Below are 115,343 nucleotides of genomic sequence, written 5' to 3'. Positions count from 1 at the left end.
ATGCCTTATCAAGTAAGTCTAAATCACGTAGTACCTCAAGCATTAAATCAATAACCTTCGCTACTTTTATGAACACTACTGCGTCGTGACTTTCAATCGCTTCACGCATAGCCTCATAATCATCATGAGCAGGTACAATGGCAACACGGTCATCGCCATCTGCCAGCGCAATTCCAAGTCGTGATGCTGAACCGTTGAACGAAGAAATACCAGGAACTGTTCGAATTTCCACTTCAGGGTGCATGTCCTGCATAAGCTTCATCATATGGATGAACGTACTATATAATAATGGGTCTCCTTCTGTTACGAATGCAACGTCCTTACCTTCTTGTAATTTTTCATAGACAAGTTGAACTGATTTCGTCCATTCACGTTCTAATACAGCTTCATCCTTTGTCATTGGAAATACTAAGCCAAGCATATCCTTTTCTTCTGGGTTAATGTAGACATCTACGATACGATGTGCGTAGCTTTTACTGCCCTTTAGTTTTTTCGGATACGCGATAACAGGGGATTCCTGAATGACACGAAATGCCTTAACTGTTATTAACTCTGGATCGCCAGGACCTACGCCCAAGCCATATAAAATACCAAGATTACTCATGATTTTCTTCCTTTCTATATGCAGAAATAATGTAAATCGGATTTAATGGAACAAAACGTGTCATATCTAATATTGGTTTGCTGCGTGCAAGTTGCGCCTGCAATATATCAACAGCAAAGCCACAAGATTTAAACGCTTCGACAGCCTTATATAAATTTTCAATAGTTGCAGCATTCAATACAATACGACCGTTTGCCTTTAAACGTGAACAGCATAATTGTAAGAGCTCCACCATTTCTCCTCCTGTACCACCGATAAATATCGCATCCGGGTCAGGGAAGTTTTCAAGTCCCACTGGCGCTTTACTATGAATAGCTGTAATATCTACACGAAACTTTTGCTGATTTTGCAAGCAATTGTCTAAATCAGGTGCGTTTTTTTCTACGGCAAATATTTGGCCTTCTGGTGCAAGCTTACCGGCCTCAATAGCCATGGAACCAGTACATGTACCAACGTCCCAAACGATGCTATCCTTTTGTAGCTGCATTGCTTGTAAACTTAAGACACGAATTTCTTTTTTCGTAATTAGACCTTTATCGGGCTTACGCTGCGAAAATTCTTCATCATCAATACCGAGTGCATAACGTTTCGGCACTGTAGTTTGCTGAAGAATGACTACATTTAAAGGAGAAAAATCAGCCATTTCTAATTCATCAAGCGAATACCAGCCGAATTTTTCATTTGCGCCCTGTAAATTTTCTGCGACAAATGCACGGTATTCTGTCATGCCAAAATGCTTTAAATAACGTGCCAACTCATTTGGATTATTCTCTGCATCTGTTAGCAGTGCCACTTTCTTTTTACCATCAATACGTTGTGCTAAACCTTTCATCGAGCGCCCATGAATACTTGTGACATACGCATCCTGCCAGCTTTCTCCCATCTTAGAAAAAGCAAGCTGCACTGAGCTCATATATGGATAAACCTCAATGTCTAGCTTTTTCGCTAAATACCCACCGATTCCATAAAATAATGGATCTCCTGACGCTAAAATAACTGTATTTCTCGTTTCCGCAGACAATCTTTCAACTAGCGCTGAAAGACCACCTTTTATCAACATTTTCTCACCGGTAAAGTTCGGGAAAAATTCTAGAACACGATCTCCACCAACAAGCACCTCACAGTCTTCAATCCACTGCTCGTATTGTGGTAGTAAGCTTTCTTGTCCGTTATCCCCGATCCCAATCAATTTCATCGATCGATGCAATGTCATCAGCCCTTCCTAATAATTGTCCCTGCATCGAATAGATCGATGTGGAAAGCGTTAAACCGCCCTTAATGTGATGTATGGATGAATAGCAGCACGCCTCACATAAACGGTTGAAAAATGAATCATAACCTTTTTCCGCCATAATTTCACCGACTTGTGAAGCAGTGTTAGCCTCTCGTACCTCGGCTACGGTTTCTTCATCAGCCCCTATATCTACTGCTAATTGAGCTAAAAAATTAAAATCGATAGGAGCACTTTTGGAGTGCACCATCATGACACCTTGTGCCACTTTCGAGAATTTCCCCATCATCCCAACAAGCGATACTTTCTTCATACCAAGTCGCTTACAATGCTTTAATGTAAAGCCAACAAAATCGCCCATCTCAATGAACGCTTCCTCTGGCAAATCAGGGTATTGTGCCATTGCATACTTTTCACTGCGTCCACCTGTAGTGACAACTAAATGCTCACAACCAGCCTCTTTTGCAACACTAATCGCTTGGACGATACTGGCCATATACGCGGAACTCGAAAAAGGCACGACGGTTCCCCTTGTGCCTAAAATGGAGATGCCTCCAATAATACCAAGGCGCCCATTTAACGTTTTTTTAGCAATTTCCTCACCTTCAGGGACGGAAATAACTACGTTAACGCCTCGTTTAATTTGAAATTCATCGAGTACGCCTTGTACAGTACTATGAATCATCTTTCGTGGCACAGGATTGATGGCTGCTTCTCCAACAGGTACTGGTAAGCCGGGCTTTGTTACACGCCCGACACCAATTCCACCATCCAGATGAATGCCTGGTATATCTGACCAGCTTACTGTTCCAACAATGAGTGCTTTATGGGTTGCATCTGGGTCATCACCAGCATCCTTAATCGTTTCACAGCTAACAGCATCGCTCTGAAATGTACATTTTTCTATCGTAAAGGTCGCATCTCGCCCAATCGGTAAATGAATGGTACTAGTTTCTTGCTCTTCATTTGTAATTAAGGCAAGTAATGCAGCCTTCGTTACTGCAGTCGCACAGGATCCCGTTGTATAACCGTGACGCATGTCTTTAGGATCTTTTTTAGGCTTCCGCTCCATTATTTTTTCGCCTGTTCATCCGCTAAAAGTGAGACAGCATTCAATGCGGCAACCGTCACTGTACTACCGCCTTTTCGACCAACATTTGTAATGTACGGAATACCTTCTATTTTTAATAGCTCTTCCTTCGATTCAGCAGCAGAAACGAAGCCGACTGGCATTCCGACAATTAAATCTGGTTTCGCTAAACCTTCTTTAATTAAACGAATTAATTCAAGCAATGCTGTCGGCGCATTACCAATTGCGTAAATACCACCTTCATGTAATTTAGCAGCCTTTTGCATAGAGATAATCGCACGTGTTGTGTTTTGTTTTTTCGCTTCAATTGAAACGTCTTCATCTGCAATATAGCAGTGTAGATCGCCACCATGCTTTTGGAAGCGTTTTTTCCCTGAACCACTTTCAATCATTTGCACATCTGCAATGACATGACGACCTGCAAGAATTGATTTAATACCTGCTTCAATCGCTCCTGGTGTAATAATAACGCTACGTCCTAGTTCAAAGTCAGCAGAAGCGTGAATGATGCGGCGTACAATTTTCCACTCGTCTTCTGAGAAGTTATGCTCGCCCATTTCCTCTGCAATAATTGAGAAACTGTAATCGTAAATTTTATCTGGGTCTACTGTTAATGGTTTGAAATCTGTTTTAAAGTCCATCTGAATTGCCTCCTAAAGTGTGTTTTGTACAGCTTGTAATACATCTTCAAATGTAGAATATTGCTGTCCGTATTTGATATTTGGTCTTGCAATTAAAATCGTTTCAATGCCACATGCAAGGGCAGCGTCCAGCTTTTCATCCACCGAGCCAACCTTGCCGCTTTCTTTCGTAATCATCAATGTCACACCATATTGACGAAAAAGAGCTTCGTTTAATTCCTTTGAAAAAGGGCCTTGTATAGCAACAATATCTCTTTGTGCCACACCAAGTGCTTCACATTTTTCCATATTATCGAGTCGAGGAAGCATACGCGCAATCACTCGTGTATTTTCTAAGCCATGTAACACCTTTGTAAAAGTCGCTAGTGTTTTACTGCCCGTCGTTAGCATAATGACTCCACGTTTTTCCGCTGCTACATGGGCAGCTTCCTCATAATCCTTCACAACCGTAATTAGTGGATGGGCATAATGCTCATGAGCACGTTCATAGCGAATATACGGAACATTTGCTTTTTCAGCTGCTGCCATCGCATTTTTTGAAGCTTCTTCAGCAAATGGATGAGAGGCATCTACAACTAAACGGTATCCTTGCTCCGTAATAATCGTCGCCATTTCCTCAGCCGTTAATCGACCGATTAAATGTGATAGGCCCACTTCTGCAAGGCTTGAGGCTGCTGAATCAGTAACGACTGTTGCTGTCACAGCGTAACCTGCTGACTGTAATTCAAGTGCTAGATTCCTTGCATCGCTCGTCCCCGCTAACATGAATATCATTGCACCGGCTCCTCTTCATGATGACGATGTTCATGGTCGTGATCATGGTCATGATCGTGGTCATGATGGTGATGATGATGCGCATGTCCATGAACCGCCGCATAAGCACGATAATTTTCTAAATCTTGCATACCTGTTGATGTACCATTCACAGCTTGTTCAATTCGCTCTAATAACACATTTTGTAAACGATCATGATAGCCAAAATAATTGGCAATTTGAATATCACAGTCAGCATATTTTTCGTTAAATTGCTTACACATACCATTCATTCGTTCCATTAAGATACCAGTGAATAAAAAGTACGGTAGCATTATGATTTTTTTAGCACCAAGCTTCACACAGCGCTCAATTCCTTCTTCAACACGAGGATCTGTAACCCCCATAAATGCGCTTTCTACATATTGAACCGGGAGTTTCTCCCATAACAGGCGTGTAATTTTATAAAAATCACCATTTGCATATGGGTCGCTGCCGCCTCGTGCAATTAATAAAACCGCAGTATCCTTATGTTCTTCTTCAGCATTAAAGCCAATTTCTGCTAAACGATCTTCTAAAATCGCAAATATTTCTTCATGGATACCGATTGTTTGACCATATGTGAACGTAATATTTGGATAATGCTCACGCGCATGTTCGATTTCTGCTGGAATATGCATTTTTGAATGTCCAGCATGAAGAAGAATAATCGGAATAACATGCACCTCTGTAGCGCCCTTCTTCACACAATTCGTAATACCTTCTTCGATGTTCGGCGAGGCAAACTCTAAAAAACATGTTTCTACTAAAAAACGCTCATCAATACGAGGTTTCATTTGCTCGATAAACGTGCGTACCTCTTCATTTCCTGCTTCTAAACGGCTCCCGTGGCCGACAAATAAAATTGCTTTCATCTCATTACCCCTCACTAGTCGCCGCATGGAGCTGGCTCAACTTTTATTTTTGAAGACATATCCTGATACGTAAAATGTAGGATCTTTTTCACACGTTTGAAGTATTTAAACAAACGTTCATTTGGATGTGCATTTGCTTTATATTCTTCGATAATGTCGGTAATAAGCGGTATTAGCTGTTCAGGTTCTAATCCCTCAACAACAGGCTGAGCCGCATGTGCTGTCCGACCAACTGGCTTGGCACCAATAAAAACATCGAATTTACTTTTACGATAAACAATGCCAATATCATCAAATACGGCTCGATAACACGCCATACCACAGCCATTAAAACCAATATTCAATGTTTTCGGTAACGACATGCCACCAAGCTTTTCTTGAATCTCTTCCGCATATGGGATCGAATCGGTTTTTTCTCCGTAACAGAAATCACAAGCCTTTAACGAAAGCACGTCACCAATTGGTGTTAGTAAAAAGCCTACTTCGCGAAGCTTTGCTGTAATCTCTCCTGGCTCAGACGTAGGAATTTTTAAATGAATTTGGTGGTCTGGTGTATACTCCATCGTTCCTTCCTCACCAACTACTTCAGCTAAGGTCATCATTTGTTGAGGAGTAAAAAACTTATTGGCTACCCCAGGACTAACAGCTAATTCAAAAACCGATTCGATTTTTTGTTGAACGAGCTTAGATGTTACTTTCACAGCGCTAGTTCCCTTCACCTTTGCCAGAGCTGCTGTTGCCATTTCAAGGGATGACTTTTTAGGCTTTGGTTGTGGTGTTATAGCTAAACTGGGCTTTATACGATTGGCATTCGGATCTGTTGCAAAATCATTTCGCGCTGCCCCAGTTTCTTGATTCATTGCCCATGGTTCATTTTCTTCCTTTAGTCGTTGATGTGGTCGTAACGGCTGTTTTTCTTCTCCAAGTGTATATTTACGCTGATAACCACGTGGTGTAATCATTTTATTGTCATAGAAAAATGTTGTTGAATTCCCGATAATAACGGTTGTTAACATGCCGATATCATGTTCAAGCATTTCTGCTAAAGTCGTCATCGTAATTTCTTGACGGTCACGATACGCGCTTTTCACAAGTCCAACCGGTGTATCTGGCGAACGATATTCTAATAAAATTCGTTGAGCCTCTACAATTTGTCTCGTACGACGTCCACTTTTTGGGTTATAAAGCGCAATAACAAAATCCGCCATCGCCGCTGCTTCTACTCGCTTAGCAATTAAATTCCAAGGTGTTAAGTGGTCACTCAAACTAATTGTACAAGCGTCGTGCATAATAGGAGCACCTAGTAAACTTGCACACGAATTAATAGCAGAAATACCTGGAACAATTTCTACTTCGATACCAGTAGCTTCAGTCCATCCTAGCTCGATTAATACTTCATACACTAATCCAGCCATCCCATAAACACCGGCATCACCGCTGGAAATAACCGATACGATACTTCCAGCCTCTGCTTGACGTACCGCTTCCTGTGCACGTGAAACTTCCTCTGTCATACCAGTACTAATAATCGACTTTGCACTAACTAAATCTTGAATAAGCTCAACATAGGTTTTATAACCAATAATCATATGACTTTGTTGTAGTGCCTCTACAGCACGAGTCGTAATATGTTTAAAGTCTCCAGGGCCAAAGCCAACTACGAAAATCTTACCTTTTTGCGCCATTTTGTTACCCCTCTTTCACCTTTTCAATACCTTTAATGGCTGTTGTTTGTGCTGTACGCTGTAAAGATCCTTCACGTAAAGTAAAGACATGCTCATTATGTAAAGATTCATGATTTAAATCTTGTACGAGTGCCTTCGCATGCGATGTTGTCGGCACGCGGTACCAATTCCCTTGAGGATAAGCAATGACAACACAAGCATCTTTACACCTACCATTACAGCGAGTCCTTGTCGTATGTATTTCCTTATCAAGTTCCAGTAACTGTATTTCATCACGAATTGCCTGAGTAATGTCCTCAGCATCTTTTTTCATACAGCTACTACCATTGCATATAAAAAGATGTGTTTTCATCCCCTCTAAATTCCAAGTTGTCATAGTTTTTCTCCCCTCATTTGCTTTTAGGAAAAAGAAAAACCTTTACTCTAGACGAAGAGTAAAGGTTTAGTAGAAGCCAAATAAAAACGAATATATACAGGTACTCGCTCTCGCTTCAACTTCTCCCTCCGAAAAGTTTGCATGTATCATCACATAAGCAGGTTTCCTGACTTAAGCTTCCTTTTACTTTCGCGCCTTCCTAGTTTTCACTAGTGGCATCCGCGATTTCATCAGCTATTACAGTAGCGGGGGCTGTATCGGATTCTCACCGATTTCCCTATTATCTTGAAAATATTCAAGCACTTATGGATGTTTTATATGAAATTATTATTTTTTAAAAATTAAAAACTGTTTCTATCATAGCTTATTTTTTTAAAATTTCAATATTTCTTTCTAAATTTGTGACATTTCCAGTAATTTTTAAAAGAAAAATATGACATTCCTTTTCTATTTATCTAAATTTTCGACATAGACACTCAATTAAAAATTTTTTCTTAAAAAGTATAGCATATATATGGAAAATCATGTTACACTTTGTCGTGAAATCACAACTTCATCTTTTTTCGGTGCGAATTGTTCATCATTTCGCTTAAAAGGGAAGCCGGTTTAAGTCCGGCGCGGTCCCGCCACTGTACTAGGGAGTTTTATAGATAATGTCACTGTCCAAAGGATGGGAAGACCTATAAAACGTTGAACTAAAGCCAGGAGACCTGCCGAAAAATATGTGATCGTTTAAACCTACGAGGATAGGTGTGCGGCTGAGCAAATTAGAATTTTATTTGCATTTTTAGCTATGCACTTTTCCACAATTGGAGAAGTGCTTTTTTGATTTCATCGCATACTAATTCTAACTATTTTAATGTGAGGAGGAGAGGTTTTGAAATTCTCAGGTTGGAAGCTTAGTTATTTCTTATTGGCATTTTTATTCGTGCCAGATCGTGCATTTGCAATGCACATTATGGAGGGCTTTTTGCCAATTGAATGGGCAATTTTTTGGTGGGTCTTATCCATTCCATTTATTATTTTAGGATTACGTTCTATTCGTAAAACTATTGATGAAAATCCTGAAACAAAAATGATTTTAGGATTATCTGGTGCCTTTGCCTTTGTACTATCAGCTTTAAAAATCCCTTCTGTAACAGGTAGTTGTTCACATCCGACAGGGGTTGGACTTGGGACAGTTCTTTTTGGACCATTAGCGATGAGTGTTATCGGGACAATCGTATTATTATTCCAATCTTTACTTTTAGCACATGGTGGGTTGACAACTTTAGGTGCTAATGCCTTTTCTATGGCAATTGCTGGTCCTATTATTGCTTATTATGTTTTTAAGGGCTCTCAGAAAATGGGATTATCATTTTCAGTAGCTGTCTTTTTAGCAGCAATGCTTGGTGACTTAGGTACATATATTGTCACTTCTGTACAATTAGCTCTCGCCTTCCCTTCTGAGGTCGGAGGCTTTATAGCTTCATTTACAAAGTTTGCTAGTATTTTTGCGTTCACTCAAATTCCTCTTGCTGTTAGCGAGGGCATTTTAACAGTGATCGTTATGAACTTCTTAAAAAAATACAATGTGAGCGAATTAAAAGCTTTACGCGTTTTCTCGGCAAAGGAGGCTCACTAACATGAAAAAAAATTTACTGCTCTTAGCAATTGTTGTGTTGTTAGCAATCATCCCCCTCTTCATTCAAAAAGGCGCAGATTTTGAAGGTGCTGATGGCGAAGCGGAGGCAGCAATTGGTGAAATAGATGCTAACTACGAGCCTTGGTTTGAAAGCTTATGGGAGCCACCAAGTGGTGAAATAGAAAGCTTATTATTCGCACTCCAAGCTGCTATTGGAGCCGGATTTATTGGCTATTTCATCGGCTTAATGCGTGGTAAACATAAAGAGGGTTAAGCGATGTTACTCATTGATAAGTATGCTTATATGAATAAACTAGCGTCTGTTCATCCGCTAGAAAAAATGACGTTTTCCCTTGGACTGCTTTTATTGTCGCTTATCATGAGAGATGAACGAATCTCACTCATTACATTTATTGTGATGAGTGCTTTTATCATTGTAGGTGCAAAAATCCCAGCTAAATATTACGCAAAATTACTATTGCTACCCGGATTTTTTTTACTTTCGAGTTTAGCATCCATTTTAATTTCTATAGCGCCAGCAACAAGCACGTTACCTCCAACTATTTGGTCAATTTCTATTCATCATTGGACAATATTTGTTGGCAGTGTGAGCTTAGTGACAGCGCAACAGCTTTTTTTCATCGTACTTGGCAGTATAAGCTGTTTGTATTTTTTAATTCTTACGACATCAGTCCAATCTATTTGTTATGTCCTACGACAATGGCGACTGCCTACTCTATTCGTAGAGCTAGTAGAACTAACGTATCGTTTTATTTTTATCTTTTTAGATAGTATGCAAAAAATTCATCTTGCTCAGCAGGCTCGTCTAGGATATAGCTCCCCTATGCATTGGCTTCGCTCGGTCTCCATGCTGATTGCAGCTTTATTTGTTGAGATGTTCCAACGTAGTCGTGAACTAAACAATGCGATGGAAGCACGGGGTGGCGAGACGGTCTATTGGCAGGAGGAGATTACCTATAACATGAAAAATTGGCTAGGTATTGTAGCAATTTTTATACTCCTCATCATTTATGGAGGTTTTTTCTCATGACAGATTTGTACTTTGAATTAACACGATTATCTTACGCTTATGCAGATGGAACTCATGCTTTAACAGACATTACACTTCAAATTCCAAAAGGGAAAAAAATTGCTTTACTTGGTCATAATGGTGCTGGAAAATCAACATTATTTCAGCATTTAAATGGAATTTTGAAGCCTACAGCTGGAAGTATATCCTTTCAAGGGAAAGCACTCAACTATAGTAGAAAAGCATTAAAAGAATTACGTCAACAGGTTGGTATTGTTTTTCAGGATGCAGACAACCAGCTTTTTTCTGGCACTGTTAAACAAGATATTGCGTTTGGACCTCTGAATCTTGGCTGGACAACTGAAATAATTGAAGAAAAAATTGCTTGGGCTATCGCTCAAACCGAGGTTGAAGCATTGCTCGATAAACCGATACATTTTTTAAGTGTTGGACAAAAAAAACGTGTCGCAATGGCAGGAGTACTTGCAATGGAACCTTCTGTTTTTTTATTAGATGAACCGACCGCTGGACTAGATAATTATTATAGTGCACAAGTTTTACAATCTTTAGCTACGTTAGAAAACGGCGAACGAACTATTTTACTGGCAACACATGATATCCCGTTAGCCTATGAATGGGCAGATCAAATAGTCGTTATGGAAGATGGGAGAATTATTTATAATGGTGATCCCGTTGAACTGTTCTTTCAAGATGATTTACTTGAAAGAGCCCATCTTGAACGCCCATGGGTCTTCGAAATGGCCACTGCTTTACAAAACAAAAAACTATTTGAGAAAAGCATCAAAATGCCTCGTTCTAAGGAAGATTTACACAAACTTATAGAGCAACTTTAAGACAATTTGTCCATAGTTGAAATTTATTGTGGCTAATACATTCTACTACTCTTTCACAATTCGAGTAGGAATGGCAGCTGCTATCTGGAAGGATGTGAATTTTACTTTAGTGATCCTATGGGGATTCCATCTACTTTCTACCAATCTTTACGATGGGCAGAATATAATGGTAAAATATAGATTGGAAACTGAGAAAAATATATCCTCATTTATGAAACTTTTCTATTACTTATTCGTAATAGTAGAGATTGCCCAAATATTTAATACACCCAAGGAGGGAAAACAGTTGAAAAACTGGAAGAAAAAATCAGTCGCTCTAGTAGCATCTGCTGCACTAATGGTTCCTGCTGCTTCTGCCTTTGCTGAAGCTCCACAAAAAACAACAAAGAGCCAAGATTTAGTGAAAGTAGCTAGCAATAAGGACCAAGCATTCAAAAATCAAAAAGAATGGATTAGTCAGGATACGATTATTGTCAAACATTCTGGTCTTGATAAGAGTGTGCATAACAAAATTGGAACAAAAGTGATCCGCTCTATTCCTTCATTAGGTTACGATGTTATCCAACTGAACAAAGGAACAAATTTAGAAAAAGCAGTTTCATATTACGCTCAGCAAAAAGGGGTTAAAAGTGTATCCCCAAGCTATGTGTACCATTCATTTGGTACGAAAACAGATCCAAAGAAACAGGAAATGTATCATTTAAATCTACTTCAAATTGATAAAGCACTACAATTAGCAGGTAAAAATGATGTAAAAGTGGCAGTTATCGATTCTGGTGTGGATTTTAAACATCCAGATTTAAAATCTCAAGTGCTACCTCCATATAATGCTGCAGCACCTGCCAATACTTCTTATCCTGGTGACCACGGAACACATGTAGCAGGAATTATTGGCGCTGCAAAAGATAATGGTGTTGGAGGACACGGGATCAATCCAAAGGCCAAGCTTCTTCCGATCGATGTATTCAACGGAAAAGATGGTGCTAATGATTTCGTCATAGCACAAGGCATCCTTTATGCTATCGAGCAAGGCGCTGATGTTATCAATATGAGTCTTGGCGGCTATGGTGAATCTCCATTAATGGAGGAAGCCGTTCAGAAAGCGATTGAAAAAGGAGTTACGATTGTAGCTGCTGCCGGAAATGAATCGACAGATAATTACTCCTTCCCCGCTTCCTTTGAAGGCGTTATTAGTGTAGGTTCTACGAATGATCGAAACAAATTATCAAGCTATTCAAACTATGGTCCATCGGTTGACCTAGTAGCTCCAGGTGAAGATGTTTATAGTACTGTTCATGATGAGAAAAAAGGATCATCCTTTGTAAAATTTAGTGGAACATCGATGGCATCTCCTGTTGTTGCCGGTGTAGCTTCACTTTTAAAATCAAAATATCCAGATTTAAAGCCTTATGAAATAGAAGCTATTCTCGAACAGACTGCAAAGGATTTAGGTGAGACGGGCTATGATCTTACATTTGGACATGGTCTAGTAGATCCTGTGAAAGCATTACAGTTTAATATAAAAGATTTACCAAAACAGTATTCAGAAACAAAAGAAGAGCGCTTGAAAAACGCTAAAGTCCTGAAAAAGGATACATTAAATACTGAAAAAGGTTCATTCAACCAACCGGACGAAAAGAAATGGTACAAGGTTGATCTAGATGAAAATGAATATGCTCAACTGACATTAAATGGTGCAGACAAATATGATTATGCATTTGATTTGTACTTCTACCCTGAAGGTTCTAATAAAAAAGTAGAACCAATTAACGTCAATGATGTTCGCGTAGGCAAGCAAGAAGGATACTTATATAATGCAGATCAAAAAGGAACCCTTCTTATTGGAGTTAAAGACCATAATGGCAACTATAGCTCAAAAGGTGCTTCTAACTATGTCTTCACAGCTCAAACGACTAAAGAATTACCAATTGATTCATTAGATATGGAGCATATGGAGAACATTGAAAAATTCCCATTCAGTACAGAAGGGAAAAACTATACACTACTTTCTGAAGATCATCTAGGTGACAAAGATTATTTTACATTTTCAGTAAATGAACCAACTACACTGAAATTTGATTTAACTGGAATTCCAGGTGTTACAGCATCCATGGAGCTTTATCTAAAAGATGATTTTGATCTGCTACAGTCAGAGGAAGTCGATGCAGAAGAATTTGGTGAGGCATACCCAATCCGAGCATCTTACGGCACGGATACAGGCGATGGAGTAAGCTTAGTTGTCGATGCTGAGCCTAATGAAAAATATGTAATCGGCGTCTCTAATGAAAACAGTTTCAATTCTACACTTGAAATGTTCTATAGCGGCGGTATTGATACTGAAGCAACTGTTAGTGAATCCATCATTCCTTACACATTAAAAGGTGAAGTCGTTACCCTTCCAGAAGATGAAGACGGCCTTTCATTAGAAGGAATGCTAGAAAGCAGCATAGAAAACGATGACGATCTTTTATCTTTTAATGAATATACAGCAAAAAAACGTAATCAAAAGAATGATTTTATGAATATGTTCATGAATCCAGATGCTATGGAACAACCAGAAAACGTTGAGCAAATTATGGAACAAGCGATTCCTTTTGATATTGGTCAAGATCAAAAAGCATACTTCCAAACTGAAGATGATGAAGATTACTTCAAATTTACAGCTAAAGATAATGCCGTTTATGGGTTCAACATTCAAAAAGGTATTAACCAATCACCAGCTGGTAATATATTCGAATACGATGAGGAAACAAAAGAATTAATCCCAGTTTCTTCATTAACTAACGATATGGGGATACTTAGTCTACTTCTTGGATCATCAATTGATGAAAACGAAGCGAAGACAATTGCATTGAAAAAGGATAAAACCTATGTTGTAAAAGTAATGAATCTAGGTGACCGTTCTTCTGAACCGTATACACTTAAAACAAGTAAAATGGCAACTATTCCAAAAGAGGATAATACAAATAATAATACACCAAAAACTGCTATTAAAATTCAACCTGGTACAACTTACAAAGATCATATCATTTATCAAGATGATACAGATTTCTACTATTATAAACAATATGGCAAAGACGAAATCATGAGTCTTCTTATTTCTTCTGTACCATATACAAAAGAGCAGCTAGATAAGTTACCTAAAGAACTTCAAAATGACTTGAAGTTTTCAGGCTCCATTATTGAAGATACAAATGGCAATAGAAAAATTGATCCAAAAGAAATGGCAACAGAAATTCAATTTGGACAAGGTGAAGATCTTATCGAAATGCTACTCGGTCTTGGCGGGACAACAGATGTAAATACTTCTTTTAAAGCAAAACAGGCTCACGGGTATTTTATTGTTATTAACGGAAGCAATAATGGTCAATTATCAATCCAACCGTATAATTTAACTTTGTTTGATCATAAAAAAGCTGATGAAGATGCAGATTCCAAGTTAGTTAACGGTGTACCGACAAAACCGACTGTACTTACGAAAAAAGACGGTAAATGGGTGGCTAATCAATATTTAAATGCTGGTGTTCAATTTGGTGATAAAGACTATTTCGAATTTAAAAACGACAGCAAACGCGATGTGTCCTTCTCTCTTAAAACAGAAAAAGCACTAGATGGCGTCATCCGTATTATTGATGCAAAAGGAAAAACAGTAGAAACTTTTGATTATTACGGAGCTGGAGATGCTGAGGTAGGTACAATCACACTTGATAAAGGAACTTACTTTATTGAAGTAAGTGAATATTACGGCAAAGCTAGTTCTCAACCATATACACTTGAAATAAAATAAAATATTTACCTCCTTTGATTGAAAAATGATGTAATAGAAAGATAGAATTTTCGGTTGAAGATAGTGTAGAAGATAAAGTTGAAACAAAGCAGGTCAAAACTTTAAAAAGCGCAAGAAATCAATTTTAGAAACGTTGATTTCTCGCGCTTTTTTGATATCCATCGAAAAGTATTGCTCACTCCTCTTGTTCGTTGAGGAATACATATGGAAAATAATTATTATGATCACTTTATTTCTGGAAATCTACAGAAAAACCTGATGTATATAAATTAACCTTTAATGGTTATCATTTAATTTCTGTTACAAAAATAAGTTTTTAAATTCTAACGTATCTTTCTTAAATAAAAGTTGGATTTTATGAGCGTGTCTTTTTTTACTAACAATACATACTTTAACAGATACGTCCTGTTTGAAAAACCAGGCAGCGACACTTTTTTCACTACTGTCTTAAAGGCCCGATATGTTAGTACCATAAGCGGTAACGTTCTGATTTGGTCATGAAAAAACCACCTAATGATTATTGTGATTGTCTCACGATTATTAATATTCATTAGGTGGTTTGTAGTATTTAGCGCTTACTTTTTTATGAAGTATTCGTGTTTTATTCACGATAACGAGAGAGTTATTTCCGCTCCAACTATGCACTCTTTTCAGGGGTTCTTATTTATAGGGTATTGGTCAAGAAGAAGCATGCTTTATTCCCCCTCTAGCGACGCTAATATAAATATGGTCGCCCTGTTTTCACTCCATTCTCGGAATATACTCCTCTTATCCGATTGGCTTTTCCTCTAAATATTCGGCTACTTTTTGCACAATATGTTTCCAATTTAATTCCGCTCTTGCGAAAGTTTGGAGGTGTTCACATGCATCAGCCAATAAAGCTTCCTGTTTCGTTACTTGCTGCAATGTCCGCCCAACACTTTGCCATTCATGTGTCGGATGAATTGTCCCAAAACGCTGATTATGGGTAATATCTGCCGCCCCATCGACATCAGTCGTAACGATATAACAACCATTCTTTGCGGCCTCAGCAAATACATGAGCGTAGCATTCTACTACAGAGGTAAGGCAAAAAATTTTAGCCTTTCTATACTCCTCTTCCAGTCGCACCTTATCATAAATCGGTCCCAACATTATGACCTGTGCTGCAAATGGATTTCCATCCAGCACGTTCAACAGCTCCTGTCTAAACGCCTCTGACATTGGACCTATTAACCGAAACTCCCAATCTGCAAGCTGTGCTTCTAAAAAAGCTTTTACCGCTAGAAGAATTTGTTTTTCAGGAGCATCTAAACGACCTACCGTTACTATTCTATTTTCTTTCTCTTTATATGGAACAGGCTCTGTTTGAAACAGCTCATAAAAGCCATTAGGAATACGTTTAATATCCAAATTGGTAAATTCATGAATAGAGCTTTGAATAGATTCACATTCGGACGAAAGTACATCACAAAGCTGGAGTAACTCTGTAAAATACGGATAAGTTTTTAATCGACTTAACCAAAACCGATTAACATCTAATTTCATATAAATTTTTCCGTTTGGATTAAACTTTTTATATGTTTTTAAGATCGATAAATACGATGGATAAGGCCCTATCGCAAATGCAATATCGATGTCCTTCGCATGCTCTATTAAATAACTATTCATATTAGCAACATAGTCATCCTCAAACGGAATATGTTGAAAAGTGACAGAAGGAAAGGTTTGTTTCAATAATGCTTCATTCATTTCAGTCGTTACAATAGTAACATCATAGCCTAAGTATTCACCTAACAAAATAGGAACTAGGCATAAATCTTTGAAAATATGTGCATCGGAGAGCTTATACGATTCCACACTACATATGAAGGCTATCTTTTTTGACATAACATCCCCCTTTTTTAAATGAAGCGTTTCATTAAATTATGATTTCTTGTTCAATAATGTGAAAAGATTAGTATAAGTACCATTATCACACTAGTAAAATCACCTTATTTTAAAATGCTTTTCTCTCTTTTAAATAACTAACGAATGTAAGCCATTGCCTACAGAACCACTCTTACAACGCATATTGTAATAAAGAATCCGTTATGTCAATCAAAGTAAAAAGTATAGACTTTCTAAAACTCTACTTACGCCTATTGAACACTTCTACTAACAAAAAAAGAATCGAGGTTTTATATGAAAATTAGTTTTTTATCACCAGCCTACAATAGTGAAGAGTGGATATTGACATTGTTAGAAAGTATTCCTAAAGAATACGCCTATGAAATTATCGTATGCGATGACGGCTCAACCGACAATACTTTAGCCCTATTAGAGGACTATCAAAAAAACTGTCCAGCCTTAAAAATAATTACTCATCCAACTAATTTGGGTGCAAGTATAGCCTATAATCGATGTATCGCAGAAGCAACTGGTGATTATGTAGCTATCATAGATAGTGATGATCACTACTTACCTGCTATTCGAAACGTCTTAGGCCAAGTAGATGGTCAGTTTGATATTTATTATTACAACATGCTTACAAAGGAAGGCTATGCATTTATAAAAGATGAATCAAATCGATACACATTACCTGGACAATTTAAAATTATTCGAAGAAGTTTTATAGGTGATGCAACCTTTACCATAAGAAAAGATATTGCAGGGGATTGGGATTTTAATTGTGCTTTAATGGATAAAAACCCGACAAGTAAATATACAAATGAATTAGCATACTGGTATAACTTCCCAAGAGAAAATTCTGAATATGATTTACATCGAAGAGGATTAAAATAACGCCCTTATTTCCATGCATGCAGGAGGTGTAATTAACAATACAATGTTTAAAGATAAAGTTCTTCTCATTACTGGCGGCACCGGCTCTTTTGGTAATGCAGTATTAAAGAGGTTTTTAAATACCAACATTAAGGAAATACGCATCTTTTCAAGAGATGAGAAAAAACAAGATGATATGCGTAAACTCTATCAACATCCGAAAATTAAATTTTTTATAGGCGATGTCCGTGACATCCAAAGCATTCATAATGCGATGTATGATGTCGATTTTGTTTTCCATGCAGCCGCTCTTAAGCAGGTCCCCTCTTGCGAATTTTTTCCACTAGAAGCAGTCAAGACGAACATCCTAGGCACTGATAATGTTTTAACTGCGGCTATTCAAGCTGGTGTTAAAAAAATTATTTGCTTGTCAACAGATAAGGCTGCTTATCCAGTAAATGCAATGGGAATTTCGAAGGCTATGATGGAAAAAACGTTTATTGCTAAGTCTAGAATGGTTCATCCGGAGAAAACATTAATTTGCGGAACACGATACGGAAATGTCATGGCTTCAAGGGGCTCTGTTATTCCTTTATTTATCGAACAAATTAAAGCCGGCAAGCCTTTAACGATTACTGATCCTAAAATGACACGCTTTATGATGAGCCTTGATGAGGCAGTAGAATTAGTTTTATACGCCTTCTCACACGCTGACAACGGGGACATTATGGTGCAAAAATCACCAGCTGCTTATATAGAGGATTTAGCACAGGCATTACTAGAAATTTTTCAAGCTCAAAATAAAATACAAACTATCGGAACACGGCATGGCGAAAAAATTTACGAAGTGTTATTAACAAAGGAAGAAGCTGCAAAGGCCATTGATATGGGGAATTTTTATAGAATCCCTGCAGATAACCGTGATTTAAATTATGGAAAATATCTTGATGAGGGCTCTCCTAAAATTACATTGACCGACGAATATAACTCTACTAATACGAAAATACTATCCGTCGCTGAAATAAAAGAAAAATTATTAAAGCTTCCTCTCATTCAAGAAGAATTACAAAATTGGATGGGAGGAAAACCTTGAAATTTTTAGTACTTGGAGCTACTGGAATGGCTGGTCACACAATTTCACTCTATTTGTACGCCCAAGGGCATGATGTAACAACCTATTCGCGATCCGCCTTTTCTTGCGGAAATAATATTACGGGTGATATTACAGATACAAATTTTTCAAAATCACTAATTTTAGATCACGACTATGATGTTGTGGTGAATTGTATCGGTGTATTAAATGACGCCTGTGAAACAGACCGCGAGAAAAGTGTATATCTCAATAGTTATTTGCCTCATGCCATTGAGTCTTTATTAAAAAACAGTAACACTAAGCTTATTCATTTAAGTACAGATTGTGTATTCTCAGGAAAAGCCGCTCCCTATCATGAAAAAAGCCTTCGCGATGGGGAAACCTTTTACGATCGTACGAAGGGACTAGGAGAAATCGAAAGCACTCAACATCTAACGTTTCGTAATTCTATCATCGGTCCTGATTTGAAGGAGAATGGCATTGGCCTTTTTAATTGGTTTATGAAACAACATAATTCTATCCGCGGCTATACAGGTGCAATATGGACTGGAGTTACGACCCTAACACTAGCAAAAGCAATTGAACGTGCAACACTTGAAGGTACAACAGGCCTCTACCACCTCGTCAACAATAGCAGTATTTCAAAGTATGATCTCCTGCAATTATTCAATACGCATTTCAAGGAAAATAAAAGTACAATCCAGCCATATCCCCTCGTTAACATTGATAAAACAATAGTCAACACAAGAAAAGATTTTTCATTTACCGTACCGAGCTATGAAGAAATGATCCTTGAGATGAAAAACTGGATATGGCAGCATAAAGATTTGTATCCTCATTATTTTAAATGAGTTTGGAGGTTCAGTATGCTAAAGAGAAAGTTCGGAGACCGTTCGGAATGGTCACGAGTTATCGAAAGAAAGTATAATCAGTCGTACCTTGACACTAGAGACTTCAAGGGTTTTATAACTTTATTGAAAACAGTCCTAGTTACTGAACCTTTATTCATGAATTATGGAGAGAAAAAACTATGTATTGTTGATAACGGCTATATATGGTTACAACAATTTCCCCTTGAAAAAAACCATTCTGTAACAACTATGTTTAATGCTAACGGAGAAATAATTCAATGGTATATCGATATATGCCATAAAAACGCAATAGAAAATAATGTTCCTTATATGGATGATCTATTTTTAGATCTTATTTTGTTACCATCAGGAGAGTTGATTGAAAAAGATGCTGATGAATTAGAAGAAGCTTATTTAAAAGGCATCATTGATAAATCCCTGTATGATTTGGCTTGGAACGAGCTAAACAACATCAAGGGAGATATAAGCGAAGGTGAATTTAAGTTGGTTAACCTTGCTATACAACATAAAAATATTTTAATAAATGAATAAGGTTCATAAATCAACTTTTTCTAGAGGGACTAATCCTAATCATACACGAACAAAATGTTTAAGTAAGTACAACATTCTGGAACGACCACATTTCAACATTCTACTAAGCTGACATCGATGATATCCCTCCCCTCACCTTACAGTTGGAAGTCGGGGATTATGATGCATAAAAAAGACACCTGCTACGGTGTCTTTTGATCATGAAACTAGTATTTGATTTTAAGAGTATCCCCATCAACATAAACTGCCTCGGAACGGGAAATCGGCAGCTTTTGCTCTGCTGAGAAGCCGATCGTCTCTCCATCCCTTAAAGTGACATTCTCTTCTACAATATATCCGGAAATCGTAATCAAAAAATCACGCAGTTCGGCAGGAGTTGCTTGACTGTCCAGAATTTCAATTTCATCCTTGCCAAAGGCTTTTAACCCATAAGTATATCCATCTACCCCTTTTTCCGTTCCGACCAGGCCGAAATAAACAAGATTCAGTAAAGGAAACATGTCGTCATTCTTCATGACTTCAGCCATATCTTGAAAAAGTTCAGGCTGGAATACGGTGCCAGATGTATAGATCCCTATTGCGTTAGGAAGCTTTAAACAACTTGCCGCCAGCTTAGTGTATAGCCTGCCACTGTCCAGCGGGGAACCGGAGCGAGTAAATGCAGCTAGGATGATTTGAGCTACATGCGTTTGAGTAACCTCCACAGCTTCCTTCCACATGTAATTTCCCTGTGCATAATACTCAGCCTCACCATCTGGTACGGGTGCTTCGACAAAACTAACCGCTAACATGCAGTCGTCCACTTCAAAGACCAAGGTTCCTTCCTCTGTTTCTTCGTCGTTTTCCTCATCCTCTACTGACGAGCAGCTGATGTCCCAATCATTCAAAAGGTTTGCCTTTATCTGATCAATATCACATTCTGCAGAGTTAAGCAGAACAAAACCGTTAAAAATACCAGAACCATTACCTTGCGTTTCTGTCTCGTCCTCCATAGATTGAGCAGCTTCATATGCTGCAGCCTGCTGCATCCAGTATTTTCGGATTAATTCTACCATCTTTACAGCTTCTTGCTCTGCAGTCGCAGGGTCATAAGGTTGCATCTCACTGAATACATGGCCGCAATGCTCAGTGTCAGACGGATCCTCATAGCCTCCACATACGCCAAGGAGCCATTTTCCTAGCAATGATTTTTTATACTTGAATATATAGTAGTGCATATCATGTAAATCAAATTCTGCTGCAATTTCTATTTTCTTGGGTTCTTGCCCAAGTTCGTGTTCATCTGCTAGCCAGTCGATCATGGATTGCATTGCTGCTTGTTGTTGAGCTGTCATCAATTTCTCTCCTTTATGAATGTATGATTCTACCATTATTATACCAGCTATTATGGAATAAAATAGTGAAGCAAGAATTATTCCTCTTATGGTAGATTACTCCTATTTCTATTAAAGGAAGTCGTTCATCAAGTATTGAGTGCTAGGATGAGTAGCAATAATCCCAACTTTTTGGTCATAATAAAATCACAATCCTCCATTCAATTGAATTGGAAGATAATTTCGCTACTATATTCACGTAATTTTTCAGGGTATTAAAAAGGGATTCTAGGTCAGTGACCGAATCCCTAATTTATTCAATGGTTTGCATTTGTAGTTAAAGCTGCGAAATTTTGTAGATGTTCAGAACTAATACTATATGAAACAACCTTCTCCTTGTACTTCTTGACTACATCAACGTGATTGTCATAACTAAAAACAAAGAAATTAACATCTTTTTTGCCTCTTTTTACGTTCATGATAATTGGAGTAACATTAGTCTCTGGCTGTAAAAATAATTTTTCATTACCTGGAAATATATAATGTTTTTTCAAAAAGGAAGCTTTATTAAAATAGTCTGTAAATCTATTTTTTTCTTCCTCATTTAAATTCTTTCCATTGAATGTTACCGTCACATCTTTTGAATCAAGTTTTTTATGAAGTTCAAATTTACTTACCCCCCATCCTACAGCTATACTGGGAGGGCTCATTATCAATTTAAGAATAGATCCAATCACTAGCGTAATAATCATACCTGTTGTCATATCATATCAACTCTTTCAATAATTTAAGCATTTTAGTAGCAATTACTATATTATTATCTTCATTGCCCATTGTTTCATAAAGAATAATTAGTAATTAAACTATATCGATGTTTTAACATCTTCCTCTCCATGATAAGGGATTTATATTTTTTATAACCATCCAATTTGATGCTTTTTTGACCATCCATTTACCCTAGGGATAAAATATCTGGTGTGTTGATTGGCCATTTTTATACACTCGAAGAGGCTGATTTCCGCTACGGGCTACTCGCTTTGTCGCTGACGCTTCGCTTTCGCGCAGAGCAAAGGCTTCCTGCGGGCGAGCGTCGAGTAGCCCTACGCTCAATCAGTTAAAATGAAAATATATTAGCAAATTGGTAACAAAAAATCCTTTCATCGCTCAAAAAACCTATTTTTTCCAAATAAATACACCTGTAAATATTTTAGCCATCCTATCTAACACATTTTTAGTCATCCAATTGTCTATATACTATTAAGGGCTTCTGCAAACCTTTTGATTCCTTCGTCGATTGAGTCTTCATCTTCCTTTGCGAAAGTAAAACGAACAAAACCATCTTTGGATCCCAGTGTAGAACCAGGAACATAAATGACGCCTCTTTTAATGGATTCTTCAAGCAATTGGGTTTCATTATAATCTTTAAGTATTTTACACCATATATGAATACCGCCTTGAGGAATAGAATATTCCACCTGATCTTTTAAATACGTATCAAGGCTTTTTATAATTTTATCTCTTCTTTTTTCTAATTCCTTCATTAAACTTTTTATATGAATATGAAAATTTTCAGATTCTAAAAAATCATTCGCCACCCATTGTGTATAGCTAGAATGACCGAAGTCGATTTGTTGTTTCGCATCGGATAATCTTTCAATCACCGATGTTGGACCAATAATCCACCCTATTCTTAATCCTGAGGCAACAATTTTGGACAAAGAACTAATGTATAATACGTTGCCATTTCTATCCATTGATTTAAGGGTAGAGATTTTATCTCCTGAAAATGCTGTTAAACTATAAGGATCATCTTCTACTACTGGAATTCCAAGCTTTGAGGATATGTCTAAAATCACTTCTTTTTTCTTTTTATTCAATAAAGAGCCCGTTGGATTTTGAAAACATGGATTTAAAAAAACCATTTTTATTCGGTGCTTTTTATATAATGACTTTAAATCTTCTGGGTTTATTCCATCTTTATCGACAGGTAGATAATGTATTTGTATACCTACCGATTTGAAAATTGGAAGATTATAATTATAAGAAGGATCTTCTATTGCTATTGCATCTCCAGGCTTTAACAAACATTGTACAATTAAATGTAATGCTTGTTGCGCTCCTGATGTTATAAGTATTGAAGAAGGATTAGTGTCGATTCCCCGACTTTTTTTCACGTGTTTTGCAATGGTAGTTCTAAGGATTCCATTCCCCTGTGGATGATCGTACCCTAAGCTTCCAATAAAAGAACGTGTTGACGTTATCTCGCTTAAAAACCTTTTTGGGAATAGTTCTTCTGACAATTCACCGGAAGCTAAATTTATTAATTTATGTTCAACAGCCTCTTTTCGTATTTTTTTCGTGACAGGTTGACTCGGTAAAAAAGAACCCGCCTCAATATACCTATTCCAACTAGGAATCCGCTTTTTTGTTATACCCCATATATCTTTACTAATGGTAGTACCGCTTCCTCTAGTCCTTTCAATTAGCCCCATCGATTCTAATTCGTCATATGCATGAACGACAGTACTTCTGTTTAAATGTAGAGCACTTGCTAAATATCTCTCTGATGGCAATGGTTTATCAGGTGGAAATGTACCATTTGCAATTCCCTTTTCAATATATTCTGCGAGTTGTTTATAGATAGCTTTTTTCGCTTTTCTATCAGGTTTCCAATCCAACTATACTCACCTCATTATTTCCTTCAAACTTACGCTTTCTTCTTTTAGCAGTGTTATTCCTGGTAAAAAATTATATATTAATATTATTTCAATTGTAATATACCATCCACTTTATTGTTATTTTAGCCATCCACTAATAAAATCAATCTTCGTTTTCTATTTTATAACCAATGTTTCAATGCGCGTGAAAAAACTCCTATTTAAAGAACCTTCCTCTACTATTCTATCGAAGTATCATCATCAAGGAATCCTTAATGTAAGAATAGATATAAAAAGACAAGGTGCTCACTGTAAGGATTAAGGGTTTTCATAAATGTGCTTGATCTGATGTACATGGTGGATTGGTATAGCCAGATCAATATATGGAAAAGAATCCATGGTAGAGGGTTTCCGTGCGAAGTTTGATAAGGTTGTATCAATATTAAAACGGAATATTAAAGTTGTATTTCAAATTTCCCCTTCTTTGCCAAAGAAAAAAGCACCTCCACATCAAATAGAAAAGAAAGTGAAAGCTTGGTAGATTACATTCCCCACCAATTTTCACCTTCTTTTCATTTCAAAAAACATTATTTCTCTTATTCTATTTAACTGCTAACGCCGAAGTTGAATCTGCTGCTAATTCTACTTGTAGATCCGTATAAGGTAATCCATGTGCATCAGCTACCGCTTTATATACTATTTTTCCATTTACTACGTTTATCCCCTTCGCTAAAATAGGATTATCTAAAGCAGCTTGGCGATAGCCTTTATTAGCTATTTGCAAACCGTATGGAACAGTTACATTTGACAAGCCCATTGTTGAGGTACGCGCGCAAGCACCTGGCATATTCGCAACTGCGTAATGCACAACACCGTATACTTCATAAGTAGGATTACTATGAGTAGTAATTCGATCAATTGTTTCAATAGAACCCCCTTGATCTACCGCTACATCCACTACAACAGACCCCTTTTGCATTGTTTGAATCATTTCTTTTGAAACTAATTGTGGTGCACGTGAACCTGGAATTAGCACAGCACCAATTAACAAATCTGCTGTTTTCACTGTTTCAGCGATATTGTAGGTATTTGATGCAAGTGTACGAACACGTCCTTGGAACATATCATCTATTTGACTTAAGCGTGTAATATTAACGTCTAAAATTGTTACGTTTGCACCTAATCCTACTGCCATTTTCGCAGCATTCGTCCCGACAACTCCAGCACCTACAATCACTACATTTCCAGGTGCAACACCAGGAATACCACCTAAGAGAACTCCTTTTCCTCCTTTTGAATTTTCTAAAAAATGTGCACCAATTTGTACAGACATTCGGCCTGCAACTTCACTCATTGGTGTTAACAACGGTAAGGCACCTGAATCTAATTGAATTGTTTCATAAGCAATTCCAGTAACTTTACTTTCAAGCAAAGCTTTCGTTAATTCTGGCTCAGGAGCTAAATGTAGGTATGTGTAGAGAATTAGATTCTCTTTAAAATATTTGTACTCCTCCCGAATTGGCTCCTTCACTTTAATCACCATATCAACATCCCAAGCTTCCTTAGTCGATTTAGTAATTTGAGCGCCTACATCTAAATAATCTTGGTCTGTAAATCCACTACCTAGCCCTGCACTCGATTCAATTATTACTTCATGACCACCTTTTTTGTAAGCTACAACACCTGCTGGAGTAATTCCTACTCGATTTTCATTATTTTTTATTTCTTTAGGTACACCAATTATCATTATATTTTTCCTCCTACCTATTTTTTATTTGTTTTGGTTTATAACTACAAGTTTCATTTCTGTCATTTCCTCAATTGCATACTTCAGTCCTTCTCTTCCCATACCACTTTCCTTTACGCCACCATATGGTAGATGATCTAAACGGAATGTAGGAATATCATTTATAATGACACCACCTACATGGAGTTTTTGCGTTGCCTGTAAAGCAACATGGATATTATCTGTATAAATACCAGCTTGCAAACCATATTTGGAGTCATTTACTTGATCAAATGCCTCTTGAATAGATGTAAACTTCATAATAGATACGATTGGTGCGAATACCTCCTGACAGGAAACCTTCTGCTCCGGTTTTACATTTAATAGTACTGTAGGTTTTAAGATATTTCCTTCAGATTCTCCACCAGTTGCAATAATTGCCCCTTGCTCCTTTGCTTCTGCAATCCAACTTAATGTTCGTTTTACATCTTGTGGACTAATTAAGGCTGAAACATCCGTTGTAGGATCTAAGGGATCACCAAGTTTCAACTCTTTTGTAGCTGTTACAAATTTATCTACAAACAAATCATACATTTTTTCGTGAACATAAATTCGTTGAACTGAAATACATACCTGCCCTTGGAATGTAAATGCACCGGAAACGACACGTGAAATTAATTTATCAATATTTACATTTTCATCGATAATAACAGCCGCATTAGAACCCAATTCAAGCGTTACTTTCTTAAGACCTGCTTGATTGCGTATGCCAATACCTACAGCGGGGCTACCTGTAAAAGAAATCTTTTTCACGCGATTATCCGTGACTAATTTGTTACCAATTAAAGAACCTGCACCAGTAACGATGTTTAACGCACCCTTCGGTAATCCTGCTTCTACTAATAATTCACCAATAAAATAGGAAGTTAATGGTGTTTGACTTGCAGGTTTTAATACAACCGTGTTTCCTGATGCTATTGCTGGCCCTACTTTATGAGCTACTAGATTCATTGGGAAATTAAAAGGTGTAATAGCTGCCACGATGCCTAATGGTTCACGAACCGTATAGGCAATGCGCCCGTCTCCACCGGGGGCAGCATCCACAGGAATTGTTTCTCCGTGTATTCGCTTTGCTTCTTCAGCAGCAAATTTATACGTTTGAATTGTACGCTGAACTTCAGCTTTGGCGGTTGTAATAGGCTTGGCAGCTTCTAGTGCTATTAGCTCTGCTGCTTCTTCAGCACGTGCTTCTAATAAAGAAGCTAATTTTTCAAGAATAATCGCACGCTTATACAAAGGCATATTCGCCATCGTTTTACGTGCAGCATCGGCAGCTACTAAAGCCGCTTCTACTTCCTCGACATTTGCCTTCGGTATTTCTGCAATGACCTCGCTACTATATGGAGAGCATAATTGTGTATACTCTGCTGCTTCCACCCAATCCCCATTGATAAATAAATTTTTCCTCATTATAATTACCTCACCTTTCGTATTACAACTTATTTGCCAATACCTGATTCTCTACTTCTTGAATCGCTTGTTCTAGAATATCTAATAAATCTCTTAACTCCTTTTGGCTTATTGATAATGGTGGTGAAAATACAACAATATCTTGAGCTTCTAGTACAACAGAGCGACATATTAATCCCAACTTTGCTGCCTCTGTCACTATTTGCGGAGCGAGGAGTCTTCCATCATAAGAGATTTCTATACCTGCCATTAAACCTAAACCTCTTGCATCTACAATAAATGGGTACTTCGCTTGTAATACTTTTAACCCTGCTAATAGCTCTTGACCACGAATTTCTGAATTTGCTACTAAATTATCTTTCTCTATAATTTCAATGTTTTTCAACCCAACTGCACAGGCCATTGGATGACCACTATAAGTGTATCCATGCAATATAGTTCCTTCTGATAACTCAGAAAATTCTTGGCGTATTTTCTCTGAGATCATTACACCACCTAATTGTGCATATCCACTAGTAACACCTTTTGCAAAGCACATCATATCCGGTACCACATTAAAATGTTCCATTGCAAAGAACTTACCCGTCCTACCAAATCCTGTGATAACTTCATCTGTTATCATCAAAATACCGTACTCATTGCAAATTTCACGAATTTCTTTGAAATAATTATCCGGTGCAACATGCACCCCCCCTGCACCTTGTACTGGCTCGGTGATGAAAGCAGCTATTGTTTCTGGACCTTCAGTTTCAATCAAATCACGTAAAGCCCGTATGGAGAAATGATCTACGAATAGAAAATCCGGTGCATTTGAATTTGTAAAATCACGAAATCCTTTTAAACCCGTCGCACTTGTAGCACCGATTGCCACCCCGTGATAAGATTTCGATCTTGAGATAATTTTTTTTCGAGAAATTTCCCCTTTTAATATCCAATAATGACGAGCTAATTTATAGGCGCTATCATTGGATTCGGAACCACCGGACGTAAAAAATGTAGTATTTAAATCACCAGGTGCTAATTCTGCTAACTTTTTTGCTAATAGAATAGCAGGCTCATTACTAAACGTTGCAAAACAAGAACTGAAGGCTAATTTATCCATTTGTACCTTCGCTACTTCACCAAGTTCTGTTCTACCATGTCCGATATTCACATTCCAAAGTGAAGACATACCATCAATAACTTTTTTACCTGTAATATCATACAGATAAACACCTTTTCCTTCTGTAAAAATAAATGCCGGTCCATTTTCAGTCTTTACTGGTGAAGTAGGGTGTAGAAAATGCTTTTGGTCTAACACTTTAAGTTCTTCAACAGAATAATCTCTTTTCATAAAAATACATCCTCTCTTTTACATGTTTTTAAACAATACACTCACAATTAATAAACAATAAGCTTGCCAACTACTAAAATGTGATTTACTTACATCTTGGAAATTAATTATTTTAATATTCAATTAATTTCGATCATAGGAATTGTTTCATCAGTTTAATTGTTAAGAGAGATTTGTTTTATCAAATAGTTTTCCACACTAAGAATTTCCTGATTAAAAGATTTTTTAGTGTACAAAAAATCCTCACTTATTCGTTTGGTTGTACTAGCAGTGCTAGGCTGATTATTCATAAGTGCCTCTTCTTAATATTTATTAAATGGTTTTCGATCGCCTTGTACGATCAATTACGCTTGGAGTAATTGCGTCCGGATTTTGAATTGTTCCAGCACAATTCATACCTTTGAAAATCCGTGACTTCCGCCGCAGGCTTTAGGCCAACACGATGTTGGTCACTCAGTCGTTGCCACAGGACGTGGCGTTCTTAGACTGAGTTCCTCTATTTCAGTAGGTGTTTGGACACCCACTGAAAAGGTACCAAAATCGCATTCATTCTCCACCTATAGAGGTGGGAGTTTTCTGCTGAATAAAGATAAATAGTCATGCGATTCAAAAGACGACATTTATAGAAGTTGCAAAGATTGTTGCATTTCTTGAGTCATTTTTAATTTTAAATCTAATACCAATTGCATCAGGCTTACTCCCATTTTCCATAACATTCCTAATCATTCAGTTACCCAAGCTAGAAGCATTATGAGAAACACAATATTAGTTTGAAAGGGTATTCCCAAAAGTTAACGATGATTAACTCTCGCTCCACTTAATAATATAATTTGCCAAAACATTAGTTACTTCTACTACGCTATCTAAATGAACACATTCATCTGGTCCATGCATATTTTCTCCAATTGGCCCAAAGCACAATCCTTGATTTCCATAATACTGAGTAAATCGTGCATCATTTCCTCCAGCTCTTCCAACCATTATTATTTTATGTCCCATAACATCTTCTGCATTTTCGATGAATAATTTTACAAAAGGGTTCTCAGGATCTTGGTACCATGGCTCCGTTGACCATCCAAACCATTCTATTACAGGTGGATTTTTATCCATCCACTCATCTCCTAAGACAGATTTCATAATCGTGTCTTGTACTAGTTGCTTAATTTCTTCGCGAGTTTCCCCTGGGATAAAACTAATTCTTCCTTCGAGGATCGCTTCTCCTGGAACCGTCGATACCCAGTCACCAGCCTTTAGTACACCTAAGTTTAAGTGAACGGACTGTCCAGACCCCTTTTCAAATAAATCAAACTTAACATTTTTCGCACGCCATTCACTTAATTCTTCCAGCGCACTAAGGATTTTCATCATTTTTGAAATAGCATTTATACCTTCATGCGCTAAACCAGCATGCGCTGTTCTTCCCTTTACGTACACTCGGAAATACATAATCCCCCCATGACTTATTGTCATATTCAAATTATGTGGCTCTGTCGAAATGTACCCATCTGTTACGAAGCCTTCTTCCAAACATGCTAAAGCTCCGCCTCCACCACCAGCTTCTTCTTCTATTACTGAATGTAGCTGAACATCTCCAGCAATTGGATAACCCAAATCAATTAATGTTTTCAATGCGAACCAATTTGAAATAAGTCCTGCTTTCATGTCGGCAGAGCCTCGACCGTATAACTTATTTCCAATAATATCTCCACTCCATGGGTCCATCGTCCAGTTTGAATATGGTTCTGGAGAAACAACATCTACATGCCCATGAATCGTTAATGACTTACCATCGGAGACACCTTTATGTATTCCGATAATATTTTTTCGGTCTTCAAACGGAATACCTGAATCAATAAACGCTTCATGAGCTGAAACCTTCTCATATTTTGGTTCAATCTCATGCAAAATCAAGTTAAGTTCTTCATATTTTTTTTTCATGTATAATTGCATCTCTTGTTCATTACCAACAACGCTTTTTATACGTACGACATCTTGAATTGTTTTAAATAATTCTTCTTTATTTTCTTCTATATACAGTCGAATTTTTTCTTTCAAAGCAATCACTCCTTTATTTACTTCTTGTGTCATTAAAAAGAGGAAGATTATCTAAGAGATTCTCATCCTCTAAATAGTTAATTCAAGACTTTAATCTTATCTTCATTAAAAATCTCTTTATCTAATGACTCCAAGTCATCAATAGAGTCCATGCTTCCAAGTTCTTTTTTAAAGAATCTTGTTATAAACAGCATGTAAATGATTCCGATTATAAGCCAAACGATTCCACCTATAAATGCATCAACGTGTAAATGATACCAAAGAACTCCGGTAGCTAATGCTCCGAAAGTTGGCATAATTAAGTACTTAAAGGTTTCACTGCCTGATCTCCTTTTCTGACGAATATAGAAATGAACAATAACAGATAGGTTAACGAATGTGAATGCAATTAATGCCCCAAAGTTAATGACTGAAGCAATTAATTCTAAATTTGGTCCTATTGCAAATAATGATACAATTCCCGTCAAAACAATCGTAAAAACAGGCGTTCTAAATTTAGGGTGTAAGTATCCGAAAGTTTTTTTAGGTAGTACACCATTTCTGCCCATAACAAACAGCAAACGAGAAGCACTTGCATGAGATGCAAGTCCTGAAGCTACAGTAGCAGCGAAAGCTCCTGCAATGAAAAGCAGTTGGAATAACTTCCCTCCTACATATAGACCAATTTCCGGCAATGTATCATCTACATTTTCAAACACAGAAACATCAGGGAATAATGCTTGTGTAAAATAAGAAGCAATAAAGAAAATACCCCCACCGATTAAAACAGTTAGAAGGATTGCACTAGGAACTGTTGATGTATCCTTTGCTTCTTCCGTATACATTGTTATTGCGTCGAAACCGATAAACGAGAAAGCTACTACTGTTGCCCCAGTTAAAACGGCTATTAATTTCACATTTTCATGTGATAGTGGATGAATCGTGAATAAAGTACCATTTCCCATACCTTGATAAAGTTGTACAGAAGCAAGTATTATGAATATACCTATTAAACAAATCGTGAAAACAACGAGTATAAAGTTTAAGCTGGATGTTGATTCCATACTATAAGCATTAATTGCAGTAACTACAATGACATAAGCAAAAACCCAAATCCAAACAGGTACATTTGGAAACAGAGATTCCATATATATTCGAATAATTAATGCATTAACTAAAGGTAATAATAAATAATCTAATAACGATGCCCATCCTACGAGGAATCCTAGGTGAGACCCCATTGTTTCCCGGGTGTATGTATATGCTGAACCAGCAGCCGGGAATACCTGTACCATCTTTCCATAACTAATCGCTGTCAATACCATTACTAACAAGGCGACAAAATACGCCATTGGTACTACACCATTTGTTAATTTTGATACAATTCCAAACGTATCAAAGACCACTGTAGGCGTCATATATCCTAATCCCAGTGCAACAATTGACCAAACACCTAATGACCTTTTGAGCGTAGTGTTATCTGTCATTCATCCATCCCCTTACATATTTTTAGCTGCTTCATTAAACTGCGACGAATCAATCTCATCTGTTTTGAGCACTGGTGGTTTATACTTAAGACCTTTTGTCATAAATAATAAATAAATAACACCAATTCCTAACCAAACACTACCAAGAGCAATCGAGTAAACATCTAGGTTGAAAAGCAAAGAAGTTGTAAGTACTGCTCCGATTAATGGAAAAATCAGATAGAAGATAATCCCCTTTAAGGAGCGTTCTTTTCGCTTACCGTAATATAAAAAAATAACGGATAGATTCACAGCAGTAAATGCAAGTAAGGCGCCAAAGTTAATGAAAGACGCGACAAAGGTTAGACTTAAAAACAATGCAGATAATGATAAAAAACCAATTAATAAAATGTTGTTAGCCGGGGTTCTCGTTCTTTTATTTAGTTTTCCAAAAAAATTTTTAGGTAATTGTCCATCTCTTCCCATTGCGTATAATACACGTGCAGCACTTGCTTGAGATGCGGACGCGGAACCAAATACAACCACTGCAGTTTTTGCTAGGAATGCTGCTTGTAAGGCATTCCCGCCTACTAGGAAAACAATTTCATAGGAAGCAGAATCAGCATCTTTAAAACTCGTATAATCTGGCCAAACATTATGTGCAAAATAAGATACGACTACAAAACATAATCCCCCAATTATAGTTACTAAAGATATTGCACGCGGTATGTTTTTCTCCGGATTTTTTACTTCTTCTGAAAAAGTAGAAACTGCATCAAAACCGAGGAAAGAGAAACATAATAGTGCAGCACCAGCAACTATATACTTAAATGACTCCTCAGTATTAATAAAGGGATCAAGATTAAATAAAATGCCAGTCCCGGTTCCAGTTACTATTGATTTAACTGATAAGATGCAAAAGACAATTATAAATAATGCTGATAAGCCTATTACAATCATGTTGATATTTGCGCTTAACTTTACACCTCTAACATTTACAAACGTCACAAGAACTATTAATGTAAATATCCAAACATACTGTGGAACTTCAGGTATAGCAGCTGAGAAGAAAATACCAAATAGTAAAAAGTTAACCATTGGGATCAAGAGATAATCCATTAAAATTGCCCATCCCACTAAGAAACCAACATGAGAATTAATCGCTTTTTGCGCGTAGGTATAGGCAGATCCCGCAATGGGGTACGCTTTTGCCATTTGACCATAACTATGAGCCGTAAACATCATCACAATTAATGCAATTACATACGATCCAGCGACCATACCATGAGATATTTTAGAGGCTATACCGTATGTGCTAAACACTGTAGTTAAAGCCATAAAGGCCATCCCAGTAACAACAACAGACGTTAAAGAAAGCGATCTAGACAAATTAACTGGATGTTTTATTTTTTTTCACTCCTCGAATAGTAATTAAAAAATCTTCTTAGTAAAATGATCAATTAACTAAAATAGTAGGTTAGTAGACTGATTCACTATCAATTTCGCCTTGGCGTAATTGCGTCCGGATTTTGAATTGTGCCCAGGCCTGCACGATGCAGGTCAGTTAGCCGTTTTCGCAGGATGCGAAGGGTTTAGGCTAACATCCTTTTTTCATTCCTTTCAAAATCCGTGACATCCGCCGGATGCTTTGGGCCAACAAATGTTTTTTGCGCGAAAGCGTAGTGCTAACGTAGCGTCAGCAGCATGATGTTGGTCACTCAGTTGTTGCCACAGGACGTGGCGTTCTTAGACTGAGTTCCTCTATTTCAGTAGGTGTTTGGACACCCACTGAAAAGGAACCAAAACCGCATTCATCTCACTACCTGTAGAAGTGGGAGTTTTCTGCTGAATGAAGATAAACAACTTCACCATCCATAATTGTTAACAAAACTTTCGTTTGCAGAATTTCTTTATTTTCTACTTCAAAGAGGTTTTTATCTAGTACAATAATATCTGCTAATTTTCCAACTTCTAATGTACCCAAATCTTTTTCTCTGAATGTGCTGTATGCTGAACCTTTTGTATACGCTTTCAACGCTTCTGCGAGTGTTATCTGCTCTTGACTATTCCACTCATAATCACCAGTAAAATCTAATCTCGTAATCGCATGGAAAATTTCTTTAAAAGGATCTAATGTTGTTATTGGATAGTCTGTACCAAAAGCAATATACTCGACTACGTCATATAACGTTTTACATAAATACGTATAAGGATCTTTTTCTTTACCGACACGCAATGTATGACTTTCTTTCGGCATCAATGCTAGATGAGAAGGCTGTACAGATGGAACAACCCCCAATTCTTTAAATCTCTTAATATCTGTCGGATGAATCACTTCAATATGCTCTAGCGCATGTCGTGAATCTCTCACACCATTATCCATCCTTGCTGCTTCAAATATATCTAGAGCAAGCCTTACTGCTCCATCACCAATTGTATGGAAGCGAATTTGAAATCCTTCTTTGTCGGCTTTTGTCACCCAGTTTTTGATCGTTTCTACAGGAAAAGCAGTACTCCCTCGTGTTATAGGTTTGTCTAAGTAAGGATCTAACATGTATGCGGTATGTCCAGTTACAACGCCATCAATAAACTGCTTAAGTCCTGCAAGCTGTAATTTTTCGGAATTGTACTTTTCACGCATGCTTATTGCTCTATCTATATCATCATTTAACTCAGGGTAAAGATGAATTCGAGTCGTAAGTTTTCCAGCTTCATCATATGCCTTATACATATCGAAACTATTTAACTTATCAAAACTACTTGCAAACAAATCATTTACTGATGTAATGCCTAATCGAGCTGATTTTTTTAAGAACTCTTCAAACAATTCTTCTTTCCGTTTATCCGGAAATGCGAGAGCAATATCCACAACCAAATTCATTGCTGTTTCAAAAAGAATTCCTGTGATTTCATTATTTTCATCTTTTTGGATCGTACCATTAGGAGGGTCTTCAGTTTCATTTGTAACCTTAGCATTTTCAAGTGCTAAACTATTAACCCACAAATAATGACCTTCTGCGTGGAAAAGAATAATCGGGCGATTAGGAACTACTTTGTCTAAAGAAAAACGTGTCGGCAAGCATTTCTCTGCCCAATTTGTATGATCCCATCCATAGCCTATAATCCACTCATCAGCATGAACGTTTTCCGAGAATTGCTTTACTAAACTAGCAACTTCTTCTTCCGAATAAGCATCCGATAAATTGATACTTGCATGCGAGAAAAGACTACCAAACATGAGATGAAGGTGCGCATCATGAAATCCTGGCATAATGAGTTGGTTGCCATAATGATATTCCTTCGTGTCTAAACCTATAAATGGTTTTATTTCCTCCATCGAACCTACCGCAATGATTTTGTTACCTTTAATCGCAATAGCAGCTGGCTTTGCTTCATTTTCTAAACCTGTAAATACTGCTTCACTCGAAATAACTTTATCAGCGATAACCATATATAACTCCTCTCTTTACCTAAGATTTACTTCTAATGGAACTCTTATAACAATTAATTGAAAGCGCTTACATAACTAAAGAAGTTAAATAATCGCAATAAACAATGGCCATCCACTGTTCGCCTATTAAAATAGGCGAACATAACGGACAAAAGACTCATACTAATTTAAGCTTGTAAACTGGATTTTTCCATTCCAAAAGCGTTGCATATTCTAATGACTCAACATCCCCAGGTAAATAGCCTGGCATTACTTTATTTAATACGTATCCGTTTTTCAATTGGAATGTTAATACAGGATCATATATTTTCCCTTTCATTACCTCTAGTACATACTCATCTGCACTCATCTGCTCAGCATATTTATAGTAAAAAGGTATACGACCACCTACTAAGATATTTTCTAAGTTAAGTTTCTCACATATTCTTTTTCGGCCATCGTACAAATGACGTCCCAATTGTAACCCTCTAAAATCTTCGTGTACTCCAATTTCAATACCATATAGATTTCTACCATTAGGGTTATGATTTCGAATAAATCCTAAATCACAGATTTGAAAATATGAGTGACTATCTCCGTAATCTTCAAAATTTACAATTAGACTTAAGGCGGTTCCTACAATTTTACCGTTATATTCTAAACAAATTTGACCTTCTGGAAACAACTCAATCTGACTTTCAAAATGCTCATATTTTAATGCCATATCAGGTCCAAAACACTTCATAGAAAGTGAGGCGACTTCAGCAAGATCCTCTTTTAAAATATTGCGGACAACTATTTCTTGTCCATTATTTTTTAAATTTACTTGAGACATAATAAATCCTCCCTCTTATTTTATTGAAATTAAATTAAAGTTTCAGGTGTGTTGATTAACTAATTTTATCTAATTCTAATGAAGGAAAAGGTTGATTTCCGCTACGGGATACTCGCTTTCCTGCGGGCGAGCGTCGAGTAGCCCTTCTCTACAATCTATAAAATTGGAATTATTTATACGGTAAATTTTATTAGGAAGCTGAGGAATAAGGGTGAAATTATTCAATAAACCCCTAATCAACACGCCTGTTAAAGTTCATTACTTTATTAATTGTGTAGATTTAATCACATCCTTTATAAACTAAGTATGAGGAAAGTAAATCTTTGGCAGAATGCAGAAAAGTCTACCACAATATGCACTTGATTTAATGTAAATCTTATGCCATGTAAGCACATGGAACGAAAGGGGCGACTCCTTGGGGATTAGCGAACAACTTGAGACCCCGCAGGAGCGTTAGCGACGAGGAGACTCAAGGTTCGCCCCCAGGAAAGCGTCCGCCTGTAGTGGAATGTGCTGTCAAGTACACACTTTGATATAGAGCCCCTAGATTAGTAACAATTTTTTAATTACTTTATAAAGATCGATACAAACTTCTTCTCCAAGTACTCCTCAAGTCCGTACCAACCGCCTTCCTTCCCCATTCCGCTTTCCTTCATACCACCAAACGGAGCTTGTATAACCACTGGAGCTGGATCATTAATACCAACAATCCCGAACTCTAAAGCACGCATCATTCGTAAGCCTCGACCAATGTCTCGCGTATAACAATAAGCTGCAAGACCATATTCAGGATGATTTGCTCTTTCAACTACCTCTTCTTCCGTCTTAAATGTATAAATTGGTGCAACTGGTCCAAATGTTTCTTCTGTTGTAATCTTCATATTATCGCTTGCATATTGAATAACTGTCGGCTCAAAGAAGTAACCGCTTCCATTATTTAATGTAAATACATTACCACCCGCTATTACTTTACCATCATGTTTCACAGCGTCTTCAACTTGACTTTTCACTTTTTCAAGAGCCGCTTTATTAATTACTGGACCGACATTTACGCCATCTTCTAAACCATTTCCTACAACTAATTTAGATACCTTTTCAGCTAACTTTCCTGAGAATTCATCAGCTACAGTTTCTGCTACGTAAATCCGGTTGGTGCTGATGCAAGTTTGACCTGCGTTAATAAACTTAGACACTAAGATACCATTAACTGCTGCGTCAATATCAGCATCCTCAAACACAATATACGGTGCGTGTCCACCAAGCTCCATTGATATTTTCTTCACTGTATCAGACGAATCACGGATAAGTTTTTTCCCCACACGCGTCGAGCCAGTAAATGTGATTTTACGAACGTCTGGGTTACTCGTCATCTCGTTCCCAATTTCTTCAGCTGGGCCAATTACCAGGTTTGCAACTCCAGCCGGTAGTCCAACTTCATGAAAGCATTCGAATACTTTTATCGCCGAAAGAGGAGTTAAGTCAGCCGGTTTTAAAACAATCGTACAACCTGCAGCAAGTGCAGGTGCAATTTTTCTTGTAATCATCGATAACGGGAAATTCCATGGTGTAATAGCTGCACATACCCCAACAGGTTCCCGAATCACCATTAAGTGTTTTTCAGCTGCAGATGCAGGAATTGTTTCCCCATAAATTCTCTTAGCTTCCTCTGCATACCATTCTAGATAGCCGATTGCACCTGCTACTTCACGAGTAGCATCTGGTAAAGGCTTACCATTTTCAAGCGTAATCGTTTCAGCTAATTCTTTTGTTTTTTCTTTCATCAATTGAACCACTTGAAACAGGTAGTTGCTGCGCTCATTTCCAGTTGTCTTACCCCAGAATTCAAATGCTCTCTTCGCACTTTCGATTGCTTCTTTAGTTTCAGTTTTACCACCTGTAGCAACCGATCGAATTATTTCTCCTGTCGCAGGATTTGTTACATCTAATTTATTTCCTGTATCTCGCCATTCACCATTTATATAAAGCACTAGAGAACCTCCCCTTTTTTAACTATAACCACCACTACTCAACTTACTTTATAGGAATAGTTTAGTTGCGTGTATTCTTAAAAGCAGTAATCGAATCGTCTATAATTTGAATCATTTTTTCAATTTCTTCTTTGTTAATAATAAGCGGTGGCGCAATTGCCACAATTTGGTTATACGCCCCAAGCGCTCTTACTATTAATTGGCGATTAAAACATGCGTCAACTACCGCATTTGCTGGGAAAACAGTTGGATCAAACAATTTTCCACTTGTTGGATCTTCATAAAGTTCAAATGCAGCCAACAGACCAATTACTCTGCAATTTGTTACAATACTATGTTTTTCAGCTAAGTAATCTAAACCTTTTTTAAGTTCTTTCTCCATTTCGTTTACGTGGTCAATAATATTATCACGCTCTAGTATTTCAATGTTTTTCAGTCCAATCGCACAAGCAGTCGGATGGCCACTATATGTGAAACCATGTGGGATAACAGCATCGAATTTAGCAATTGTTTCTCTAATTTCATCATTCATCATGACACCGCCAAGTTGCGAATAACCACTCGTAATTCCTTTTGCAATTGACATCATATCAGGGACAACATTCCAGTTGTTTATACCAAACATTTTCCCCGTACGACCAAATCCACAAATAACTTCATCTGCCATGAAAAGGATATTGTGCTCGTCACAGATTTTACGAACTGCTTCTAAGTAACCTTCTGGTGGAATATTAACTCCGCCCGCTCCTTGCACAGGTTCAATAATAATTCCTGCAATCGTCTCCGCACCTTCTCTTTCAATTGTTCCACGGATAGAATCTGCATAGTTCGGGTCACTTTTATCACCTAACTCGCTGTTTAATAGGTGGGCTGTTGCACGAACAACTCCATCTATATTTGATGATGCGAACTTGTGGTATGCTGCAAGACCAGTAGCTGTTTGCGCTCCTATTGTTACACCGTGATAAGCATTCGTTAGCGCAATAATCTTTCTTTTTTCTGATTTCCCTTTAAGCTCCCAGTAGAAACGAGCTAATTTAATTGCTGTATCATTTGATTCTGACCCACCAGAAGTGTAGAATATACTATTTAAATCTCCTGGTGCTAACTCAGCTAATTTTTCAGCAAGTAGAATGGATGGTTCATTTGAGAATCCTTTAAATGATGATGCATACGCGAGGGTAGATAATTGACTATTACCAGCATCTGCAAGTTCTTGATTCCCATGTCCTAAGTTCACGTTCCAAAGCATTGACATCCCGTCGATGTATTCCACATCATCTGTACTTGTAACTGTAACGCCTTTACCTTTAACAAAGATAATAGGTGGTCCATTGTCAATTAGAGCCTTCGGATTTGTAGCTGGATGTAGTAAGTGCTTTTTGTCCAGTTTAGCTAACTCTACAGTTTTTGATTGTTGAGTAATTTTAGTTGTCATTGATAAAACCTCCATTTATAAATTAATAATTTGCGATTGGATAGACACACTCTGCTATCAACTAACTTCAAACTGAAATACAATTCAGAACCATTTTTTAACTATTCTTAATTATGAAAATATTATATCTTTACATTTTTATAATGTAAATTATAATATTTATATGACTTCCATATATTTTATGAATACTAAAAGGAGGAGTTATCAAAATGAACCTTCATCGTTTACATTGTTTTATTACAGTAGTAGAGGAAGGTAGCATTACAAAAGCTGCTACTGCACTGCAAATGACTCAACCTCCCTTAAGTATTTTAATTAGAAAATTTGAACAAGAATTAAATGTCACTTTGTTTAATCGTTTAGGTAGATCTCTTGAGTTAACACCAAGTGGCGTATTTTTATATGAAAAAGGAAAAGAATTACTTGATTTATCTGAGAATACGGAGAAGAAATTAATCGAGTTTCATGAAGGAATTAGAGGTACTGTGAAATTGGGTTGTACTACTTCAGCAAATCTATTTATTTTGCCAAATGTCTTTAAAAAAATTCAAAAGGAAACTCCTAACATAGTTACACATGTTCGCGAAGGTAATACATCATATATTTTAGAGGAACTAAGAAGTCATAAAATAGATATTGGAATTGTCCGAACTTCCGTGAGAGCGGAGGACATCCATACTTCAACACTACTAACAGAACCTTTACTTTTAGCTCTTCCACCCAACCATCATCTATGTGAAAAAGATTCTATTGATATTGCAGACTTGAGAAACGAACGATTTCTTTTAAATACAACATCTTATGGATCAGGTGTTGCTGATGATGTGATCGAGGCATGCCAAAAAAGTGGATTTACGCCTAATGTCGTTTACTGGGGGACAGAAACATTACCAACACTTATGATGGTAATGAAAGGCGCAGGAATTTGTTTTGTACCTAGCTGTTTCAAGCTACTTAATTCTCCTGATTTACCGGTACTTAGACCACTAGCAAATCCAGTGTTACAAACAAAACTTAATATAATTACACTTAAGGATCGTTACATGACATCAATTTCCAAACGATTTCTTGCGATTACCGAAGAGGTTGCAGAGAAAATGACAAGCATTTTCAATGATTAATGTGCTTTAAGTAATGGCGTTCAAGTCGAAACATTTGATATATAATGCATAATAAGTAAAAATAAGCACTCTCACTTTAACATCAGTTAAGGTAAGGGTGCTTTAACTTACCACCTGCTAAAGCAGGTGGGTTTTGTCATGAATGTCCACGACTAAAGTCTTTTTTATCTAAGGCTGAAGCCCTTCTCAAATCTCTTGTGCTCAAGCACACTAAAAATGGACTAAACCCATTCTTCAATACAAAAATCATCATTGTTTTATTTAATCCAACGGAAAAAACTTTCAATCGACCAACGAGATTTATACATGTTGGCAATATCTTAAGCAATGTTTTCTATTAAACTTGTCACGACCCGTATTTCTTTCCCCTCAAGATCCATGAATTGAACGACACCCTGACGCTTTTGAAAAAAATTCAAGCTAGTGAAACTTTACTAATCGTAAAATTTCACCAGCTTTTTAGATTTCAGAAATTGGTTTTGTCCATCCTCTTGACGCTTACTATAAATAGATGTCCTCGAATATACTTTAAAGTATGCTCAAGCTTGTTTCCTTTATATCAGTGATTAGCATATGACCCGGTGCATGAGTAATGATAATAGAAGGTTTACTTTCCATTGCTACTGCCTGAGGGGTTACGCCACAAGCCCAAAATACGGGTATTTCCCCTGGCTTAATGGATACGGCATCACCGAAATCTGGTTTTGAAATATCCGTAATACCGATTTGTTCTGGACTACCAATATGAATTGGTGCACCGTGTACATTTGGAAAGCGCGAAGTAATTTGAATTGCACGAATCGCATCCTCTGGTGTCATTGGACGCATACTGACAACAGTTGGTCCTTCAAACACACCTGCTTTTTCACACGCGATATTTGTTTTATACATTGGCACATTACAGTTTTCTTGAATATGTCTTATTGGAATACCTGCTTCAAGAAGAGGTGTTTCAAATGTAAAGCTACACCCTATTAAAAAACCTACCATATCCTCTTCCCAATAATCTGTAATATCTAATACTTCTTCAGTTAAAATACCATCCCGATAAATACGATATTTCGGAATATCCTTGCGAATATCTGCATTTTCAGCAATTTTTGAAGGGTTAAATGATCCAGGTTCTGTCACGTCTAATAATGGGCATGGCTTTGGGTTTCGCTGACAAAATAGTAGAAAGTCAAAGGCATGCTCCTTCTTCAAAATCACTAAGTTTGCTTGTGTAAATCCAATCGACATGCCAGAAGTTGGTCCAGAAATTTCTTGATTGCGAATAAGTTTACGGATTTCATTCGGCTCTAAAGCACTATACGTTGTCATCATCAATTCACTCCTTATCAATTATGCCTTGGCGTAATTGCGTCCGGATTTTGAATTGTGCCAGCACAATTCATTCCTTTGAAAATCCGTGACATCCGCCGGAGGCTTTTATTTTTATTCAGTAGGTGTTTGGATACCCACTGAAAAGGTACAAAAATCGCATTCATCTCACCACCTATAGAGGTGGGAGTCTTCTGCTGAATAAAGAAAAAATAACCATCCATGAAAAGATGCACATGGATGGATGGTTGGTTGTTAGATTAACTAAAAATTTTAGGGATTTCTTCAATTAATGTATTAATGCTGAGATATCCCATAAGTACAACTACAATTGCTCCAGTTACAGTTAACCAACGTGGATGCTTATATGTACCAACAATTTCTTTTTTGTGTGCAGCAACTAATATAATGCCAAGTGCTAATGGTAAAACCAGTGCATTTAATGCACCTACTAAAATTAACACATTAACAGGCTTTCCAACCAAGGTAAAAGTTGTTGTTGAAATGACGATAAATGCTATAATCACCCAATTATGATGTTTCTCAATGTTAGGGTGGAATGAACGAATAAATGAAACGGATGTATAAGCTGCACCTACAACAGAAGTAATCGCTGCAGCCCACATAATCATACCAAACATACGATATCCAATATTACCCGCAGCTAGTTGGAAAACAGATGCAGGTGGATTGGCAGGATCAATAACTAAACCTTTTGAAACAACACCAAGAACTGCTAAAAATAAAGCAACACGCATTACGCCAGTAATCAATATCCCTGTCACAGAGCTTTTTGTTACTTCTGGCAAGGATTCTTGTCCTTTGATGCCAGCGTCCAAAAGGCGGTGACCACCAGCAAAAGTAATATAACCACCAACTGATCCACCAACCAAAGTTACAATCGCAAACCAGCTAATTTCTTTAGGCCAAACGGTGTTCACAATCGCTTCTCCTACAGGTGGTGAAGTTTTAAAAGCAACGAACAGCATGAGTAAAATCATAACACCACCAGCAATTTGCGCAACCTTGTCCATTGCCTTCCCTGCTTCTTTATAGATAAATATAAAAATAGCAAAAAGTGCACTTACAATGGCACCCATAGCTGGATCTACGCCAAGCATTGCATTTAACCCTAATCCAGCTCCAGCAACGTTCCCAATATTGAATGCTAAACCACCTATAACAATCATAATTGCAAGGAGAACACCTAATCCTGGTAACACCTTATTGGCAATTTCTTGCCCTCGTAAACCGGAAACAGCAATGATTCGCCAAACGTTTACCTGTGCGACAATATCTAGAATTAATGAAATTAAAATTACAATTCCAAAGCTAGCCGCTAATTGCTGTGTAAATACTGTCGTTTGTGTTAAAAAACCTGGTCCGATAGATGAGGTAGCCATTAAAAAGGCAGCTCCTATTAACACACTTTTACTTGCAGTTTTCTTAACAAATTTACCTTTTTTCTCTTGCTCGATTCCCGCTTCACTAACTTCCGATTTTTTTGCTACCATTGGCTTACCCCTCCTTGATTGCACATACTGATACTTGATGTTCTGCTAATCTTGAATGAATATATTCTGCAAATTGTACAGCATGTTCCCCATCCCCATGAATACAAATAGTATTTGCCTGTAATGGGACATCGATTTGCTGTTGTGACAGCACAATTCCCTCTTTCACCATTCTCACGACTTGATTCACAGCTTGTTCCTTATCGGTAATCAATGCATCAGGTTGTTTACGAGATGTTAAAGAACCATCCTTCTGATAGGTACGATCTGCAAACACTTCATGGGCTGTTTGAAGCCCTACTTTTTCTCCGGCTTTTGTTAATTCACTACCAGAGAGACCGAATAACACAAGTGAAGGTGAAATATCATAAATGGCTTGTGCGATTGCCTCAGCAATTGCTGGATCTTTAGCAGCCATATTATAAAGTGCACCATGTGGCTTAACATGCTGCATAGTTTCATTGTAAGTCGTTAGAAAACCTTGCAATGCTCCAACTTGATAAATAACCATATCATAGGCTTCCTGTGGTGTGATGTTCATCTCACGTCGTCCAAAGCCATTTAAATCCGGTAATCCTGGATGTGCCCCGATTTTCACACCATTAGCAATGGCTAGCTTAACTGTCTCTCGCATGACTGTTGGATCTCCAGCATGGAATCCACAAGCAATATTAGCAGAGGTTACATATTTTAAGATTTCTTCTTGCTCTCCAAGTCGATAACGACCAAAACTTTCCCCTAAATCACAGTTTAAATCAACTCGAAACATCTTCTTCCCCCATTTTCTTCCCACTAAAATAGTTACACTGAATACGTTTACAAACATTTTGTACCGATATTCGGAACTTAAGTTTTGAAATTTAAAAAAATCTTAACATATTTTATTGTTACTGAAAAGTATGAATTTGAAATTTTGAGAAATAATTTTTTTTTTTAAATTTTCATTTAAATTAAACTTGTTTTCGTTTATTGTTTAAATATAATATTAATAATCCGTTATTTAAAACTTACATACCGAATTACGAAACTTCAGGAGATGGTTTTTATGATGAATTTAAAAGAGAATGTACAGATAAGACCTTTGAGTGATTCTGCACTAGTCATTCATGTAGGTGAAGGAATCAGTGAGGCAAATCACAACAAAGTTAAAAATATATTGAACTTATTAGAAAGAAATCCATTTGAAGGATTCATCGAGGTTGTGCCTGCCTATAATAATGTGACGGTTTATTACAATCCGATTGAAGTATACTTTTCAAATATAGGAAAAAAAGGCGAAATGCCTTACGAAAAGGTGAAAGCAACAATTCTTTCTTTAATGAATCAATCTCACATAGTTGAAACAAGCAAGGAACGTGTCGTAAAAATCCCGGTAGTATATGGTGGTGAAATGGGACCAGATTTAGAATTTGTAGCCTCTTATCATGGTTTAACACCTAATGAAGTTATTAACATTCACTCTTCTGTAGAATATCTTGTTTACATGATAGGCTTTGCTCCAGGTTTTCCGTTTATGGGAGGAATGGACAAACAAATAGCAACACCTCGTAAAGAAACTCCACGGTTATCGATTACTCCGGGATCTGTTGGAATTGCGGGAAATCAAACAGGTATTTACCCATTAGAAACTCCAGGGGGATGGCAAATCATCGGACGAACACCTTCTCGTTTGTTTCTACCTGAACAATCTCCTCCAACCTTATTACAACCTGGTGATCGAATTCAGTTTGTACCAATTTCGTTGGAAGAATATAAGAGCGAATGGGAGATGAAAATATGGGCATAAAAGTATTACAGCCAGGAATGCTGGCAACCATTCAAGACCTAGGAAGATATGGGCTACAAAAGTTTGGTGTTATTGTCGGAGGAGCAATGGATTCAAATTCCTTACGAATCGGGAATTTACTTGTTGGAAATTCGGAAGGAGAAGGCGCACTTGAGGTGACACTTTATGGAACATCCCTTTTATTTGAAACGGATGAACTGATCGCAATTACAGGTGGTAATTTGAAACCTACAATAGATGGCAAAGAAGCACCCATGTGGCGACCACTTTTAATTCAAAAAGGATCTGTTTTAAAATTTAATACTGCGATTAGTGGTTGCAGAGCCTACGTATCGTTTAGTGGCGGAATTCAAGTGCCCGAAGTGATGAACAGTAAAAGTACCTACATACGTGCTGGAATTGGAGGATTTCAAGGAAGAAAATTGCTGAAGAATGATGTCTTTGAATTAGATAGACGATCAGAGTTAGGAGAGGCTCTTTTTGAACAATTAAAAAAAGAACCAACGTACCTTCCTTGGTCAGCTGATTACACATCCTTTGTTACATTTAAAAAAACGCAAACAATCCGCTTTATAAGAGGCTCTGAATATGAGCATTTCGATAAGGAGAGTTTAAAAAAATTCCTTTCAACACCTTACACTATCACAACGCACGCAGATCGAATGGGCTATCGATTAGAAGGAGAAGCTATTCAATTAAAAGAGCCATTTGAATTATTATCCGAAGGGGTTACATTTGGAACGATTCAAGTGCCCTCCAATGGGCGACCTATTATTTTAATGGCAGATCGACAAACAACTGGTGGATATCCTAAAATAGCTCAAGTGATTGCTGCCGATTTGCCATCACTAGCGCAAATGCAAGCAAATGGTAGAGTCTATTTTAAAGAGGTCACTCTGGAAGAAGCTCAATTGGCATTAATTCATCAAGAAAAAAAACGAAATGAATTAGCATTTGGGCTCCGTTTAAAAAGGTTATAGCATATTTAGATAATAATATTTTCTTAAAAATCAGCAACTCCAACACAAAATGGGTAATCTCAAATAACTTTTGAGACTACCCTTTTTTTAAAGCTGTTCATACCCCAATTGTTTAGAAATTTGTGCGGTAGCCTTCTTAAGTTTATCGACGAAGATTTCAACGTTGTCCCCTTGATAATTGGTTTCTAGTCCCGCAATACTCATTGCCGCAACGACTTCTCCTTTATGATCGTAAATCGGTGCTGCAACAGCAGATGTATAATTTTCTAATTCTGAATGGCTGATTGTATAACCAAGTTCTCTAGCCTGCACAATCGTTTCAAAAAGCCTTTCTTTTTCAGTAATCGTCCCCATTGCAAATGATTTAAGTTCTACCGATTCAAGATATTCCTTTATATCTGCATCCGGTAAAAAGGATAATACAGCACGAGGGCATGCTCCTGCGTAAAGAGGACTTTTTCTACCAATTGCTGTGTAGAGTCGAACTTTTTGCTTCGTATCTATTTTCTCGATATAAACAGCATCGTCACCATCACGAACGATTAAATTAATCGCTTCTTTTACATCATTATGTAACTCATTCATAATTGGTTCTGCAATTTTTCGCACATCTAGGCGCATTGATACTAGATGTCCAAATTTAAGGAAGAGAATACCTAACCTATATTTTGCATCAGTTCCCTTTTCTAAAAATTCCATTTCCTCAAAAGATTTCAACATGCGAAAGGCTGAGGTTTTAGGGATTCCTGATAATTCAATTACTTCTTGAAATGTCAGTTCAGTATGATCGATAAATAAATTTAATATATCCATAGAACGGATAACCGTTTTATTATTATTTGTCAATTTAAGTTTTCTCCCCCTTCTTTACTAGATTTAATCTAATCATAATTTTTCTTTTCTTAATTTATAATTATACCTAATATCTTACTGTTTTTATATACCCTGGCTCTTCAGCAAAACGTGTGATTGATTTCCGTTCCGGCTGGGCGCTTTGTCGCTGTCGCCTTGCTTTCGCGCAGATAAAACATTTGTTGTTGCTGTCGCTACGCTTGCGCACAGATAAAACATTTGTTGCCGCTACGTTAGCACTACGCTTTCGCACAGAGCAAAGCTTCCTGGGGGCGTCGGGGCAACAGGATGTTGGTCACGAAGGCGTTATCACAGGACGTGATGCTTTTAGCCTTCGTTTCTCTACCCGCTTCGCTTCGCTGCAGGGTCTCGGGCCAACAGATGTTTTTTGCGCGAAAGCGAAGCGGCAGCAGCACCGATGTTGGTCACGAAGGCGTTATCACAGGATGTGATGCTTTTAGCCTTCGTTCCTCTATCGCTAATCCCCAAGGAGTCGCCCAGCCTCCACTCCAATCAACTTATATACAAGGTATACGTTTAACAAATGTCATCCACAACTTTTGGAGATAAGCCTATACCCTGTAAATCAGGTTAGTAAAGGAATAAAAAACAGGAGCAAAGAATGGTTGCTTTGCTTCCATGCACTTTACCCCTGCTTATTATTCTTATTTACATTCTGATGTTTTTCCTTAAATAAAGTCACTCCAATCAAACCAACGATGGAGAAAATAACTGGCGTGATAAAACCATAGTAATAGCCATCAAATAGATTTCCTGAAGTTGATTGAAAATGATCCAATATATATCCAAAAATGATGGGTAGCAAAACAGCACTTAGAAAGCCGCCCGTATTCGCAATCCCTGAAACAATTCCTGATTCCTCCAGTTTAAAAGATTGACGTACAGCTGCAAAGGTTAATGCACTTGCCCCATATCCAAAGCCAATGATAAAGAAAATAATGATTAGAAAGAAAAAGGAAGGATGCCCATTGCATAAAAGGAAAGAAAACCAACCTAAAAAAACAATGATATGAACGACAATATACGGTTTTTTTATTGTTTCTAACCGACTTGAAATCCAACTAGCTAGAGGTGCTCCAATAAGTGCCCCTATAAGACCGATCATAATCAGTTGGCTGGCATCTGAACGAGTCATATCATACATATTCATCCCATATGGTACTGCCCACGAACTGATAAACCCTACATAACCGCCGACTACCCCAAAATGGCAACAGAATAGAGCCCATGCTTGCGGATTAGTAAATATTCTTCGTAGTAAAACGGATGTTTTTTCACGTTGCACTTCTGCTGTATATACTTCTTGCTCATACCCATAAATTTGTTTTGTTTTTTTCACAAGTACAAAATAAAGGAGAAGGCCACACAAACATAATAGTAGTCCTACTGAGAAAAATGTTACCCTCCAACCAAATAAAAGTATCCACGTGGAGTAAGGTACTGTCGCCAATAAGAAACCAAGACTTCCTGTCATGCCCGCCAGGCCAATTAATCGAACAAATTCCTTTGGTTGAAACCATTGGGCCAAAATTAGTACCATGTTAACCCATATGGTCGCATCCCCTACCCCAGTTAGTATTCTGGCAAAAAACAGGACGAATTCATGTGTACCCATACTGTAAATAATTGTCCCTAAACCCGTAAGAGTAGCACCAATAATTAGAAAAAAATTCGGCCCAAATCGATCAGCTAAAATCCCCATCGGAATTTGCAAACTCGTGTAGACAAAAAATTGTATACTCGTCAATAACCCAATCGTTGATGCTGTTACATTAAAATCATTCATCAATTGGTCTGTAATCAGTCCTGGGGCGGTTCGTTGACTAGCCATTAACAAATAAGTAAACAATACAGAAACAAATACAACCCATCTATATCTGCTATTTTGTTTGTCCAATGATTTCTTCCCCTATTAGCTTTTACTCTATATATATGAATTATAGGTAACGTTAAAAACCAGTTTTCTAAAGTAGTTTTATAATTCGAATTTGGTTGAAAATGCTTGGTTATAGTTCTCAATGTTCAATTTAAGGCTTAAATCCTTTTTGAGTATTAACATGTCTCCCTACACTTTTATGAACATACTTTTTTGGAGCTACAATATCCATGCCATCGGAGAAGTACTTATTGTAGAATGAAAGATCATATATTTGATTACATTATTCATCCATCATTTCGTGTAATGATTCATATGTCCAAATTACATTTTGTTCGGTTTAAATTTTTTAGTCACTTCTCTATTCTTTCTTCATTATTTGTGTATTCCCTAATAGATTATGAATAAAATCCGTGTTATTGTACCAAACATTCTTTTACAGACAGAACGAAATTTAAGCTTTGATCTTGGTCGCTGCCCTTTTATGACATTATATTTGGCTAACAGTGGATCAAAATAAACACTATGAAATTCCTTACCACCTTCTAACACTAATATTTTCGGTAACTTGAATTTCTCTTAACGCATTCTCTAAAACCATCATACAAGATCGTTAATTAGGTGGATATAATGTAAATAGCACGCTAGTGAACTACAGCAATATATTAACGTAATACTTCGACAGAGTATGTATATATTGAGATTGATTTCATTTGTTAAGGTGTATCCGTAATTACTTAAAATCACTTTATACTATTTGATATCCGATGGTATCAATGTAGGAGACGGCGGGAGTCGAAACACCATTTCTATAAAGTGCTGTAATTACAGTGTTTATAAGGGTTTTAGCAATTTTCTAGAATGTTTGACTACGTTTGATATAAATTACAATGCGGAGGCAAAGTTTTTCTTTATTAAATACATTTACAACTCCAACCAAACCACGCACTCTAAATGCGTAGAATATCTGTGGCAACACATTGGTGCTGGTGGGTTTAATTAAATTAAAAATGGCTCTGCTCTACTTTAGCGAAATACCAACTTACTTTTCCGTCTTGCATGGTACGCGTTCCGTCATGTTTGATTACCCCCTTTATTTCATCCCTCTTCTTACTGGTGTACGCTTAAAAAAAAAGAATGTATAGTACATAAAAAAACTTATTGTATACGCTGATTAAGTCGTATATAAGTTATCGCTTATAGTTGGGCTGTTCCGAAGTAATAGGATTAGGATTGCTGAGTACCCAATGCACCGCCAGTTCGCATAGTCTCGTAGGCTCATTACTACCATTGCCGTTGTGAAGTTCTTTCACTAATCTTTCAGCCTCCAGAAGTGCATCTGGATGTAATGGCGTACCCAAGCTAAAGTAATGGTCTAAACTGTTAATCATTTTACGATATTGATTATCCCAGTTGATACTGCCGTTATCTAAAATTTCGTATGATACTTTACCAGTAATACGGATAACCTCACCCTGTACGGTTTTCGCATGTCCTTGTGAAGGAATTAATAAATTCCAGAGTTCATTGTGTTGCGCCTGCCATCCCTTTGTTGATACCGCTATCGGAGAGGTGCCATCGTGAGTCTTTCGTTTCCCTACTGGAGGAACATCAAATAGCTCATATAGACGTAAAAGTGCCTCCTCTGTTTGATTCAAATATTCTTTATTAAAGCCTTCTCTGTGAAACTCAAAGTCATTTCCAATTCGCTTAATAGAGTCTTTCATCTTCTGCGTTTCAGTTGCTCCAGCGTTAAGCAAAATATCGGCAACTTTCGCCATGTTGACGATATCTATGTTCCTACACATTGCCAAAGCTTTTTCTAAGGGTGTCTGTTTCATCTTATTTTCTGCGCTGATATTTGCTCCTTTGGCAATCAACGTGTTTACCGCATTTGGCTTGAATGAAGCTGCAGCGGCAAATAAAGGTGTCTCATTTTGATAATCAATGGCTTCTATATCTGCACCCAACTCAAGTAGCAATTCAGTATTACCGCACCAACTTATTGAATGTTTATGTAGAGCCGTTCTTCCGTAACTGTCACTAGCATTTATATCAGCACCCTGTTCCACGAGCCAGCGGACCAAATCATTCGGTATATTGAAAAAGCTCAAAGCTGTTGATTTACTGTAACCGCCACGGGCATCTAATTCGCATTGCATAAATACTTCTTTTAATGCTGGTATATCGCCTGCTTCTATTAGTTCATCGAAATTTTTCGGTAAGGTTTTTTTCTTCTTCCCCATTTGTACTTCTCTCCTTAGGTCAAATTTATAAAATTACTCCATTACTATATTTTACCACTCATCCGTTTGTGGTAGTATTCCATTCCCTATTAATATGGTGCTATACGAAGGAATGGCTTCTAAGCTATACTATCAAGCCTTTGATAAAATTATGGTTAGATGAGTTTTTACTGAACAGGACTATTCGATGCTATCCGTTTGGCTAAAACCTCTTATCACTCCCATTGCTTCAATCTTTTCTTTCTCATATTTTTCTTTAGTAAATAACTCCAATCAACTTATAAATATAGCATATATTTTTAAAATATCCCCCCTATCTCTTCAGAAAACAGGGAATAAATCCCCTTTTTTACGATGCACTAATTAATAACCTCCCCATCTGGTAACTTGCCATCCTTCATCCACTCTTCTACAAAACGGTTAAAGAACTCAGGGTTCGCTAATGAAACACCGTGACCGATATTAGATAGCACAACACCCTGGCAATTAGGATTGCTATTCACAAGATGGATCGCAGATTTTTTCATGTTATCTTTCTCTTTTTCACCGACAGTTACCAAAATGTTACATTGAGCTTTCGAAAAATTACGGGGGATGGCAAACGACATATTTTCTTTCAATATTTTAATAAGGGTATCTACTTTCATCTTTGAACTATCTTCATAATATTGCTCAAAATATTCTTGATCTACATATAATGTTTTAGCTTGAAGCTTGGCGAATGATTTATTTTTTATTAAGGGAAAAGTTAATTTTATCAATGGTCTAAGCCATTTTTCTGCAGTTGGGGAAGGTGTCACTAAAGAACTGTTGATGATGGCAAAATTTATTAATTGCGGCTTTAAGCTAACCATTTGAATAGCAATTTGAGCTCCTAGTGAAAATCCGACTACTATGACATGCTTATTTTTTGCTTTTTCTTCTATTAAACTTAGAAGCTTTTTTGCACTATCTTCGATTGTAAAATCAGAGGTATTACTAGCCTCGTTATCTATTAATTCTGGTACAACGCAATGATAATGGGAAAAGTATTGGACTTGTTTATCCCACATCCACCCTCCAACACCACCCCCATGAATAAACAATATGAGTGGCTTCTGTAGATCACCGTACTCCTTATATTGCATTACCACACCTTCTTTCTTTGTTCTTGTATTTCTCGGGAAATAATTAGATTATTCTTATATTTTATACACTGTATTTATTTTACCAATTTATAGTATTTATGTGTCATATTTATATTTACTCCTGCATATATAATACTTGAAACACATTTAGCATTTTTGTTGAAACATTGTAGCTCTTGGGATTGAGGAAGAAAGAAAAAAATAATAAACATGGAGGTAATAAAGATGGAACAAAACAAGACGAACGAAACAAAAGAATTAGTAAAAGCCATTACCCCTTCCAGTTTAGGAGAATTTCCCCTCGCACCAATTAGTGGCTTATATGCATGGAGTGAACAGCAAATCAGTGAGGAACTTCGCATCGATGTAGATGGATACTACCCACAAATGGTAGCAAGCGGGACTATTATTTCAGACATGTCTTCTACTATTCATTGGATTGCCAAGTTAACAGCTAATGGACCAAATAATTGGACAGGCAATATTCGAAATAAATACTTAGACGACATACAATCATTTCCTTATACAAATGTAAAAATACAAGTAACACGCGGTTCAATCCCTGAACAGCATACTGCAGAAGTCGCATTTCTGATTGGAGGGGAGACAGACAGAACTAGCACGTTCAAGTTTCAATCTCCTCACTTCCACACTGTGGAATTTGAATTTGATGCTGAAGAAGGTACAACGCCATTCATAACATATCAAACACACGCGCATCCAGACAAGCCAGCATCTTTGCCGGATGAAACTTTGTCAATTTCTGAAGTTTTCAAACGCACTGGGTTTGATGTGAAAATATCAGACGGTAATAATATCGTTTCCAAAGATTATACAAGAAAAGATAAAAAGTGGAACACTCAAGAGATGCATGATGCCATGCAAGTATATTGGTCACACTTTGAAAATAAGCCCCAATGGTCCATGTGGACATTCTTTGCCAATTCGGAAGCTGAAGAAGGCCATGGTCTGGGCGGCATTATGTTTGATAGTATAGGTCCGAATCATCGTCAAGGGACAGCCATTTTTAATAATTCATTTATTTCAGATCCACCAAAAGGTGACCCCTCTCCTGAAGCTTATGTACAGCGCAATCGTTTTTGGTGTGCTTGCCATGAGATGGGACATGCTTTTAATCTTCTGCACTCTTGGCAAAAACATCTAGGTCATCCTTGGGAACCTTTAGAGCGCCCTCTTATCCCTGAACCAAAGGCTCTAAGCTTTATGAATTATCCTTACAATTTTGATAGTAAAACTAATGGTAAGGAGTTCTTTAAAAACTTTGAGTATCGTTTTAGTGATCAAGAGCTTTTGTTTTTGCGTCACGCTCCTGAGCGCTTCGTACAAATGGGTAATGCTGATTGGGCTGTAGATCATGGTTTTGAACAACCGATCGATTCTATTCACCCTTCTTTTAATCTTGAATTGAGGGTTAACCGTAAAACGTCTATATTCCAATGGTTAGAACCTGCAGTTATTGAAATCAAATTAACAAATACTTCGAATCAACCTCAGTCAATCAATAAACATATATTGTCCGATTTATACGGAATGACTGTAATGGTTAAAAAAGATGGAAAACAAGGACGTCGATTACTACCTCATGTTCAATATTTATGGAACAAAGAGAATAAGGTAATAATGCCTGGTGAATCACTGTACGAAACTATTTTCGCGTCCGTAGGGAAAAATGGGTGGTTAATTGATGACCCAGGATTTTATAACATTCAAGTAGCTATGCAAATAAACGGCCATAACATCGTATCAAATAACTTAAGACTTCGGGTTTTACCACCTACAGGATACGATCAGGAATTCCTTGCTCAAGACTATTTCTCTGAAGAAGTCGGCCGAGTTCTTGCATTCGATGGCAGTCGTTATCTTGACAAAGGAAACGATATCCTTCGTGAGATAACTGAAAAACTTCCTGACCATGCTGTTGCTCTTCACGCTCATATCGCCCTTGCTAAACCATTGGCGTTCGATTATCAATTCCTTGACTTCACAGGAGACTCAAATACAAAAGGTAAAATCAAACTAATACCTGCCCAACCAGATGAGGCACGTAAACAGTTTACTTCTGCGTTAACAGAGCACAAACAGGTTGCTGCTAAGACACTTTCCAATATAGATTACCATGATTATATGGGAACATTCAGTGAATTTCTAAGTAATCAAGAAGAAAACAAGGAAGCCGCACAGGTACAAAATGTCCTATATCAAACGCTAGCTGAACGGAATGTGCTAGATAGTGTATTACAAAAAATCAAAGATCGCCGTGAAAACTATGAACAAAAGGAAAATGAAATTTCAACGAACATATAATATTTCCACTTAAATAAGCCGCTTTCAATCTAAATACAAATAGAAAACCGTCATTTCGAAAAAAGGTTAATCGTAAATGACGGTTTTCTGTTTGATTTTAAAGTTTGATCATTTATTCTACTTATGTTCGTCCCAAAAGTCCTTACTAAAACTCGTATTTGCTTGATATTTCCCAGCTGGTTTGGCAATATCTGAACCTCGCAAAATCGTTCCTTTTCCGAACTTTTGCTCAATTTGATCAACCAGTTTAATGATTGGTTCATCTTTTACATGCTCTTCAAAATTAAATAACGTTAGCTGTTGTGTCGTTTCTTTAATATCACTGACATTCGATACAGTAACACCCAGTAATCGTACAGGTTCTTCGTCCCAATGCTTATTAAATAAATACCAGGCATGCTCTACGATATCTTCTTTTGAATGAATTGCGTTATTGATAGACTTACTTCGTGTACATGTTTCCCAATCAGCTGAACGAATCATAATACTTACAGTAACTCCAGCAAGTTTCTTGGCCTTTAATCTTTCCGCTACCTTTTCAGAAAGTGTTGCGATTACTTTATATAGTTCATCTCTATCTGTCGTATCACGAGAAAGTGTTGTTGAATTCCCTACACTTTTCGTATCGTATATTGCTTCTGGATCAATTGGTCTATCATCTTCACCATTTGCCTTTTGCTTCATACGCAGACCATTAATGCCAAAGTTTTGCTTTAATATATATTCATCAGCTACAGCTAGTTCTCCAATTGTTTTGATACCTAATTTACCTAATTTCTCCGCTGTACTTTTACCTACTCCATGCATCTCAATGACATTCAACGGCCACAATACTGCGGGAACATCGCGCTTTCGGAGTACGGTTATACCCATTGGTTTTTTCATATCACTTGCCATTTTCGCTAAAAATTTATTCGGTGCAATGCCGATTGAACAAGGGAGTTGCAGTTCGTTCCAGATTCTATCTTGCATATGTTGTACATGTTGCAATACATGTTGGCCTTCAACTATAGGAAGTTGCAAATATCCTTCATCGATTGAAACTGGTTGGAGAATGTCGCTATACTCTTTTAACAAATTAAAAAATGACTTGGAGGCAGCTCTATATCGTTCAAAATTAGGTGGTAGTACAATTAGCTCTGGGCACTTTCGGCGCGCCTCTCCGACATTCATAGTTGTATAAACACCACTTGCTCTTGCTTCGTAGCTACAAGTAATAATAATACCTCTACGCTCTTTAGGATTACCTGCGATTGCTACAGGCTTCCCTTTTAATGAGGCATCGTAAATTTGTTCAACAGAGGCATAAAAGCAATTAAGGTCAATATGTAAAATGATTCTTCCTTTATTCATACTCTATCTCCTCATTTACTTTGGCTTACCCTGTATGCGCTATCGAAGCGCCACTTTTCTTTACATAACTTTATTATAAACCTTCCTTAGTTTAATCAACAAATGTATAATCACCATCACTTTCAAGTAAATCCTTCAAAATAATGAGTGCTTGTTCCAGCTGATTTTCAGGTGCAGTGATGGCCAAACGAACTGCATTCACTAGCTTCGCATTTCCTACGGCAAAACGTTCAGCTGCGTACACTTGCACACCCGCTTTTGCTGCTAGCAATTCAAACTGAACGCTAGTGAATTTTTCGGGAAGTATAAGCCATCTGAAAATACATTCTTCTTCTCCTAAAATGTTATATTCGCCTAAATATTGATCGACAAGGGCATTTTGTTGCTTGGCATACAAACGGTGCTTTTCTAAAATGGATTGCGCAACGCCATCATGAATCATCCTTGCCGTAAGCTCCACCATCATTAAAGACACTGAAATATTTATGTTATACAATGTTTCCATTATTCTTTTACGTAGTGTTGGCGGTGTAACGATATAGGATAGTCGTAAGCCTGGTGAAATAGTTTTGGAAACACTGGCAATATAAATGACCTTCTCTGGTGCATAGGAGGCTATTGGGGCTAGTGGTTTCTCTTTAAGAAAACTATAAATCGCATCCTCAATAACGATTAAGTCTTTCTGCCTCGAAACTTCCGCTATCATTTTCCTTGTTTCCATCGACATTGTATGGGTAGTTGGATTATGAAAATCAGGAATAACATAAAGACCTTTTATATGCTCATTTTTACAAGCGTATAATAGCCCCTCCCTTGTCATTTCTCCGTTTCTTTGTTGGATTGCTACTAGTTGGATACCGAGCATATTTGCTGCTGTTTTTATACCTGCATAAGTAATGGGATCTGTACCAATTCGATCTCCTGGCTGAAACAATGCCGCTAACGTGCCAACAATGGCATTTTGTCCCCCTGCCCCAAGTAATACTGATTGATCCGTTTGAAAGTTGACCTTTTCCAAAAGCTTCATGGCTGCTTCCGTTTGCCAAGCATTTCCCTCTGGTCGTCCGTATTGAAATAATTTGCTAAAATTAGGGTCATTCATCATCTTTTTCATATAACGTGTAATATCCTCATTCGCATGATTTTCTGGCAGCACAGAGCCCATTTCGATCATCTGTGAAGAATTACTTGTCGGTAATAATATTTTATTTGTCGCTGCATCTGATGAAACGAATGTTCCACTTCCTATAGAAGCATAAATTAGCCCCTTCTGCCCACAAAGTTTAAAAGCTCTAGTTATCGTGCTTAAATTAACATCTAAAAAATCTGCTAGCTCACGCTGAGGAGGTAGCTTCGTGCCTGGCGATAATTTTCCATCTTTTATATCTTGCTCCAGCTGTTCAGCAATTGCTATATATAACGGAGCCGAGCTTTCGCTAATATTCGGCTTCCAACTCATTGGATATTCTTCAAACGAATTAACTGGCATATTCTAAGCTAAGCTCCTTCTCTCTCATTTTTTGCATACAATATTTAATTGTCTTGCATACAATGATAATATTGTATGCATATGATGACAATGATATAATTTTTAAAAAATCAGAAAAAAGGAACGATAAATTATGGAATTTTCAGAAAAGATACTAAATACGCCATCTTCATTCATCCGAAATATTTTGAAAGTAACAGAATCAGAGGATGTCATCTCTTTTGCAGGGGGGCTTCCAAATCCAATTTCTTTCCCAGTTGAAGCGTTGAAGGCATCTGCGAACAAAGCTATTTCGGAAAACGGTAGTCGTCTATTCCAATACTCAGGTACACAAGGTTATGCGCCTTTACGTGAGTACATTGCTGCAAAATACCGACGAGTACACGGACTAGATGTCCATGCTGACGATGTATTGATTACAACAGGATCACAGCAGGCTCTTGAACTAATTGGGAAAGTACTTATTAACAAAGGCGATGGTATCGTCATCGAGGAGCCTGGTTACTTAGGTGCTATTCAAGCCTTCACATTAAGTGAGCCAACCTTTTATGGTGTAACACTCGAAAATGATGGGTTAAACTTAGAAGAATTAGAGAATGCACTACAACAACCAAATGTAAAATTCGTGTATACAGTTCCAAATTTCCAAAACCCAACAGGTCTTACGTATTCTAAAGAAAAACGTCAGCAAATTTTCGAAATCCTATCAAAATATGATGTAGCGTTAATTGAGGATGATCCGTATGGAGAGTTACGCTTCCAAGGCGAGCCACTACCATACATTGGCGCTGGTAAATTAGAAAATAGTATCTTGCTAGGTTCTTTCTCTAAAACAGTCACACCAGGAATGCGACTTGGCTTTATCATTACAAAAAATAAAGAATTAATGCAGCATATCGAAACTGCGAAGCAAGCAACTGACTTACACACAAATATTTTCTCTCAATATGTCATTTATGATTATTTAGCAAACAATGACTATACGGAGCACGTTCAGAAAATTATAGCGTTATATAAAAATCAAGCCGATGCTATGCTAAATGCAATGGAGGAGTTTTTCCCAGCACATGTGGACTACACACGACCAGATGGAGGAATGTTCATTTGGGCTACAATGAATAATGGAACTTCATCATTAGACGTCTTCCATAAAGCGATGGAGCAAAAAGTTGCCTTCGTACCAGGCGATCCATTCTACACATCTAAAACGGGTGTGAATACAATGCGCCTAAATTATACAAATGCAACACCAGAAGTCATCCGCGAAGGCATTAAACGCTTAGGTAGCATTTTATAAAAATCGTTTAAAAATAAACAAAGTTATTAATAAGAGATGGTGTGAAAATTTCACACCATTTTTTCTTATTTCTCATCATAGTAAAAAATGAGGACAGAGCCTATTAAGGCGAATCATTATATCAAAAAAGAACATCCCTATATACAAAATAGATTCCTTAAATACATACTTCCGGTGTACCGAAAACAAAAGAATCTTTTTAAATACATAAAACCACTGCTATATTCATTACATTTCTTTCATTTAAAACCTCAAAAAAGGCTTAGGAACAACTCCTAAGCCTTTCTATCATTGAGTAATACTTGATTTGAAGGTTCTATAATATTTGTTGGGGTATTCACACAATTACACGCATAAAAAAAGCACAGATTCACCGATTTATATATACTTGAATTGTCGAGAAACAAGTAATAGAAAGGTGAACTGTGCAAATGAATTTTAACATGAATATCCCAGGATTAAAAGATGTAGAGATTACGAAAGTAGAAGAAGTAGGCGATCGAATCGCATTGTATGTACAATTGCCTAAATGTACGCATCAATGTCCAGTTTGTAAAAAAGAAACTTCGAAGGTTCACGATTATCGTATACAAAAGATCAATCATTTAAAGTGGTTTGAACGTTTAACTATTCTTTTCTATAAACGTCGTCGTTATGTTTGTAATTGTGGAAAGCGTTTCTCTGAAAAATCCCCCTTTGTAGATAAATATCAACGTTATTCAAAAGAATGGAATCAAGTAGTTAGTATACGTGCTATTAAAGCCAAAACATTTAAAGAAGCTGCAGAAGTACTGGGCACATCAACTACGACGGTCATTCGCCGTTTTAAAAAGGTAGCGAATAAACAATTAGTAGAGAGTGTACGTTTACCAAAAGCGATTGCGATTGATGAGTATAAAGGCGATACAGATGCAGGTACGTATCAGCTAATAATTGCGAATGCGGAGACGCGCGAACCGATTGATATTTTACCGAATCGTAAAAAAGAAACTATAAAAAATTACTTAAGTCAGTATGGAGCAGATGTTGAAATAGTGGTCATGGATATGAATCCAAGTTTTAAAGCAGCTGTTCGTCAAGCGCTAGGTCGACCTGTTATTGTGGCAGATCGCTTTCATTTTAGCCGTTATATCTATTGGGCAATGGATGAAGTGCGCCGACAAGTACAAAAAGAATGGGACAAATACAATCGCACAAAGTGTAAACGTATGCGTCATGTGTTTTATAAACGTACATCTAAATTATCACCAAAACAACAGTGGTACTTACAGCGCTATACAGAAATGTCTGAAACATTAAAAGTAGCTCATGAATTAAAGGAAGCCTATTGTGAATGGTTTGATTGGGCAAAAACAAAGAATGATGTCGTAGAAGTAAAGAAGCGATTACTAGCTTTTTACCGTAAGGTAGAAGAGACAAGATTACCAGCTTTCTTAAAAGCAATTCAAACATTTAAAAACTGGCAAGTAGAAATCTTAAATAGCTTTAGTTTTGGTTATTCTAACGGCTTCTTGGAAGGTATTAATAATAAAACAAAAGTGATGAAACGGAATGCATATGGCTTTCGACGTTTCGATCACTTTCGAGCAAAAATCTTATTAAATTTAAAGTATAAAGAAATCGGGGTTCATCTGGGTTAATGTGCTAAAAGATCACACACCCCAACATTTGACTTAGAACCGATTTGAAATCAGATTTTTTTAACTAGCTAATTTATACAAACTCCAATCTGAAAAATATTAATTAACATGGAGTTTAACGATAATTTTTGTACTCCTTTTTTCACTAAGGCACCCGTTAAGGTTCACCGTGACCTTTTTAAATGAGGTTTTATACATATGACCCTTTATTCTTCTGAACACCAGTTCATCTACTCGAAAACAACTCTTATACCCTCATTGTTATAACTAATGCTTACTTTTTTCCTTTATTGGCATCCAAACTTCGCTATATACATTTTCATAAGTCCCATCATGCTTTGTAAAAGAAATTCCAGGTAGGTCGGCTATTTCATAACCTGAAGATGGCAACCACTCCGAATAAATTTTCGCGGTCGTTTCTTGAAGGGTAACAGGGAATGGGCCTTGATTAGGGAAAATCGCCCATAAACTTTCTTCAATAGAAAGTTGTTCTAAATCAGCTAATTGATTTTCTTTTGTTGTTGCAAAACCAATCATATGAGTTAAGTAACCTTTTTCTTCTAAGTAACCATCATCAAAATCATAAGATACATTCAAAACTTGATGAGGATATAAATCAGCTAATTGATGCATCTCATTTCTTTGTTGTTCAGTAATGGACTGAGCTAGTTCTAAAATCGCATTATTGACACCTTCAAACTGTATTGGTACCCTTTTCGATACTCCAACTATATTAAATTTCTCTTTCTTTTCTATTTTGAATTCCATTGAAATTCCTCCCCTAATATCTATAAAGAATGAAAATTTGGGAAATGATTTTTGAATTTTATTTTTCGTTACTTCCGAAGGTAAAAAGCCACACCATTCACGAAAGGCTCTTGAAAATCCCTCGATTGATTGATAGCCATATTTGTAGGCAACATCTGTAACCTTCGCACCGTTTATTAATTCAACATTCGCTACCGATAATCTCCTGTTTTTGATATACTCATTCAATGACATTCCTGCCATATAAGAAAACATCCTTTTAAAATGATAATCAGATAGACCAACTATTTCTGATATTTCTTTTCCAGATATTTCTTCCGTTAAATTTTTTTCGATGTAATCCATTAATTGATTGAACTCTTGTAACATTTCATTTCCCTCCTTAACAATTACATCATATTGTATCCATTGATTTTTTACTCGATATTTTTTATACGGATTATATCGGATAAAGATCAAAAACAGCCTAGAAATATTCTAAGCTGCTTTCGTGTTCATTTAACATATTTTATCCGTTAAATAAATCCTTCTCTTCACCTTTAAATAAGACTGTTTCCTCAAAGATTGTTACTTCTGGTTTTGTATCTTCTTCAACTAAAGCACTCCGTTCGTTGTAGAAGAAATGGTCCTAATTCACATATAAATGTAAAACATTTTCCTGTTTCTCATACCTTCCCTTTATTACTCCGATTCCATCAATCTTAAGTGAATCAACATTTTCAATGGGATTATTCTTTAATATCAGGTGTAATTTAATTATATGTTGAAGTCCATCCTTACAATATGCGATAACAGGTTGTTGTACAAGATAGTCTTCATTGTTAATTCTTACTTTTAAAAAGTTCTTATGTAAAAATCTATTTTCTAATGAGACGATATTCATCGGGTCAAAAGATTTAGCAGTTATTTCACCTTCAACAAATAGATGAATTCCTTTTTGTTGTTCAAAGTTTTCAAATGTATTTTTTCTATTTTGTATAGCAAAATTAATTACTTCTTCTGTTTCAGAGCTTATTCCTACATTACTTATTTTTATAAAATCATCCGAAAGCTGTTTAAATATATCGTATAATGTTTCCTCTTTACCCCAAAAACTTTCCTTCCAACCCGGTGAAAACTCATCTAGTAACAAACACATAAACAAACCTGAACTATAACAACTCCTGCGTATATCAGAAGTAGTTCCATATTTGTCCTTCAGGTCTTGTCCATATTTTTTTAAAACTGATTTGTAATCTATTGGGGTTTTTTCTGAGTAAGCCTTTAGTTCAACATACCAAGCAGGTCCTTCTATTGTCTCAATTAAGTTTTCGTATAATAGATTATTTTTAAACATAACAGCTCTTTTTTCTCTTAGGGCAATGAAAGTATTAAGATATAGTTTCTTTTTAATAATATTATTTTCTAATACCGCACTAAAAAGATTTGCTCTTTCCTGATTTCGTAATTCCACATTTTCTTTTGTTAACGGATATGTGATCCCCAAAATTTCATTCGCAAACCGCGTTTCGCCTTTAACATATTGAAAACCGTGGAATAATTCGTGTACGAGAATAGAATATAAACTTTCATAATTCTTGCACAATTCGATATTTACAATTGCTGTTGGATAATCATTATAAAGAATAAGTGTACACCCAATAAATTGTTCATCCCAATTTAAAATTTGATAATTATTTTGTTGATTTTTTTTCATTCTAGGATGATTGAAAAGATAAACATAACTCTTATCATATAGTGCGTAAGCAACCGAATCAAAACCTGACCAATAATTATCCAAATTTGCATTTACTAAGTCTTGGGAAATTCTATTAAGATATTTATTCATTCTTTCATCCTCCATATAAAAATTCATTCTATCTAAATTCTCTTTGGGATGATAAATATCCTTTTTCAAAAGAAGGCTTATGCAACTAATGATTTTCAGGTAAAGCCCCTTTAGCTGAATAACATGACTGGCTTTTTTTAAACGACTTTATTAGAAATAAAACTACTATATTATATATGTTCAGAAGCTGTGGATTGACCGTTTTAAAGGAGTGGCTAAAAATATCTCGACATCTATCTTAAGTGATTCTTGGTTGTATACAGTCGAAGTAATGAAAGCACGAAACACAATATTAGAGAATTCTTACTTACATCAAAACAGTTTAATCAAAATAATTAATATTACTTTATCTTTGCAGCAGAATCACTTAATACCCTCCTAGCAATTCAACCCTATTAAAATCATTCTGAATGTTTTTTTCTTGTTTAAAGGCTGCTTTAGCATCTTGATCTGTATTGACCAATTTCTAATCATAAATATTTCTAATTATAACTATCACTAATCTATATTTCACTTAATAATTCAACTAATATAATGTAAAACAAAAGAGAAATACTGTGATACACACAAGGAGATGTAGTAGTTATGTCGCAACATTTATTTAAAGCAATCATTCTTGCATTGGCCTCTGCCATTCAAGGAGCAGCTATGTCTATTTTCTTATTTCCTCACTACATTCCATCCGGTGGTGCTGCCGGAATAGGTGTGTTATTAAATTACATATGGGATGTGCCATTTGCAACGAGCCTTTGGTTATTAAATGCAGTGATGGTAATTGCAGCCTTCAAGTGGCTTGGAACAAGCAACGCGGTGTGGACGATGTTTTGTGTCGGTGCAGCTGCCTTCACTATCCATTCAATTTCTCCACACATTCATCATCCAATTGGAAATGTATGGGTCGATTTAGTAATTGGAGCCTTTTTATTCGGTTTTAGTGTGGGAATTTTATTTAAAATGGGGGCTTCTTCAGGAGGAATGGATATTTTAGCACTTATTATATCATCTTTTATAAAGCGACCTCCCGGAAGCATATTATTTTGGATTAATAGTTTGATATTACTTGTTGCTGGTGTCGTGATCGATTGGAAAGTGATCATGTATGCCCTGATTTGCCAATGGTTTGGAACAAAGCTTATTGATTTCATCGGAAAGGGAAGCGTTTCTATACCTGTACTAAAGAAATATTCTGGTGCAAAAACTTTAAGATAATTGCAAGTAATCTCTAAATCTTTGATAACCTTATACGATTATCAAATTGGAAACCTTGTAGGATCAGTTGGGCCCAATTTGGTTCAGCTTTTCAAAAAATTTTACTACAGTATCGTCAAACATTTAATATCATGATGGCTCTTTTATTAGTATACAGCTTTCAATCTCGTTCATTAACAGAATAAAAAGCAACCCTCTTCGTGCGCTATAGCGTCGAAAAGGGTTGCTTCGTTCAGTTCTGCAATTATTTTGTATACGTTAAAACGGCATGTTTCTTAAATTTCTCTAAAGCCTGTGTTGCCTCATCTTTATTTGCATATTCAAAAATTCGAACATCCTTTTTATCAAATACTGTAATAACCCACATCATAAAAGCTCCCTTCCAATTTGTTTTTGTAATATAACAACCACCAAAAACCGTGATACTTTATCCAACTGTTTTATAACAATTCCTTACTTGATTCTTATTTTACGCCGATTTTTTATAAAATTAAAGCCTTATGTGAAGCCCTTCACAAACTGTTCAATTTCAAAACGCTTTCATTGAACAATTTGTGAAAACTTGATTTTCCAAGGCATAAAAACAATCTTCATACCGCTTCGTCTCATTCCTACATTCAATACAAAAAGCCGTATGTACGCCTTTTCCACGACGCACATACGGCTTTCCAAATTCGATGATAATTAAGTAGTAGTAGTAGATTTTATTTCATAAAGTGAATCTTTTATCAGCGGGGTTTCTTATCCCGCACTGATTATTAGTCTTCACCAATCGGGCTTTTACGGGCAGTTCATTACTGCCCGTTAATGCGTAGATAAGTTTTACTTAGCAGAATGCTGCTTCTTGCTTCTCTGATAATTCAATTTCAAAGCCTAAATCCTCAAGCATACGGTAATCACTGTTTGCTTCTTGTCCTTCAGTTGTTAAGTAATCCCCTACAAAGATACTGTTTGCTGCATATAAGCCTAGTGGCTGAAGTGACCCAAGATTGATTTCTCGTCCACCAGAAATGCGAATTTCCTTTGTTGGATTCATATAACGGAACAACGCTAAAACTTTTAAGCAATAACGTGGATTTAATTCTTTTGTCCCTTCTAGTTTCGTGCCATCAATCGCATTTAAGAAGTTAACCGGAATGGAATCCGCGTCTAATTGATGAAGTGCACGCGCAATATTCACGACATCCTCTTTTGTTTCCTTCATACCAATAATGGCCCCTGAGCAAGGTGAGATTCCATGCTTTTTCGCAATTTCAACCGTATTCACACGATCTTCATACGTATGGGACGTAGTAATATAAGAGTGATGTCGTTCAGATGTATTTAAGTTATGGTTGTAACGATCCACCCCCGCTTCTTTTAATTGCTGTGCTTGTTCTTCTTTTAATAAGCCAAGACAAGCACAAACTTTTAAGCCATACTTCTCTTTAATTTCTGTAACGGCTTCGCTAACTACATTGACATCTTTTCGAGTCGGCCCACGACCACTTGCCACGATGCAATAAGTACCGATTTGATTGTCAAATGCACGTTTAGCCCCCGCTAAAATTTCCTCTTTCGTAATGAAAGGATATTTTTCAATCGGTGCTGTAGATTTAGATGACTGAGAACAATAGCCACAATCCTCTGGGCAATAACCGCTCTTAGCATTCATAATCATATTTAATTTTACTTTTTTTCCATAGTAGTGCTTACGAATAGCAAAGGCACCGTCCATCACCTTCAAGAGCTCATCATCTTCACTATGTAAAATGGCAAGAGCCTCCTCATTACTAAGGATTTTCCCTGCAATAACTTCCTCTGCTAACTGTAACCAATTCATCTAGACATTCTCCCTCTCTACTTGATAATTTATCAATTATTCCTCGGCATAATTGCGTCTGGAATCGGCTTTGTGCAAGCACAAAGAACTCCTTTCCGATTCCGTGACACCCGCCGGAGGCTATAGGCCAACACGATATTGGTCACTCAGGCGTTTTCACAGGATGTGAAGCTCTTAGCCTGAGTTCCTCTTTTTCAGCTGATGTGTGATCAACCGCTAAAAAAACAATTTAAATATGCATTCTTCTCACATCTGTATAGGTGGGATACTTCAACTGAAAGAAGTTATTGTTCTTGCTGAATGAAAAACTTTGTAAAGACGCTCGGCCAAAAATGCAGAAGCTATCGCTAAGCAAAAATCAGCCACAATGCTGTTTAAAAAACCAACTACGAAAATATGTGACCAGCTCGTTTTCACATGTAACCAGAAATTCAATGCTACATATAAATAAGGTACCGCCACCCCATAAATAATAATAAGCCCGACAATATTTGCACCGATAAAATGTTTTTTTGTTAGCGTATCCACTCTTTCAATCATGAAACCAATGACTAATGCGGCCAGTGCAAAGCCAATCAGGAAGCCAAATGTCGGTTGCAATACATAGGTGATCCCCCCACCTTGTGTAAAAACTGGCAAACCAACTAAACCAACCCCTATATAGACGAGCTGACTTTGTAATCCATTACGACTACCGAGCAAGCTACCTGCTAAAAAAACAAAAACAATTTGTAATGTAAAGGGCACTACTGGTAGCGGTATTTTAATAAATGCCCCGATTGCGGTTAAAGCGGCAAACATCGCAATCATCACAAGTGACAGTGTTGATTGTCGTTTGAACAACTTACTCCCTCCCGCTCCTCAAAAAATTGCATAATCGTCTCTTTTGTTGTATCAATCATAAAATCCATTTCGTCATCAGATATAATGTATGGAGGCATGAAATATAATATATTGCCAAGAGGACGAATGAGTAAGCCTTTTGCTAATGCTCGTTTAGATAGTTGATAACCGATACGTTCCTCACTTGGAAGTGGCTCCTTTGTTTCACGATTAGCGACTAATTCAATAGCTCCAACCAGTCCAACCTGCCGATATTCTCCAACAAACGGCAACTCTTCAAATGCCTGCTTAGCAAGCTTTCGCATACGTTCACCTTTGTTTTTTATCATGTCGATCACTTGCTCTTCTTCAAACATCGTCAAAACTTCAAGGGCTACACGACAAGCAAGTGTATTACCGGAATAGCTATGAGAGTGTAAAAAAGCTTTCATTGTACCGTAATCATCATAAAAAGCGTTGTATACATCATCATTTGTCAAAACTGCGGATAGTGGCAAATAACCACCCGTTATACCTTTTGATAGACACATAAAATCTGGAACAATCCCTGCTTGTTCACAAGCAAACAATGTACCTGTTCGTCCGAAACCTACTGCAATTTCATCTGCGATAAAATGAACATCATATTTTGTACAAAGTTCTCGTAAGCGCTTCAAATATATTGGAGGATACATTTTCATGCCAGCAGCTGCTTGAATGAGTGGCTCAATAATAACAGCTGTAATTTCTTCATGATGCTGACGAAGCTCGTCTTCAACAAATTGTATACATTGGGCTTGACAGCTTCCTGGATTCTCTTGAAAAGGACATCGGAAGCAATCTGGTCCTTGTGCACGTACAGTATCCAATAATAGTGGCTGATACACTTCGTTATATAGCCCTACCCCACCAACAGATAAGGCACCAAGTGTTTCTCCATGATAAGCATCCGTTAAAGCTAAAAAGCGTTTTTTCATTGTTTTTCCCGTCTGCATATGATATTGAAAACTCATTTTGAGTGCTACTTCTATCGCCGACGAGCCGTTGTCTGCAAAAAATACTTTATTTAAACCGTCTGGCGTTAAGGTAACTAATTTTTCAGCCACCTTAATGGCAGGTTCATGTGAAAAATTCGCAAAGATCGTATGCTCCAATGTAAAAGCTTGATCGCTTAATGCTTGACTTATCCGTGGATTCGCATGTCCAAATAAATTTACCCACCAGGAAGATACGGCGTCTAAATAGCGATTATTATGTTCATCGTACAGCCATACACCTTGTCCTTTTTTAATAACAATAGGCGGATATTGCTCATAGTCCTTCATTTGTGAGCAAGGATGCCAAACATGCTGTATATCTCTCGTCTGCAATTCAGTTAAAGATTGTTTCATATTTGACCAACCTTTCAAACAAAGATGTGTGTGAAATAGAGAAGTCAACAATCTGTGAAATATCCCGAAGCTTTGGAATCGTCGCATATGGCAAATCATGACGTTGTAAAATCATTTTTACATTATCTTGTTCCATCTGACTGCCTGTATCTCCATTAAATACAAGGCCAAGAACATCAATATTACGAGCACGTAATGCCTCAAGAGTAAGCAATGTGTGGTTAATTGTTCCAAGTGTTGTTCGTGTGACAAGAACGACTGGAAGCTTACTTCGAACGATGACATCAAGCAGTGTCTGTTCTCCATATGTATCTATCGGAACAAAAAGTCCCCCTGCTCCCTCACAAATCACAACATCGTATGCTTGCTGTAACAACTGAATTTGCTGTAATAAATACTCCACATTAATTTGCTGATCCTCCAGCTGTGCAGCAAAATGTGGTGATGCAGCTTCCTTAAACGAATAACCATTTAAATTTTCTTGCTTTAGGCTTTGTAATGAATACTTTTCATACATTGCTGTATCGTAGTAATAGCAATACCCATTCTCACAAATTTCGCCAGTTTGCACAGGCTTATAAGGCGTGACTTGTAGATCATGCATTTGTAATTGACGCATTAGCAATGTAGTGACAATCGTTTTACCGACGTCTGTATCTGTCCCTACAACCCAAAAATGTTGCATCGTTAACCTACCCCCTCTTTTAAGTTAACTGTTTACAAATTTTAAGTTAACACATTTAATTTTATTTTGTAAATGCTATTTCTCAAAAACAGTCTATTTCTTTACGAAAAATAGGGAATTTTGTGATAACTCAACAACTTTTTTTCTTCAATAAAAAACACTAGACTCTAACTTAGGTAAAAACTAGTGCGAATGAATATATATTTTTGTAGAAGGTCAATTAATCATTTTGTCTGTTTTTGTTAATTAGAAGGCGCATCACCATAACGTGGAATTACTTTCTTTTTCGGGTGCTTTTTTTTAGGAGTCCGAAATGTCGCTTTGGGAAACATATGTTTTCTGTGCGAAAACGAAGCGTCAGCCACAAAAAGATGTTGGTCACTAAGCATTTCACAGGACGTGATGCCCTTAGCTTCGTTCCCCTACTCACTTACACTCCATGCACCATCTGAGAGAATGTGAATTTCTATTTGTTTTTTCAACAATTCGAGCTTGTATTATAGCTAGATTTCTAATATTCTTTGGGGTATTTTTTTGCTTCATTGACTTTTCCGAATATTATCAAAAATTTAAAGGATTTTACTCTTCGTTCGTAGTATTAAACAAAACGGGGGTGGCTGTATGTTTGGTATTTTTAAAGAGTCAGAGAAGATTGTAGATACTTTTGAGCAAGTTAGTTTTATTTTAAAATCCTTGCTCACATACGAGCTAAAAGACTTACCTATTCGCTATGAGTTTTGGTATCGAGTAGCTATTCGTCAGGAAGAATTGCGCACATTAAATAACGAGCATCGAGCAAAGATCTCGATGACTACAGCAGTAGGACGCTTTCATCAAACACAATACGAGGAAACTAAACAAAAGTTAGCAAAGCTCGAACGTCTCGCAGATGTGTATAAATCCTTTTGTATTGAGGAAGAACGGGAGGCATTAAATCATCGACTTCTTTTTCATAAAGAAGCAATTTCCGAGCTATACGAGCATGTCCAACATAAAGACCTATATATGTATTGTGATGTTGTGCAGCAACATTTTTGGGATGCAGTGAGTGAGGACGTTATAAATGCAATTGCCCACCTAGATTAAGTAGGTGAGCAATTGCAAGGGACTATTCTTTCATAATTTGCTCTAATTCCTTTTCTAGGATTTTCCCCTTAACCATCGGTACAAAGTCCATTACGCCATGAAGCTAAAGACCATCGAAAAACGCATTTAAATAGTCTCCAATTGCAATAGTCACCTTTCTTTCCCCATTGTTCACTAATTAATTTCGGCATTAATAAGTTTGTATTAATTAAGAATGTGTGGTATTTTTCAACAAAAATATGTTGAATAAGTTTGGAGTTTTTTATGATTGCATGGATTATTACTGCGGAAATTGCCTTTTGGATTGTTATTATTATTGGGCTTATTTGCAGATACGTTTTTAAAATGCCGAAACTGAGCATTTTTTTTTGCACTAACACCTGTTATTGATTTGTTACTTGTTATCCTTACTGCTATGGATTTAAAAGCTGGTACTCCTGCATCTATATCTCACGGAATAGCGGCGATTTATATTGGTGTCTCTATAACTTTTGGTAAAACAATGATTACATGGGCCGATGAAAAATTTCAAAAATGGTTTTTAAAATCTGGTCAAAAAAATGAGCCATTAACTGGAGTAAAAAAAGGTAAGCATGAAATGAAAATGCTTAGTCAGCATATTGGTGCCTTTATAATTGGTGTTGGATTATTGTATGCCGTGTCTCTTTTCGTTGGTTCAAATTCTGATACCTCTCCCCTATTTCAAATAATGAAATATTGAGGTATTGTACTTGCGGTTGATGCCGCAACTAGCATCTCATATGTTATATTCCCAAAGAAGTAATATGTCAAAAATCGAAACATTTACCTCTTTCATTCGTAAATAAACAAAGAGAGGAAGTGAATGACAATAGATATTAACATACATAAAGGTGGCTATGTAGAAGATGAAGCCATTATTTCAAACATTCAATTTCAAGTAAATAGTGGTGAGCTCGTTGGATTAATCGGTTCCAATGGGGCAGGAAAGAGTACAACATTGCAAGCAATAATGGGTGTACTGCCAATAGTGGATGGTCAAATAACAATAGAAACTTACGGCTACGTACCTGAAAGACCAATTTTGTATGAGTATTTTACATTGTGGGAGCATATAGATTTTTATTTGCGTGTTACTGGTAAAGAAGATTCTTTGACAAATCGCGCGAAAGATTTACTAGAAATTTTCCATTTGGACCATAAACTACACGATTATCCAACAACGTTTTCTAAAGGGATGCAGCAAAAAGTGATGCTTATTTTAGCATTTCTTGATAAGCATTCTACCTATATTTTAGATGAACCATTTATGGGTTTAGATCCACAGGCAATGCGTAAGCTCTTAACGATTTTAGAAGAATTAAAAGCGCAAGGAGCCGCCATTTTAATGAGTACACATGCACTCGATACAGCAGAGAAAATATGCGATCGTTTCATCTTGATTGATCACGGGCGAATTTTACAGCAAGGTACACTTGCATCATTACGTTTAACGGTGAAACAGGACGAAGCGTCTCTTCTTGATATTTTCGACACATTGCTTGAGGAAAATCGCCATGACTAATATATTGCAGCACCGAAGAAAATTAGAGCGCTCCCAAAATGTTAAGATACTGGCAAGCGTTATCGATTGGACAGTCGCCTTATATGTTGTTGTGCCTGCTCTAGTCATTAGCTTTTTCCTTTATAAAGACTTTATCTTAAATATAAGTACACCTTGGATCGTACATATACCGCTAGTTTTGTTTATCGTACTGTTATTTATTATTACACGTATCGGAACTATTCGTACTTATTTGCAACGAGCCGATCGTCTTTTTTTAATCCAAAACCGAAAACAAATGATACGCTTAAAACGAGCTGGCCTTCATTGGTCGTTAAGTAAGCACCTAATTTTACTAGGTACTGGCCTTGCTTTATTAGCGCCCATCTTTATAAACATTCACCATATAACGATATTGGAATTGCTTTCTTTACTATTGCTACTATTTACGACTAATTTTATGAAGTTACTTTTTCAATTAAAACTTCGTAAATGGCAGCAACTAGCATGCAACATTTTTTTGTGTATTCTCGGTACAGTCTGCTTTTTGTATGTACCTACTATTATTACGTTCCTTATTTATCTAATTCTTATTGTTTATTGCACAAGCTATTATCATAAACATTATGTCTATAGCACTAAGTTTTTTGATCAACAGGTGGAGCTCGATCAAGTAGCATTTTATAAATGGCAAAGTCTTTTATTCCAAATTGCTCCTGAGCTTCGAAGTCAGCTAGTACCGAAATTAAAAAAGCCTCGCCTACTATGGAAAAATTCTAAGCGTATGTTTCGACGTTCCGATTATTTAATAGAGGAATTAGTATGCAAAACGATGCTTCGCCAAAAACAATATCTCTTTGGCTATCTTCGTTTTTTATTGAGTGGTATTGGGCTCATCATTATTGTGCCAACATGGGCGAAAATAATTATGCTTGGAATTCTTTATTTTACTATACGGTCATTGATGCAATCGATAATCCAGCAAATTTTAGAGCACAAAATTTGGTCAATCTTTCAAGTATCCAATGAACAAATTCATGCAGCTAGCAGGCGATTACTTAGAGGATTTGTCGATCTGCCGTTATTGTGTATCCTTATTATTTTTATTATTATTTTTGTAATTTAGGGCTCAAAACGTGAGGTTGATTTCCGTCCCGACTTTTATATAAATGGTATGTGTTTTAACAAATATTTCCCCCTATTTTTTGATTGTCCAAATTAAACAGGTGCCAGCTTAGTTTGCTAGCACCTGTTGTTTATTATCTATTATCTTCCATTCCTTGTAGAAGCATTTTTCTAAATTCCTGTGCTTGGTCAGCTTTAATGGCTACTTTGTTATAACGTTTTTTAATCCCCAGCATAAAAGTCACTTCCACAGGCTCCTTCATTTTCAATATAAACTGTGGATATACCGCTTCAAAATCACGTGCTATAAAATCAATTGTATCTTTAGCTAATTTTCGTTCCAACTGCTCCTTATCCTCAACAAGCTCTTCAATCTGATCGAAGCGAATTTCTGCTCGTTTCATCAATCCTAATGACAAATACAGTTTATCAGATGTTACATAAACAGGATTTAAACGAATAGCCTGCATATCCGCTACAAAAAATAGTACAGAGTATACATTTAAAATAAGCAATAGAATAGAAAGAACAAGTGATTTTTCATGTAGCCACCAATGAATCCCTATTGTTTCAATGGCGATTCCATGGATAAGCATGATGATAAAGGCAATGTAGCTCGAATTTTTATGCAAGGTTAAACCAGGTTGCTCTTTTCTCTTCCAACTTGCAAAAGCGTAGTAAAATACTACAAAATCTGCGCAAAACACTTGGATAATAGGATGCTTCGGTGCATGTTTTTCAACTGCTTTGGGAAATGAGAACAAATCTGGTAAAGTAGTTGAACGTACATCCGCTAAAATTCTCGGCATATAGCGAACAAGCGTTGCAATGATTAAAATTTCTAATAGAATAATCGTACCTTCAATCGCAAACCCAGCCCAAGTCACCGCAACAAATGGCTGTAGATGTTCTATTGGAATAATAAAACGGGCTGCAATACAACCAGATGCTGCTAAAAGCACTGCTTGTTTTATAGAAAACTTTCGTTTATAAAGCAGAAATAAAGCAGGCATAATAAGGACAAAATCAATTAATGAGCCCATAACAACACCATTTGTTTCAGGTGGTAAAATGGATGCGCCGAGCCCAGTGTTATAAAGCGCAAAATTACTGGCAAGTACGACTAACAAAAATGCTAGCCATATATTTTGCTTTTTCTTTAATGCAACCATGTCAAATCTCTCCCTTTTTTAAATATCATTTATTTCATGTATAATGCCTTCCTTTAATACAATTTGATTAAGCTTTTGAACAACCTCTTTTAATTGCACAATCTCACTTAACTCAAGCTTTGAATAATATCTCGAAATAATAAATCGTTTTATATCTTCTTCTCTTTCAAAATACTTAATGCCTGATGTATCGAGACTTACAAATATTTCTCGTCGGTTTTCCGGATTAATGCTCCGAGACACATATTGCTGCTCTTCAAGTTTACTAACCAGCTGTCCGACAGCACTAGACGTTATATTCATATAACTTGCAATTTGTCCAATCGTCACTTGGTTATTTTTTTTAATAAAATCTAAAAGAATTATTTGTTTAGGAGAAAGTTCATCACTGATTAGATTTTGATGTAGCTTTATGAAATGACTATCCATCGAATAAATAGCTTCATTTATCTCCTCCACAAGCTTATAAATAAATTCTTCATCCTTTGCCATAACTCATTCATTCCTTTAAGTAAAGTTAATAGTAAAGGTATCTTTACTATTAACTTTACTTTATTTTATATAGTTATTATAGTCAATATATTCAGCAATAAAGTAAGGGAGCTAATCCTTTAATTTTCAAAAACTTTTCACAAATCTTAACAGAACCAGATGCTTATTCCAACTATCGAGACATTAAGAATGGCAAAATAAAAGACCTCCTGATTAAGAGGTCTAGTTTTAACATCCATATTTTTCTTCGATATCTATTTGTTCGTAATAATTCTCTACAATTGGATAAATATCTGGGTTTGAGTCGTAATAGGTATTGTCAATTTCACTAAGCGTAAATATAAATTCTTTTTCGCCATCAAAAAGAGCAAGTCCATATCGCCAGCCTGTTCGTTCTTCTTGATTATCTAGTGGAGTAAATTCTATATCTTTAATCAAATTTAGCAATTCACCAATTTGTTCTTGCTTTGTAAGCATTTTAGAATAACCAATTGAACCATCTTGAATGATTGCTTTATCTACATTTTCAATTTTTGCATTCTTATAAAACCTCTTCTAATGTTTGCGTTTTTGCAATTGAGAAAGAAGAAAGTAAAACTAGTAAGCGAATAAAAACAGGAACATAGATTTTTTCATTGAGCCACCTCCAAGTTTATTCTATTCACTATTATTAAATTACAAATAGTTACATTAAGAAATAGATATCCCTATTTCATTAAATTAAGATCAAGCGATTCATTACAATAGCGAATATTCGATTCTGTTCCACTTCAATTCTATCCTTTATCAAAAAACTGTTTACGATAAACATGTGGGGAGTATCCTGTATATTTTTTAAATTTTTCAATATAGTAACTTACTGTACTGAAGCCTGTAGTTGTAGCAATTGTAGTGATGGATTGCTCACTATCACGTAATAGCTCCATACTTTTACGAAGACGATAGTGTAGTAAATACGTGAATGGTGTCATGCCGATCATTTTTTTGAAAAAGCGACTACATTCTGCACGACTAAAAAAAACATGTGCAGCTAAACTTTCTAAAGATATCTTTTCTTGATAATGAGTATGTAAATAATCAAGCATATCCTTCGCTCGTTCATGCTGGACAATAATTGCTGGATCCAATATTTCTTCTGTTAGCATTGATTGTGACAAAATAGTTTCCCAAATGACTAATAGCTCTCTCCATACCTTTAGCTCATAAAAAACGGCTTGTTCTTGTAGTAATTTAGCCACGATGTCTACTTTTTGCGCCAATTGGCCAGAAAGCTTAACATAAGGCAGTCTATAGTTCGTTATATAAGGTAGTACATATTTAGTGGCAAAAATACTGTCCTTATGTCCTCCTAATAGCAACGGGTCAACGTTAATACACAAGATTTTAGCATGTTCTACTTGAAAAGGCTTTGCTTCATGTAAGCCTGATGCATTGACAAACAGCCCCTCCCCCGCCTCAAGTACAAAAACATCTGCTCCTACACGATATTCCACACGACCACTTTTCACTTTGACAAATTGAATTTCCTTATGCCAATGTAACGGTAAAAAATCTAAACGATCTAATCGCAAAACCGTCTCATATAGTGCAACTGGAAATTCCTTCGTCCCATGTAACGTAAGTTCTTGTAAATCCTTTGCAATTTTAATATGTGTTAACACCACTACTTAGCTCACCTCAATATATTGATATTATTAACCCTTTAAATCGATATTTTTTACGTCAAATATTTTTTATAATTTCTTTATATTGATAGTTTAGGAGATGTTTTAAGTTGAATCAATCAGCACAGAAAAATCGTACACTTGGTTTTATGCTTGTCATTCTAGGAGCAAGTTTTTGGGGTATTGGTGGTACAGTCGCTCAAAAGCTTTTTCAGCAGGAAAATATAGAGGTTGGCTGGCTCGTTTCCAGTCGTCTTCTTTTAGCTGGCCTATTGCTCATTTCTGCCTATAAACTTACACATCGCAAAGAGTCTATTTTCGTGATGTGGCGTACAAGGCAAAATGCTTTTAGACAATTTTTATTTAGTTTATTAGGAATGCTGGCGGTTCAATATACTTATATGATGTCGATTGCTATAGGAAACTCGGCTGTTGCGACTTTATTGCAATATTTAGCACCACTTTTTATTATGGCCTATTATTTAATAACGAAGCACAGTCAATTGACAAGGCAGGATGGAATCGCTGTTACTTTTACACTTGTTGGTACTTTTTTATTACTAACAAATGGCTCGTTGTCTACACTTTCTGTACCAGCGATGGCCGTGTTTTGGGGGATTTTATCTGGTCTTTCGGCTGCTTTTTATACGTTATATGCAGTCCCACTTTTACAGCAATTTCACTCATTGTTAGTCGTAGGCTGGTCAATGCTTATAGGTGGGATTGTAATGAGCCTCTTCCATCAGCCATGGCAAATTGACGTGTCAAACTGGGCATTGTCGACTATCGCTTATTTTTTGTTTGTCGTTATTTTTGGGACCATGCTAGCATTTTGGTTTTATATTGCTAGTTTGAATTATTTATCCCCTAAAGAGACTAGTTTACTTGGTAGTCTGGAGCCCCTAACAGCTGTTATAACAAGTGTGCTTTGGCTTAAAATTACCTTTGGAGGTTTTCAATTTATTGGGACAATCCTTATTCTCTGCATGATTTTATATCTTACAGTTTTTCAAAGAAAGCAATCATAGGAAGGTTTAATAAATCCAGATTTATTTCGCATCTTAGACCCAAAAGACTACGAATCCATACATAAAATTTACATATGCTGAACTTTTCATTAGCAGAGGAAATTTTAGCTTGCATCCATGCATTTACAAAGATTACTAACCATGAATGCAGGAAAGATAAAAAGCGCGATCTTTTGGGATCGCACTTTTCTCATATATAGCTCTTTATAGCTTGTATAAATTCATAAATAAAATATCCAGCAAATCCAATTAGTAATACGCCCGCTACCATTGTAAGCGATTTAATGACTTTACGACTCATCGCTTTTCTGGTAACCGAAACAATGGCCATCAAGCTTATATCATGTAACAATATGCCACTTAAAACACCTGCAGCAATCACTAGAAAGTTCGATGACTCCCCTTGCCCATATGATTTAGCTAGTACAACACCAAAAACGTTTACCCAGAATACTAGATTTCCAGGCGAAATTGCAACTAGTAAACCATTACGATAAGAAGTAAAAAATGATTTTGTCACTTTCTCTCCTGCAAGCGTAATATCATGATCAGCATTTTTGATAGAATCCAGTCCTAAAAGGAATAAAAATCCAGCCCCTATAATCCACATAGGGATTTGAATGATAGGCATTGCTAAAATGGTAGCTAGTCCCATATATAATGCAAAAACTAATACAATATCAATTGTCATACCACCAAGTCCGACAGCCCAACCGTGCATAAACCCATTTTTTAGTCCTTGCTTTGTCATTTCTACTGTAATGGCTCCAACAGGCATGGCAATCGCAAGTCCTACCAACACATACGCTACATATAAACTCAAATCAACACTTCTTTCATGCAATAGAATATGTTTCATACGTCCGTTTATAGTTGTATTATAGCATAAAAATACATAAATAGAACATTATACTAATATTTATTCATCTCTATGCTATTATTTTATAAATTATTTGTATGATGGTATTAGGAGACCTATTCCGATTGCTGTTCACTTTTTTGATGCTTTTAAGTAATTTTTGGTGGAGCTTTATAGTACACCGAGCTCAAAGCGAAGACCTAAACTTAAGATGGGGTCTTCAAATATGGTAGAAGTTATAATGGATGAAGGACTAATAAACTATTACAAGTAGCCTGGAATTATATAAAATTTTGTGATTTTAAGTATATCTTCGCCAATTTCTTAACGGTATATTTGCCAACACAGTAATAGCAACCCTCTCAAGCAACTTGTTTTTAATACCCAATGTATTTAAAATTGTTATATTAATTTCAATTGAATTTGACTATAAATCTTGGCATTGTTTTGATTAATTTTTTTACTTTTGGCATATGATTTACAATAGACTACAAGTCAGTTCATTATGTAGAAAATCAAATAAATAAATGCCTACAATTTTAATCAATTGTAGGCATTGAACAAAATAAAATCCCCATCATGTCAATAAACAGACGAGAACTCTAGAAACATATTGTATCTGTCTCGATGTTAATTGTAAGATTCACATCACTGGAATAATTAGCGATGGAAATAGTGTTGTTCCTTTAGTAGCATCAGTCCCTGACACATGCCTTTTTGTCAATGTGTTGCCATCCAGTCTTAGTATCCCATTCATCAAGATTCCTCTGCTATTAAACTTTTGAACTTTCCCTATCCCCTAATCTTAAAATAACCTTAAAATATCTTTTGTAAGAAACCTTTTTGGATGGAAAATCGTATAGTGATTGGTAATTTTAAACGGTTGTCCTGAAGTATAATTAGCTAGGTTTTTGTTATACAACTGCAACAACAAGAAGTTAGGAGAGAATTCCATGAAAAAAACAGTATTAACATTCACACTTGCAGCATCAGTTCTTGCATTAGGCGCTTGTAGTAATGATTCAGCAACTAATGACAAAGTAATCGCTACTTCTAAAGTTGGAGATATCACTCAAAATGATTTATATGAAGAAATGAAAGCATCTTCGGGAAATCAAGCATTTCAATTTCTAATGATTAAAAAAGTACTATCAGCGAAATATGAAGTGACAGAAGATGAAGTAAACGCTCAATTAGCAGCTGACAAAAAGCAATATGGCGATAATTTCGAAACCCTCATTGCACAACAAGGAGATACAGAATCTTCGTACAAAAAACTCATCGAACTTAACTTGTTAAAAGAAAAGGCATTAGCTGAAGATGTGGAAGTAACAGAAGATGATATTAAAGCTAAATACGAAAATATCAAAAATGAAATCCAAGCTCGTCATATAGTAGTAGAAAATGAAGAGACTGCTAAAAAGGTGAAAGCGGAACTTGTATCTGGAAAAGATTTTGCAGAAGTTGCAAAAGAGTATTCTATCGAAGAAGCAGCACAAACAACTGGTGGGGATTTAGGTTGGTTTAACAAAGCAACTAATATGGATCAACAGTTTTTAGAAGGTGCTTTCGCATTGAAAAAAAATGTTATCAGCGATCCAATTAAATCTAGCTTTGGCTATCATATCATCGAAGTGACGGACAAGCGTGAGATTAAAGAATCATACGAAGATAAAAAAGCCGAGCTTGAAAAGCAATTAAAGCTAGCAAAAGCGGAACCTTCAACGCTATTAACAAAAGTAGCGAAAATGATGAAAGATGCTGATATCAAGATTAAAGATGAAGATATAAAAACAGCGTTAGATGAGTTTTTTGCTGCTGCTGAAACACCAACTGAAACAAATACAACGACTAAAGATGCAGATACATCAACAAAAGAAAGTAAATAATTATTTATATAAAAAGCGTAAGGGCATAAGCTTTTACGCTTTTTTAATGCTTTAAGAAATAATAAAATCTATTGCATGAGGATTACTTTCTACAAGTGATTCTTTTTCCAGATTCCAACGCCTTGTCCCTGAGCAAGCTCGAACAAAATCGCTTGTGGTGACTGAGGAGCTTGCCTCCTTGCTTTTGATGTTATTCAAATATAGGTCTTTATAAAACGAACGGTTTTCTAATAGGAATAAACGTTCAGTACACTCTCCAGTATTTGTTTTGTCTAATGCAAAATGGACCTTTAATCCTTGTCCGAACAGTATGTACCTTCTCCTGTTTCCTGCTTAAAACTTTTACGAAATGGTTTGCCTTTATCTAAGAATGCTTGAACCTGGCTTTCTCCTTTTGAATTATCCAGACCAAGAATTAATTAGCCCCCCTAATCCTAGCGTCATAGCTTCGCTTGTTATAAGAGTTCTAAGTCCCAGCCAACGGAGACGACCGCAGATGATATAGGTCGACTCCTTTTTGTTTTAGAGGAAACTCAATTAATTGTCAAACTCAATAAAATTTCTCCCAAGAATATGATCTGTATGGAGATGGCATAACATAAAGAGAATTGTTCCTTTTAACAAATGTAAAATATGCTTCGCCCTTCTCTGTGGACGATACCCATTTGTATTCCTCTCGAAGAGTACCTTTACCTGATAATACTCCAGGACCACCCAATATATTGACTACTTCATCATAGGTCATGCCTTCTTTAATAGTAGCCGTACTTTCAGCTGTAACATCTGGGTAACTTAAAATCGGTAGATCCTTTCCTTTATAGATCATCATATTTAAATAATTTGTTTTAATGGGCCCTGATATAATAATTTCATTGATGCCATCACGGAATGATTCTGGAGCCCCAAATATGTCAACACTAGGCTTTTTAGCAAAAAGATAATCCAGATCGATTGAGTTAAAATGATCAGCATCAAGAGCTAGAAATTTTTCATAATTGACTGTAGGTTTACCAAAATCTCTCACCTTACGCAATTCTTTATCATAAACATCCTTTTCAAAATCAGATGGGATCAAGTTCACACCTATACTAGAAATATATATATCTGTGTTTTGATTATCCCAACGGACATCTATTCCAAGCAATTCCCCAATAAATCTTAAAGGGACTACAGTTCTTCCATTAATAATCTGACTAGGTGCTTCTGATTGAATATGTTCTACTTCTTCTACACCATGGTTATTCAAATAAGAACTTGAAGTTATAGTAGCCGTATTTTGACCAATTGGTAAAACAACAGTGTAGTTAGTGTTTTCGATAGAGTAAACAATAGTGACTACTTTCTTTTTCGAATCCCATTTCACACCATTCCCTAAATATTCAGATACAAATCGAAGTGGTACAAGCGTTCGATCATTTTTTATTATAGGTTTTTGATCCAATACTACTTCTTTAGTGTTTACAAATACTTTAATAGTGTCGTTAGCACTAGCAGTATTATGAGATGTAAACAAAAAAGTCGTTGTAATGAAAGCTATTAAAACAATATTAAATCTTTTAAACATCGTTCTCTCCTTCAAAATCATATTATTAATACCTCTAATAAGAGCTGTTCAAAAATAATATCGGATTCTACCCTCTTTATTTTATAGAAAGAGTAAGAAAGAGTTTATGAGGACAGAAAGCCTATTAAGGCTAACCAAGAAGAACAATCCACTTTTAATGTAGGTTAATAGCTAATCTATTTAAAGATAAATTAGCTGCTTCAAATAGTTTTTTCAACAAAGTAGGTCACAGTTTATTGACAGTAATAGGAATTTATTTTTGAAAATGGTTCTAAAACAAAATTAAAGAGCATCATTCGTGAATGATACTCCTCTAAAAACCACACTTATTTATGATACGGTTCTCCATAATATGTATTAGTGCGGTTTTTTCCAATCAGATTTATACTGTAATCTAAGGATGTGATTGTAATGAATTTAGAGATTGGCTTTTTACCCAAAAAGTATTATGAAAATGCACCTACAACTGGAGGCTATTACTTTTTTATAAATGAAGGCATTCAATACGCCATTAATATTGGCGAAATGTATTATCCAGACTATACAGACGAACAACTTGCTCTATTTACAGAAAGCTTAGCCACATTTCCACTTTATTATTTATTCGAGCAGAGTGATAGAAAAATTATTGAAGAGTTAAAACAAGAATTACATGATGCACAGCTACCATTTGAAGTATTTTATCAATCAAAAAAGAGCACTTCTTTAATGATTACTGTCATAAATCATCAAGAACTAATGCGCCTAATTCCTATCATGATTTGGCAGCATAATTATAATATGAGCTCTATTTGGTCAAATCGAAAAAGCAATTTTATGGTAGAAAGCAGAATTTGGGACGCGAAACGTACAGATGGGATAGATGCTTCGATAGAGGAGACCATTTGCATTCATTTTAACGAACCAACAACTGCTTTTTTATTTAGTCATGACTTCAAAGGTACAGATATTTTTTCAAACGAAAATCGCTTTTCAACATTAGAAGATGTACAAAAATTACTACCCTCATTTATTAAAACTGACATTATTGAATTTGGATAAATGAAAACCACCTAAAACGCTGACACTCCAACGTTCTAGGTGGTTCTTTTCAAAAACCGCACTTACTTATGATCCGGTTCACCGAAACTAATATTAAATTCATTATAAAAATAGATTTCCTTATTGGACTAACCTGCCAATACCCTAACCTAATACAATTAAACTCAATTATAACTTAGTTTTTTCTTCAACTAAATTGCTCCTTTAGTACAATAAGAAAAAAGGGCTGCATAAGCAACTCGATGATCTTTAATTAAAGCACCCAGATAGTTAAAGAAGATTCAAGATTATAATAAGTGTTTTTGAATTATATAACTTGCTTTCTCCACCAAGTTCGAAGGTAAATCATCCAAAGGAAAAAATTTAATATTTAAACTCTCATTATCATTTATTGATAATATTCCACTAATATTTGATGTAGTGTAAACAGCGGTTACACCAAATATCTCATCCCCATTAGGATATTTATGGTATTCTTTTTCTCCAGATAAAATATCAATAAATCTTAAGTCTTTTGCCTTTAAACCAGTCTCTTCGTATAATTCTCTTATAGCGGTTTCTTCTAAACTTTCTCCGTATTCCATAGCCCCACCAGGGAACCCCCATTTATTATTATCGGAACGTTGTTGAAGTAGGATTTCTCTCATCACATTAAAAACAACAACAGTTGACCCAACCACCATGAGAGGTCTAGTCCCAATAAGTTCTCTCATTTCTTTTAAATAATTCCCCAAATAAATTACTCCATTTCTTTGCTTCGTACTTCAACTATTCTGGAACCTTTAGCTGAACATAAATTATTTAGTTTTTCATAAAATCATTGGTTCAAACAGCATCGAATAGGAATTAGTTACTCTTTCTTAAAATAAACAGCGCCGTTAGTTGAAAAAGAACTTTAGTTTCTAAATAAAGCGGTATTTACGTGAAAATTGCGTGATAATCAAAATAATCGTTAACCCAACAACGAAATACCACATTAAATGAAAAGGAACTATGAACATTAATACACCGAATAAAATAGCTGTTAAAGTGCTAACTTTAATTGATTGTATACTCGTAAATTTATCTTTAATAAAATAATATAAAGTGAATGGTATTGCTAAAGTAAATATCGGAATATAAATTGTTATAATAGATATTTTAATAAGGGATATTGAAAGTACTGCTATTACGAAGCCTATTGACGTAGTAAGAGTTCTTCCTACAAATGCTTTACCTGAAAAATAGCCGTATAGCAGAATAAACATAATTGCTAAACTGGCACAAATTCCCGTTATTAAAACAAATGAATGGCCTATGATGAAAGCAGACATTGAGAAACAAACTAAAGAAATGAATGGCAATAGCAATATTGAAGGATTTTGCATTTTTTCTATATTCATTACATTTGTAAAACCTACAAGAAATAATAAAGTAAACGGAATCGTCAAATATCCTAATTCAAAGTGATTACCGAGATTAATATAACTAACCTCAAGTTTGCCAACCATTATTATTACAAGTGATGCACAAATTTGACCAAATGGCCCCCAAATGCTTGATAATTTAAAAGCTTGCGTAAGCTTATCCGTAATTACAATTGAAATGATGCCAATTAATACAGCTAAATATAACAAGTTTTCCCTCCCGAAATCATTTATTAGAAATACTAAAAGTTAAATATTACTATTTAAAATTATACAGCATATGGAAAAATAACTAAATACAAGAGTTATGCTTATTCAACTAAATTGCCCCGTTAATTGAATAAGAGCTAACGCCCTCTACCCTTGATTAAAATGCAATAATTTAACTAATGACATATCTGTTTCTTTAAAATCATATTTCGTTAATATCATTTGTTCTATAGCTTTTTCAGGGTTCTCTTGATAAATCTTTATAATTACTTCAAAATGTGCCAAAGCTATGTGTTCTGAAGCATTTGTGCAAATTCACGCAGTATTTCTTTATGTTCATCTTTAACAGCTTCATTAGAGAAATATGTAGCAGAGATTTAGTTTGCGCACTGGTCATCTTCTTCACAAATAAAATCTGGAATTTCAAAATCATCAAATGTGGCAGGTCGAAATTTATCTAAAATGGCTAAAGCATAATGTTGATCGCCAATTCGAACAACCCACACTTCAAAGTCCCTTAATCTAATTTTACGTTCAAAATAATCAATCAAACTATAACTTCCCCTTTCAATTTATTTTACTGCTGACAATCAATTGAAATTTAAATAAAGTCCAAATCATCAGTAAATAAAATGAAGAGAATTGTATCATAAGTTATTGCGGTCAAAAATAGAACCACCTAGAACGTTTTCTAAACAATGTTCTAGGTGATTCTTTTTGATAGGAATTAACCATTTTTAGTGTAACAAAGTCAGGGAGAAGTTTTAAAACTTGCTCAAAGCTCAAAAATCTTATGCTACTATTAATTTCAACTTAGACTTTAAAATTTACTTTATTTCTTTAAACAATAACTCCATAAAGTCGCTTTCTTTTTAAATCCAGCTTTAAAATAAACGTGATTTGCCTGATCATTTTGATTATTTACATTTAGTGTTACATGAGTGATTTCATCAAATCGAAACATTTCTGTTAAAACTTCTTTTAGTAGCTTGGTGCCTATTCCGTTTCCTCTGTATTTAGGATTAATAGCTATATATTCTAAATGGGCTTCTTTTGCCGTTAAGTCCATCTCAAAATAAGCATATCCTTGAACGACCCCATCCATTTCCATAATTCTTAAAACATTTTCTTTATTTAATTGAACTCTATTTAAAATTGTATCTGCATCGTAATACGTTTTTGAAAATGCATTTGAATGAATCTTTTTAAATTGCTCATAGTCCGATGTTTTATAATAACGACTAGTAATAGCAACTACATTTTCAAAAGAATCTTTCGAAACTCCAAGTAATAAATGCTCACCTGTTTTATTGGCGTTTATTTGCTCCAGAAATGCTAATTGTCGAGTATTCAGTTCATTAATGAAGAAATAAAAGTTCGAAATTTGTGGATATATCTGCTGCAATGTGCAAAGTAATTTCTCTTGGATTGTTACATCTTCATTTATAGAAAATGGTCCCCACACTTCAGTTGAATCGCCGTCTATATCTAATCCAATAAGTGCTTGTATATGTTCATTATCGTAAGCAGCTACAACCGATGTAAATTCACCATCGATAAAATCTTCCTGTAATGTACTCACTAGTTCTTGTTCATTTTGACCACAATACCCAATGTTATGTTGTTCTTCGATATTTAGCTGTGCAATAAAATGGGCAACTTCCTTTAATTCGGTTGGGTAAATTCTTTTTATTATGTACCGCATATCGCAATCTCCTTAAAGTGATTTTTCTTGATTTTGATGACATAAACGTAAAACATAATTGAGATCAATATCTTCATGTAAATGTTGTGGTGTCCAAGGTATATAGATGTGTGGCTTTACGCCTTTGATAGCGTCGTACTTTAAATCCTCTATTCGGCATTTCTGTCTTTTTCGCTTTAAATGATAAATGTCCATCTTTAAAATCGAGTAAATAGGACTGTATCGTTTCTACAAGATCTTTATCCGTCATATCATCTGTAATGACATAATTTTCAGGACAGTTACTATGCTTTTTATCTAAAAAACCCGCATAATCTCTTTTCATTATTTGAATTATATCTTCGAAGATTTATCTTTTACTATGCATCGTATCATCCCATTCCTTTAAATTTGAATGTAAACGCAAAAACAAATAAAAAATCCCTCTGAATATAGCTTCAGAAGGATTAGTAAATAAATTTATTGTGTACAAAAATAAGCCTCCGAAAAGGTAAGCTTTATAAAAGTATAATAAATAGACAGACTAATCCTATTTTTATTTGAAAATGCATATACATTTTACGTTTAAAAATAGAATTATTTGTTCATCGTCCATTTATCGTCCCTTCAAATTTAGTACATTAATTGTAACATTTGGTTTCTGAAAATTCACTGATTTACTATTGTTAAAATGAAATATATAACAACAATCGCATATAAACATAGTATGGAGAACGGTATAAGTTAGTTCAGGAACTATTAAGAACGTTAATTAAATGGAGCATCGTGCATGTCTGTAAAATTGCAAAAAGTAGGTACAAGAAAAAATCTTGTACCTATTTTTATGTTGTTGCAATTTCCACAACTTCTGCACCCACATGTACGGTTGGTTTTCGATCTTTCCATGGAGCTGATTCTTCTAATTGTTTTCCAAGCTGTAAAAGGGTTAACTCATCGGCGAAGCGTCCTGTGAATTGTAGCCCGATTGGTAAGCCAGACGCACTCATTGCGAGTGGTAATGATAATGAAGGTTGACCTGTTGCGTTAAACAAATTGGTAAACGGCGCGTATGTGAAAATCTGCTCTGTCCATTCAATTGCCGAGATATTAGGATTATTTGCATTTAGCTCGCCAATTTTCGCTGGTAATGTGCCGATTGTTGGACTTAAAAGAACATCATAATCTTCAAAGAATGTCGCTACTTGACGTGATACGAGTGCATTCGTATTAATTGCTTCTAAAAGTGCGCTAGCTTTTAAGTTTTTGCCATATTCATAGCATTGCCAAATGGCTGCTTCAATAGTATCGCGTGATGGAGTTTTACCTGTTAATTCTGCTGCCCCCACAATCATTTTATAAATATTCGCTGTCCAAATATTTACCGTTGCGCGTGAAAATGGTGCTTCTTCGTAAGCTGGTCGAGCTTCGACTACTTCATGTCCTAATTCTTCTAATAATTTTACGGCCTTATGTACGGCCTCGATACATTCCGGATCAACGAATGCACCAGAATTTGTTTCTGTTGTCCAGGCGATTTTCAGTGGACGTACCTTTTGCTGAATCGCTTGACTGTAAGGCATTTCTGGGCTTTGAATAATCGAGTAGCATCCTAAGTCTGGCCCAGCTACTTGGTCCAGTAATGTAGCGGTATCACGAATGGTTTTTGTTTGTGCAAATTCAATTGCTAGCCCATTTAATGCCTCACTATTATAAGGCCCCATTGGCACGCGACCACGTGAAGGCTTTAAGCCAACGATACCACTACATGATGCAGGAATACGAATGGATCCGCCTCCATCATTACCATGCGCGATTGGAACGATACCACTTGCGACTGAAGCAGCTGCACCTCCACTTGATCCACCAGGGCTATGTTCTAGGTTCCATGGGTTACGTGTTGGACCATAAATGACAGCTTCTGTTGCAGCATTATAGCCAAACTCTGGCGTTGTGGTTGTACCGCTTAACACAAAACCAGCGTTTTTAAAACGTTTCATTAATTCGCTATCGACAGACATTACAGCATTTTCAGCAACACGACTGCCCATACTATGTGGCACACCTTCCGCATGCAGCACAACTTCTTTAATTAAAAATGGGACGCCTGCGAATGGTTGATTATCATTTAAAGTTGAAATCGCTTTGTCAGCATGTTCCTCTAACACACTGGCAACGGCATTAATCGAAGGGTTAACTTTTTCAATACCTTGTAACGCTAATTTTGTAAGTTCTTGTGGTGTCACTTGCTTTGTTTTTACTAACTCCGCTAATCCAAGACCGTCATATGATGCGTATTCCTGTAAATTCATCTGATCACCTCGTTAAAATTTTGACTTACAAATTCATCTTAAATTGAAATAATAAAAATTGATATTACCCAAAAGGATAATTTGTTTTGAACGAGAATATATGAGTCTAATAGAGAAAAGGAGGAATTATTTTGTATGAGCAAAAAGAGGTGGAGTTTTTATTAGAAACAACGTTTAGGATTTCGAATATGAATATGCAACAAACAAGTGGAGACTTTAAATTGAATATGTTGCAAGTGTTGAGTGAATGTTTTCAATATGAACATACTATATTTTGGGAAGTAGCAGATGGGGAATTACATGAACAGCCTGTCTGTTTCAATGTAGAGACATATACGATACAAAATTATTTACATGAATTTAAATATTATGATCCTTTACACCCAGTGAATATGAAAAACCAACCCGATATTCAATTAATGCAACGAAATGAAGCAATATCAAAGAAGAAAAAGCGATATTATGTTGAGCGCTTTTTACAAAAAAATGATTTTATCGATGAAATGGTTATGTATCTGTATAATCAGCAAAAGCCAACAGCGGCTATTGGCTTTTTACGAAAAGAAGGAGAATTACCCTTTACAACACAGGATAGTCAAAAGCTATCATATGTAAAGCGGATGATTGAAAATGTTTATTTATTACATCAATATGTTCAGCCAGGCGAGTCATTGCAAATTACACAACGTGAAAAAGAGTTGTTAATATATTTATGTAAGGGCTTTAAAAATGCTGAAATTGCTAGGTTTTTATATGTCAGTGAAAATACAGTAAAGAAGCATCTGCAAAATCTGTATCGAAAATTTCAAGTAACTTCCCGAACGCAGCTTGCTTTAAAATATTCAGAAAGCTTTCGAACATAATAATAAGATGTCGGTAATCGATAAAAACCGAGTGCTATTTTAACCAAAATACTGCTGAACAAAGAGCTGGACTTTCATCAAAAGATATATTTGATATGATTCAATTAATTAAATAATAATAAACAAGGCAAAGGTTTCATGATCAATCTCTACCTTGTTTATTATCTAATTACTCTATTTCTATTGATATTTAATAATCATTTCCCCACCCGTTACAGTAAATCCACCTAACAGGCTTGAATTGTACCTTTACTTCAATAAATCTATTTTTTAATCATGCAACTTTTAGGACAACTTCTCTTCTCATCCGTCTTATAGCATTTGTTTTTTCCATTGCGACAGCACGTCATTGGATTTCGCGATGTCCACTTTTAATGAAACCTGTTTATTTGAGCAACGTTTCTTAGCCTTTTCCCAAGCTTCTTCTAGAGCAGGTAAATAGCTTAAATTTTTTGTAGCTGCGACAAGCTGTAAAAAAATATTCCCTTGAATATAGTACCAGCGAGGGTTCATACTATCTAGTTGAATTGCCTCTTCAATAAGACGTAGTGCCAAATACGGACTGCCTTCATTGCGGTTCAAAAACTGTGCGAAAGCTCCCCAGTAAAGAGCTTTATTTGGTTGTAGTTTTATCGCTTCCGCATATTGCACAAGTGCTTTGTCATGCTCCTTAGCAAGAGCAAAATATTCGGCCATTGTATAGTAAGCATTCGCTTGTGCCTCGGCCGATCCAACCATCAATTCATCAACTACTTTACCAAATTGCTTTTCATCCTCACTTCCTATGTATGCAGCGAGTACATCACGCTCTAGATAAGATCCATCTGTTCGTTCAACACTTTGCTTCATTTTTTCAGCAGTAGGAATAGGCATATTTGCATAACCGTTCTCTTCCAACAATGCGACGTGCTGTTGAATGGTTGAACATGATTCATGTTCTGAAAACGCACTATTAGCTATAAGTGCTTTGGCTAATTGATAGCTTTCTTTCACATGACCATTTATAAATAATTCATTGATTTGTTGAACTTGCTCATCAAATTGATTGATCACTATATAAATCCTCACCTTCACAAAAGAAAAATCTTATAAGTATTTTACCATCTTTAAATCTAAAACAAACTAAATAGCAATAATTTTTCTATAATTCTATCAATTGTTCGGCACTATCTTTATAGAAAGACCATAATACTAGAAGTTAATCTTCGTTAATACTTGGTGACTCATCGGGGATCAGCAATAGAGGAACGTGCGAAAGCGAAGCGACAGCAACAATGTTTTATCTGTGCGAAAGCGAAGCGACAGCAACAATGAAGCGCCCAGTCGGAACAGAAATCAACCCTACGTTTTAGTGATAAGCCTCAAAATCAAAAAGGGTTTGATAAAGTTCTGAATTATGAGATAATTGAAGTATATTTTCATTTTTGAGGCATGTAAACTGTAAATAGGAGGGCTTACTTTGAATAGACGATTGCATTTTGTATCACTTATTATCGGAAATTTGTTAACACTAGGAGCTATTTTCATATATGCTATGCAAAGTCAAGTGGATGTGGCCCTCAGCACATACGCCCTTGTGATGGGGTTCTTAAGCACATCACTACTAATCTTTTTTTATTTATGGGGGGATGAAAAACAACAAATTTCTAATCGTTTTTCTAAATAAGTCGGGTGATTTAAAATAAACAAATTTCCCCTTCTCTACAGTTAGTAGTTTGGGGATTTTTTTCATGAAAAGCTTCTTTTTTTGTGGTATTCCCCTCTGAATACGACTAATTATTGTTGAAAAATAAAAAATTTTGTAGAAAATTTAAAAAGAATGATTGAGTAGTGATTCAATTTTCTGTATAATCAGCTTGTTTGACAATACTTATTTGAACTTGGGGGTAGACAATTGGGTAAAGCATTGATTATAGGAGCTGGCGGAGTAGCCAGTGTTGTGGTACACAAGTGTGTTCAAAATTCGGACGTATTTGAGGAGATTTGTATCGCAAGTAGAACTGTTTCAAAATGTGACGCTCTAAAAGAAAAACTAGACGGCGGAAAAACAAAGATTCATACTGCACAGGTAGACGCAGACAATACGGAAGAGGTTATTGAGCTTATTAAAGCCTTTGGACCAGAAGTTGTTATTAATGTGGCACTACCTTATCAAGACTTAACGATTATGGATGCTTGCTTAGCGACGGGTGTACACTATGTGGATACTGCAAACTACGAGCCACCTGAAACGGCAAAATTTGAATATAAATGGCAATGGGCTTATAAAGAGAAGTTCGAAAAAGCCGGCTTAACTGCTTTACTTGGTAGCGGTTTTGACCCAGGCGTAACGGGCGTTTTCACAGCTCATGCACAAAAACATGAATTTGATGAAATCCACTACATTGATATTGTGGATGCAAATGCTGGTGATCACGGTTACCATTTCGCAACAAACTTCAACCCAGAAATCAACATTCGTGAAATTACAGCGAATGGTCGTTACTGGAAAGAAGGTGAGTGGGTTGAAACTGCACCACTTGAGAAAAAAGAGGTTTATAACTTACCAGAAATCGGACCAAAAGATATTTACCTTTTATACCATGAAGAACTAGAATCACTTGCTAAAAACATTAAAGGCTTAAAGCAAATCCGTTTCTGGATGACATTCTCTGAAAAATACTTAACTCACTTAAAAGTATTAGAGAATGTTGGTATGACTTCTATCGAGCCTATCGAATTTGAAGGACAAATGATTCAACCAATTCACTTCCTTAAAGCTGTACTACCTGATCCAGCATCACTTGGACCACGTACAAAAGGAAAAACTAACATCGGTTGTATTATTCGCGGTCTAAAAGATGGTAAGGAAAAAACTTATTATGTGTACAATGTATGTGACCACGAAGAATGCTATAAAGAAGTTGGTTCACAGGCAATTTCCTATACAACTGGTGTACCAGCAATGATTGGTGCAATGCTAGTGATGAACGGTCAATGGCGTAAACCTGGCGTTTGGAATGTCGAAGATTTCAATCCAGATCCATTCATGGATGCACTAAATACATGGGGTCTACCATGGCAAGAAAGCCATAACCCAGAATTACTTGACCTAGAGTTAGATGCAAAGGAATTAAATCGATGAAGCCAATTGATTTCTCAAAAGTTCCGTCCCCTTCTTACGTAGTGGATGAACGATTATTAACAAAAAATCTAGAACTTTTAAAATCGATTCAAGATCGAACAGGCTGCCGTATTTTACTTGCCTTAAAAGGGTTTTCTATGCATTCAACATTCCCTTTAGTGGGTGAATATTTAGCAGGGATTACGTCTAGCTCATTATTTGAAGCGCAACTTGGCTATGAAAAAATGGGTAAAGAAGTTCACGTTTATGCACCAGCTTACGTGGAGCATGAAATGGACGAACTACTTGGCTATGTTGATCATATTGTGTTTAATTCATTTAACCAATGGAACCAGTATAAGGACAAAGTAAAATCTGCTGGTAAAACAATTGAATGTGGTATTCGTATCAATCCTGAGTACTCTGAAATTGAAACAGCACTTTACGACCCTTGCTACACGAATTCTCGTCTTGGCACAACTTTAGCTAACTTCGACAAGTCACAGCTTGACGGTATTGATGGCTTACACTTCCATGCGATGTGTGAGCAAAACTCAGATACGTTAGAGCGTATTATACAAGTTGTCGAAGAAAAATTTGGTGATGTCTTACATCAAATGAAATGGTTAAACTTTGGTGGAGGTCACCATATTACTCGTGAGGATTATGATGTAGAAAAGCTTGTAAATATCATTAATTACATTCAAGACAAGTATAACCTTCTCGTATATTTAGAGCCAGGTGAAGCTGTTGCACTTAATACAGGTTATTTAGTAGCAACTGTCCTTGATATACAGAAAAACGGTATGGACTTAGCAATTTTAGATACATCGGCAACTTGCCATATGCCAGATGTTCTAGAAATGCCATACCGTCCAATGATTATCGGTTCAGGTCACCCAAATGAACTAGCTCACACATATCGCTTAGGCGGGCTTACTTGTCTTGCAGGTGATGTAATTGGCGATTATTCATTTGAACAACCTTTACAACCAGGCGATCGTCTAGTATTTACAGATATGGCGCATTACTCAATGGTGAAAAATCATATGTTTAATGGTGTAAACCTTCCATCCATCGTTTCTTATAACGATGAAGAAGGCATTAAAGTCATTCGTAAATTTAAATTTGAAGACTATAGCGGCCGACTTTCATAATACCAAAGAAAATCCTCTCCAACTTATCGCTGGAGAGGATTTTTTACGGCTTCATATTCATCCAACTATCAACATGATGAATGGCAAAACCATTATAGCTTGTTTTATTGGCATACTGTTTATGAACTTGTGCTAACTGTTTATTCATATAGGCTTCTCCATCTTCATAGAAGGTAATATTTTTTCCTTCATTAGAGGCTCCTGTTTCCACACCAATAACAATTGATTTGTTTACTTTTTTGCCATAATCTATTTCATGTTCAACAATTTTAATAATATCTTTAGCAGCATCTCGATAAGCCATTATTGAAACACTTTCCACTTGGTCAATGACCCAGTTCGCTAATAAACCTTGACCAAATTGGTTATTATATGAGACTTCGTCAAACCAAAATGGCATATCTGCTTCTAAAGGCAATTGTAATTGCTCAGTACTCCCTTTGGCTCTAGTGAGGAGCGCTTGATAGGATTCAATTGTTTTTTCTTGGTTCGAGCTCCAACCACTATTTAAGTAAGGCTCCACATCGAGATGAACTCCAGAAAATTGCTCTGTTACTGCTGCATTTTCATTATATGATTGTATCCAATCAAACAGCTGATCCTGCATTTTATAGCCATCTGCTGATACCCAGCTTGCAGAACCATCCAACGCATATACTTTTATACCTTTTGTCGTAGCTTTATTGATAAAACTTTTGTAATCGTTACTTGCTATATCACTATTAATTTGTAAATATAATTTCTTTACTTGTTTGCCTTCTAAAAATGAGAGTACCCCTGATTCATCTTCAACAATCTTTGTCGTATCCCATAACCAAGTAGCCTTATCTTGCATGGACTTTGCGTCAACCTTTCCCATTGTTAATCCTAGCACACTTACAATTGTTACTATAAAAACAATAATTGTTTTTAATAGTGAACGTACCATATAATCACATCTCCATTCTATTTGCCGAGGCTCATAGAACAGAACCTGGCAACCTGACGATCATGCACTAAAAATAGTGTTTAGACTCACGGCTTTGCGTCCTTCCCTTTCGGTGAAGTTTGCCTTTTACAGTAGTTTTCTTCCCTTACATAATACGACGTTAAAACGAAGATGTCTGTAGGTATTACGCATAAATTTTATTAACAACTTTCAACTAGAAAAAAAGAACACAGGTTATTTTTACTATATCAACATATAAACATAGAAGAGATTATCTATAAATATTCCTTTAACTGAAAAACAATTTATACGTAATGTATCCTATAAATAACACTAAAATTAATACTATCGTTTCTTTCCAACCCATACCATTTAAATCCCCACTACTCCCCCTATTTACCCCATCGTTTAAAGCACCCGTAGGATTGTTTTTTAATTCATTTTGTCTTAAATTCTCTCTTTTTTCTTCTGGCGTTTCCTTTTTTTTTGAATCCATGTGACGAATACCTCCCAAAATAATTATTTAATTATTTACGAAATATATCTTCTGAAGATGAGGTCTTGTAGATAGAGGACCTCAGACTAAGTCCACGGCACCTCTCCCCCTCAGTAACCGTCGGAACAGAAACCACCTTTGTTTTTACGATGAACTTCAAGACACTGGCAGAAAAAAGTTAAAAAAGAGACAGAATCACATATTTGTAATTCTGTCTAGACCATCCACTTTGATGTGTATTATTGAATTAATTTTTAGCTTTATAAAACTCAAGCCTCTACGTTTTCTTTTTCATTTTCAAGCATTTTGTGCAAATAATTAATTATTTCACGTATACCTTCTAATGAATTCACAAGTATTTTCGGGTCAACGTAAGTAATCATACGATTTTCTAGATTTGCCACAGCTGTAAAGTAGCGTGTTTTTGAATAATTTACTAGTCCCATCTGTTTTAATACCGACTCATCAAAATCAAGAATTTCACGAGCTTCTGTGACAAGTAATCCATAATTCACAACATCCGTGTTCAACACAATAATACGTGCTGTTGCAGCATTAGAGGAACGATTATAAAGAATACGCTCAAAATCAAGCACTGGCACAAGCTCGCCACGAATTCTTGTGAAACCTAGAAGATAATTAGGTAAATGAGGAATCGGTGTTACTTGCTCTAACTTTTCAATCGAAATCGCTTGCTCCACAGGCACTGCGTATTCCTCTGTACCACAAGCAAAAACTACTGCCTTCACACTTTCCATGCGGTCACATCCTTCGGTTCTGTTGTTATTTTTTCGCAGATTCTTTTACGATTTCAACAAGTAAATCTGCTAATTTTTCTAATTCTTCTACTGGGATCTTTTCATTTGTTGTATGAATGTCCTCGTATCCAACTGAAAGATTGACTGTAGGGATGCCAAAACCTGCAATAACATTAGCATCGGAACCTCCGCCTGAAATACCTAGCTTTGGTGTGAGATCGATGTTCTGTGCAGCTGCGATCGCTACTTGAACAACTTTATCTGATTCTGTTACACGGAATCCAGGATACATTAGCTTTACTTCAACTTCTGCCTTTGCCCCTAATGAAGCAGCAACTTGCTCAAACGTCTCCTGCATATGCTGAGTCTGTGCATCTAACTTCGCTTTGTCGATTGAACGAGCTTCCGCAAGAATCGTTACTTCATCACACACAATATTTGTTGCCTGACCACCTTCAAAACGACCAATATTTGCTGTTGTTTCTTCATCTAATCGACCTAGCTTCATTTTTGCAATACATTTAGAAGCAACCGTAATCGCTGAAATTCCTTTTTCTGGTGAAACACCAGCATGCGCTGTTTTACCAATTATTTTAACGGAAAGTTTCGCTTGAAATGGAGCTGCTGTGACAATTCCTCCTACTTTACCATCACTGTCGACAGCAAAGCCATATTTCGCCTTAATTTTAGATGGATCTAACTCTTTAGCGCCAACAAGGCCACTTTCCTCGCCAGCTGTAATAATAAATTCAATATCACCGTGTTCGATATTTTGCTCTTTTAAGCGTTTAGCCATTTCAAATAATGCAGCGATACCAGCTTTGTCATCAGCACCTAAAATAGTTGTACCGTCTGAAACAATATAGCCATCTTCACGAAGAGATGGTTTAATCCCTTTACCTGGGACAACTGTATCCATATGAGAAGTAAAATAAATTGGTTCGATATCTAATGAACCTTTTAGCGTAGCAAGTATATTACCTGCTCCATGCCCGTTTCTAGTATGTGCATCATCTTGTTCTACTGTAAAACCAAGCGCTGTTAGTTTGTCGACTAAAACCGGCGCAATCACTTGTTCATATTTTGTTTCTGAATCGATTTGTACGAGCTCAAAAAACTCTTCTACTAAACGACTTGTCATGTTGTAGGACTCCCTTAGTTTACGTGTTTTTCCACGTCATAGTTATCTTCTATATTTTAGCACACTGCTGCGTTTGGGAAAATAAAACGATTACATTGTTTTTCAATTGATGGTTGTAATTACCCACTTCTATTCGATTAATTCGCAAATTATATACAGGTGAAAATCCTGATAATTATGGAAGCACCTTGTTTCAGATTGAAAGGAAATGAGCACTTAACATATATATAAACGGCTGAACAAATATAGAATGGACAGTTCGATGACTAACATGACAAATCATGTTTTCGTTATCTTCATAACATACTGGTCAGAACCGTTCATGAATTCACACTGCTCACCTCAAGGAAACGAATAGATTGAAATGTAAATCACTAAGAATTTAAAAGTATTATTTATCTGGTAGTTAGGTTTTTAAATGAACTTTGTAATGGAAAATTACGTTAAAATATTTTATAGATTATTAACGTCAATTTTTTTGGAGTGGTGACTTGAAGAAAAAAGTTATAGTTATTGTATCTTTGTTAGTTGTAATTATATTGTTGCATTCAACACCCAGTATGGCATTAAGAACACATATATTTTTTATGGGTTATCCAAAGGCCGCAATTTCTTCAGGAATTATTGAAGATAAAGAACATAATGAAGTAAATAAAGATAAATTTGCCGAATTAAATGCCAAAGCGTACTCCCTAACAAATCCTCCAATAGAAAAAGCTACTCATGGCGAATTAAGAAACTTTCTCGTGAGGAAATTTGGCTTTTTACATTTTGCAGATTACTACGGTGATACTTAAAAACGTTCGTCAGTCAAACGAGGACTTTACACAAAAAAAACGCTCAAATTACTGAGCGTTTTTTTCTCCCGATCAACCGAACCCGTTAGAAAAAGGGAAAATCTTTTCACAGTTTACTTTACATCTACGTTTTAAAAGATCGCTTCTTTTTCTTTTTGCAGAGACTGCAAATAATCATCTGCCTTGTTATGTTTATCCTGTAGACGCAAAATTGTATTATGTACATCATCTTGTACACGAGATACCTGATCTCTTGCAGTGGATATTTTAGAATGGACAGACCAAGCTGAAAAAATATCATCAAAGAAATAGTCCGCAAATTTCACAAATCCATCTGTATCAACTTGTAATGATTTCGTTGACATATCATGTACATCCAGCAGTTCATTATGGAAGCGTTGTAACGCAATTTGAGCATTGTGAAGATAATTTTCGGTCTTATCCAGTGCATCATGCTTTAAATGCGTAACAAAGAATCCTCCACCAAAAAACGTATCCCAAGTTGAATACCCATTAGCGGAATGCAATGACTCTGCTGCTTGTCCAAGCTTAGTAAGTGCTGTTTCACCAGCCGCTTCTGCTTCCTTTATCTCTATCAGTAGTTGTTTCGTAAGCATTTCCTCATGAGCTAATTGTTCAAGTCTTTTTGCCTGCTCAGGCTCATGGATTTGTAAGTAGCCTTTCTTTTTAGCATTTAATCGGCTTAAAGCTTCTTGTAACTCTTGTTCATTAATTTGAGAAAGCTTGGTGTTTATTTGCCCCAAATCATGTGTCAAATCAACATCCATCTTCTTTGCTTCATTTATTTTTAATTCAAGAATAGCTGCCTTATCAATTTTTTCTACACGTAGCTCATCTTGTTGCCCTGTCCACGTACGAATCATATTCATAAAAGAAAAGCCTTCTAACTTATCGAGTCTCAAACGAATTTGATTGAGTGCTTTAGAATGTTTGTCAATTTCCTGTTGGGCATGCCCGATTTGCTGTTCAATTAATACCTTTTGTTCACTTAATCTACTGGCAGTTCTTAATTGTGCATGTATTATTCCTTGCTCTTTTTGTAATTGTTTCCATTCCATTCATCTCAACTCCTCATACATATATGTACGGATGAAATGCAAATATGTTTCAATTATCTGTTATTAATAATTAATCTATTATTATCAAGCGTGTTTATTAACCGTTTTTACCCACTCTAATTAGAAGGCTCTGATTTCCTCTACAGGCTACTCGCTTTCCTGCGGGAGTCGAGTAGCCCTACGCTACAATCAGTTAAAATGAGCATACATTAGCAAAATATCAACAAAAAAAATCCGCTTATCAGCCAATAATAAACCTATATTTTCCTATTCAATACGACTGTTTTATTATCTAAAGTAGAAAAGCCTAGGAATCCGAATGGATACTAGGCTTGTACAATTGTTATAGAGGAATATTTCCGTGTTTTTTCTCTGGACGCGTTTCGTGTTTGTTCGCTAACATATCTAGCCCTTGAATTAGCTTAATACGTGTATCACGTGGATCGATAACATCGTCCACCATACCGCGAGATGCCGCAACGTATGGGTTTGCGAATTTTTCTTTATATTCTTCAATTTTCGCTGCACGAGTTGCTTCTGGATCTTCTGATTTGGCAATTTCACGCGCGAAGATAATATTAGCTGCACCTGCCGCACCCATAACAGCAATTTCTGCATTAGGCCAAGCAAATACTAAATCAGCCCCAATTGATTTAGAGTTAAGCGCAACGTACGCACCGCCGTATGCTTTACGGAGAATCACAGTAATTTTTGGTACAGTTGCTTCTGAGTATGCATAAAGAATTTTCGCTCCGTGACGGATAATACCACCATGCTCTTGTTTAACGCCTGGGAAGAATCCAGAAACGTCTTCAAATGTGATGATTGGTATATTGTAAGCATCACAAGTACGAATGAAACGAGCAGCCTTGTCTGAAGAATCAATATCTAACCCACCGGCTAATACTTTAGGTTGGTTACATACAAGACCAACTGATTCACCAGCAATACGCGCAAAACCAACTACTACGTTTTTTGCAAATTCTGAATGCACTTCCATAAATGAACCTTCGTCCACGATTTGCTCGACTACTTTACGAACATCATAAGGACGAGTTGTTTCGATTGGTACCGTATCCACGATTTCTGGACGATAGTCGTCACCCTCTGGACGTGCCTGGCGTGGAGCTTTTTCTTTATTATTTTGTGGTAAGTAGCCTAATAGTTTCTTGATTTGATCAATCGCTGTTTCTTCAGAAGGTGCGCGGAAGTGTGCGTTACCACTTATAGCGTTGTTTACTTTAGAACCACCTAAATCTTCAGCAGAAATTTTTTCACCTGTTACCGTTTCGATAACTTTAGGTCCTGTAATAAACATTTGAGATGTTTTATCAACCATTAGAATGAAGTCTGTAATTGCTGGAGAATATACCGCCCCACCAGCACATGGTCCCATGATAACTGAGATTTGCGGAATTACCCCAGAGTAGATTGCATTACGATAGAAAATATGACCATAACCATCAAGTGAAAGTACGCCCTCTTGAATACGAGCACCACCTGAATCATTAATACCGATAAATGGTGTACCATTTTTTGCTGCTAGATCCATTACTGTTGCCATTTTTTTGGCGTGCATTTCACCAAGCGCTCCACCAAATACTGTGAAGTCTTGAGAGAATAAGTATACTGGACGTCCATTAATTTTACCGAAACCAGTTACTACTCCGTCGCCAGGACCTTCCATCTTGTCCATGCCGAAGTCTACTGTACGGTGTGTAATGAATGGGTTGATCTCGAAAAATGTACCTTCGTCTAGTAATAATTCAATACGCTCACGAGCAGTTAATTTGCCTTTATCATGTTGCTTCTCGATGCGCTCATAGCCGCCACCAAGTTCAATTACTGTCTTACGGTCATACAACTCATTAATTTTGTCGAACATATCCATACTGATCACTTATCCCCTTTTCCACTTTTATCGCATAACTCATATAACACACCGAAAGATGATTTCGGGTGCATGAAAGCAACCTCTGCACCACCAGCACCTGGTCCTGGCTCTTCTGATAAAAGACGTACACCTTTTTCACGAAGCTCAGCCATACGCTCACGAATCCCCGTTACACCGAAAGCTACATGGTGAATACCTTCTCCACGTTTTTCGATGAATCCATGAATAGTACTTTTTTCACTCATCGGTTCTAATAATTCAATTTTTACATTACCCGCATCTATGAATGCAACACGAACCTGTTGAGATTCTACTTCTTCCACTTTTAGCAGCTTTAAGCCTAAAGTTTCTGTATAATATGTAATGCGTTCATCAAGATTGCGGACCGCAATCCCAATATGATCTACTTTCTCCATGGTGACATCTCCTTCTGTTATGGTACATAATCTATTTTACAGACTTTTTCGTCAAAACTCTACTACTTGAGAAATTTTTCAGATTTGCTAAACTATTTATAAGAAAAGAAGGAGCGAACGAGCATATGAGTAATAAAAAATTTCAAAAAATCGTAGTTTATACTATGGTCGCGATCATGGTAATTTCAACTCTAGCATTCGGCCTATCGATGATAGTTTAATGAAAGGCTAGGCGTCCGCATTACTGCGGGCGCTTTTTCTTTACCTTTATTCCCTTAAAAGACTGCTTTATTTCTAAATATCGATCCATTTCCTCAATAAATTGATAAAGTGCCGCTTGTGCTAAAAATTGCTCATGATTTTTCGGCAATGGTAATTGGGCGAAATCTACCTTTACTTGCTCTAATTTTTCTCTAAATTGACTAGCCGTATTTCCTGAATGAACATGTTCACCGAGGTCTTGTAAAAAGTCAGCAACGATCACAGCCTCTTGTACTATAACAGGAAGCGCCGTTATTTTAGGCAGAACTCGATCTATAATTTCCAGCTGCTGTTCACGCATATCAAAATACACGTAGTAGTCATTTTCTCGCCTCGTAAAATGATTTTCAACATCTTTAAACGCTAGGGATTTTGCACTATTCAATACTTTAATTGCTTCAATAATTTCCTGCCCATCCCACAATGTATCGCCTTCTCTTAAATAGTTGGCAATTTCTAAAAAAATCTTACTGTAAAGTTCCTCAATTTTAACTCGATAGTAATTTAATTCCTTTTGAATGTCTGGCATATACATATTTATAGCTATTCCCGTCCCATAACCAATTGCCATTAATGCGAATTCATTATAAACAAGCGCTAATGAAAAGCTTTTAGCTGCATATATATGCATGATAATAACTGCACTAGAGACAAAGCCATCCGCTACCCTTAATGACACGATTGTTGGTATAAAAATGAGTAGCATACCTGCTAATGCAAGTGGATGATAGGAAAATAGCTCAAAGCTCAAAAATGCATAAAACATTGCGATAATACTTGCGACAAATCGTGTATAAGCAGCATGAAGAGATTTTTTCTTCGTTGGCTGTACACATAATATTGTTAGAATACCAGCAGATGCATAAGAAGCTAATTCAAAGTATTGGGCAATGGCAATAGCGAGTGCTGCGCCAAATGCCGTTTTTAATGTACGATAGCCGATTGAAAACTTCTTCAAGTCGACTGCCTCCTATCTTTTAGTACTCTACTTATTTTATTCAATTTAAAGAAAACTATAAGCTAATCGTTTAGCCAATATTACAAAAATTCTAAATGCAATTCTACTGAAATCAGTGGAGAAAGCGATGCTAACCGGAGAATTTTTTAGTAGTAAGACTCCGCAGACATTTTATAGCCTGCGGAGTTTTCTGCTAAATGAATAGCTTTTCTATAATTGAATAAAATTAAAGTTCGTCGCAGTATTCCTCAAAGTTTGCTTGTAAGTTTGTTACTACTGACATTGGGTCATGACCTTCAATTTCATAGCGTCCAACTTCTGCTACTACTTGTCCATCCTTTAATAACACAAATGATGGGGATGATGGTAAATGATCTTCACCGAAGTGATAACGAGCAGCTGCAGTTGCTTCTTTATCTTGACCAGCAAACACCGTTACAAGATGATCTGGACGTTTATCGTAATGTACGCATTGTGCTGCTGATGGACGTGCAATACCTCCTGCACAGCCGCATACTGAGTTTACCATGACTAATGTTGTACCTGGGCGAGCAAACGCCTCTTCAACAGCTTCAGGCGTGCGAAGTTGCTCATAACCAGCAGCCTCAATTTCTGCACGTGCTGTTTTTAAAATTTCTTGCATAAATAAATCGTAATCCATATTCATATAGCGATAGCTCCTTTCAAGATCGCGTCATCATTAGCAATTATATCTCGACATAATTGCGTCCAGTGGCTTTCACTTTTTTCAGCTGAAAGAAGTGAAACTTACTAGCTTTAGATATTCGACGCTCATACATCTCCTATCATAGCAGTTAGTGACGAATTTGTGCACCTACTTGCTCATATATTAGATGATATTATTTCTGTGATTGTTCATCGCTAAATAAACGATCTACACCTTGTGTAACTGTCAACTGTCCATTTAAAATTTGACGTTCTAAAAGCTGCACTTGTGATTTCCGTTCTGGATTACCATAAAACATATCAATTAACTGGTCGGTAATCATCGATTGGAACCAATCTCTTGTCTGATTTTGACGTCTGATTGACCAGTAATTATTTGCCTCAACGATTTGTCTGAACTTCCCTATTGTATCCCAGACTTTGTCGAGACCACGTTTTTCCCACGAGCTTACCGGCATTGCTGTGGACATCCAACCTGGAGTTGCAGGCTGTAAGAAATGTAAAATTTGCTTGTACTCGGATACCGTTTTTTTAGCCAGACGAACATTATCACCATCAGCCTTATGAACAACAATAGAATCCGCTAACTCCATAATGCCCTTCTTCATGCCTTGTAACTCATCTCCGGCACCTGTTAAAACTAACAGCAAGAAGAAATCAACCATCCCTCGGACATACGTTTCACTTTGTCCAACACCAACTGTTTCTATTAAAATGACATCATAGCCAGCCGCTTCACATATAAGCATCGTTTCACGCGTCTTTTTATGAACACCCCCTAGGGTACCAGCTGATGGAGAGGGACGAACAAAAGCATTAGGTTTTTTCACGAGCTCTTCCATTCGAGTTTTATCACCTAAAATACTTCCTCCCGATAAAGAAGAGCTCGGATCGATTGCAAGGACTGCCACTTTTTTCCCCAACTCACAAAGCATCGTTCCGAAAGCCTCAATGAACGAACTCTTTCCTGCACCAGGCACGCCTGTTATCCCAATCCGGACACTGTTTCCTGTATGTGGTAGAAGCTCCTGTAAAAGCTCTTGTGCTTGCACTTTATGTGTTGCATTTGAACTTTCAATGAGTGTAATAGCTTTTGACAAGTGTGTACGAGAGCCTGCACGTACTTCTTGTGCAAGCTCCTGTATGTTTAAATTGTCTGCTTTTTTCTTTCGGAACTTTTTCGGTGTACCATATTGCATTCCGTCGTGAGTTGCCTCTACTCCGTCCATAACAAATAGCGCACTTTCAGGCATTCCTTTATTTTTGTCCATTATTCAGACACTTCCTCATAGCCTAAACGTTTGTAAATCTCTTCAATAATCTTTTGTGCCGATACAGGAATAACTGTACCAGGTCCAAAAATAGCTACTGCACCAGCTTCATAAAGGAATTCATAATCTTGTGCCGGAATAACGCCTCCAACAATAATAATGATATCTTCACGGCCCAGTTTTTCTAGCTCCGCTACTAATTCAGGAACTAATGTTTTATGACCTGCAGCTAATGAAGAAACACCAATGACATGAACATCGTTTTCCACAGCCATTTGAGCTGCTTCAGCAGGTGTCATAAATAATGGTGAAATATCAACGTCGAAGCCTAAGTCTGCATAGCCTGTTGCTACAACTTTTGCACCACGGTCATGTCCATCTTGTCCCATTTTCGCTACTAAAATACGTGGACGACGACCTTCATTTTCAAGGAACTCCTCTGTCATTTGTTTCACTTCAGCAATTTGCTCTTCATCTGAGAAGTTTGCAGAGTACACACCAGAGATTGAACGGATTACTGCCTTATGGCGACCTGAAACAACTTCGATTGCATCAGAAATTTCTCCTAATGAAGCACGAGCACGCGCAGCATCTACTGCAATCGCTAATAAGTTTTCTTCGCCATCTTGCGCCGCTTTTGTTAAACGAGCTAGATGTTTTTGTACTTCTGCTTCATCGCGCGCCGCCTTCATAGCTTCTAAACGTTCAATTTGTTTTTGACGAACTAATGTATTATCAATGTCAAGAATGTCGATAGGTTCTTCTTTATCTAAACGATATTTGTTTACACCAACGATCGTTTCTGTTTTAGAGTCGATCTTCGCTTGACGTTTTGCAGCAGCTTCCTCGACTTTCATTTTTGGAAGACCTGTTTCAATCGCTTTCGCCATACCGCCAAGCTCTTCGATTTCTTCAATTAAAGCCCATGCAGATTTTGTAATCTCGTCTGTTAATTTTTCCACATAGTACGACCCGCCCCATGGGTCAATAACTTTCGTCATAGCCGTTTCTTCTTGTAGGAACAGCTGCGTATTACGTGCAATACGCGCAGAGAAATCAGTTGGTAGAGCAATCGCTTCATCAAGTGCATTTGTATGAAGCGATTGAGTATGCCCCATTGATGACGCATTTGCTTCGATTAATGTACGTGTCACATTGTTAAATGGATCTTGCTCTGTTAAAGACCAACCAGATGTTTGTGAGTGTGTACGAAGTGCTAATGTTTTCGGGTTTTTCGGATTAAACGTTGACATCATTTGTGCCCAAATTCGGCGTGCAGCACGCATTTTTGCAACTTCCATGTAATAGTTCATACCGATTGCCCAGAAGAATGATAAACGTGGTGCAAAGGCATCAATATCGATTCCAGCTTTAAGCCCTGTACGAACATATTCAAGTCCATCTGCTAATGTATACGCAAGTTCAATGTCATTTGTTGCTCCAGCTTCTTGAATATGGTAACCAGAAATCGAAATAGAGTTAAATTTTGGCATATATTTCGCCGTATATTCAAAAATATCTGCAATAATTTTCATAGACATTGCCGGCGGATAAATATATGTGTTACGAACCATGTATTCTTTTAAAATATCGTTTTGAATCGTACCCGCTAATTGGTCAGGAGTCACTCCTTGCTCTTCAGCAGCAACGATATAAAATGCAAGAACTGGCAATACAGCACCATTCATTGTCATAGAAACTGACATTTGGTCCAAAGGAATTTGGTCAAATAAGATTTTCATATCTTCTACAGAGTCAATCGCTACACCGGCTTTACCAACATCCCCTGTTACACGCGGATGGTCAGAGTCATAGCCACGGTGAGTTGCTAAGTCAAAGGCAACAGAAAGACCTTTTTGACCCATTGCTAGATTACGTTTATAGAATGCATTTGATTCTTCAGCTGTTGAGAAACCAGCATATTGGCGAACAGTCCAAGGACGAGCTACATACATAGTAGGGTATGGACCGCGCGTATTAGGCGCAATACCTGCTACATCATTTAAATGCTTTGCCTCTTTAATATCTTCTTTTGTGTATATATCTTTAATTTCGATACCTTCATTAGTCATGAATTTTTCTTCTGACGCTTGAGGCGCTTCTGCTGCTAAAACTTTTTCGATTTCAACTGCACTAAAATTTGGCTTGCTCATCGTTGGACCTCCTTCATGCTAGCGAACACTGAATTTAATTTTTCAATGATGTTCTGTCCTGCGAAAATAAAGCCGTTTAAGCCATTTGCTAACCAAGCTTCTTCTTCGTCTTTAAATTTACCTGCAACGTCAACAATTATGTTTGCTCGTTTGCCAGCTAAAATGGCTGGTACTAATTCTTTTGTATCGTCATCATTACCTGCAATGACTACATATGTTGCTTCTGTAGCATTTAACCAAGCTAATGCTTCTTCAGCTGTAGCAATTGGTTCACTTTTTTCTGGTACTAGACCTACAGTATTTAAGAATCCTGACACGAAGTCAGCACGTGGTTTTGAGCTTTTTAGTGTACCTAATGCTAAGATTCCTGTTGTTACATTTGCTGCTGTCATTTCCGCACGTAAATGTTCAAAAGGTTTAGCAATGCGCTTAATTTCTGCAAAAGCTGGGTTTGTTGCGCTGTCAAGCACATCTGCTGGATTAGCATAAATATTTGTACCGATCAATGATTGCTTACGTGTTTGTACCGCTTTAATACGAGCTTGGTAGGATTTTTCTAGTTCTTCCGCAAGCTTTCCAGATGCAGTGTAAGCGTCGATACCTCCAGCTGCTTCAATTTCTAAAAATAATGTCCAAGCTTCTTTCACAAAATCTGCTGTTAATGACTCAATAAAGTAAGAGCCACCAGCTGGATCTATAACTTTTAAAACATTTGTTTCTTCTTTTAAGATTAAAGATACATTTCGTGCAATACGAACCGATTGATCTGTTGGTTTCGTTAATGCATCATGAGGGTGAACTGTAAAGACATCCGCACCACCAATTAAGCCAGAAAGAGTTTCATTTGCCGAACGTAATAAGTTTACATAAACATCCAGCTTCGAGAAACTTCTTAACGATGTTTCAGCAATCGTTGGAATTTTTATGCAATTAGATACTCCATATGCAGATGAGAACGCTTTCCAAAGTACTTTAAAAGCACGGAGTTTGGCAATCTCTGTAAAGAACTGTGTATCCACTGCAAATGATACATAAAACTTCTTCGCGAACGCATCAAAGCTTTCTTCTTGATTTGCGTATTTTGCGGCTAATGCAAGTGCATAAGCTAACTCTTGCACTGCGTTTGCGCCTTCATTATGATAAACCGTTGTGTCCGCACCGACTGAGCGCACGTTCGGGAAATTATTTAAAAATATAGGATTTTTAGATACGATGAAGCCTTTTACAGCTTCTCGCTGATTATCTGCTATTTTGTCGAATACTGCTAATAATGGGTCATTTGAATTTTCAACCGACATTTTAAACGAATATTCAGAGAAATAAGTCGCTAATTGTGCCACTACTTCTTCAGTCCATTCAAAATTCACACGGCTATCAATTGTTACTACTTCATTGCCTCGAGCTAAGCTATCATCAAGCTGTGCGAAAAACGCATCGCTTGTTTCAGCATATATTTGCTGTGCCACTCGAAATGCTTCGTTATTTTGTAGGGAACGGATCGTAGCAACTTGTTTATCAAGTTCTTCTCCAAGTTTTGCTACTAAACTTTCTTGGGTGTAAAGAGGTTCTAATGTAATACCTTCACTCGTTTTCGTTAAAAGAGACTCGAGTGGTTTCCCTTTTAAAGCCTTGATTGCTGCATCTTGCCATTCTGAATAGGACGGCTTTTCAAATTCAATATTTTTCATGTTGTTTGACATGCGGACGCTTAATCAGCTTCCCCCCTTAGTAGTTTCTATTTGTTATTCTACATGACAAATTGCGACTCGCAAAGCAAAAAAAAATCGGAAACCGTTATATAACAGGCTTCCGACAAGTCATCAGTAGACTGACGTTGAAGATTTATTTGTATTTTCGAGTATTTCTTTAACTCTATTTAGGAATTTACCACAAACAAGTCCGTCAAGAACTCGATGATCTAAAGATAAACATAAATTCACAATATCTCGTGCTGCGAACATTCCACCAGGTAAAATAACTGGTTTTTTCACAATACTTTCCACCTGGAGGATGGCCGCTTGTGGGTAATTAATGATGCCCATCGACTGAACAGAGCCGAATGCACCCGTATTATTAACCGTAAATGTACCACCTTTTATATCATCCATCGATAATTTTCCGGCGCGAACTTTCCCTGCAAGCTCATGAATTTCCTTCGCAATGCCTTTAATCGATTTTTCATCAGCGTGTTTTATAACAGGAACAAATAACGCATCATCTGTTGCGACTGCAATAGATATATTAATGTCATGCTTTTGAATAATTTTGTCCTCTGCCCACATAGAGTTCATCATCGGGAATTCCTTTAGAGCTTGAGCCACAGCTTTTACAAAGAAAGCAAAATACGTAATATTAAATCCTTCTTTTTGCTTAAACTCAGCCTTTATGCTATCACGGTATGCTACTAGATCTGTGACGTCCACTTCCATCATCATCCATGCATGCGGCACTTCATGAACGCTTCGTACCATATTATTGGCGATTGCACGGCGCACCTTTGTTACCGGAATTTCTATATCGCCTGCTTGCATTGGTTGTGTAGGTGTGACCGCTTTCGTATTCTCTTGTGCTGCATGTGTTGTATCCGGTGCTGATTGCGGAACTTTTTCATCGACTACAGGTGATGTTTCCACTAAAGGCGTTGGAACATTCCCTGTTTCAATCAGTTTCATTAGGTCTTTTCTTGTAATACGTCCACCTTCACCAGTACCTGTGATTTGATCAAGGGCAATTTCATACTCTTGTGCAAGTCGAAGAACAGCTGGTGAATAACGTACTTTATCCTGACGAACTGTTTTTTGCAATTCTCTTGAAGCTGTAGTTGGTTGCTGAGTTTCCTGTTTCTTTTGTACACCTGCATTTAAAATTGCAGTACTTACCGCTGATTTTTTAGCTGGAGGTGGTGGAGGTAACTCACTGTCACCTGCTATTTCAACGGAACAAACGACTGCACCAACCGGTAACGTTTGCCCTTCCTCTGCAAGAAGCTCTGATATGACTCCTTCAAAAGAAGATGGGATTTCTGCATTTACTTTATCTGTAACAACTTCTGCTAGTGGATCATATTTTTTTACTGTATCACCTGGTTTGACAAGCCATTTTTCAATCGTACCTTCAGTTACACTTTCGCCGAGCTGTGGCATTGTAATATTTTGAATAGCCATCATCTATTCCCCCCATCAATTATGCCTAGGTGTAATTGTATCTATCAAATTACTATCATATTTTATACTATACTCATCACCATAAAGTGGGGTTGATTTCCGTACCGACTTGACGCTCTCCTAGGGGCGTCCAATCCCCCTAGGAGGAGTAACCCTGTCTCAACTCCAACCAACTTATATACACGACATAACGTTTTAAGAAATGTCATCCCGAACTTTCGATGAAGAGTCTTAAATTCGTTTAAAAGCTTCTATCATCACATGAGTGGATAACAGAAATAGATCCATTTATATTAGAATGCGGCAAGTTCTCGCATCGCACGCTCTACTTTATCAGGGTTAATCATAAAATATTTTTCCATCGTCGGTGCGTACGGCATTGCCGGAACATCAGGTCCTGCAAGACGTTGAATTGGTGCATCGAGTTCAAATAAACAATGCTCTGCAATGATTGCTGCAACTTCACTCATAATGCTACCTTCTTTATTATCCTCAGTAACTAGTAAAACTTTACCTGTTTTACTTGCCGCCTCAATGATTGCTTCTTTATCAAGCGGATAAACCGTGCGTAAGTCAAGAATATGCGCTGAAATACCATCTGCTGCTAGACGCTCTGCAGCTTGTAATGCAAAATGGACAGCTAAACCATACGTAATAACAGTAACGTCTTCCCCTTCCCGCTTAACATCTGCCTTACCAATCGGCAATGTGTAATCGTCTACCGGGACTTCGCCTTTAATAAGACGATATGCACGCTTATGCTCAAAAAATAGCACTGGATCTTCATCGCGGATTGCTGCTTTTAATAAGCCTTTAGCATCATACGGTGTTGAAGGTATAACAATTTTCAACCCTGGTGTTCCTGCAAAAAGTGCCTCTACAGATTGCGAATGGTAAAGTGCTCCGTGAATACCTCCACCAAATGGTGCACGTATAACCATCGGGCAAGACCAATCATTGTTTGAACGATAGCGGATTTTTGCTGCCTCAGAAACTATTTGGTTAACTGCAGGCATGATGAAGTCAGCGAATTGCATTTCGGCAATTGGACGCATTCCATACATCGCGGCACCAATACCAACACCTGCAATAGCACTCTCTGCAAGAGGTGTGTCAAGTACCCGATGTTCACCAAATTGATCGTAAAGACCTGCTGTCGCTTTGAAAACCCCACCTTTACGACCAACGTCCTCTCCTAAAATGAAAACACGCTCATCACGTTCCATCTCTTCCTTCATCGCTAATGTAATCGCATCAATATAAGACATTACTGCCATTACACGTCACCTCCGTCCACTGGTGCATATACGTATTTCATAGCATGCTCTGGTGGTGCATACGGAGCAGCTTCTGCATAATCTGTTGCTTCATTCACCTCTGCCATGACACGTTCTTCTATTTCAGCACGAAGTTTTTCCGTCATAACACCAGTATCCATTAGATACTTTTCAAATAACAAAATTGGATCCTTTGCCTTTCCTTCTGCTATATCCTCAGCAGTTCGGTATTGACGATCATCGTCATCCGAAGAATGGGCCGTTAAGCGATACGTCACTGTCTCTATCAAACTTGGTCCTTCACCTCTACGAGCACGATCAGCCGCTTCTTTCACAACCTTATATACTTGCAACGGACATTTTCCATCAACTGTAACACCTGGCATACCATAGCCAATACCGCGATCTGATACTTTCGCACAGCCTAATTGACGTTCAACTGGCACAGAAATTGCATATTGATTATTTTCTACCATTATAATTACCGGAAGCTTATGCACTCCTGCAAAGTTCGCACCTTCATGGAAATCACCTTGGTTAGATGAACCTTCACCGAGTGTAACGAAAGTAATAAAATCTTCCTTTTGTAGGCGCCCTGCTAAAGCTACACCCACCGCGTGCGGAACTTGTGTCGTAACTGGCGAAGAACCTGTTAAAATACGATTTTTCTTATGTCCAAAATGACCTGGCATTTGGCGCCCACCCGAGTTCGGATCCTCTGCTTTAGCAAATGCAGATAACATCAATTCTCTCGGTGTCATACCAAAATGTAAAACAACACCCATATCACGATAATAAGGTGCAATATAATCTTTGTTATGATCAAGAGCAAAGGCTGCCCCTACTTGCGCCGCCTCCTGACCCTGACAAGAAATAACAAACGGAATTTTACCAGAACGATTTAATAACCACATTCGTTCATCTAGTCTTCTTGCCATTAACATCGTTTCGAATATTGCAAGCACATCTTCATTTGTTAACCCTAAATCCTCATGCTTAATTTGAACACCTTGCATACGAACACCCCTTTCGAACGTTTCGCTTTCGCTACAAAAACACCTTTCTGGATACAGATAACTAAAGTAATTATGGCTCTTCATCAAAATATGTACTTGATTGCACATTCCACTCCAGAAAGGACATTTTCCTCGAACGACGTCACCTTCCTCTTTATGAGCACTTTTATCAATCTACCTGTTAATCAAGAACAGATTTTTGTTTTGACCCTAGACTTTAGTTACAAAAACTGCGAATCTTAAAAATGAATGGCGCGATGATCCACCGCTAACGCCGATTCCGCTAGCACCTCATTCAGTGACGGATGTGGATGAATGGCCTGACTTATTTCCCAAGGCGTTGCATCCAATAATTTAGCAAGCGATGCTTCTCCAATTAAATCTGTCACATGTGGACCTACCATATGAATACCCAAAATATCATTCGTTTCTTCATCAGCAACAATTTTTACAAAACCATCTGTCTCTCCATTAACTAGTGCTTTTCCAATCGCCTTGAACGGAAACTTACCAACCTTCAATGAAAAACCTTGCTCTTGTGCATCCCTTTCTGTTAAGCCAATACTTGCGACCTCAGGGTAAGAATAGACACATTTTGGAACATTTAGAACATCAAGTCCCTCTGTTTTACCCGTTGCAATATGCTCAATAGCAGACACCCCTTCGTGTGAGGCAACATGCGCTAATTGTAAGCCACCGATAACATCCCCTATGGCATACATATGTGATTCCTTCGTTTGATACGAATCATTGACTTTGATAAATCCACTTTCTACTTCAATTTCTGTATTTTCTAAACCAATACCTTGTGTATTGGCTTCACGTCCAACACAAAGCAATAATTTATCTGCCTCAAATAATTCATCCTTATCATTTACTTTTGCAGAAATGAAAACGTTATCATTTTCAATTTTAAAGGATCCTGAATCTAAGCGAGCGTTCGTCACAATGCGGACGCCTCTTTTTTCAAGTTGCTTTGTTACTTCTTTTACAATATCCGCATCCTCTGCAGGTAAAATGGATGGCCCATATTCAATGACCGTTACGTAAACCCCAAAATCGCAAAGCATCGAGGCCCATTCAATTCCAATAACTCCTCCGCCAACAATTAACAACGACTTTGGCAGTTCTTCCATTTCCAATGCATGATCAGAGTTCATCACATATTTACCATCAACCGTTAGTCCCGCCATTCCTCTTGGCTTTGATCCTGTGGCAATGACAACATTTGTTGGAACTAGCATTTCATTTTCATCGCCATTACTCATTTCAACAGAAATAGTGCCAGGCATCGGTGAGAAAATAGATGGACCTAAAATTCGCCCTATTCCTTGATAAACGTCTATTTTACCCTTTTTCATCAGTGTATTCACACCTTGGCTCAATTGCTCAACAATAGCTTGCTTCCTTTCTTGCACTTTGTCGAATTGCAATGTAACCCCTTCGATATGAACACCATATTCTGCCGCAGTTTTATTTGCCATACGATACACTTCAGCACTTCGAAGTAAGGCCTTACTTGGTATACAGCCTTTATGCAAGCATGTTCCACCTAGTCGTTCACGTTCGACAATAGCTGTTTTTAAGCCCAACTGTGCAGCTCGAATTGCAGCTACATAACCCCCTGTACCTCCGCCTAAAATGACAACATCATAGTTTTGAGCCATATAGATTCCCCCTTGTGAGACAAATGCTAATCATTCATGTAATCTATTAATTTACGATAAAGTTAGAAGAAGTCGACAATGCGACTTCTTTCAACGAATAAGCGGTTTTTAACGACCGTGTAAAATATTTTTTTCATTTTTTAAGAATTGGCTACGAGACTTTGATACTCGAGCGATACGTTCTTCTGCCAAACGATTAGCTGCTACATACGTCGGTATACCATCACGTTTAGAAATCGCGAAGATTTTTTCAAGACTATCGTAAATGCCTTCGACACGTTTCATTGCACGTTCACGGTTATATCCATATAATTCATCAGCTACATTTATTACTCCACCAGCATTAATTACATAATCAGGTGCATAGACTATTTCTAATTCATGTAAATAATCACCATGTCGAGAATCTTGTAATTGGTTATTGGCAGAACCTGCGATAACCTTTGCTTTTAGTTGCGGAATCGTTTCATCATTTAAAATCGCTCCTAATGCACAAGGTGCGAAAATATCAACTTCCTGTGAATAGATTTCCTCCGGTGCTACAGCAGTCGCATCAAAATCATTCACAACGCGATCAATTGCCGCTTGATTAATGTCTGTAACAACAAGTTTTGCACCTTCATTATGTAAATATTCGCAAAGCTTGTAGGCTACGTTTCCTAAACCTTGTACAGAAATAGTACGTCCCTCTAATGAGTCAGATCCAAATGCTTCTTTTGCTGCCGCTTTCATCCCAAGGTAAACGCCGTATGCAGTTACTGGTGAAGGATTTCCTGATGAACCAAAAGCAGGGGAAATTCCCGTTACATAATTTGTTTCCTCATGCATTAAATCCATATCTGTTACTGTTGTACCTACATCTTCTGCCGTAATATAGCGACCATTAAGCCCTTGGATAAAACGTCCTAGTGCACGGAACATTTCTTCATTTTTATCTTTAAATGGGTCACCGATAATAACCGTTTTTCCACCGCCAAGGTTTAAACCAGCTGCAGCATTTTTATAGGTCATCCCTCTTGCTAAACGCAATGCATCCTCTATTGCATTTTCTTCTGATGCATATGTCCACATACGTGCCCCGCCTAATGCTGGTCCAAGTGTTGTGTCATGGATAGCGATAATCGCTTTTAACCCTGATGCTTCATCTTGGCAAAATACCAATTGTTCATAATCATACTTTTCCATATACTTGAAGATTTCCATGAAAACTCGCCCCTTTGCTTTGGAAAGTGCATCCCCAAATGCCCATTCCAATTCAGTATAATTAGTGTATCAATTATGCCTCGGCATAACTGCGTCCGGAATCGGCTTTGTGCATAGGCCTGCACGAGGGCCGACACGATGTCGGTCATTTCGGTAATGCCACAGGACGTGGCGTTTTTACCGACGCAGGTCAGTTAGCCATTTTCGCATGGATGCAATGATTTTAGGCTAACATCCTATATTGAATTGTTTTCCGATTCTGTGACATCCGCCGGAGGCTTTAAATTCTTTCACCAGGTATTTGGATACCTGCTGAAAAAATTTAAAATTGTTTAACAATGGATAATATTGCTCCATTTAATTTTACAATACTGACAATTTCACAATTTAGCAACTATTATTACATTTTCTTGTTTAAGTAAGAATTTTCTAAAGATTCAGTTACAATTATCACGTTTTGTCTTACTTATTTTTGAGTTCATCAGTTCCATAGTTTTATAACGTTTCTTGACATTCCAATATCCACAGGTACAATTAAACTTAGGAATAAGGAGGGACATGCATGGCTCGTTTTGCTGCATTTATAGTAATGCTTATTCCCGGTCTTATGGCTGCAGGTGGCATTAAATTTATGCGTGATACATTATTTGGTAAGCTCATTTCACCTTTCCCATTTTTATGGCTACAATTTGTCGTTGGCATTATTCTTTTTGTTATAGGCTTTGGCTTTTTCGCAGGTTTTTTACTTCACCGCGATCGGAAAAATGGAAAAGTGGCTCCGCGCTTCCAGAAAAAATAAAAATAGCTATCCTAATAAGTCTCAACAAACTTATTGGATAGCTATTTTTATCTTCATTCAAAATCTTCAGCTACACTGTTTATCTGTAGCGAAAGCGAAGCGACAGCAACATTGTTTATCTGTTGCGAAAGCGAAGCGACAGCAACATTGTTTATCTGTTGCGAAAGCGAAGCGACAGCAACATTGTTTATCTGTTGCGAAAGCGAAGCGACAGC

At 36.8% G+C, this 115,343-nt stretch carries 99 protein-coding genes, 2 pseudogenes and 3 riboswitches (1 of these 104 running past the window's edge); of the genes and pseudogenes, 32 read left to right on the top strand and 69 right to left on the bottom strand.

Going from position 1 to position 115,343, the window contains the following annotated elements; genetic code table 11:
* The 8 genes in view from cobI to ACVYAD_RS07735 are tightly spaced (at most 14 nt apart) and all read right to left on the bottom strand, a layout consistent with a single transcriptional unit that may run on beyond the window.
* On the bottom strand, positions 1 to 604 hold the 5' portion of the coding sequence (cobI, locus tag ACVYAD_RS07770) for a precorrin-2 C(20)-methyltransferase (protein ID WP_349660483.1). The gene continues 104 nt to the left of window position 1, outside the view; 604 of the gene's 708 nt are visible here — the first part of the coding sequence; its start codon is at positions 602 to 604; its stop codon lies off the left edge, out of view.
* The gene (gene cbiE / locus ACVYAD_RS07765) at positions 597 to 1,817 is read right to left on the bottom strand and encodes a precorrin-6y C5,15-methyltransferase (decarboxylating) subunit CbiE (RefSeq protein ID WP_476425634.1); all 1,221 of its coding nucleotides are present in this window, start codon (positions 1,815 to 1,817) and stop codon (positions 597 to 599) included. The genes cobI and cbiE overlap by 8 nt, the downstream gene beginning before the upstream one ends.
* Positions 1,774 to 2,907 (bottom strand): cobalt-precorrin-5B (C(1))-methyltransferase, encoded by a 1,134-nt coding sequence (locus ACVYAD_RS07760; protein WP_349660485.1) that lies wholly within the window; start codon positions 2,905 to 2,907, stop codon positions 1,774 to 1,776. The genes cbiE and ACVYAD_RS07760 overlap by 44 nt, the downstream gene beginning before the upstream one ends.
* A complete protein-coding gene (locus ACVYAD_RS07755) occupies positions 2,907 to 3,566 on the bottom strand; it encodes a precorrin-8X methylmutase (RefSeq protein ID WP_476425632.1) in 660 nt (219 codons plus the stop codon). The genes ACVYAD_RS07760 and ACVYAD_RS07755 overlap by 1 nt, the downstream gene beginning before the upstream one ends.
* 12 nt (positions 3,567 to 3,578) lie before the next feature.
* Positions 3,579 to 4,340 (bottom strand): precorrin-6A reductase, encoded by a 762-nt coding sequence (gene cobK, locus ACVYAD_RS07750; RefSeq protein ID WP_476425630.1) that lies wholly within the window; start codon positions 4,338 to 4,340, stop codon positions 3,579 to 3,581.
* Positions 4,337 to 5,233: a sirohydrochlorin chelatase gene (locus ACVYAD_RS07745; RefSeq protein WP_476425628.1), complete on the bottom strand. Its 897-nt coding sequence runs from the start codon at positions 5,231 to 5,233 to the stop codon at positions 4,337 to 4,339. Before ACVYAD_RS07745 ends, cobK begins: the two co-directional genes overlap by 4 nt.
* A 14-nt stretch (positions 5,234 to 5,247) precedes the next feature.
* Positions 5,248 to 6,918, bottom strand: a complete 1,671-nt coding sequence (gene cobJ / locus ACVYAD_RS07740; protein ID WP_349660489.1) for a precorrin-3B C(17)-methyltransferase — start codon at positions 6,916 to 6,918, stop codon at positions 5,248 to 5,250.
* 4 nt (positions 6,919 to 6,922) lie between these two features.
* A complete protein-coding gene (locus ACVYAD_RS07735) occupies positions 6,923 to 7,294 on the bottom strand; it encodes a (2Fe-2S) ferredoxin domain-containing protein (protein ID WP_476425626.1) in 372 nt (123 codons plus the stop codon).
* Positions 7,295 to 7,433: 139 nt separating this feature from the next.
* Positions 7,434 to 7,615, bottom strand: a riboswitch (cobalamin riboswitch).
* A 226-nt stretch (positions 7,616 to 7,841) separates the two neighbouring features.
* Positions 7,842 to 8,026: riboswitch (cobalamin riboswitch) on the top strand.
* A 145-nt stretch (positions 8,027 to 8,171) separates the two neighbouring features.
* Between ACVYAD_RS07735 and ACVYAD_RS07730 the strand changes: the two genes are divergently transcribed.
* From ACVYAD_RS07730 to ACVYAD_RS07710, 5 genes are all read left to right on the top strand, one after another.
* On the top strand, positions 8,172 to 8,918 hold the full coding sequence (locus tag ACVYAD_RS07730; protein WP_349660491.1) for an energy-coupling factor ABC transporter permease: 747 nt from the start codon (positions 8,172 to 8,174) through the stop codon (positions 8,916 to 8,918).
* Between the two features lies 1 nt (position 8,919).
* Positions 8,920 to 9,192 carry an energy-coupling factor ABC transporter substrate-binding protein gene (locus tag ACVYAD_RS07725; RefSeq protein ID WP_079561978.1) on the top strand — a complete coding sequence of 91 codons (273 nt, stop codon included), beginning with the start codon at positions 8,920 to 8,922 and terminating at the stop codon, positions 9,190 to 9,192.
* A 3-nt stretch (positions 9,193 to 9,195) separates the two neighbouring features.
* On the top strand, positions 9,196 to 9,969 hold the full coding sequence (cbiQ, locus tag ACVYAD_RS07720; protein ID WP_476425624.1) for a cobalt ECF transporter T component CbiQ: 774 nt from the start codon (positions 9,196 to 9,198) through the stop codon (positions 9,967 to 9,969).
* Positions 9,966 to 10,802 (top strand): energy-coupling factor ABC transporter ATP-binding protein, encoded by an 837-nt coding sequence (locus ACVYAD_RS07715; RefSeq protein ID WP_476425622.1) that lies wholly within the window; start codon positions 9,966 to 9,968, stop codon positions 10,800 to 10,802. The genes cbiQ and ACVYAD_RS07715 overlap by 4 nt, the downstream gene beginning before the upstream one ends.
* Before the next feature lie 286 nt (positions 10,803 to 11,088).
* Positions 11,089 to 14,589 carry a S8 family peptidase gene (locus tag ACVYAD_RS07710; protein WP_476425620.1) on the top strand — a complete coding sequence of 1,167 codons (3,501 nt, stop codon included), beginning with the start codon at positions 11,089 to 11,091 and terminating at the stop codon, positions 14,587 to 14,589.
* 768 nt (positions 14,590 to 15,357) lie between these two features.
* Here ACVYAD_RS07710 and ACVYAD_RS07705 read toward each other — a convergent pair.
* A complete protein-coding gene (locus ACVYAD_RS07705) occupies positions 15,358 to 16,458 on the bottom strand; it encodes a glycosyltransferase family 4 protein (RefSeq protein WP_476425618.1) in 1,101 nt (366 codons plus the stop codon).
* Between the two features lie 294 nt (positions 16,459 to 16,752).
* Here ACVYAD_RS07705 and ACVYAD_RS07700 point away from each other — a divergent pair, with 294 nt between their 5' ends.
* The 4 genes from ACVYAD_RS07700 to ACVYAD_RS07685 are packed head-to-tail and all read left to right on the top strand — an operon-like array spanning position 16,753 to position 19,827.
* Positions 16,753 to 17,352, top strand: coding sequence for a glycosyltransferase family 2 protein (locus ACVYAD_RS07700; protein WP_476425616.1), 600 nt, complete (start codon positions 16,753 to 16,755; stop codon positions 17,350 to 17,352).
* Between the two features lie 43 nt (positions 17,353 to 17,395).
* Positions 17,396 to 18,424 carry a polysaccharide biosynthesis protein gene (locus ACVYAD_RS07695; protein ID WP_349660497.1) on the top strand — a complete coding sequence of 343 codons (1,029 nt, stop codon included), beginning with the start codon at positions 17,396 to 17,398 and terminating at the stop codon, positions 18,422 to 18,424.
* Complete coding sequence (locus ACVYAD_RS07690; RefSeq protein ID WP_476425614.1) at positions 18,421 to 19,275, top strand: SDR family oxidoreductase; 855 nt, start codon at positions 18,421 to 18,423, stop codon at positions 19,273 to 19,275. The genes ACVYAD_RS07695 and ACVYAD_RS07690 overlap by 4 nt, the downstream gene beginning before the upstream one ends.
* Before the next feature lie 15 nt (positions 19,276 to 19,290).
* Complete coding sequence (locus ACVYAD_RS07685; protein WP_476425612.1) at positions 19,291 to 19,827, top strand: ribonuclease FAU-1 family protein; 537 nt, start codon at positions 19,291 to 19,293, stop codon at positions 19,825 to 19,827.
* A gap of 206 nt (positions 19,828 to 20,033) precedes the next feature.
* On the opposite strand, the gene ACVYAD_RS07680 is transcribed toward ACVYAD_RS07685, so the two are convergent.
* The 13 genes from ACVYAD_RS07680 to ACVYAD_RS07620 all read right to left on the bottom strand — a co-directional run bounded on the left by ACVYAD_RS07680 (position 20,034) and on the right by ACVYAD_RS07620 (position 39,517).
* Positions 20,034 to 21,161 (bottom strand): DUF4261 domain-containing protein, encoded by a 1,128-nt coding sequence (locus ACVYAD_RS07680; RefSeq protein WP_476425610.1) that lies wholly within the window; start codon positions 21,159 to 21,161, stop codon positions 20,034 to 20,036.
* A 296-nt stretch (positions 21,162 to 21,457) separates the two neighbouring features.
* On the bottom strand, positions 21,458 to 21,904 hold the full coding sequence (locus ACVYAD_RS07675; RefSeq protein ID WP_349660501.1) for a YfmQ family protein: 447 nt from the start codon (positions 21,902 to 21,904) through the stop codon (positions 21,458 to 21,460).
* Between the two features lie 483 nt (positions 21,905 to 22,387).
* On the bottom strand, positions 22,388 to 23,818 hold the full coding sequence (pdxR, locus tag ACVYAD_RS07670) for a MocR-like pyridoxine biosynthesis transcription factor PdxR (RefSeq protein ID WP_476425607.1): 1,431 nt from the start codon (positions 23,816 to 23,818) through the stop codon (positions 22,388 to 22,390).
* A gap of 580 nt (positions 23,819 to 24,398) precedes the next feature.
* Complete coding sequence (gene ald / locus ACVYAD_RS07665) at positions 24,399 to 25,544, bottom strand: alanine dehydrogenase (protein WP_349660503.1); 1,146 nt, start codon at positions 25,542 to 25,544, stop codon at positions 24,399 to 24,401.
* Between the two features lie 24 nt (positions 25,545 to 25,568).
* Positions 25,569 to 26,993 carry an aldehyde dehydrogenase family protein gene (locus ACVYAD_RS07660; protein WP_476425605.1) on the bottom strand — a complete coding sequence of 475 codons (1,425 nt, stop codon included), beginning with the start codon at positions 26,991 to 26,993 and terminating at the stop codon, positions 25,569 to 25,571.
* Positions 26,994 to 27,015: 22 nt separating this feature from the next.
* Positions 27,016 to 28,326, bottom strand: a complete 1,311-nt coding sequence (locus tag ACVYAD_RS07655; protein ID WP_476425603.1) for an aminotransferase family protein — start codon at positions 28,324 to 28,326, stop codon at positions 27,016 to 27,018.
* Between the two features lie 801 nt (positions 28,327 to 29,127).
* Positions 29,128 to 30,381, bottom strand: a complete 1,254-nt coding sequence (locus tag ACVYAD_RS07650; protein ID WP_476425601.1) for an ArgE/DapE family deacylase — start codon at positions 30,379 to 30,381, stop codon at positions 29,128 to 29,130.
* A 77-nt stretch (positions 30,382 to 30,458) separates the two neighbouring features.
* A complete protein-coding gene (locus ACVYAD_RS07645; RefSeq protein WP_476425600.1) occupies positions 30,459 to 31,847 on the bottom strand; it encodes an APC family permease in 1,389 nt (462 codons plus the stop codon).
* 12 nt (positions 31,848 to 31,859) lie between these two features.
* The gene (locus ACVYAD_RS07640) at positions 31,860 to 33,164 is read right to left on the bottom strand and encodes an APC family permease (RefSeq protein ID WP_476425598.1); all 1,305 of its coding nucleotides are present in this window, start codon (positions 33,162 to 33,164) and stop codon (positions 31,860 to 31,862) included.
* A gap of 481 nt (positions 33,165 to 33,645) precedes the next feature.
* On the bottom strand, positions 33,646 to 35,277 hold the full coding sequence (locus ACVYAD_RS07635) for an amidohydrolase (RefSeq protein WP_476425596.1): 1,632 nt from the start codon (positions 35,275 to 35,277) through the stop codon (positions 33,646 to 33,648).
* Positions 35,278 to 35,434: 157 nt separating this feature from the next.
* A complete protein-coding gene (locus tag ACVYAD_RS07630; protein WP_349660509.1) occupies positions 35,435 to 36,091 on the bottom strand; it encodes a GNAT family N-acetyltransferase in 657 nt (218 codons plus the stop codon).
* A gap of 566 nt (positions 36,092 to 36,657) precedes the next feature.
* Positions 36,658 to 38,079 (bottom strand): NAD-dependent succinate-semialdehyde dehydrogenase, encoded by a 1,422-nt coding sequence (locus tag ACVYAD_RS07625; RefSeq protein ID WP_476425594.1) that lies wholly within the window; start codon positions 38,077 to 38,079, stop codon positions 36,658 to 36,660.
* 61 nt (positions 38,080 to 38,140) lie between these two features.
* Complete coding sequence (locus ACVYAD_RS07620; RefSeq protein WP_476425593.1) at positions 38,141 to 39,517, bottom strand: aminotransferase family protein; 1,377 nt, start codon at positions 39,515 to 39,517, stop codon at positions 38,141 to 38,143.
* Between the two features lie 209 nt (positions 39,518 to 39,726).
* Between ACVYAD_RS07620 and ACVYAD_RS07615 the strand changes: the two genes are divergently transcribed.
* Positions 39,727 to 40,638 carry a LysR family transcriptional regulator gene (locus ACVYAD_RS07615; RefSeq protein ID WP_349660512.1) on the top strand — a complete coding sequence of 304 codons (912 nt, stop codon included), beginning with the start codon at positions 39,727 to 39,729 and terminating at the stop codon, positions 40,636 to 40,638.
* 257 nt (positions 40,639 to 40,895) lie between these two features.
* Here the strand turns inward: ACVYAD_RS07615 and ACVYAD_RS07610 are convergent, their stop codons facing one another.
* From ACVYAD_RS07610 to ACVYAD_RS07595, 4 genes are all read right to left on the bottom strand, one after another.
* Positions 40,896 to 40,955 carry a hypothetical protein gene (locus tag ACVYAD_RS07610; protein WP_476425808.1) on the bottom strand — a complete coding sequence of 20 codons (60 nt, stop codon included), beginning with the start codon at positions 40,953 to 40,955 and terminating at the stop codon, positions 40,896 to 40,898.
* Between the two features lie 211 nt (positions 40,956 to 41,166).
* Positions 41,167 to 41,958 (bottom strand): putative hydro-lyase, encoded by a 792-nt coding sequence (locus ACVYAD_RS07605; RefSeq protein ID WP_476425807.1) that lies wholly within the window; start codon positions 41,956 to 41,958, stop codon positions 41,167 to 41,169.
* A 260-nt stretch (positions 41,959 to 42,218) separates the two neighbouring features.
* Complete coding sequence (locus ACVYAD_RS07600) at positions 42,219 to 43,436, bottom strand: NRAMP family divalent metal transporter (protein ID WP_476425805.1); 1,218 nt, start codon at positions 43,434 to 43,436, stop codon at positions 42,219 to 42,221.
* Positions 43,437 to 43,476: 40 nt separating this feature from the next.
* The gene (locus ACVYAD_RS07595) at positions 43,477 to 44,241 is read right to left on the bottom strand and encodes a LamB/YcsF family protein (protein WP_349660514.1); all 765 of its coding nucleotides are present in this window, start codon (positions 44,239 to 44,241) and stop codon (positions 43,477 to 43,479) included.
* Positions 44,242 to 44,517: 276 nt separating this feature from the next.
* Between ACVYAD_RS07595 and pxpB the strand changes: the two genes are divergently transcribed.
* A complete protein-coding gene (gene pxpB / locus ACVYAD_RS07590; RefSeq protein ID WP_476425591.1) occupies positions 44,518 to 45,258 on the top strand; it encodes a 5-oxoprolinase subunit PxpB in 741 nt (246 codons plus the stop codon).
* Positions 45,249 to 46,238 carry a 5-oxoprolinase subunit C family protein gene (locus tag ACVYAD_RS07585; RefSeq protein ID WP_476425590.1) on the top strand — a complete coding sequence of 330 codons (990 nt, stop codon included), beginning with the start codon at positions 45,249 to 45,251 and terminating at the stop codon, positions 46,236 to 46,238. Before pxpB ends, ACVYAD_RS07585 begins: the two co-directional genes overlap by 10 nt.
* Positions 46,239 to 46,325: 87 nt before the next feature.
* Here ACVYAD_RS07585 and ACVYAD_RS07580 read toward each other — a convergent pair whose 3' ends face one another.
* From ACVYAD_RS07580 to ACVYAD_RS07565, 4 genes are all read right to left on the bottom strand, one after another.
* On the bottom strand, positions 46,326 to 47,084 hold the full coding sequence (locus ACVYAD_RS07580; RefSeq protein WP_476425588.1) for an IclR family transcriptional regulator: 759 nt from the start codon (positions 47,082 to 47,084) through the stop codon (positions 46,326 to 46,328).
* A gap of 652 nt (positions 47,085 to 47,736) precedes the next feature.
* A complete protein-coding gene (locus ACVYAD_RS07575; protein WP_476425587.1) occupies positions 47,737 to 49,008 on the bottom strand; it encodes an MFS transporter in 1,272 nt (423 codons plus the stop codon).
* 1,169 nt (positions 49,009 to 50,177) lie between these two features.
* Positions 50,178 to 51,233 (bottom strand): ankyrin repeat domain-containing protein, encoded by a 1,056-nt coding sequence (locus ACVYAD_RS07570; RefSeq protein ID WP_476425585.1) that lies wholly within the window; start codon positions 51,231 to 51,233, stop codon positions 50,178 to 50,180.
* A 359-nt stretch (positions 51,234 to 51,592) separates the two neighbouring features.
* Entirely contained in the window at positions 51,593 to 52,360 is a 768-nt protein-coding gene (locus tag ACVYAD_RS07565; protein ID WP_476425584.1) for an alpha/beta fold hydrolase, read from the bottom strand.
* A gap of 225 nt (positions 52,361 to 52,585) precedes the next feature.
* Here ACVYAD_RS07565 and ACVYAD_RS07560 point away from each other — a divergent pair, with 225 nt between their 5' ends.
* Complete coding sequence (locus tag ACVYAD_RS07560; protein ID WP_476425583.1) at positions 52,586 to 54,685, top strand: hypothetical protein; 2,100 nt, start codon at positions 52,586 to 52,588, stop codon at positions 54,683 to 54,685.
* Between the two features lie 117 nt (positions 54,686 to 54,802).
* Here ACVYAD_RS07560 and ACVYAD_RS07555 read toward each other — a convergent pair whose 3' ends face one another.
* Both ACVYAD_RS07555 and ACVYAD_RS07550 read right to left on the bottom strand, forming a co-directional pair.
* Positions 54,803 to 56,038, bottom strand: coding sequence for a DNA polymerase IV (locus ACVYAD_RS07555; protein ID WP_476425581.1), 1,236 nt, complete (start codon positions 56,036 to 56,038; stop codon positions 54,803 to 54,805).
* A 91-nt stretch (positions 56,039 to 56,129) separates the two neighbouring features.
* Complete coding sequence (locus ACVYAD_RS07550) at positions 56,130 to 57,527, bottom strand: aminotransferase-like domain-containing protein (protein WP_476425579.1); 1,398 nt, start codon at positions 57,525 to 57,527, stop codon at positions 56,130 to 56,132.
* 133 nt (positions 57,528 to 57,660) lie between these two features.
* Between ACVYAD_RS07550 and ACVYAD_RS07545 the strand changes: the two genes are divergently transcribed.
* Positions 57,661 to 58,824, top strand: a complete 1,164-nt coding sequence (locus tag ACVYAD_RS07545) for an aminotransferase-like domain-containing protein (protein WP_349660527.1) — start codon at positions 57,661 to 57,663, stop codon at positions 58,822 to 58,824.
* A gap of 425 nt (positions 58,825 to 59,249) precedes the next feature.
* Entirely contained in the window at positions 59,250 to 60,464 is a 1,215-nt protein-coding gene (locus ACVYAD_RS07540; protein WP_476425577.1) for an ISL3 family transposase, read from the top strand.
* A gap of 267 nt (positions 60,465 to 60,731) precedes the next feature.
* On the opposite strand, the gene ACVYAD_RS07535 is transcribed toward ACVYAD_RS07540, so the two are convergent.
* Together ACVYAD_RS07535 and ACVYAD_RS07530 are read right to left on the bottom strand one after the other, a co-directional pair.
* Entirely contained in the window at positions 60,732 to 61,601 is an 870-nt protein-coding gene (locus tag ACVYAD_RS07535; RefSeq protein ID WP_476425575.1) for an AraC family transcriptional regulator, read from the bottom strand.
* A gap of 259 nt (positions 61,602 to 61,860) precedes the next feature.
* Positions 61,861 to 63,060 (bottom strand): hypothetical protein, encoded by a 1,200-nt coding sequence (locus tag ACVYAD_RS07530; protein ID WP_476425573.1) that lies wholly within the window; start codon positions 63,058 to 63,060, stop codon positions 61,861 to 61,863.
* A 184-nt stretch (positions 63,061 to 63,244) separates the two neighbouring features.
* Here ACVYAD_RS07530 and ACVYAD_RS07525 point away from each other — a divergent pair.
* Positions 63,245 to 63,399: pseudogene (locus ACVYAD_RS07525) on the top strand (IS1595 family transposase); the annotation flags it as partial.
* A 246-nt stretch (positions 63,400 to 63,645) separates the two neighbouring features.
* Positions 63,646 to 64,269 carry a YitT family protein gene (locus tag ACVYAD_RS07520; protein ID WP_476425571.1) on the top strand — a complete coding sequence of 208 codons (624 nt, stop codon included), beginning with the start codon at positions 63,646 to 63,648 and terminating at the stop codon, positions 64,267 to 64,269.
* 244 nt (positions 64,270 to 64,513) lie between these two features.
* On the opposite strand, the gene ACVYAD_RS07515 is transcribed toward ACVYAD_RS07520, so the two are convergent.
* From ACVYAD_RS07515 to bioD, 5 genes are all read right to left on the bottom strand, one after another.
* Entirely contained in the window at positions 64,514 to 64,639 is a 126-nt protein-coding gene (locus tag ACVYAD_RS07515) for a hypothetical protein (RefSeq protein WP_349660606.1), read from the bottom strand.
* Positions 64,640 to 65,095: 456 nt separating this feature from the next.
* Positions 65,096 to 66,091 carry a biotin synthase BioB gene (gene bioB, locus ACVYAD_RS07510; RefSeq protein ID WP_476425569.1) on the bottom strand — a complete coding sequence of 332 codons (996 nt, stop codon included), beginning with the start codon at positions 66,089 to 66,091 and terminating at the stop codon, positions 65,096 to 65,098.
* Positions 66,092 to 66,361: 270 nt separating this feature from the next.
* The gene (locus ACVYAD_RS07505) at positions 66,362 to 66,934 is read right to left on the bottom strand and encodes a biotin transporter BioY (RefSeq protein WP_476425567.1); all 573 of its coding nucleotides are present in this window, start codon (positions 66,932 to 66,934) and stop codon (positions 66,362 to 66,364) included.
* Entirely contained in the window at positions 66,901 to 68,304 is a 1,404-nt protein-coding gene (bioA, locus tag ACVYAD_RS07500) for an adenosylmethionine--8-amino-7-oxononanoate transaminase (protein ID WP_476425565.1), read from the bottom strand. Before bioA ends, ACVYAD_RS07505 begins: the two co-directional genes overlap by 34 nt.
* Entirely contained in the window at positions 68,285 to 68,989 is a 705-nt protein-coding gene (bioD, locus tag ACVYAD_RS07495; protein ID WP_476425564.1) for a dethiobiotin synthase, read from the bottom strand. Before bioD ends, bioA begins: the two co-directional genes overlap by 20 nt.
* A 621-nt stretch (positions 68,990 to 69,610) precedes the next feature.
* Here bioD and ACVYAD_RS07490 point away from each other — a divergent pair.
* From ACVYAD_RS07490 to ACVYAD_RS07475, 4 genes are all read left to right on the top strand, one after another.
* A complete protein-coding gene (locus tag ACVYAD_RS07490) occupies positions 69,611 to 70,075 on the top strand; it encodes a hypothetical protein (RefSeq protein WP_349660537.1) in 465 nt (154 codons plus the stop codon).
* Positions 70,076 to 70,490: 415 nt separating this feature from the next.
* Entirely contained in the window at positions 70,491 to 70,796 is a 306-nt protein-coding gene (locus tag ACVYAD_RS07485) for a hypothetical protein (RefSeq protein ID WP_476425562.1), read from the top strand.
* Positions 70,797 to 70,919: 123 nt separating this feature from the next.
* On the top strand, positions 70,920 to 71,618 hold the full coding sequence (locus ACVYAD_RS07480) for an ABC transporter ATP-binding protein (protein ID WP_349660539.1): 699 nt from the start codon (positions 70,920 to 70,922) through the stop codon (positions 71,616 to 71,618).
* A complete protein-coding gene (locus tag ACVYAD_RS07475; protein WP_476425560.1) occupies positions 71,611 to 72,723 on the top strand; it encodes an ABC transporter permease in 1,113 nt (370 codons plus the stop codon). Before ACVYAD_RS07480 ends, ACVYAD_RS07475 begins: the two co-directional genes overlap by 8 nt.
* 133 nt (positions 72,724 to 72,856) lie before the next feature.
* Here ACVYAD_RS07475 and ACVYAD_RS07470 read toward each other — a convergent pair whose 3' ends face one another.
* The 4 genes from ACVYAD_RS07470 to ACVYAD_RS07455 form a co-directional block, all read right to left on the bottom strand.
* Positions 72,857 to 73,894 (bottom strand): beta-carotene 15,15'-monooxygenase, encoded by a 1,038-nt coding sequence (locus ACVYAD_RS07470; RefSeq protein ID WP_476425558.1) that lies wholly within the window; start codon positions 73,892 to 73,894, stop codon positions 72,857 to 72,859.
* Between the two features lie 18 nt (positions 73,895 to 73,912).
* Positions 73,913 to 74,386 carry a MarR family winged helix-turn-helix transcriptional regulator gene (locus tag ACVYAD_RS07465; RefSeq protein ID WP_476425557.1) on the bottom strand — a complete coding sequence of 158 codons (474 nt, stop codon included), beginning with the start codon at positions 74,384 to 74,386 and terminating at the stop codon, positions 73,913 to 73,915.
* A gap of 228 nt (positions 74,387 to 74,614) precedes the next feature.
* Positions 74,615 to 74,863, bottom strand: coding sequence for a hypothetical protein (locus tag ACVYAD_RS07460; RefSeq protein WP_476425555.1), 249 nt, complete (start codon positions 74,861 to 74,863; stop codon positions 74,615 to 74,617).
* A 299-nt stretch (positions 74,864 to 75,162) separates the two neighbouring features.
* Entirely contained in the window at positions 75,163 to 76,050 is an 888-nt protein-coding gene (locus tag ACVYAD_RS07455; RefSeq protein WP_476425553.1) for an AraC family transcriptional regulator, read from the bottom strand.
* A 110-nt stretch (positions 76,051 to 76,160) separates the two neighbouring features.
* Between ACVYAD_RS07455 and ACVYAD_RS07450 the strand changes: the two genes are divergently transcribed.
* The gene (locus ACVYAD_RS07450; protein ID WP_476425551.1) at positions 76,161 to 77,078 is read left to right on the top strand and encodes an EamA family transporter; all 918 of its coding nucleotides are present in this window, start codon (positions 76,161 to 76,163) and stop codon (positions 77,076 to 77,078) included.
* A gap of 190 nt (positions 77,079 to 77,268) precedes the next feature.
* Here the strand turns inward: ACVYAD_RS07450 and ACVYAD_RS07445 are convergent, their stop codons facing one another.
* Entirely contained in the window at positions 77,269 to 77,901 is a 633-nt protein-coding gene (locus tag ACVYAD_RS07445; protein ID WP_386827244.1) for a LysE family transporter, read from the bottom strand.
* Positions 77,902 to 78,890: 989 nt separating this feature from the next.
* Between ACVYAD_RS07445 and ACVYAD_RS07440 the strand changes: the two genes are divergently transcribed.
* A complete protein-coding gene (locus tag ACVYAD_RS07440; RefSeq protein ID WP_476425549.1) occupies positions 78,891 to 79,826 on the top strand; it encodes a peptidylprolyl isomerase in 936 nt (311 codons plus the stop codon).
* A 550-nt stretch (positions 79,827 to 80,376) separates the two neighbouring features.
* Here ACVYAD_RS07440 and ACVYAD_RS07435 read toward each other — a convergent pair.
* Complete coding sequence (locus ACVYAD_RS07435; protein ID WP_476425548.1) at positions 80,377 to 81,390, bottom strand: copper amine oxidase N-terminal domain-containing protein; 1,014 nt, start codon at positions 81,388 to 81,390, stop codon at positions 80,377 to 80,379.
* A 411-nt stretch (positions 81,391 to 81,801) separates the two neighbouring features.
* Between ACVYAD_RS07435 and ACVYAD_RS07430 the strand changes: the two genes are divergently transcribed.
* The gene (locus tag ACVYAD_RS07430; protein WP_476425546.1) at positions 81,802 to 82,431 is read left to right on the top strand and encodes a hypothetical protein; all 630 of its coding nucleotides are present in this window, start codon (positions 81,802 to 81,804) and stop codon (positions 82,429 to 82,431) included.
* 287 nt (positions 82,432 to 82,718) lie between these two features.
* Here the strand turns inward: ACVYAD_RS07430 and ACVYAD_RS07425 are convergent, their stop codons facing one another.
* The 6 genes from ACVYAD_RS07425 to ACVYAD_RS07400 form a co-directional block, all read right to left on the bottom strand.
* The gene (locus tag ACVYAD_RS07425) at positions 82,719 to 83,165 is read right to left on the bottom strand and encodes an NUDIX hydrolase (RefSeq protein ID WP_476425544.1); all 447 of its coding nucleotides are present in this window, start codon (positions 83,163 to 83,165) and stop codon (positions 82,719 to 82,721) included.
* Between the two features lie 168 nt (positions 83,166 to 83,333).
* Positions 83,334 to 84,047 carry an MraY family glycosyltransferase gene (locus ACVYAD_RS07420; RefSeq protein ID WP_476425542.1) on the bottom strand — a complete coding sequence of 238 codons (714 nt, stop codon included), beginning with the start codon at positions 84,045 to 84,047 and terminating at the stop codon, positions 83,334 to 83,336.
* A gap of 377 nt (positions 84,048 to 84,424) precedes the next feature.
* The gene (locus ACVYAD_RS07415) at positions 84,425 to 84,598 is read right to left on the bottom strand and encodes a hypothetical protein (protein WP_476425540.1); all 174 of its coding nucleotides are present in this window, start codon (positions 84,596 to 84,598) and stop codon (positions 84,425 to 84,427) included.
* 281 nt (positions 84,599 to 84,879) lie between these two features.
* Entirely contained in the window at positions 84,880 to 85,752 is an 873-nt protein-coding gene (locus tag ACVYAD_RS07410) for a GNAT family N-acetyltransferase (protein ID WP_476425538.1), read from the bottom strand.
* 73 nt (positions 85,753 to 85,825) lie between these two features.
* Complete coding sequence (locus tag ACVYAD_RS07405) at positions 85,826 to 86,077, bottom strand: hypothetical protein (protein WP_476425536.1); 252 nt, start codon at positions 86,075 to 86,077, stop codon at positions 85,826 to 85,828.
* A 496-nt stretch (positions 86,078 to 86,573) separates the two neighbouring features.
* A complete protein-coding gene (locus tag ACVYAD_RS07400; RefSeq protein WP_476425534.1) occupies positions 86,574 to 88,040 on the bottom strand; it encodes an amidase in 1,467 nt (488 codons plus the stop codon).
* 131 nt (positions 88,041 to 88,171) lie between these two features.
* On the opposite strand from ACVYAD_RS07400, the gene ACVYAD_RS07395 reads away from it, so the two are divergent.
* Complete coding sequence (locus ACVYAD_RS07395; protein WP_476425532.1) at positions 88,172 to 88,903, top strand: response regulator transcription factor; 732 nt, start codon at positions 88,172 to 88,174, stop codon at positions 88,901 to 88,903.
* Positions 88,904 to 89,215: 312 nt separating this feature from the next.
* On the opposite strand, the gene ACVYAD_RS07390 is transcribed toward ACVYAD_RS07395, so the two are convergent.
* Positions 89,216 to 89,956 (bottom strand): tetratricopeptide repeat protein, encoded by a 741-nt coding sequence (locus tag ACVYAD_RS07390; protein ID WP_476425530.1) that lies wholly within the window; start codon positions 89,954 to 89,956, stop codon positions 89,216 to 89,218.
* Positions 89,957 to 90,362: 406 nt separating this feature from the next.
* On the opposite strand from ACVYAD_RS07390, the gene ACVYAD_RS07385 reads away from it, so the two are divergent.
* The 3 genes from ACVYAD_RS07385 (at position 90,363) to nspC (ending at position 93,163) form a co-directional block, all read left to right on the top strand.
* Positions 90,363 to 90,569: a hypothetical protein gene (locus tag ACVYAD_RS07385; RefSeq protein ID WP_197141027.1), complete on the top strand. Its 207-nt coding sequence runs from the start codon at positions 90,363 to 90,365 to the stop codon at positions 90,567 to 90,569.
* A gap of 228 nt (positions 90,570 to 90,797) precedes the next feature.
* Positions 90,798 to 92,027, top strand: a complete 1,230-nt coding sequence (locus ACVYAD_RS07380; RefSeq protein WP_349660559.1) for a saccharopine dehydrogenase family protein — start codon at positions 90,798 to 90,800, stop codon at positions 92,025 to 92,027.
* The gene (gene nspC, locus ACVYAD_RS07375; protein ID WP_476425527.1) at positions 92,024 to 93,163 is read left to right on the top strand and encodes a carboxynorspermidine decarboxylase; all 1,140 of its coding nucleotides are present in this window, start codon (positions 92,024 to 92,026) and stop codon (positions 93,161 to 93,163) included. Before ACVYAD_RS07380 ends, nspC begins: the two co-directional genes overlap by 4 nt.
* A 43-nt stretch (positions 93,164 to 93,206) precedes the next feature.
* Here the strand turns inward: nspC and ACVYAD_RS07370 are convergent, their stop codons facing one another.
* The 4 genes from ACVYAD_RS07370 to ACVYAD_RS07355 all read right to left on the bottom strand — a co-directional run bounded on the left by ACVYAD_RS07370 (position 93,207) and on the right by ACVYAD_RS07355 (position 96,486).
* Positions 93,207 to 94,091, bottom strand: coding sequence for an amidase (locus ACVYAD_RS07370; protein ID WP_476425525.1), 885 nt, complete (start codon positions 94,089 to 94,091; stop codon positions 93,207 to 93,209).
* A gap of 44 nt (positions 94,092 to 94,135) precedes the next feature.
* Positions 94,136 to 94,225: riboswitch (cyclic di-GMP riboswitch) on the bottom strand.
* A gap of 155 nt (positions 94,226 to 94,380) precedes the next feature.
* Positions 94,381 to 94,587 carry a DUF6366 family protein gene (locus ACVYAD_RS07365; protein WP_476425523.1) on the bottom strand — a complete coding sequence of 69 codons (207 nt, stop codon included), beginning with the start codon at positions 94,585 to 94,587 and terminating at the stop codon, positions 94,381 to 94,383.
* Between the two features lie 269 nt (positions 94,588 to 94,856).
* Positions 94,857 to 95,345, bottom strand: coding sequence for a chemotaxis protein CheW (locus ACVYAD_RS07360; RefSeq protein ID WP_053483746.1), 489 nt, complete (start codon positions 95,343 to 95,345; stop codon positions 94,857 to 94,859).
* Positions 95,346 to 95,370: 25 nt separating this feature from the next.
* Positions 95,371 to 96,486, bottom strand: coding sequence for a M20/M25/M40 family metallo-hydrolase (locus tag ACVYAD_RS07355; protein ID WP_476425521.1), 1,116 nt, complete (start codon positions 96,484 to 96,486; stop codon positions 95,371 to 95,373).
* Between the two features lie 491 nt (positions 96,487 to 96,977).
* Between ACVYAD_RS07355 and ACVYAD_RS07350 the strand changes: the two genes are divergently transcribed.
* Positions 96,978 to 97,283 carry a hypothetical protein gene (locus tag ACVYAD_RS07350; RefSeq protein ID WP_349660563.1) on the top strand — a complete coding sequence of 102 codons (306 nt, stop codon included), beginning with the start codon at positions 96,978 to 96,980 and terminating at the stop codon, positions 97,281 to 97,283.
* Between the two features lie 131 nt (positions 97,284 to 97,414).
* Here the strand turns inward: ACVYAD_RS07350 and ACVYAD_RS07345 are convergent, their stop codons facing one another.
* The 3 genes from ACVYAD_RS07345 to mce all read right to left on the bottom strand — a co-directional run bounded on the left by ACVYAD_RS07345 (position 97,415) and on the right by mce (position 100,672).
* Complete coding sequence (locus tag ACVYAD_RS07345; RefSeq protein ID WP_476425519.1) at positions 97,415 to 98,362, bottom strand: hypothetical protein; 948 nt, start codon at positions 98,360 to 98,362, stop codon at positions 97,415 to 97,417.
* A gap of 343 nt (positions 98,363 to 98,705) precedes the next feature.
* Positions 98,706 to 100,253, bottom strand: coding sequence for an acyl-CoA carboxylase subunit beta (locus ACVYAD_RS07340; RefSeq protein ID WP_349660565.1), 1,548 nt, complete (start codon positions 100,251 to 100,253; stop codon positions 98,706 to 98,708).
* A 5-nt stretch (positions 100,254 to 100,258) separates the two neighbouring features.
* On the bottom strand, positions 100,259 to 100,672 hold the full coding sequence (gene mce, locus ACVYAD_RS07335; RefSeq protein ID WP_197141038.1) for a methylmalonyl-CoA epimerase: 414 nt from the start codon (positions 100,670 to 100,672) through the stop codon (positions 100,259 to 100,261).
* 125 nt (positions 100,673 to 100,797) lie between these two features.
* On the opposite strand from mce, the gene prli42 reads away from it, so the two are divergent.
* On the top strand, positions 100,798 to 100,893 hold the full coding sequence (gene prli42, locus ACVYAD_RS07330) for a stressosome-associated protein Prli42 (RefSeq protein ID WP_323647026.1): 96 nt from the start codon (positions 100,798 to 100,800) through the stop codon (positions 100,891 to 100,893).
* A 20-nt stretch (positions 100,894 to 100,913) separates the two neighbouring features.
* Here the strand turns inward: prli42 and ACVYAD_RS07325 are convergent, their stop codons facing one another.
* From ACVYAD_RS07325 to ACVYAD_RS07280, 10 genes are all read right to left on the bottom strand, one after another.
* Positions 100,914 to 101,891, bottom strand: a complete 978-nt coding sequence (locus ACVYAD_RS07325; protein WP_476425516.1) for an aromatic acid exporter family protein — start codon at positions 101,889 to 101,891, stop codon at positions 100,914 to 100,916.
* A 226-nt stretch (positions 101,892 to 102,117) separates the two neighbouring features.
* The gene (locus ACVYAD_RS07320; RefSeq protein WP_197141043.1) at positions 102,118 to 102,558 is read right to left on the bottom strand and encodes a BrxA/BrxB family bacilliredoxin; all 441 of its coding nucleotides are present in this window, start codon (positions 102,556 to 102,558) and stop codon (positions 102,118 to 102,120) included.
* Between the two features lie 193 nt (positions 102,559 to 102,751).
* Entirely contained in the window at positions 102,752 to 103,849 is a 1,098-nt protein-coding gene (meaB, locus tag ACVYAD_RS07315) for a methylmalonyl Co-A mutase-associated GTPase MeaB (RefSeq protein ID WP_476425513.1), read from the bottom strand.
* Positions 103,849 to 106,002 carry a methylmalonyl-CoA mutase gene (gene scpA / locus ACVYAD_RS07310; protein WP_349660568.1) on the bottom strand — a complete coding sequence of 718 codons (2,154 nt, stop codon included), beginning with the start codon at positions 106,000 to 106,002 and terminating at the stop codon, positions 103,849 to 103,851. The genes meaB and scpA overlap by 1 nt, the downstream gene beginning before the upstream one ends.
* Positions 105,999 to 107,690, bottom strand: coding sequence for a methylmalonyl-CoA mutase family protein (locus tag ACVYAD_RS07305; protein ID WP_476425511.1), 1,692 nt, complete (start codon positions 107,688 to 107,690; stop codon positions 105,999 to 106,001). The genes scpA and ACVYAD_RS07305 overlap by 4 nt, the downstream gene beginning before the upstream one ends.
* Positions 107,691 to 107,822: 132 nt before the next feature.
* Positions 107,823 to 109,166, bottom strand: a complete 1,344-nt coding sequence (locus ACVYAD_RS07300; RefSeq protein WP_476425803.1) for a dihydrolipoamide acetyltransferase family protein — start codon at positions 109,164 to 109,166, stop codon at positions 107,823 to 107,825.
* 293 nt (positions 109,167 to 109,459) lie between these two features.
* Complete coding sequence (locus tag ACVYAD_RS07295; RefSeq protein ID WP_079561764.1) at positions 109,460 to 110,443, bottom strand: alpha-ketoacid dehydrogenase subunit beta; 984 nt, start codon at positions 110,441 to 110,443, stop codon at positions 109,460 to 109,462.
* Positions 110,443 to 111,459, bottom strand: a complete 1,017-nt coding sequence (locus tag ACVYAD_RS07290; RefSeq protein ID WP_476425508.1) for a thiamine pyrophosphate-dependent dehydrogenase E1 component subunit alpha — start codon at positions 111,457 to 111,459, stop codon at positions 110,443 to 110,445. Before ACVYAD_RS07290 ends, ACVYAD_RS07295 begins: the two co-directional genes overlap by 1 nt.
* A gap of 239 nt (positions 111,460 to 111,698) precedes the next feature.
* Complete coding sequence (gene lpdA / locus ACVYAD_RS07285; protein WP_476425506.1) at positions 111,699 to 113,126, bottom strand: dihydrolipoyl dehydrogenase; 1,428 nt, start codon at positions 113,124 to 113,126, stop codon at positions 111,699 to 111,701.
* Between the two features lie 108 nt (positions 113,127 to 113,234).
* A complete protein-coding gene (locus ACVYAD_RS07280; RefSeq protein ID WP_386827282.1) occupies positions 113,235 to 114,329 on the bottom strand; it encodes a Leu/Phe/Val dehydrogenase in 1,095 nt (364 codons plus the stop codon).
* Positions 114,330 to 114,891: 562 nt separating this feature from the next.
* On the opposite strand from ACVYAD_RS07280, the gene ACVYAD_RS07275 reads away from it, so the two are divergent.
* Together ACVYAD_RS07275 and ACVYAD_RS07270 are read left to right on the top strand one after the other, a co-directional pair.
* Positions 114,892 to 115,128, top strand: a complete 237-nt coding sequence (locus ACVYAD_RS07275; RefSeq protein WP_079561768.1) for a DUF2627 domain-containing protein — start codon at positions 114,892 to 114,894, stop codon at positions 115,126 to 115,128.
* Positions 115,094 to 115,343, top strand: a pseudogene (locus ACVYAD_RS07270) (hypothetical protein); the annotation flags it as partial. The gene ACVYAD_RS07275 and the pseudogene ACVYAD_RS07270, both read left to right, overlap by 35 nt.

Source organism: Lysinibacillus sp. G1-3 (assembly GCF_056322905.1).
The sequence above is the reverse complement of the archived record's forward strand: the minus strand, read 5'-3'. Positions and strand labels throughout refer to the sequence as shown.

What these genes read in the sequence shown, in the direction of transcription:
- cbiE (WP_476425634.1), bottom strand. Translation starts at nt 1,817, where the DNA reads ATGACATTGCATCGATCGATGAAATTGATTGGGATCGGGGATAACGGA.
- ACVYAD_RS07760 (WP_349660485.1), bottom strand. Translation starts at nt 2,907, where the DNA reads ATGGAGCGGAAGCCTAAAAAAGATCCTAAAGACATGCGTCACGGTTAT.
- ACVYAD_RS07755 (WP_476425632.1), bottom strand. Translation starts at nt 3,566, where the DNA reads ATGGACTTTAAAACAGATTTCAAACCATTAACAGTAGACCCAGATAAA.
- cobK (WP_476425630.1), bottom strand. Translation starts at nt 4,340, where the DNA reads ATGATATTCATGTTAGCGGGGACGAGCGATGCAAGGAATCTAGCACTT.
- ACVYAD_RS07745 (WP_476425628.1), bottom strand. Translation starts at nt 5,233, where the DNA reads ATGAAAGCAATTTTATTTGTCGGCCACGGGAGCCGTTTAGAAGCAGGA.
- cobJ (WP_349660489.1), bottom strand. Translation starts at nt 6,918, where the DNA reads ATGGCGCAAAAAGGTAAGATTTTCGTAGTTGGCTTTGGCCCTGGAGAC.
- ACVYAD_RS07735 (WP_476425626.1), bottom strand. Translation starts at nt 7,294, where the DNA reads ATGACAACTTGGAATTTAGAGGGGATGAAAACACATCTTTTTATATGC.
- ACVYAD_RS07725 (WP_079561978.1), top strand. Translation starts at nt 8,920, where the DNA reads ATGAAAAAAAATTTACTGCTCTTAGCAATTGTTGTGTTGTTAGCAATC.
- cbiQ (WP_476425624.1), top strand. Translation starts at nt 9,196, where the DNA reads ATGTTACTCATTGATAAGTATGCTTATATGAATAAACTAGCGTCTGTT.
- ACVYAD_RS07715 (WP_476425622.1), top strand. Translation starts at nt 9,966, where the DNA reads ATGACAGATTTGTACTTTGAATTAACACGATTATCTTACGCTTATGCA.
- ACVYAD_RS07705 (WP_476425618.1), bottom strand. Translation starts at nt 16,458, where the DNA reads ATGTCAAAAAAGATAGCCTTCATATGTAGTGTGGAATCGTATAAGCTC.
- ACVYAD_RS07700 (WP_476425616.1), top strand. Translation starts at nt 16,753, where the DNA reads ATGAAAATTAGTTTTTTATCACCAGCCTACAATAGTGAAGAGTGGATA.
- ACVYAD_RS07695 (WP_349660497.1), top strand. Translation starts at nt 17,396, where the DNA reads ATGTTTAAAGATAAAGTTCTTCTCATTACTGGCGGCACCGGCTCTTTT.
- ACVYAD_RS07685 (WP_476425612.1), top strand. Translation starts at nt 19,291, where the DNA reads ATGCTAAAGAGAAAGTTCGGAGACCGTTCGGAATGGTCACGAGTTATC.
- ACVYAD_RS07680 (WP_476425610.1), bottom strand. Translation starts at nt 21,161, where the DNA reads ATGACAGCTCAACAACAAGCAGCAATGCAATCCATGATCGACTGGCTA.
- ACVYAD_RS07675 (WP_349660501.1), bottom strand. Translation starts at nt 21,904, where the DNA reads ATGACAACAGGTATGATTATTACGCTAGTGATTGGATCTATTCTTAAA.
- ald (WP_349660503.1), bottom strand. Translation starts at nt 25,544, where the DNA reads ATGATAATTGGTGTACCTAAAGAAATAAAAAATAATGAAAATCGAGTA.
- ACVYAD_RS07660 (WP_476425605.1), bottom strand. Translation starts at nt 26,993, where the DNA reads ATGAGGAAAAATTTATTTATCAATGGGGATTGGGTGGAAGCAGCAGAG.
- ACVYAD_RS07655 (WP_476425603.1), bottom strand. Translation starts at nt 28,326, where the DNA reads ATGAAAAGAGATTATTCTGTTGAAGAACTTAAAGTGTTAGACCAAAAG.
- ACVYAD_RS07645 (WP_476425600.1), bottom strand. Translation starts at nt 31,847, where the DNA reads ATGACAGATAACACTACGCTCAAAAGGTCATTAGGTGTTTGGTCAATT.
- ACVYAD_RS07640 (WP_476425598.1), bottom strand. Translation starts at nt 33,164, where the DNA reads ATGGCTTTAACTACAGTGTTTAGCACATACGGTATAGCCTCTAAAATA.
- ACVYAD_RS07635 (WP_476425596.1), bottom strand. Translation starts at nt 35,277, where the DNA reads ATGGTTATCGCTGATAAAGTTATTTCGAGTGAAGCAGTATTTACAGGT.
- ACVYAD_RS07630 (WP_349660509.1), bottom strand. Translation starts at nt 36,091, where the DNA reads ATGTCTCAAGTAAATTTAAAAAATAATGGACAAGAAATAGTTGTCCGC.
- ACVYAD_RS07620 (WP_476425593.1), bottom strand. Translation starts at nt 39,517, where the DNA reads ATGACAACTAAAATTACTCAACAATCAAAAACTGTAGAGTTAGCTAAA.
- ACVYAD_RS07615 (WP_349660512.1), top strand. Translation starts at nt 39,727, where the DNA reads ATGAACCTTCATCGTTTACATTGTTTTATTACAGTAGTAGAGGAAGGT.
- ACVYAD_RS07605 (WP_476425807.1), bottom strand. Translation starts at nt 41,958, where the DNA reads ATGACAACGTATAGTGCTTTAGAGCCGAATGAAATCCGTAAACTTATT.
- ACVYAD_RS07595 (WP_349660514.1), bottom strand. Translation starts at nt 44,241, where the DNA reads ATGTTTCGAGTTGATTTAAACTGTGATTTAGGGGAAAGTTTTGGTCGT.
- pxpB (WP_476425591.1), top strand. Translation starts at nt 44,518, where the DNA reads ATGATGAATTTAAAAGAGAATGTACAGATAAGACCTTTGAGTGATTCT.
- ACVYAD_RS07585 (WP_476425590.1), top strand. Translation starts at nt 45,249, where the DNA reads ATGGGCATAAAAGTATTACAGCCAGGAATGCTGGCAACCATTCAAGAC.
- ACVYAD_RS07570 (WP_476425585.1), bottom strand. Translation starts at nt 51,233, where the DNA reads ATGGGGAAGAAGAAAAAAACCTTACCGAAAAATTTCGATGAACTAATA.
- ACVYAD_RS07565 (WP_476425584.1), bottom strand. Translation starts at nt 52,360, where the DNA reads ATGCAATATAAGGAGTACGGTGATCTACAGAAGCCACTCATATTGTTT.
- ACVYAD_RS07560 (WP_476425583.1), top strand. Translation starts at nt 52,586, where the DNA reads ATGGAACAAAACAAGACGAACGAAACAAAAGAATTAGTAAAAGCCATT.
- ACVYAD_RS07555 (WP_476425581.1), bottom strand. Translation starts at nt 56,038, where the DNA reads ATGAATAAAGGAAGAATCATTTTACATATTGACCTTAATTGCTTTTAT.
- ACVYAD_RS07550 (WP_476425579.1), bottom strand. Translation starts at nt 57,527, where the DNA reads ATGCCAGTTAATTCGTTTGAAGAATATCCAATGAGTTGGAAGCCGAAT.
- ACVYAD_RS07545 (WP_349660527.1), top strand. Translation starts at nt 57,661, where the DNA reads ATGGAATTTTCAGAAAAGATACTAAATACGCCATCTTCATTCATCCGA.
- ACVYAD_RS07535 (WP_476425575.1), bottom strand. Translation starts at nt 61,601, where the DNA reads ATGTTACAAGAGTTCAATCAATTAATGGATTACATCGAAAAAAATTTA.
- ACVYAD_RS07530 (WP_476425573.1), bottom strand. Translation starts at nt 63,060, where the DNA reads ATGAATAAATATCTTAATAGAATTTCCCAAGACTTAGTAAATGCAAAT.
- ACVYAD_RS07520 (WP_476425571.1), top strand. Translation starts at nt 63,646, where the DNA reads ATGTCGCAACATTTATTTAAAGCAATCATTCTTGCATTGGCCTCTGCC.
- ACVYAD_RS07515 (WP_349660606.1), bottom strand. Translation starts at nt 64,639, where the DNA reads ATGATGTGGGTTATTACAGTATTTGATAAAAAGGATGTTCGAATTTTT.
- bioB (WP_476425569.1), bottom strand. Translation starts at nt 66,091, where the DNA reads ATGAATTGGTTACAGTTAGCAGAGGAAGTTATTGCAGGGAAAATCCTT.
- bioA (WP_476425565.1), bottom strand. Translation starts at nt 68,304, where the DNA reads ATGAAACAATCTTTAACTGAATTGCAGACGAGAGATATACAGCATGTT.
- bioD (WP_476425564.1), bottom strand. Translation starts at nt 68,989, where the DNA reads ATGCAACATTTTTGGGTTGTAGGGACAGATACAGACGTCGGTAAAACG.
- ACVYAD_RS07490 (WP_349660537.1), top strand. Translation starts at nt 69,611, where the DNA reads ATGTTTGGTATTTTTAAAGAGTCAGAGAAGATTGTAGATACTTTTGAG.
- ACVYAD_RS07485 (WP_476425562.1), top strand. Translation starts at nt 70,491, where the DNA reads ATGGATTTAAAAGCTGGTACTCCTGCATCTATATCTCACGGAATAGCG.
- ACVYAD_RS07480 (WP_349660539.1), top strand. Translation starts at nt 70,920, where the DNA reads ATGACAATAGATATTAACATACATAAAGGTGGCTATGTAGAAGATGAA.
- ACVYAD_RS07475 (WP_476425560.1), top strand. Translation starts at nt 71,611, where the DNA reads ATGACTAATATATTGCAGCACCGAAGAAAATTAGAGCGCTCCCAAAAT.
- ACVYAD_RS07470 (WP_476425558.1), bottom strand. Translation starts at nt 73,894, where the DNA reads ATGGTTGCATTAAAGAAAAAGCAAAATATATGGCTAGCATTTTTGTTA.
- ACVYAD_RS07465 (WP_476425557.1), bottom strand. Translation starts at nt 74,386, where the DNA reads ATGGCAAAGGATGAAGAATTTATTTATAAGCTTGTGGAGGAGATAAAT.
- ACVYAD_RS07460 (WP_476425555.1), bottom strand. Translation starts at nt 74,863, where the DNA reads ATGCTTACAAAGCAAGAACAAATTGGTGAATTGCTAAATTTGATTAAA.
- ACVYAD_RS07440 (WP_476425549.1), top strand. Translation starts at nt 78,891, where the DNA reads ATGAAAAAAACAGTATTAACATTCACACTTGCAGCATCAGTTCTTGCA.
- ACVYAD_RS07435 (WP_476425548.1), bottom strand. Translation starts at nt 81,390, where the DNA reads ATGTTTAAAAGATTTAATATTGTTTTAATAGCTTTCATTACAACGACT.
- ACVYAD_RS07430 (WP_476425546.1), top strand. Translation starts at nt 81,802, where the DNA reads ATGAATTTAGAGATTGGCTTTTTACCCAAAAAGTATTATGAAAATGCA.
- ACVYAD_RS07410 (WP_476425538.1), bottom strand. Translation starts at nt 85,752, where the DNA reads ATGCGGTACATAATAAAAAGAATTTACCCAACCGAATTAAAGGAAGTT.
- ACVYAD_RS07405 (WP_476425536.1), bottom strand. Translation starts at nt 86,077, where the DNA reads ATGAAAAGAGATTATGCGGGTTTTTTAGATAAAAAGCATAGTAACTGT.
- ACVYAD_RS07400 (WP_476425534.1), bottom strand. Translation starts at nt 88,040, where the DNA reads ATGAATTTACAGGAATACGCATCATATGACGGTCTTGGATTAGCGGAG.
- nspC (WP_476425527.1), top strand. Translation starts at nt 92,024, where the DNA reads ATGAAGCCAATTGATTTCTCAAAAGTTCCGTCCCCTTCTTACGTAGTG.
- ACVYAD_RS07370 (WP_476425525.1), bottom strand. Translation starts at nt 94,091, where the DNA reads ATGGTACGTTCACTATTAAAAACAATTATTGTTTTTATAGTAACAATT.
- ACVYAD_RS07365 (WP_476425523.1), bottom strand. Translation starts at nt 94,587, where the DNA reads ATGGATTCAAAAAAAAAGGAAACGCCAGAAGAAAAAAGAGAGAATTTA.
- ACVYAD_RS07360 (WP_053483746.1), bottom strand. Translation starts at nt 95,345, where the DNA reads ATGGAAAGTGTGAAGGCAGTAGTTTTTGCTTGTGGTACAGAGGAATAC.
- ACVYAD_RS07355 (WP_476425521.1), bottom strand. Translation starts at nt 96,486, where the DNA reads ATGACAAGTCGTTTAGTAGAAGAGTTTTTTGAGCTCGTACAAATCGAT.
- ACVYAD_RS07345 (WP_476425519.1), bottom strand. Translation starts at nt 98,362, where the DNA reads ATGGAATGGAAACAATTACAAAAAGAGCAAGGAATAATACATGCACAA.
- ACVYAD_RS07340 (WP_349660565.1), bottom strand. Translation starts at nt 100,253, where the DNA reads ATGGATATGTTCGACAAAATTAATGAGTTGTATGACCGTAAGACAGTA.
- mce (WP_197141038.1), bottom strand. Translation starts at nt 100,672, where the DNA reads ATGGAGAAAGTAGATCATATTGGGATTGCGGTCCGCAATCTTGATGAA.
- prli42 (WP_323647026.1), top strand. Translation starts at nt 100,798, where the DNA reads ATGAGTAATAAAAAATTTCAAAAAATCGTAGTTTATACTATGGTCGCG.
- ACVYAD_RS07320 (WP_197141043.1), bottom strand. Translation starts at nt 102,558, where the DNA reads ATGAATATGGATTACGATTTATTTATGCAAGAAATTTTAAAAACAGCA.
- meaB (WP_476425513.1), bottom strand. Translation starts at nt 103,849, where the DNA reads ATGGACAAAAATAAAGGAATGCCTGAAAGTGCGCTATTTGTTATGGAC.
- scpA (WP_349660568.1), bottom strand. Translation starts at nt 106,002, where the DNA reads ATGAGCAAGCCAAATTTTAGTGCAGTTGAAATCGAAAAAGTTTTAGCA.
- ACVYAD_RS07305 (WP_476425511.1), bottom strand. Translation starts at nt 107,690, where the DNA reads ATGAAAAATATTGAATTTGAAAAGCCGTCCTATTCAGAATGGCAAGAT.
- ACVYAD_RS07300 (WP_476425803.1), bottom strand. Translation starts at nt 109,166, where the DNA reads ATGGCTATTCAAAATATTACAATGCCACAGCTCGGCGAAAGTGTAACT.
- ACVYAD_RS07295 (WP_079561764.1), bottom strand. Translation starts at nt 110,443, where the DNA reads ATGGCAGTAATGTCTTATATTGATGCGATTACATTAGCGATGAAGGAA.
- ACVYAD_RS07290 (WP_476425508.1), bottom strand. Translation starts at nt 111,459, where the DNA reads ATGCAAGGTGTTCAAATTAAGCATGAGGATTTAGGGTTAACAAATGAA.
- lpdA (WP_476425506.1), bottom strand. Translation starts at nt 113,126, where the DNA reads ATGGCTCAAAACTATGATGTTGTCATTTTAGGCGGAGGTACAGGGGGT.
- ACVYAD_RS07280 (WP_386827282.1), bottom strand. Translation starts at nt 114,329, where the DNA reads ATGGAAATCTTCAAGTATATGGAAAAGTATGATTATGAACAATTGGTA.
- ACVYAD_RS07275 (WP_079561768.1), top strand. Translation starts at nt 114,892, where the DNA reads ATGGCTCGTTTTGCTGCATTTATAGTAATGCTTATTCCCGGTCTTATG.